Raw genomic sequence first — 113,641 nt, forward strand, 5'->3', positions numbered from 1 at the left:
CCACGAAATGCGCTCGCACCGCCGAGCTGACGTCAGCATTGCGGTATATGTCGACTTTCCTGAGCGGGCGATCGACGCGCGCGCCGGCCGGCCACTCGAAGAGCACACCCGTCATGCCACGGGCTCCGCGACGACTGCCAGGAACGCGATGAGCTCGAAGTCGTCGAGCCCCGCAATGGTCTGCTCGAGCGCCGTTGTTCCGCCCGGGCTGAAGAGGCTGTCGATGTCACGTTCCTCCGTGACGTCGATCATCGAACGGATTGCGTCGGTGAGGAGTCCGCTGTACCGAGCCATTTCGGCACCGTCCTTCGTCGCTGCATTGAAGATCCGGCAGACCTCCCAGGCCGGTTCGCCCTGCGTGCGGCAGCCCGCGCGAATGAGATCAAGAAGGCGCTTGACCTCCGTGTGGTCCGCGATGACCTCACCGTGTTCGTCGAGGTACACGAGATAGTGCGGGTGCAGGCGGTTACCGCGGTTGAAGTGCTCGTCAGCGTTGACGTTGCGCAATGCGAAAAGCACGCCGGGAACAAGGCCCTTCTCAGGTTGCGACGGAATGACCGCATGCAGGCCCTTCGGGGCGTTGCCGAGGTCGCCGATCTCCTTGACGTATCCAAGCAGATCCATTCGGAAGTCGTTCAGCCCGAGGTCGGTGATTGACACGCCGGTTCGCACGTCCTCGAGCTCGATGACCTCGGATTGAAGCTTGCGCAACTGTTCCTTGCGGAACTGCGCGTCACTCGACTCGAGGGTGAGTACGTTGTCGTCGGCGGTCCCAGCAAGGTCGGCGATCACCATGCGGCTTTCGACGCGGTCCTTCAGGTTGATGTACTCGTCGAGTGAGATGTCGGGCCAGAAGTTGACGAGCTGAATCCGTGCGTTCGTCGATCCGATGCGATCCACTCGGCCGAACCGCTGGATGATGCGGACCGGGTTCCAGTGAATGTCGTAGTTCACGAGGAAGTCGCAGTCCTGCAGGTTCTGGCCCTCGCTGATGCAGTCGGTGCCGATAAGGACGTCGATCTCAGATGACTCAGTCGGCATTACGAGGTGGCGCTGCTTCGAGCGCGGAGAGAACAAGGTCAGCGTCTGCTGGAAACCGTAGCCGCGACCCAACGTGGTCGACGGGTTGCCCTGCCCCGTGACGAGTGCCGTATCGATGCTGCGCTGCTTGAGCCAGGGTGCGAGCTCGCGGTAGAGGTAGTTCGCGGTGTCGGCAAAGGCAGAGAACAACAGCACTTTGCCGTTGTTGGGGTTGATCGGGTGATCGATCTTGTTCGTGATGAGCGACTTCAGCTCTTGCAGCTTGAGGTCATGGGCAGGAGTGATTGCTCGGACCCCCTCGAGGAGGTTGCGGATGACATGACGGTCAGCGTTGAGGGCCGCGAGCCAGGACTCGACGTCCATGTCGGCGAGGGCGATCTGCACCTTCGTTCCGACCGTGCCGGGTGACTCTGCCCCGGGAAGCTCGAAGTCGTCGTCGTCGGCTTCGAGATCGCCCAACTGCAAGCTGACGTCGCCGATGCTCCCAGCGTGCCGCTCGACCGCGTCGATAGAAGTCTGCACCGTGGCCTCGAGCTTGCCAAGCGTCAGGCGGAACGCCTCGATCGAACTCTCAAGCCGCTTTAGCAAGTTGACGGTCATGAGCTTCTGAATGCCTTTTTCGCGGCTTGCCTGCCCAAGATTTGCCGTCGCACCGCCAAGTGCATTCAACCCGCCGCCGACGTTGCCGTAGAGCACTTCATACTTCGAACGACGGCTGGGGAAGACGTAGGACAGCGGCGCATAAACCGCGAGCGTCAACGACGAAAGCGCGTCGAACATCTCATTGAAACTCGGCGCGCCAGGGAGGTCGGTTAGCGGCGGCCGCAACGACACCGGTGGGAGACGCTCCGGGAACACACCGATATCGCTCGTATCGTAGAACGCCTGGATGTGCTTGCGCGACCGCGCGATCGTCACCGAGTCGAGCAGTTCGAAGAAGTCGAAGTCGAGCCGCCGAAGGATCGCATCCGTCGTCCGTTGCTCAGCGGGCAGCTTCGACCACTCGTTAAACATGCGCTGCGCCTGACGGAAGATTTCCTCGACCGAGCTCGAGAGATTCAGCTTAATCGAGAGCTGCTCCGACTCCCCTTCGTAGGCGAGCTGCAGCTGGTTCTTCAGGTCGTTGAACCGATTGTTCACAGGTGTCGCCGAGAGCATGAGCACCTTGGTCTTCACACCTTCGCGGATGACCTTCCTCATCAAGCGCTGGTAGCGCGTCTCTTTCTCCTCGGCGAAATCGGCGTTTCTGAAGTTGTGCGACTCGTCGATCACGACGAGGTCGTAGTTGCCCCAGTTCACGCGGTCGAGCGGCATGCCGAGCGATTCGCCACGGTCGCGCGACAGGTCGGTGTGCGCGAGCACGTCGTAGTTGAATCTGTCCTTCGCGAAGATGTTCGTCGTCAGGTTCGCGTTGTAGTTCGTCCAGTTCTCAGCGAGCTTCTTCGGCGCGAGCACGAGCACCGACTTGTTGCGCAGCTCGTAGTACTTGATCACGGCGAGCGCCGTGAACGTCTTGCCGAGGCCCACGCTGTCTGCGAGAATGCAGCCGTTGTAGGTCTCGAGCTTGTTGATCACGCCCGTCGCGGCGTCGCGCTGGAAGTTGTAGAGCGACTGCCAGATCAGCGAATCCTGGTAGCCGGTACGATCGTTGGGCAGCACGTCCTCGCTAATGTCGTCGAGGAAGTCAGCGAACAGGTTGTACAGGATCAGGAAGTAGACCCGCTCAGGCGAGTTCTCGGCATAGACGCTTGCGATGTGGTCGTGCACGGCCTGGGTGACGTCCTCGAGGCGATCCGAGTCGTGCCAGAGCTGGTCGAAGAGCTGAACGTACTGACTCGCCATCGGGGCGTCGTCGATCTTGTGCACGAAGTTCGATGCTGCGGGCCCTCGTTCGAATCCGAGATCGGAGGTCGTGAAGCCCTGCAGCGGTGCGTAGGCTGCACTGTCGTCGACCACCGCGAACGACTGCATCGGGGCGGCGGTTCGGTTCGAGCGGAACGTCACCTTCTGGCGAACCCACTCTGCACACTCGCGGGCGATCGCGCGCTGAGTGAGCTTGTTGCGGAGGCGAATCTCGAACTCTGACCCATACAGAGTGGCGTCGCGTTGCGCGTCATTCGGGATGAAGAATAGCCGACGTTCAGGCGTGGGCTTGTCGGTCGCCTTCGCCGCAGTGAACGACGGCGCCGTGAAGACGAACTCGAGCTCCTCGAGCTGCGACAGCTCATTCTTCAGAGCCTCAAAGGCGAAGATCGAGAATGTGGAAGCTGCGATGCGCAGCTTCGAACCTGGCTTGATCGCACGCTTGATGTCGTCGCCGAGCAGTTCGTTGAGGTTGTCGATGATGCGCATCAGCAAATGACCCCGTTGTGCGGCACTGCCATTTGGGAACTCCAGATCAATCGCGAGGTGAGGGCCCGGATGTATGCAGACTACTGGTGAGCTTTATACCTCGGCCACATCCCGTTGCCCCAATTGGGGTCGTGAATTTCCGCCAGAGCACCCGGTTGATTGATGGCTACGACGCCGGTTGCCTCGGCAGTTCCTAGATCGCTCGCCAGCTCGCCTGGGTCTGCCCCGGGTTGCGGCAGAGCTCCTGCGGATGTGGTGCTGCGCGAGCTTAGGGCCCATGCCCCGGCTCCCGGAGTGCGGGAACAGCCACACGGCAGCCGTCTCGTCGAGCGAGACCTCGATGAAGTGATTGCCGCTGCCGGGCGAATGCGGCGGTCGAGGCCACGCCGTACTTGCGGACTGGTCAGGCTTGCCGACCGTCGCGGCATCGAGGATCGCCGTGGACGTGGCATCCGTAGAGGTCGCCGCCCATTCAACAAACGCACGGGTCTCTATTCAACGAATGGACGCCACCGCAGTGCGCAGGTGGACTGCCTTTCATGCGTGGGCAACGTCTCGTTCCGTCAGTTGTGGAGGCTCCGTCCCGTGATTCGTGGACAGGTCCCCGACCTGGCGCACCGCGAACGCTGAGATGTCACCGGGACGCGCTACCCTCGGCCGGAACGACCTCCGATCCAAGACACCTCCGACGCCAGACCATGCCGATCCTCGCCACCGCACACGCCCTCTCCACGCTCGTCGAATCCGACGCAGCATGGCGGCTCATGCGCGCCGACCACGCGCCGATCATCGTCGCGCTGCTCCGCGAGCACCTGGGCGCCGAAGAGCGCAGGCTTGCGGCCGAGGAGCTCTATCTCCGTGTCGACGACGACCTCGAGCAGCTGCGCGCGCACGGCTTCACCCTGCCGCAGTCGGCACAGGGGTACTGCGCCGAGTGGCGGCGGCTCGGGTTCCTCGTCCGGCGGCCCGCTGAGGAGGCCCGTGGCGAGACGTTCGAGCTCTCGCCCGCCGCGTTGACTGCCATCCGCTTCGTCGACCAGTTGCAGGCGCCCCGGCAGACCGTCACCGAATCACGCCTCGCGAGCCTCGCCGCCCAGGTGTCGCAGCTCGCCGTCGATTCCGACCCCGACACCACGAATCGGCTTCGCCAGCTGCACGCGCAGCGCGACCGCATCGATGCGCAGATCGAGGCGATCGCGTCCGGCGCCGACACGGCGATCGATCCGCAGCGCGCGATCGAGCGCATGCGCGACATCCTCGCCCAGGCGGAGGACATCCCGACCGATTTCGCGCGCGTCCGCGCCGACTTCGAGGCGCTGAACCGAGACCTCCGGGCGCGCATCATCGAGTCCGAGGCCGCGCAGCGCACCGTGCTCGACGAGGTGTTCCGCGGTGTCGACCTCATCGCCGAGTCCGACGCCGGAAGATCGTTCACCGGGTTCTCAGCACTCGTGCTCGATCCCGCCGTCGGCGAGGCGTTCGATGAAGACATCCACGACGTCCTCGATCGCGACTTCGCCGACGGCCTCACCGCATCCGAACGACGGTTCCTCCGACGCTTCCTGGGCACGCTGAAGGCGCGTAGCGCCGAGATCCACGACGTCATCACCGCCTTCGCGCGAGGCCTGCGCCGCTACGTCCAGTCGCAGGACTACCAGCGCGACCGCGTGCTCCGCGGCGCCCTGCGCGAGGCGATCGCTGTCGGCGCGGCAGCCTCCGAGCACGTGAAGCCGTACCGGGCGACCGGCATCGATCTGGAGCTCTCCGCGGTGCAGCTCACGAGCGTCGGCGCCATCCGCCTGCACGACCCGGCCGAGCTCGACGCGACCTCGCCGATCCGGCGCAACCTGCCCACCGTCGCGAGCATCGAAGAGCTGCGCCGCCTCGCGCGCGAGACCGAGATCGACTTCGCCGAGCTCACCGACAACGTCAACGCGCTGCTCACCGAGCGCGATGCCTGCACCATCGGCGACGTGCTCGCCCGCTTCCCCGCCACCCAGGGCGTCGCGAGTGTCGTCGGCCTGCTCTCGCTCGCCGGCAACCAGGCGGTGGCCGTCGATGACGAGACGGAGACGGTCCGCTGGACGGGCGGCGACGCGATCCGCCGTACCGCCGACATCCCCACCTACCGATTCACCGGGAGGGTCGCATGACGCCGGATGACTCTGCGTACCGCGAGTACGCCGACACCACCCAGCAGACGGATGCCGCGGCAGGCGCCTGGACCGAGGACGGCGTCGTCGCGGGTGCGGATGGCCTCGCCGGCGCCGAGGCCCCGATCGAAACCAGCGGGCTCTGGCGCGGCGACACCGGATCCCTCTCAGAGCCGGCACGACGCGCACTGCTCGAACTGGTCAAGGGACCGTACCTCTCCGGCGCCCGCTCGCCGCAGCTGTGGGCGGCGCTGGTCGCCGACGAGCGAGCCATCCGGTCGCGCCTGCACGACCTCTTCCTCGACCTCGTCATCGACCGAGTCGGAGAGTTCGGCTTCGTGCGGAACGTGCAGGCCGATGGGATGCAGGCCCCGGCCGCGGTTCGGACCGAGGCACTCACCTTCATCGACACGGCGATGCTGCTCGTGCTGCGACAGATGCTCCTCGTCGGAGAGGCGGACGGCCGCGTGATCGTCGGACAGGACGAGGTCTACGAGCAGCTGCAGGTGCATCGCTCGGCCGACCGCGACGAGGCCGATTTCACCAAGCGACTGAACGCAGCCTGGACGAAGATGCAGAACAAGCTCCGGGTCATCCACCAGGCGGGCGAGGGGCGCGTCGAGATCTCGCCCGTGTTGCGGCTGATCGTCGACGCCGACCAGATCGAGGCGATCGCGGCCGAGTACCGACGGATCGCCGGGGGCGCGGCTGGTTCGGGTACGGGCGCCGGCGATGCGGGCGCGGCCGGCGACGATCTCGAGGGGGTCGCATGAGTCTGTTCGAACTCGAGGATATCGCGGAGTCGACCGCGACCCGTACCGGCATCCATATCGGCCAGTGGCGGCTCTCCCGTGTCGAGCTGCTCAACTGGGGAACCTTCGACGGCCACCACCGCATCGACGTCGCTCGCAAGGGTCAGCTGTTCACCGGGGCCTCCGGGTCCGGCAAGTCGTCGCTCCTCGACGGGATCGCGGCGGTGCTCACGCCCGACAAGTGGCTGCGGTTCAACGCGGCGGCGCAGGATGCCTCGAGCCGGTCCGACGACCGGAGCCTCGTGAGCTACGTGCGCGGCGCCTGGAGCCGCGAAGCCGATGAAGCCCTCGACCGCGCCGTGTCACGGTACCTGCGGCCGAAAGCGACGTGGAGCGGCATCCTGCTGCGTTTCGACAACCTGCGCGACGAGCCGGTCACGCTGGTTCGCCTGTTCCACCTGCGCGGGACGAGCGTCGACCGCAACGACCTCCGCGACGCATGCCTGCTCGACCGCCGCGAGCTCGGGCTGCTCGACTTCGCCGAGTTCGTTTCGAACGGGATCGACGCGCGGCGCATCAAGGCGGCCTGGCCCGACGCCACCGTCACGACCTCCAACCACGGCGCCTTCTACGGCCGGGCGCGACGCCTGCTCCGCATCAACTCCGAGCACGCGCTGAATCTGCTGCACAAGACGCAGTCGGCGAAGAACCTCGGCACGCTCGACCACTTGTTCCGCACGTTCATGCTCGACCGCCCGTCCACCTTCGACCGGGCCGACAACGCGGTCGAGCAGTTCGGTGAACTCAGCGAGGCGCACCGGCTCGTCGTCGACCTGCGCCACCAGGCCGAGCACCTACGCGGACTCAGCGGCCCGATCGCCGACTACGAGCGCGAATCCCGCATCGCCGCAGAGACCGAACGCCTCGGCGGACTGATCGACGTGTTCCAGGACCGGCTCATGCTCCAGCTCGCCGAGTCGGACCGCGGCGATCTGCTCGCCGAACATGCGCGCACCGAAGACGTCGCGCGACGCGCCGAGTCGGCTCGGGCGATCGCCGCCGAGGCGCTGCAGGCGGCCCAGCGGCTCGAGCTGCAGGCGGGCGGCGGCGACGCCGAGCTCGCGCGGCGCGGCGTCGATGACGCCGTCAAGCAGGTCGCCGCGGTCGACGCGGCGTGGGGTCGGTTCGCCGAGCAGCTCGCGTCCGTCGGGCTCGATCAGCCGCCGACGGATGCCACCGAGTTCGCCGAGCTCCGCGAGCAGGCCCGTGCCGAGCTGTCCGTCGCCTCGCCTGCCGCGGTGCACGACCACGACGCGAACCAGGCTTACTTCGACGCCCAACGACGGCTCAAGCGGATCGACGCCGAGCTCGCCGAGCTCCGCGACCGTCGAAGCAACATCCGGCCCGAGCTGCTCGTCGTCCGGAAACGGCTGGCGGAGGAGCTCGGCATCCGGGAGACCGCGCTGCCGTTCGCCGGCGAGCTCATCGAGGTGCTGCCGGAGTTCGCCGACTGGACCGGCGCGATCGAGCGTGTCCTCCAACCCATCTCGAGCGCACTGCTGGTGCGCGACGAGCACCTCGCCGACGTCCGCCGTCGTATCGAGCATCGGAACCTCGGCACCCGGCTCGTCATCGAGGCCGTGCCCATGATCGCGGATGCCCCGCGCGCCGCGCGCTCCCAACGCTCGCTGCTGCACCGGGTGCGGATCGGCGATCACCCGCTCGGCGCCTGGCTCCGCTGGCGACTCTCGGGCGAGTTCGACGTGGAGTGCGTCGACCACCCCGACGAGCTCGACCGCGTCGACCGCGGTGTCACCATCGGCGGTCAGATCAAGAAGTCCGCGCGCCGCTACGAGAAGGACGACCGGCGAGCCGTCGACGATCGGCGATTCTGGATCCTCGGCGGCGACAACACCGCGAAGGTCGACCTGCTCCTCGCCGACCGCGCCGCGACCGAACAGCGCGTCCGCGACGCCGCTGCCGCACTCGACCGAGCCCAGCGCGAGCGTGACGACGCCACCCGCCGCCGAACCGTGCTCGAGGGACTGCAGGGCCTCGACTGGGCCGCGATCGACCGCGCGAGTGCGAATGACCTCGTGACCGCGCGACGTGCCGAACTCGAACGGCTCACCACGGGCAACGTAGCCCTGCGCGACGCGGTCGCCGCGGTCGACGCCGCGCGGTTGCGGCACACCGAGGCCGAGCAGTCGGCGCGCGAGGCATCCGTCGCCTTCAACCTGGCGAAGCGGCAGCTCGACGAGGTGGAGGGAATCATCGCGTCACTGCAGGACCGGGTCGCGTCGACATCGCTCGACGCGGCCGACGCCACCGACCTCGAGGCGCGCTACCGGTCGGTGCGGCGCCGCATCTCGCGCGCGGATGTCGCCGAGGTCAGCCGGCAGGTGACGAACGCCCTGCACAGCGAATCGAACCTGGCGCGCCGGCGCCTCGCCGAGGCGCAGAACCGCTTCACCGAGGGAGCGACCGCGTTCAAGGCGCGGTGGGCGGCGGAATCCGCCGATCTCACCGCCCAGATCGGGGACCGCGGCGGATACCTCGCCCTGCTCGGAGACATCGAGTCGCGCGGACTTCCCGAGCACGAGGGCAACTTCCTGAAGCTCCTCCGCGAGAAGTCGCGCGACCTGATCGGCCACCTGCTCGACGACCTTCGCTCCGCACCACGTCAGGTGGAGGAACGCATCGACCCGGTGAACGCCTCCCTCGGCCGGTCGCAGTTCGACATCGACCGATTCCTGCGCATCCGGGTCAAGATCCGGCGCGCGCCCGAAGTCGAACGGTTCATGGCCGACCTCAAGACCGTGGTCGACGGCAACTGGAACGACGAGGACTTCGCGCGCTCGGAGGCGCGATTCGCCGTGCTGCGCGAGATCATGCAGCGACTCGGGTCGAGCGACCACACCGACCGCCAGTGGCGCTCGCGCTGCCTCGACACCCGCGAGCACGTCACCTTCATGGCACAGGAGGTCGACCGGGCGGGCCGCGTCGTCAACGTGCACGACTCGAGCGCGGGACTCTCGGGCGGCCAGCGCCAGAAGCTCGTCATCTTCTGCTTGGCCGCCGCGCTCCGCTACCAGCTCACCGCCGATGAGGACCGCCTGCCGTCGTACGCCACGATCGTGCTCGACGAGGCGTTCGACAAGGCCGACAGCCGGTACACCCGCATGGCCATGGACGTGTTCACCGAGTTCGGCTTCCACATGATCCTCGCGACGCCCGAGAAACTGCTGCAGACGATCGAGCCGTATGTCGGCGCGATCACCTCGATCACGAACCCGACCCGCCAGGCCTCGCACACCGCGAACGTCGTGCTCGAGGTGGAGGAGTCGCGCGACGAACCCGGCCCGTCACCTGACGTCGCGGCGACGGTCTCGTGACCGCGAAGAGCACCTCCTCGCCGGTCTCGGTCGCGGAGGCGCGCGCCCGCGCGGCGCGACGCGTCGATCGGGACCAGCGCACGTGGGCCGCGTACGGGGGTGAAGATGCGGCCCTCGAGATCGCGCTCCGACCCCCGACCGAGCGGGCGGTGCTCGCCGACCAGGCCGCGATCATCGACTGGGTGCACGGATGGCGCGAGGTGTCGGTCTCGGCTGGCGTCGTCGTCGCCTGGGAGGAACGGAGCTGGCCGAGCGTCGGTCGGCAGACGCTCCCGGTGCGGTGCGTGCTCACCAGCGCTGACGCGATCGCGCGGTTCGCGGGCGGCGGCGCCCAGCGCGGCTGGGCGCTGCTCGACCTCCGCGCTCGCGCGCTGCTCGACCGGCTCGGAACCCCTCCGACGGATGCCGCGCTTCGCGCCGCCCTCAACACGCACGGGACGGCGATCCAGCGGTTGCCCGCCGGGGATTTCGAGATCCTGCTCGGGGTTGTGGCCTGGCTCGTGGAGCATCCGTCGTCGGGCGCGCGCGTCCGTCAACTGCCGATCGAAGGAGTGCACACCAAGTGGCTCGAGGCGCATCGCGCGGTGGTCGAAGGGCTGACCCGGGCGGTGACGGGTCGCGAGTCCCTTGGACTCCTCGGCGCACCTGAGCTCCTGCGGATGCGATTCCTCGATCCGACGCTTCGTCCGGGCGGCCTGCAGGATGTCACCATCCCGATCGCCGAGGCGGCCTCGCTCCGAGTCGCTCCGCGGGTCGTTCTGGTGCTCGAGAACCTCGAGACGCTCCTCTCGCTGCCGGAGGTCTCGGGCGTCGTGGCGGTGCACGGCGGCGGCTACGCGGTCGGCCGGCTCGGAGACATCTCATGGATGCACGATGCGCGCGTGCTCTACTGGGGCGACCTCGACCTCGACGGTTTCGCGATCCTGAACCGGCTCCGCCAGCGCTTCCCCGACGCCGAAAGCATGCTCATGGACGAGGACACGCTCACGCGGTTCCGCCATATGTGGGTGTCGAACGACCGAGCGGCGATTCGCGCACTTCCCGCCCTGTCGCCGGAGGAGCGTCGCACGGTGGAGCGGATCGTCGCCGAGGGCAAGGTTCGCCTCGAACAAGAGCGGGTGCCGTGGGCGTGGGCGCTCGCGGCGCTCAGCCGCGCGCTCGTGAGCTGAGGGTCCGACTCCCATCGCCGCTGCCGAGCGCGAGCGACCGTCACGGACCGAGCAGAGCGAGCGGCACGACCGCCACGCCGTCCCTGCGGCGATACGCGAACTCGCCGGTCGTGATGACGACCCGGTCCGCAACGCGGTCGCCGATGCGGTCGCGGAGCCAGTTGAGGTGTCGGACGTCGCGATCGTCGACGGTGCCTGCCAGCTTGACTTCGATTGCGAGCACGGCTCCGTCACCGCGTTCGACGATCAGATCGATCTCGCGGTCGGTGTTCTTGGTCCGGAGGTGCCCGACCCTGGCCTCGGCGGCCTCGGCATAGGTCCGCACGGACTGCGTGACGAGGGATTCGAACAGCGCCCCGAGCCACGTGCCGGTCGCAGGGACGACCGAGCCGGCGTCGCCGCGCAAGAGCCCTGAGGCATCGATACCGACCAGCCTGGCGGCCAGTGCGGGATCGACGAGGTGATGCTTCGGCGTTCGGGTGAGCCGCTGCAGCGGCGCGAACACGGGTTCCCACGCCGGTACGGGATCGAGTACGAAGAGCCGCTGCAGATGCTCGCGGTATCCGACGACGGTCTGACGGACGGGCTTGTCGGGCTCGCCGGCGGTCGCGGCATCGAGGATCGCCGTGTATGTGGCATCCGTCGCCGTGGCCGCCCCGTAGGCGGCGAGCCAGGCGCGGAGTGCCGCCGGGCGGCGCACGACCACGCCGTTGTCGGGCAGGTCACGCTCGACGATGCGAGCGAGATAGCCGTCGAGCTGCGCCCGCCTGGCTCGCTCGGGGAGGTTGCGAATGCCCGGGAAGCCGGAACGCAGGATCTCCTCGACGTAATCGGACAGTCGGAGGTTCGACGCGCCGGCGACAGGCGGCTCGCCGCCGGCGAGCAGGGCGCGAAGCGAGACGGATGGCGCTTCGATGGCGCGTTCGCTGAAGGCGAGCGGGCGCATGGTGAGACTCACGATGCGGCCGGCACCGGAGTGGATGCGCGCGTCGGCACCGGCACCGGCGGACCCCGTGAGCAGGAACCGCCCTCCGGTCGGGCCGTCGTCCACGGCTCGCCGGACGCGATCCCAGACAGCCGGCTCCAGTTGCCACTCGTCGATCAGCACGGGAGGCGGCACCTGGGTCACGAGGTCGAGGTTCGCCGCGAGCACCTGACGCTGCGCCGGATCGTCGAGTGACAGCACCGTCGTGGCGCGCTGACCGGCCGTGGCCGTCTTGCCCACGCCCTTCGCGCCCTCGAGCGCAACGGCCGCGAGGTCGGGCAGGAGCTCGTCGAGCGTCTCGTCGATGATCCTGCGGTGGTAAGCCATGCTCGAATCTAACAAATGGACGGGTTTCTATTCAACATTTGGACGCCTTCGTATTGAACAGATGGACGGCTCGTCGCCGTGTCGTCAGGCGAACCGAGCTCGTGGGGGTCGGCCACGTCGATGATTGCCACGCCGCCCCCGGGCGACCAGAAAACTAGTGACTCGCGCAGAATTCTGTGCGACCGAGTCGACTCGTCTCGTCGGCAGGGGAGTTTTCTCCTCCTCCAGCGTTCGGCGGGTTTCCTCGAGAGAACCGAGTTGTTTCCCGCGACCTGGGGGCGCCGCCGCGACCCGCACCCGCCCGTCTCCGAGCGGGCGCGAGCCGCGGCATCCGTCACCCCTTCATGCGGTCGCGATGAGACCCCTCAGTCCCCCTTCACGTTCACCACCTGCCGCAGCGTGTGCCGCACCCGCACGAGGGACGCGGCATCCGCCATCACCCGGTCGATCGGCTTGTAGGCCGCCGGGATCTCGTCGATGAACGCGTCGGTGTCGCGGTACTCGATGCCGACCATCGCCTCGCGCAGCTGCTCCTGCGTGAAGGTCCGCCGGGCGGCGGAGCGCGAGTACGTCCGGCCCGCGCCGTGCGGCGAGGAGTTCAGCGACATCCGATCGCCCAGGCCCTCGACCACGTACGACGCCGTGCCCATCGAACCCGGGATCAGGCCCGGCCGGCCGGCATCGGCCTGGATCGCGCCCTTCCGCGACACCCATACCCGCTTGCCGAAGTGCTCCTCGCTCTCGGTGAAGTTGTGGTGGCAGTTGATCCGCTCCCGCTCCTCCACCGGCGTGCCGACCCACTCCGAGACCTGCCGGATGACCCGGTCCATCATCTCCTCCCGGTTCAGCAGCGCGAAGTGCTGCGCCCACCGCAGCTCCGCGATGTACCGCGTGAACTCCGGCGTGCCCTCGACGAGGTACGCGAGGTCCTTGTCGGGCAGGTCGATCCACCACTTCCGGCAGAGCTCCTGCGCGACCCGGATGTGATGCTGCGCGATCTTGTTGCCCACGCCCCGGCTTCCGGAGTGCAGGAACAGCCACACGGCATCCGCCTCATCGAGCGAGACCTCGATGAAGTGGTTGCCGCTGCCGAGCGACCCCAGCTGCAGCCGCCAGTCGCCCCGGTAGCGGGCCGGGTCGAACCCCTTCGCCTCGGCGAGCGCCTCGAGCTCGGCGATCCGCGGCTCGGCGGTCGCGACGACCTTGCGGTTCGCGTGACCGGCCGACAGCGGGATGGCGCGCTCGATCTGCTCCCGGACCTCCCTCCGGTCCTCGGGCAGGTCTTCGCTACTGAACTGCGTCTTCACGGCGATCATGCCGCAGCCGATGTCGACCCCGACCGCGGCGGGCATGATCGCGCCGAGCGTCGGGATGACCGACCCCACCGTGGCGCCGAGGCCCAGGTGCGCGTCGGGCATCAGCGCGAGGTGCGGGTAGATGAACGGCATCGTCGACGACGTGCGGGCCTGCTCGACGGTCTTCTCGTCGATCAGGCTCGCCCACGACACGAGCCGTGCGGAGAGCTTCTCCATGTTCCTTTCCTGTCTGGTTGCGTTGCGTTCTCTCGATCGCGGAGCCCGAGGGCTCCCGTCGCGCGCAGACGGAAGGAAACCCCGGGCCTCGGATGGCACGGGGTGACGCGATTCTCGCGGCCATCGGGCCGCGGCCGCGTCAGCGTGCCGGTTCGAGCACCTGCTCGAGTTCGCGAAGCGTGCTCGCTTGGCGAGCCTTCGCGGGCTCGACGAAGGACTGGCGATTCGTGTGCTGCAGATACACGGCGGCTCGTCCTTCCTCGTGCAGGTCTCCGGGATGCTGCGCGGGTGCGCAGCCTTCGAACGTTAGCGGTGGGGCGGGGGTGGGGTCAATGGTGGGTTTCGCGGCATCCGGCCCGCCACCCCACGTTCGGGGACTCCCCCGCATCCCGACACGGCTGTCAGGATCGAGCGACCCTACCGCCGCGAGGACCCCATGAGCACCGAGCACGTCGCGACACCGTCGCTCGCGAACCGCCGCCCCGCGGCATCCGTCATCGCCGAATGCCTGCGCGTGCAGTCGACCGTGCCGCCGAACACCGCCGTGCAGCGGTTCTTCGGCGTCTCGCCGCTGGGACGCGACGCCGAGCCCTGGTACGTCGGAGCGCTCGGCGAACTCGAGGTCGCGCGACGCCTCGAGGCGCTCGGCCCGGAGTGGGTCGTACTGCACTCGGTACCGATCGGTACCGAGTCGAGCGACCTCGACCACGTCGTCATCGGGCCGGCGGGCGCGTTCACGATCAACACGAAGCACCACCGCGGGCAGCAAGTGTGGGTCGGCGCGAAGCGCATCCTCGTGAACGGCCAGCGCACCGACCACCTGCGCAACGCCGCGTACGAGGCGAAGCGCACGGCGAAGCTGCTGTCGGCGGCGGCGAGCGTGCCGGTCGGGGTCACGCCCATCGTCGCGATCGTGGGGGCGAGACGGATGACGGTGCGTGAGCGTCCGTCGGAGGTCGTCGTGCTGCGCGACAGCGAGCTCGTGCGTTGGCTGCGGCGACGGCGCGTGGTGCTGGCGCCGGAGCAGGTTCAACGCCTCGCCGCCGTCGCGGCGCAGCCCTCGGCCTGGCAGCGGATGCCGGAGGCCGAAGTCGTCGACCATGTCGCGTTCGAGCGGCTTCGCGTCGCGGTGGATCGGGCGAGCCGCCGGCGCGTCGGGTGGGCGTTCGGTCTGGTAGCGGGGCTGGGCCTCGTGGCGTGGGCGGCTCTCCCGCTCGTGTCGGGGGCGATCAGCGCGCTGTTCACGGGCTGATCGCGGAGGACGACACCTCGCTCGCCCCGCTCGCCCCGCTCCTCAGCTCGCTCCAAGTGAGGGTTCTGCGCGTGAGGCAGGCCTGCAACCTCGCTCTGACGCGCAAACCTCACTTGGAGGGAAGCCCGGGCTCTGAATCCGTGAGTTCTCGGCGGGACAGGCTGCCTGTTCGACAAATGGACCGGTTCGTATCAGGCAAACGGACGGATATCCCTTGCCGCAGACGCTCTGTCCGAGGACGAGGTCGGCGAGGCTCCAGGACGTGCACTCCCAGTCGACATCGCAGTCGCGGCGCTCGTTCTCAGCGCCCCAACGGAAGCGCTCCTGGCCGATCAGTGATTGGAGATACGCGGACCTCCGCCGCCCCGCGGCATCCGCCCGCCCTACAGCACCGCCCACCCGATCAGCTTCGCGAGGTACCCCACATCGAAGCCGCCGGCGAACTCGAACCGCACCCTGCCGAGGCCGCTGAGCCACACCTCGAGCTCTGCGTCGCGGTCGAGCGTGCCCGCGGTCTCGACCGAGAAGGCCTGGATCTTCGAGTAGGGCAGCGACGTGGTGTCGCGCTTCTTCCCGGTCATGCCCTGGATGTTCACGGCGATGATCCGCTTGTTCGTGAACATGATGAAGTCGCGCATGCCCTTCGCCGCGACCATCGACGTCTCGCCGTCGACGTAGAGGCCGCGGACGCTCGGCTCGATGCTCGCGACATCCGCCTTGGACAGCTTGACGAAGGTCCCGTTCTGGAAATCGATCACTCGTCGAGGGTAGGGCCGAGAGCGCGAGCCGCGCGGGTCGTTCCCTTCGCGCGGATCGCGTCGCGTCCGCGGCCGCGGGGCGTCGCCGTCCCGCCGTCGCCGGATCGCGTGTGCAGCAGCACCGTCGCGTGCGCGCGTTCGCGCGGGCCGCCGTGGTCGAGCAGGTCGGCGATGGTGAATCCGATCGGCGCGCGGCCCGAGACATCCGTCGGGATGTCGGCGACGTGCACCCAGACGTTCGGCCGGTCGGTCTGGACGAGCAGGAACTCGGTGACCAGCGCGTCGAGCGCGGCGGGCGAGACGTAGCCCTCGACGACGGATGGCGTGGGGGCGGGTTCTGGGGCGGGGCGATCGGACGGCGCGGGGACGGGTTCGGTCTCGAGGCGAGCGGATGCCGCGGGGGCGCGTCCGCCGTCCACGCGAGCGGTCGGCGCCGGCCCGAGCGCCGGCCGTCCGGAGGCGGCGGACGCCATGGCCCCCCTCGGGTCCGACAGCCCGGACGGCACGAGCCGCGGATCCGCGAGCAGGTCGGCGAGGTCCACCTCTCGGGCGTGGAGCGCGAGCCGCGGCGCGCGCTCGCGAACCCAGCTCCACAGCAGCATGGGGTCGACGTCGCCGCGGAGCACGCGGTCGGTCTTCTCGGCGATCCGCCGCCGCACGACCGCATCGTCGACCGCGACCGCCACCCCCGACACGGATGCCAGCAGCCGACGCGCATTCCCCGGCGACATCGGGCGCGAGACGGGCGTCGGCGCCGACACCGCCTCGTCGGGAACGACCCACTGCGAACCGATGCGATAGGCGCCGATCCCGCCGCTCCGCACCCGCTTGAACGCCGCGGCCCGCGAGATGCCGAGCCGCTCGGCATACTCGCGGACGCTGTACGGCATGACACAACAGTAACTGCCTTGATACGGATGTGTCGGGGTGTCGGGTCGGGCCCGCTGCCCGTTCCCGGTCCCGCCACCCCATCCGTCCCGTCCTGCCGACCGGCCCCGGCCCCGCCCGTCCACCCGCGCTGACTCGTCCTCCACAGGCGGCGGACCACCGAAGTTCTCCACAGGTGATTTCGCAGATGAGGAGGTGTTTCCGCGACATCCGAATGTCAGTGGGTCGGTGCAGCATGGACTCATGGATCAGCCGCTGCTCACCCTCGACCGCGATGTCGAGGCGCTGCGTTCGGCCTGGGCCGGCGCGATGCCGGCGGCCGGGGCGATCGCCGGCGTCAGCCAGGTCGAACTCGAGCAGATGAGCGACGCCGGGCTGGTCCGCGTGACCGACGCGCTCGCGCGCGTGCGGCGCGACGCCGATGCGCTGCTCGCGCGCGTCGCCGCCGAGGTCTCGAAGCGGTCGAACACCGAGCTCGGGCAGGCGAGCCTCGCCCGGTCGCAGGGCTTCCACAGTCCGGCGCGGCTCATCGCGGCCGCGACCGGCACCACCCAGAAGGATGCGGCCAAGCTCATCGCCGTCGGCACCGCCACCGCCGAACGACAGACCTTCGGCGGGGAGCGCGCACCATCGCGTCATCCGCACGTCGCGGCGGCGCTCTCCGCCGGCCGCATCGGCGTCGACGCGGCGTCCGCGATCACGTCCATGCTCGAGCGCGTGCGCGTCCACGCCGACCCCGATCTCGCCGCCGACACCGAAGCGGCCCTCGTCGACCTCGCGGCGCAGGTGCCGCTCGACCTGCTCGTGCGCGCGGTCCGAGAGGCCGAGGCCCGACTCGACCGCGAGGGCATCGAACCGCGCGAAGAGCAACTGCGCGCCGAGCGCTCGCTGACGATCCGAGAGGATGCCGCGGGCATGGTGCACCTCCGTGCTCGACTCGACCCCGAGACCGCCGCGCCCATCAAGGCCGCCGTCGAGGCGCTCGTGAGCGATGTGCTGCGGCGGCGTGAGGCGAGCCCGGTCGGAGCCACTCGGCGCGGGCCGATCGTCGACGACGACCGATCGATCCCGCAGATCCAAGCCGACGCGCTCGCTGCCATCGCCCGTCACGCGCTCGGCTGCGAACAGACCCTGGCGCCGCTCGCGAAGGTGACGGTCGTGGTCCGCCTCGACCACGACGCCCTCGTCGACGGGCTCGGTCAGGCGCGGGTCGACGGCCTCGACCAGCCGATCTCCGCCTCCACCGCGCGCCGCATGGCCGCCGACGCCGAGATCATCCCCGCCGTTCTCGGCGGTGAGAGCGTGCCGCTCGACCTCGGCCGGTCCGCACGACTCTTCACCAGGGCCCAGCGGCTCGCGTTGGCCGAACGCGACGGTGGCTGCGCCTGCTGCGGCCAGAACATCACCTACGTCGACGCGCACCACATCAGGTGGTGGGAACGCGACGCCGGCCCGACCGACCTCTCGAACGGAGTCATGCTGTGCTCCTTCTGCCACCATCGCATCCACCGCGAAGGTTGGGCCATTCGCGCCGGCCGATCCGAGGTGTGGTTCATTCCTCCCCCGCACGTCGACCCCGCCCGAACTCCCCGCCTCGGCGGCCGCGCGCGCTTCGCCGTGCCCGCGTCGCGCGCGGCTGCGTGAGGCCGCACACGGCTGCATGCGAGGCCGGCGCGGCGAAGGCGCCGGGTCCGAGCAACAGGCGGCCACCGGCGGACGAGCACAGCCCGCGTCGCTGCAGAACACGGCACACGGCGTCCCGTCAGGACACTGCGGACGACGTCGCATCAGGACGCGGCGCACGGCGCCGAGTCAGGACGCCGTGCGTGCGAACGCCCGAGCAGCCTCGAGATCGCGACGCGCGAGCCGCACCGCCTCGGCGGCGAGCTCGGCGGCACGTCGCGCCATCCCGATCACGCGGTCGCGATGATCGAGGTCGACGACCGCGACCTCCGCGGCTGAGCTGCCGAGATAGTGACCGAGGTCGATGCGGAGGTGCTCCGACTCCGCCAGCCGCGCGAACGCCGCCGCGCCGACCCGGCCGGGATGCCCGACGACGGCGTCGCGCGCGAGATCGAGCTGACGATCGGCGTTCGCGACCGCATCGTGCACGTGGGACGCCGGCAGCACCCGACGAGCCCCACGCTCTCCGTCAGCCGCGAGCGCGGCGGTCAATACCGCGTGCGCCTCGCGCAGCCGCTCGAGGTGACCGATCGGGTCGGTGTCGACGCCCGCGACCGGAAGATCCGCGAGCACGCTCTCCAGCACGACGATCGCATCGGCCACGGCCCGCGAGCGTGTTGCGGTCCCCGCGGATGCGGCGCGGTCAGATCGGTCCGCCATCACCGCAGCCCGCGAGCGCGATGCCATGGCCTCGGGTGCCGGTGCCGGTGCCGGTGCGGGTGCGGCAGCAGGTGCGGGCGCGTCAGGTGCGGGCGCCGGTGCTGCACGCTCACGAGCACGCGACCCGACCGCCGTTGGGCCTCGCGAGTGCGGCGAAGCCGCCGCGACGGCGAGGGTCCGTCGCGCCTCGACGACGAGCTCGCCGAGCTCCGCCTCAGCGCGCAGGGCGTCGATCTCGAAGCCCTCGACGGCGTCGAGCAGCGACTCCGCCCGACGCACCGACCGAGCGGATGCCTCGAGCGCCACGAGCATCGCGTCGCGCTCATCGGCCTCGAGCCGACGCACGGCCACGGCGAGCGAGTGCTCGGCGAAGCCGAGCTGCCGGGCGGCTTCGGCGGGACCGGACGCCACGTCGACCAGCGCTCGACGTGCGTAGCGCGCCTCGAGCCGAGCGAGCGTGGCACGAGCCTGCGGGATGCGGGCGCGGAGTCGCTCCACGTCGACCCGCAAGCCGACGATCGCCTCCGGCGCTCGGCGCGCACGCGCCATCCGATCAGCCAACGCCGACGTCTGCTCGAGCAGCACCCGCTCGATCCACTCGCAGAGTTCCAGGATGCGGATGGTGCGCGCACGAACGTCCTCGGCCGTGCCGGGTATCGCATCGCGATTCAGCCGGTCGAGCCGGAACGCCTCGCCCAAGCGGTCGCGCGCGACGACGAGCAACGCCGCCGTGCGCGCGGTCGCGATGTCCGTCCCCAGCACGGCTTCGGCGAAGCCGAGCTCCTCGGCGGCGAGCCGGATGCGCTCATCGGCGGCGAACAGGGCCGACCCGACCCGCTTCGCCTCCGCGGCGTCGCGGGCCTCGAGTTCTCGTGCGCCGCGCCGGCGCCCGGCCCAGAACCCGGCCATGCACCGATTTTACGAGCCGGACGGATTGCACGCCATGAGCCGCCCCGAGGGCGGGGCAGGGGCAGGGGCGGGCGCGGTCGCGGTCGGCGCACCCGGCCGCGTGGCGCAGGCCCCGGCCTGGGCACTCCTCCCCCACCCGCGCCGCTAGTCGAAGATCCCGTCGAGGATGCTGCCGATGACGAGTCCGCCGAGGATGCCGCCCATCATGTCGCCCCCGCCGCCGCGACGACCGCCGCCCCACCCGGGACCGCCCGGGCCGCCCCACTGCCCCGGATCCTGCGGACGCGACGAGTCGATGTCGCGCCGTGCGAGCTGCAGCGCCTCGCCCGCAAGGTACGCGGCACGACGCGCCATCGTCATCGCCTGCTCGCGATGGTCCTCGCCGATCGTCGGCACGGTCGCGGCCGGCAGTCCGAGGAAGCGATCGAGGTCGAGACGCACGCGCTCGCCCTCGGCGAGCCGGGTGCGCGCATCCGCACCGATCCACCCGCGGTGACCGGCGATGACGTCGCGGGCGACGGCGAGCTGCCGGTCGGCGTCGTCGATGGCGTGACGCACGTGCTCCAACGGCGGGATCGGACGGGCCGCACGTTCGCGCGCGGCCGCGATCGCGGCATCCAGCCCCGCATTCGCCTCGCGCAGCCGGGTGAGCTGCGAGAACGGGTCGGTGTTGACGCCCGCCGCCGGGAGGGCCGCCAGCGCGGCCTGGAGCTCGGCGACCGCGGCGGAGACGGTCGGCGAGTGCGGTTCGCGCAGCGCGACGACGATGTCCTCGCGCGAGTCCTCGACGATCGCGGCGAGCGTCGATTCGGCCCGCAGCGCCTCGACCTCGAACGTCTCGACCGCGTCGAGCAGCGTCGCCGCGCGGCGCACCGACTCGGTGGCCGCCTCGAGCGCGAGGTTGGCCTGCTCGCGCTGTCCGGCAGCGCGACGGCGTTCCGCGACGCCCACGCCGTGCTCGGCGAACCCGAGCAGCTGCTCGGCCTCCGCGGGGTTCGCCTCGACCTGGGCGAGCGCCTGCGGCGCATATCGGACGGCGAGGCGGTCGACGATCTCACGCGCCTGCGGGATGCGCTCGCGGAGCAGCGCGACGTCGCCGCGCACCCCCGCGATGATCTCCGGCGCGCGCCGCGCCCGGGCGATCCGCTCGGCGAGCTCCGCCGTGCGCTCGTCGAGCACGTCCTCGGCCCACTCGCAGAGCTGCACGATGCGCGAGTTCCGCGCCCGTAGCTCCTCGGCGGTGTCCGGGATGTGGTCGTGGTTCAGCTGGTGCAGCCGGAACGCCTCGCCGAGGTGCGTGCGCACCGCCGCGAGCGCTTCGCGAAGAGCGGATGTCGCGTCCGCGCCGAGTTCCGCCTCGGCGAAGTCGAGCTCGTCGGTCGTGACCCGGATGCGCTCGTCGGCCGCGACGAGCTCCGTGCGAGCCCGCTTCGCGAGGTCGGCGTCCTGGGCCTGCAGCTCCTGCTGCGCCTCGAGCTCCTCGCGCTTCCGCTTGCCCCAGAATCCGGCCATTCTCCGATCCTACGGTCGCCTCGGTGAGCGGATGCCGCGTGCCTCCCTCACCCGGCCGCGCCGGCCGGCGCGCGCCCCGCGCAGCCCGCGACCGCCGCACTTGCTGAACTCAGACCGTCCCGACCGGCGGCCACACCCCGATGATGATCCCCATCACCACGAGCGTCACGAGCTCGTGCGCGATGTTCAGGACCGTCAGCGACGACGGACGCCCCTCGAACGCATCGTGCGTGATGAACCGCGCCGCGGTCAGGCCCGCCCACAGGATGATCGCCGTGAAGACCGCCGCGAGCAGGTAGCTGCCGCCGTAGAAGTGCCACGCGATCGTCGAGGCGCCCGCAAGCACCCACGCCGTCACGAAGCTCACCAGCACGGTCACGACGATCGGACCCACGGCGCTCGAGCCCGGACGGTCCATGTCGACCCCCGCGAGCTTCGACCATCGCGTGCCGAACACCCCGCGGGCGTACCAGATCGAGCCGACGACCATGCTCGACAGCGTCGCGAGCAGCACTGCCCAGTAGTTGATCTCGGGAACCGTCATCTCCGCCTCCTCCTCGGGCGACCGGAGGCCGCCGCGACCGTGTCCGGGTGCTCTGGCCGCGAGCGTACTCGCGGTGCGCCCGCGCATGCCATGGCTCGCCGAGATGCCACCCGACGCGGCATCCCGCCCCTCGATCCCGCCGCAGGTGGCATGTCGGCGGGCGCGCCGAGCGCGCGAGAACCGGCTGCGGCGTGCGGCGCGCCGGCGCGACATCCGCCCTATGCTTCGAACCCAGGGGGTGCGCGATGTCCGACCGGATGCCGAAGTCGCTCTACAAGGACGCACTCAAGACGTTGCAGGCCCAGCTCGTCGAGATGCAGGCGTGGGTGCAGCAGTCGGGCGCCCGGGTCGTCGTGATCTTCGAGGGGCGGGATGCCGCGGGCAAGGGCTCGGCGATCAAGCGCGTGTCGGAGTACCTCAACCCGCGCGTGACGCGCATCGTCGCGCTTCCGGCGCCGAGCGAGCGCGACAAGACGAGATGGTACTTCCAGCGGTACGTGCCGCACCTGCCTGCCGCGGGCGAGATGGTGCTCATGGACCGCTCCTGGTACAACCGCGCGGGCGTCGAACGGGTCATGGGGTACTGCACGAACGAGGAGTACCAGCGGTTCCTGCACCAGGCGCCGATCTTCGAGCGGATGCTCGTCGAGGACGGCATCATCCTGCTGAAGTACTGGTTCAGCGTGTCCGACGTCGTGCAGGAGGAGCGCTTCCGTTCCCGCCTCGAGGACCCGATGCGGCGCTGGAAGCTCAGCCCGACCGACCTCAGCTCGATCACCAAGTGGGAGGACTACTCGCGCGCGAAGGACACGATGTTCCTCCACACCGACATCGCCGAGGCGCCCTGGTACGAGATCGAGAGCGACGACAAGCGGCGCTCGCGCATCAACGTGATGGCGCACATCCTGTCGAAGGTGCCGTGGGAGCAGGTGCCGCACGAGACGATCGAGATCCCCGAACGGCCGCCGGCCAGCGGCTACGAGCGGCCGCCGCGCGGGTGGAACAACGCGGTGCCCGACTACGCGCGCGAGTTGGAGAAGCGCGCGGCGTCGGCCGACTAGCCCGACGCTGTCAACCGCCTGCCGGCGGGATGGCCGACGTGACAGCGTGGGGTGCTCCGACGGAAGGAGCACCCGCATGACCGACATCTCCAACGGCTTCCTCGACCCGGGCGACAACACGGATTCCGACCGCGACGAGCTGCCCATGACCCAGGTCGACGACGAGGCCGTGCAGGCCCACCTCGACGACGACGAGACCGGTACGGATGTCCCGGAGGGCCAGGGCTCCGGGATCGGCGGCGAGACGACGCGACTGCCGGAGGACGACAGGCGCTGACCGGCGGCGGGCCCTGACCGGCGGCGGGCACTGACCGACGGCAGGGACCGACGGCAGGGACCGACCGGCATCGGCGGGCACGAGCGGCGAAGCGAACTTCGCGGCCGACGCGTCGAGCGTCCGGCGAGTGCGGCGCGGACCGACTCCGAGCCGGCCGAGGCGCGCGAGCCGGGTGCCGGGTGCCGGGGCGGCCGTCGAGGCCGGGGCGCAGCGACGGGTACCGGATGGCGCGACCGTCCGCTATCTTCGGCGCGTCAGGTTGACGCGACGCGAGACGGAGACGGCATGGGCCAGGACCAGCGACTCGGATTCCTCGCCGCCGATGGGCTCGACGGCTGGCGGGTCGCGTACTGCGGGCCGATCGCGCGCTTCGCGACGGGTTCGGTGCGCGACGGCACGGCGTTCGCGACCGCGGTCACGGCACTCGACGCGCTGGCGCAGCATCCGCCGCTGATCGACATCCGCCCGGACGGCGTGATCGTGCGCCTCTGCGCCGACCTCATCGACCTCGACGACGGCGCGGCCGATCGCGCACGAGCGGTCACGGCGATCGCCCGGGAGCACGGCCTGACCCCCGAGCCGCATCGAACGCAGGACGTGCAGGTGGCGATCGCGACGAGCCGGCCCGTCGACGAGGTCCTGCCCTTCTGGCGCGCCGCGCTCGGGTACGCCGACCACGTCGGCGACGACCTCGTCGACCCCCGCGGGCGCGGACCGTCGGTGTGGTTCCAGCCGCTCGACCCGGCGAAGCGGCTGCGGCACGCGATGCACCTCGACCTCGCCGTACCGCGCGAGATCGCCACCGCACGTCTCGAGGCGGCGCTCGGTGCGGGCGGCCGGGTCGCGTCCGACGCCGAGGTCCCGCAGTTCTGGACCTGCGCCGACGCCGCCGGCAACAAGGTCGACCTCGTCACCTGGCCCGACCTGCCCGTGCAAGAGGACGACCCGGCATCGCCCGCTCTCCTCGAGGTCGACCGGGGTGGAGTCGGCGGCACCGTCGGCTCGGTCGGGGCGCATGCCGCGAACGAAGCGGGTGCCATGAGCGAGGCGGGTGCCACGGCGGCCCCCGAGCGCCTGGCGGATGCCGCGCCGCCGGCCCCCGCGCGGATCGCACCGCTCGTGACGGCGGGGCCCGCACCGCTCGTGGCGGCGGGGCCCGCTGAGCTCGCGCGGGGTGAGGCGATGTTCGGCGCCTTCCGCGCGGCATCCGATCTCGACGACTGGCCCGTCGTGTTCTGGGGGCCGACCGCGTGGTTCGACACGGGGTCGCTCGCGCGCAGCGCGGCGCTGGCGGCCGAGTTCGCCGGGCTCGACGGCGCCGATCGGCTGCACCTCGACCTGCGCGCCGACGGCCTGGCGGTTCGACTCGCCCGCGATCTCACCGAGCTCGTCGAGTCCGACCTCGACGTGGCGAAGGAGATCTCCGCGGTCTCGGCGACCTTCGGCGCGCGCCCCGACCCGTCGAAGGTGCAGGTCGTGCAGATCGCGATCGCGTCGAAGGCCGAGGCCGGGGTGCGCCCGTTCTGGCGCGAGCTCTTCGCGTACGCCGAGCACGGCGACGAAGACCTCGTCGACCTCGACGGCCGCGGTCCGAGCCTGTGGTTCCAGGAGCTCGAACCGGAGAAGCCGCTTCGGCACGCGTTCCACCTCGACGTCTCGGTGCCCCGCGCGGTCGGCCGGGCACGTGTCGAAGCGGCGCTGCGCGCCGGCGGGCGCATCGCCGCAGGCTCAGAGGAAGGCGGCTGGTGGACGCTCGCCGACCCCGCGGGCAACAAGGTCGACATCGCGATCTGGGCGGATCGGGACGGCACCGGTGAATGATCGGCGTGAGGCCGGGCGCGCGCACGGCGAGTCCGCACCATCCGGAGCCGACCGCGTCGACGGCCGACTGGCTGATGCCGCCATCGGCGATGTCTGCTGGCTCGCCGCGACCTGCGACGAGTGCGGTGCGCTCGTCGAGGGAGGCACGTGCTGGAACTGCGGGACTCGACGCTCGGGGTGAGCCGGCGGCCCGACCGCTCCTCCACAGGATGGTGCGACGGCGATCGACGGTCCGATCCGGGCGCAGCGGGCTGAGGTGAGCGCGGAACCGCGATGCTCGGCGCATGCCCAGTCGAACCGGTGCGCCGCGCGCACGACTCACCCTCCGCGTCGAACTCGTCACGATCGACGGCGATCCGCCGTGGCGGGCGATCAGCATCGATTCCACGGTCGGGCTCGACCGGCTCGCCGATGCGATCATGCTCGCCTTCGGCTGGACGGGCGCAGGGTCCTGGCGGTTCGGCACGACGCACACGCCGTGGTGGGGGCGCGAGGCCGATGCGTGGGGGTCCGGCATCCTCACTCCGGCTCGCCCGATCGCGCGCCGGTCGGACGGGGGCGGATACGGCCCCGGGTCGGACGGGTACCGGTACGGCGCGGCCGGCTACGGGTACGACGAGGACCGATATGCGGGTGATCCGTACGGCTGCGACGATCGCGCGTCCGAAGACGACCGCGGGTGGAACGTCGGCCAGGTCGTCGAACGCTTCGGCGGCGAACTCGAGTTCGAGTACCGCCAGGTCGACCTCGGGCGCGTGGAGGGCACCGGTCCCGTCGGAACCGGTCCGACCTGGCGCCATCGCGTCAGGCTCGACTCGGGGCTCGACGCGGCGACGTCGGACACGGCTGCGCCGACCGCCGCTCTCCTCGGCGGCGAGGGAACCGTGCCCCGGAACGGAACGGAGGCGGCGTACGGCGAGCTCGGGGATCCCGTGGACCGTGCGGCGCTCGACCACGAGTTCGAGCTGATGTTCGGAAGCGACGCCGCCCACCGGCCCGCCGGCGACGCGAGCTGGCGCCCGCTCGACGCGGCGATGAGCGGGTCGAGCGCTCCCGGTCGCCGCGCGCTCCGCATGGACCTGGTCGCGCTCGGCGTGTTGGAGCCTCCGACGCTCGACGCCGAGCAGGTCGTCCACGCTCTCGCGCCGATCCGGCAGCTGCTGCGGGCCGCCGCAGATCCCGACGGGGTCGACGTCGATGCCGCGGGGCCGCTGGGCGATGACCTGAAGGCGCTTCGGTTCGCACGAGTGCAGAAGGGGATCATGAGGACGTACGTTCCGGTGCGCGACACCCTCCTCGGCGACCCGGTCGCGCTCTGGCACACCCTCGCCGCACGGCTCATGGAGGACGGACGAACCGGCTCGCACCGTTCTCGGGCCGACGTCGCCGAGCGCGCGGTCGACCTGGTCTGCGGCGACCGGGACGTGCGTCGCTTCGCCTTCGACGAGGCCCACCGCCGTGCCTGGTCCGCGAGCCGGAGCAGCGAGTTCGGACCGGCCCGACTGGACCGGTTGCTCCGAGTGCTCGAACTCGTCGACGGCGACGGCCGCATCGCCCATCCGAACGCGCGAGCGTTCGGACTCGCGATGCTCCGCGGCGGCCGCGGGGCGCTGCATGCGTAGTGCGTGCGTGCGGGTCGCGACGCCGGGTGCGTCGCGCCGGCGGAGCGATCACCCGCCCTGGCGGAGCGGTCATGGTCCTGGGCAGCGGTCACCGTCCGGCGCACCGGTCACCGGGTGAGGCACACCGCGGGCAGGTCGAACCAGCGGAGATGCTCGAAGTCGGCCGAGAGACGTGCCGGCGCGGCATCCGTCGTCGTCTCACCGGGAGCGGCTGCGACGCCGGGCGCCGCTGCCACGCCGGGCGCCGCTCCGTCGGCGGAAGCGCGTGCGTCGGACTCGCCGGGTGCGGCCGCGAAGATCGCCTCGGCCAGGTACCCGGCGAGCGCCGACTCGGGTGCGCGGTCGTCGTTGTGCGGGTACACGAGGCGCCCCTCGGCGTCGTACGACACCTGCGAGAGCCGGAGCGGCGGCTCGACCGGGCCGCGGCGGTGGTGCCAGATGCCGGACGTCGGATCGAAGGTGTAGTCGGGCAGCATCCGCCACCCCTCGCGCGCGACGAGCTTCACGGCCTTGACGAGGTAGTCGAGGACGCGCTCCGAGATGAAGTAGTTGAAGTTGATGCGCACCCAGCCGGGCTTGATGCCCTCGCAGCCGCGCGCGATCTCGCGCTCGAACTCGTGCGAGCGCTCGATGTCGATGCCGAGCAGTTGGTGTCCGTAGGGGCCGGCGCAGGAGCATCCGCCCCTGGACTGGATGCCGAACAGGTCGTTCAGCAGGGCCACGATGAAGTTGTGGTGCAGGTACCTGCCGCTCGGCGCGCGCACGACGAACGACACGATCGACAGCCGCTCGGCCTCGAGGTTGCCGAGCACCTCGATCGCGGGCTCGTCGTGCCACGCGGCGATCGCGCGGCGCAGGAAGTCGTCCTCGAGTGCGCGGATGGTCGGCACGCCGACGGCGTCCTTCAGGCCGAACACGAGCCCGGCTCGGATCGACTCGACGATCGCGGGCGTACCGCCCTCCTCGCGGTGGGCGACGTCGGCGAGGTATTCGTGCTCGGTCGGGTTCACGAAGGCGACGGTGCCGCCGCCCGGGACATCCGGCACCCGGTTCGTCGCGAGCTCGCGCCGCATGACGAGCACGCCCGGCGTCGACGGGCCGCCGATGAACTTGTGCGGGCTGAGGAAGATCGCGTCCTTGTACTGCCCGGTCGCGAGCGCCACGGCCGGGTCGCCGTGGGTCATCTCGATGTCGACGTACGGCGCAGCCGCCGCGAAGTCCCAGAACGACAGCGCGCCGTAGGCGTGAAGCAGCGCCGAAATGCCCGCCGTGTCGCTCACGATGCCCGTGACGTTGCTCGCGGCCGAGAACGAGCCGATCTTCAGCGGCCGGTCGACGTGACGCACGAGCTCGGCCTCGAGGACGCGCCGGTCGATGTGCCCGTCCGGGTCCTGCGGGATCGTCACGACGTCGGCGATCGACTCGCGCCAGGGCAGCTCGTTCGAGTGGTGCTCGAACGGGCCGATGAACACGACCGGCCGCTCCTCCGGCGGGATCGACGCGGCGAAGTGGTACCGATCGTCGAGGGCGGATGGCACGCGCAGCCCGAGCATGCCGATGAGCTTGTCGATCGCGCCGGTGGAGCCCGCACCGGTGAAGATCACCACGGTGTCGTCGTCGCCGCCGACGGCGTCGCGAATGGTGCGGCGCGCGTCCTCGCGCAGGCGCGTGGTCTGCAGCCCCGTGCCGCTCGACTCGGTGTGCGTGTTCGCGTACCGCGGCAGCACCTCGTCGCGGATGAAGTCCTCGATGAACGTCAGAGCCCGGCCGGATGCGGTGTAGTCGGCGTAGGTCACGCGCCGAGGGCCGTAGGGGCCCGGAACGACCTGGTCGTCGCCGATGACGGACTCGCGGATGCGTCGCACGAGCGGGGCGTCGCGGAGCGCCCGGCTCGAACCCGGCCCGCCCTGGCGGCCGGAGCCGGGGCGGCCGTCGTTCGCCTCGCTGAGGTCCACCCGAGGAGGCTAGCGCCGCAGCCCGCCCACCGCTAGGACGAGGGTCCCGCGCCGCCGGTCCGCCGACCTCGGCCGCGCTGGTTTGGTCTCGAGGCCGCCGTGCCGAGGCTGCCGTGCCGAGGCCGCCGTGCCGAGGCGCCCGACCGCGGTCCGCCCGCTCGGCCCCGCGGCCATGCGGCCACTCGGCCATTCGGCCGCTCGGCCGCTCGGCCGCTCGGCCGCTCGGCCGCCGGCCTCAGGCGCCGGGCCGCTCCTCCTCGAGCCGCGTCGACTCCCGCCCCCACCACGTCGTGAGGTCGACGCCATGGTTCTCGGAGTCGGCGAGCGTCCACCATTCGGGCGCGAACGATTCGTCGACGATCCGACCGCCCGCGGCGAGCGCGGCCTCGATGCGCGCGTGCACCTGGTCGTGCGGCACGCAGACGTCGACGTGCATGCGCCCGCGTCGCGGGCCGACCTGCTCCGTCGGCTGCAGGAACACGGACGACCCGCGGCGCAGCGGATCCACGAGGTGGGTGTCGTTCGGCCTCACGTACCCGAGCACGGCCGTCCAGAACGGGGTCACCTCGGCCGAGGGCGGAGACGCGACGGCCGTCTGCACGACCTGCAGCACCGAGACATCCGCCACCAGGCCGTGCTCCCTCGCGACGCGCGAGACGACGCGGGCGACCTCGACATCGCGCGTGCTGAGGTCGCGCACGTCGCGGCTGATCAGCTTCACGGCCACGCCCTCGTGCCGCAGGTCGATGTCGGGCTCGTGCGCGACGACCTCGTCGAGCGCCGTGATCGCGGCGACGAACCGTGCGCCCGCCGCATACGACGTCGCGCGGAAGAAGGCGTGCGCGCCCCAGTAGAGCACGCGCCAGTCGTCGACCCCGTCGGCGTCGTGGAACTGCTGCGGCGAGATCGGCTCGGGTCGGGCGCCCTCCGGTACGGTCGGCTCCGGCCGGGCGCCCTCCGGCGCGGGTGCGGCATCCATGCGCCCATGATCGCGTCACCCGCCGACACCCGGCCGATCCCTGCGCCGGCGATCCCCGGGGCGGCGCCGCCCCGAGAGGAGGAGAATGAGCGGGCAGCGTCGGCGCGATCCGACCCGTCGATGGCGACACCCCAGGAGGACATCATGAGCGCTGCGAGGAGCATCAACGACACGATCCAGCACGGAGGGTCCGCTCCGTGGGCCGATCCCGGCTGGAGCGGGGCGATGGCCTTCACCGGCCCCGTGCACCTGCACGACGGCTTCGAGTCGGCCCCGCCGCAGTGGCGTGCGCATCGCCTGCGCTCGCTGCTGTCGCGCCGCTTCGCCCGCGGAGGCGGGCCTCATGGCCGAGCCGACTCCTGACCACCAACGCCGCGTCGACCGCTACCTCGTCGACCTCCTGGTCGGCGACGATCCGGCGCTCGAGCAGGGTCTGGCGGATGCCGCGGCCGCCGGGCTTCCCGCGATCGAGGTCACCCCGCTCGCCGGGAAGCTCCTGCACCTCATCGCGCGGATGACCGGCGCGCGACGCGTGCTCGAGATCGGCACGCTCGGCGGCTACTCGACGACCTGGCTCGCGCGCGGCATCCCGGCCGACGGTCGCGTCGTCACGCTCGAACTCGAGCAGCGGCACGCCGACGTCGCGCGGGCGAACCTCGAACGGGCGGGGGTCGGCGACCAGGTCGAGATCCGCCTCGGACCGGCGGCGGAGTCGCTCGCACGAATGGCCGAACGAGGCGAGGAGCCGTTCGACCTGGTGTTCATCGACGCCGACAAGGAGTCGGGCGCGACCTACCTCGACTGGGCGGCTCGGCTCGGGCATCCCGGCACGGTGGTCGTCGTCGACAACGTGGTCCGGGCGGGCGAGGTCGCCGACGCGACATCCACCGACCCGATGGTGCGGGGTTCACGGCGCGCACTCGACCTGCTCGGCTCAGACCCGCGGTTCGAGGCGACCGCGCTCCAGACGATCGGCGCGAAGGGATGGGACGGCCTGGCCGTCGCGATCGTCGCCTGAGGCACGACCGGCCCGGACCCCCTCAATACCGCCAGCGCACGAGGTCGGCGACGTCCTCCGGCACGTGCTCGCCGTACGCCTCCCACTCGTGCTGGCGCACCGCGACGTACGCGTCGACGAGCACGTCGCCGAACACGCCCCGGTAGAACTCGCTCGACTCGAGGCGGTGCAGCGCCGAGCCGAGGTCGGCGGGCAGCGGGCGGATGCCGGCGCTCCGGCGTTGTGCTGCCGTCAAGGTCGAGGGATCGACATGCACCGGCTTCGGCGGCGCCGCGTCGCGTGCGAGGCCGTCGAGGGCGGCGCTGAGGATGGCGGCGAGCGCGAGATACGGATTGGCGGCGCCATCCACCGGCTTGATCTCGATGTTGGACTGCTCGGCGCCCATGCCGGCCTGGCCGGGAACGAAGCGGATCGCGGCCTCGCGGTTGCCCGGGCCCCAGCAGATGTCGGCGCCGGCCCAGGCGTGCGGCCGCAGCCGGGTGAAGGAGAGCACGCTGCCGCCGAGCAGCGCGACGCCCTCCTCGAGGCGGTCGAGGATGCCCGCGATCAGGTTGGCACCGAGCGGCGCGACGCCGAGCTTCGCCTTCGGGTCGACGAAGACGTTTCGGCCGTCACGTCGCGCCGAGAGGTGCACGTGGCATCCGTTCGTCGAACCGCCCACGATCGGCACGGGCGCGAACGAGACGAGGAGTCCGTGGCGCTGGGCGAGCCGCGTCAGCACGACGCGGGCGAGCACGAGGTCGTCGACCGCGGCCATCGGGTCGCGTGGCGCGAACGCGAACTCGAGCTGTCCGGCGCCGAACTCGGGATGCATCTGCTCGACCGGCACGCCCGCCACGTCGAGCGCCTCCAGCGCGGCGAACGCGAACGCCTCGATCTCGAGCAGGGCCCGCGTGGAGTACGCCGGACCCGTCGTCGCGGGGACCGGCGGCTCGCCCTCGACGGGCGACGGGCGGAACACCGTGCACTCGAGCTCGAAGCCGACGAGGAAGCTCAGCCGGGCATCCTCGGCGTCGTCGACCACGCGCCGCAGCGCGGTGCGCTGGCAGGTCGGATGCGGCGTGCCGTCGAGCGCGAACAGGTCGGCCGGCGCCCACGCGATCCGCGCCTCGCGGTCGAGCATCGCCATCGACGACGTGTCGGCGATGCCGCGCAGGTCGCCCACCACGGGGTCGACGTCGGGCGTCGCGTTGAGGTGGTCGTCGACCGAGAACAGCACGCCCGCGCTGTTCGAGATCGTGACGCCGTGCGTGCTCGCCGACAGCAGCCGCCGATGCGGCAGCACCTTCACGCGCGAGATGCCCGCGTTGTCGACGTGGCAGACGAGCAGGGCGCGGATGTCGTCGAAGCGCACGGATCGGTTCATCCCGGTCTCCTCACCCGCCGGGATCCGGTTCGGGGAAGGGGGCGGTCCCGGCGCTCGGGATCAGTATGCACCCGGCGCGTTTCGGGCGGTTTTCGACGGGCGGGCGGCACCCGCCGGCTCACGCCGAGGCGGGCTCGCCCTTCAGCTCGGAGTACCGCTGGGCGTGGACCTGCGCCAAGTCGATCGAGCCCGTGATCAGCGCCTCGGCGCACTCGCGTGCGACCTCGTCGAGCTCGAGCTGTCGGCTGGTTCCCTCGGCGCTGGCCTGCAGTGCGCGCTTCAGGCGGTCCCGGTCTTCGTAGATCATGGTCTCCTCTTCTCGGTCGTCGGAGCGATCATGACGTCGTCGTCAACCGGTGCAGAGGAAGATACCGCGTCCCGCCGTCACCGCAAAGCGCAGCGCGGACGTGTCGTCGTCGCCCTCCGTCCCCCTCTCGAGGCCGTCCGGTTCAGGCGGACCGACGCGGTGCGCCGCCGCGACGGTCGGGGCGGGTGCCGTGGGTCGCAACCGGCCCCGACTGTCCGGTCTGCGTCGGTGACGCGCGGTTCGACCGCGCCTCAGGCGGCGGCCGACGGACGTTCGGCGCGCGCGAGGTTCGCCACGAGCTCCTCGCGGGTCTGCGGCACCACGTACGCCGGCTGGTCGCGCTCGACGCGCCAGCTCTCCGACAGCGGACCGACGTTCACGGTGTCGAAGCCGAACTCGTCGTACAGACGCTCGACGGTGGCCGCGGCATCCTCGAAGTCGCTCGAGGTCGCGAGCGCACGACGACCGGGCGTGCCTGCGGGGAGGCCGTCCGTCGTGATGTCCTTCGCCATGATGTGGTTGAAGCCCTTCGCGACGCGGCTCTCCGGGAGGTGCTCCTGGAGCATGCCCGAGACCGTCGCGCGACCCTCGTCGAGGGCCGGCACGTGGCCGTCGCGCTCCCAGTAGTAGTTGTTCGTGTCGATGACGACCTTGCCCGCCAGCGGCTCGACCGGGATCGAGGGGTACGCCCGGAACGGCACCGTCACCACCACGATGTCGCCCGCCGCGCCGGCCTCGGCCGCGGTCGCGGCGCGGGCCTTCGGGCCGAGCTCCGCGACGAGGTCCGCGAGGGTCTCCGGACCCCGCGAGTTGGCGATGACGACCTCGTAGCCGTTCGCGAGGGCCGCGCGCGCGACCTGGCTGCCGATGTGTCCTGCTCCGATGATTCCGAGAGTGGTCATGGTGAAGGGCAACGGATGCCGCGGGCGGACTGTTCCCCGGCGGCGACGTCTCTGCACGAACGTTCAGTCGCGCGGTACGGATGGCGCGGGCGGCCCGGGCGCGCCAACCACCGCTGGGCGGCTAACGCGACGACGACCACGACCAGACGAAGATGAGCAACAGGTACGCGATCACGGTGGTCGCGATGATGGACACGAACGCAATGCCGACAACCGTCGCGACGAGCACGGCCGCCCGTGACGCCCAGTTCGATCGGTCGGTCGGGCCCCGATAGGTGCGCCATCCGCTGCTCGCGCGCAGCATCCGGCCCGAGAGGGCGAACGGGACCGCCATCGCGACGCCGAGCACCGACAGCGACAGGCCCTGGTCGCCGCGCACGACGCCGACGATGACGAGCGCACCGCACCCGACGAGCAGGGCGATCGCGATGAAGAACTGCACGTGCCCGGCCCACCAGATGCCGCGGGCCAGCCGGTCGTGGTCGCGGGGCGGGCGCCGTCTCCACCACGGCGTCGGCGCGGCATCCGTCGCCGGGGCGCCGGTGGGCGAGGCGGATGGCACGGGTTCGCCGTGCGCGGCCGCCACCGCGGCATCCTCGATCGCCTCGTCGGCCGGATCCCGCCCGGATCCTCGCCCGCCCCGCGGCATCCGCTCGCCCACGCCCTCAGCGCACCACGTCGAACACGTTCTTGACCACGCCGTTGGAGTAGGCCTCGTGCTCGACGAGCTTCAGGGAGCCCTGCTCGTTGCCGTCGAAGAGTCGCTTGCCCTCGCCGAGGACGACGGGGAACACGAGCAGGTGGTACCGGTCGACGAGCCCGGCGGCGCCGAGGCCTTTCGCGAGCGTGGCGCTGCCGTGCACGATGACCGGGGCGCCGTCGCCCTGCTTGAGTTCGGCGACCTCGTCGAGCGAGCGCAGCACGGTCGTGTTGTTCCACTCGGGGTCGGTGAGCGTGGAGGAGACGACGTACTTCGGCATCGCGTTGTACTCGGCGAACTCCTCGGTCATGCTCGGCCAGACCGGCGCGAACTCGTCGTAGCTGACGCGGCCGAGGAGCATGGCGCCCGCCTCGAGCTGCTCGCGGCCCTTGAGCTCGTACGCCTCCTCGACGAACGGGACCTCCGTGAACGTCCAGCCGGCGCGCGGGTGGTCGCCGCCGCCGGGCGAGTCGACGATGCCGTCGAGGGTGATGAACTCGGTCACGATGAGCGTGCGCATGGGCCGTCCTTTGCTCGGTTCGGGCGAGGCGGGGAGTTCCGCTCTCATTCTGGACGTCGAACGGGCGCGGACGCGATCGACATCTCGGTGTGAATCGCGCGCATATTCACATAATCGTTCAACTAGTTGCATCTTCTAACGCAGCGTTACCCTTTTGTTACCGTCTCACGTTGACTCCATGTCGACCCGGCGGTCATGCTGTTGCAGCACGTTCCCACCGCGAAGCAGGCCAGAACAGGCCGATTCGCCCTCAACGGCGAGGATGTTCACTCTTGTCACTCACCACACAGACTTCACAGTCAGTCACACAAGTTCACAAGCCGAGACGCCTCTCCGATGGCACCTTCGCCTTCCTTCTCGTGCTCCCGGGCCTCGCGCTCCTGGCAGCGGTCGTCGTGTACCCGCTCATCACCGCGCTCGTCACCGCCTTCTTCGAGCAGAGCCTCGTGCTGCCGGGCCGGGAGTTCGTCGGCTTCGCGAACATCATCGACGTGCTCACGGGCGAGTTCCCGCAACTGCTCGCCCAGACGCTCATCTTCACGATCGGCACGACCATCGCGCCGTTCGTCATCGGCTTCGCGCTCGCCCTCGCGCTGAACACCCGCATCCGCGGCGGGAAGGTCCTCCGCGGGCTCATGCTCATCCCGTGGCTCGTGCCCGGCGTCGTCGTCTCGTTCCTCTGGATGTGGATCTTCAACGCCAACTACGGCGTCATGAACGCCCTCCTGCAGACGCTCGGCCTCATCGACGAGCCGCAGGCCTGGCTCGCGCATCCGACGACCGCCATGGCCGCCGTGATCATCGCCAAGACGTGGCAGTCGTTCCCCTGGATGATGGTCATGCTCCTCGCGGGACTGCAGACCGTGCCGCGGGAACTCCACGAGGCCGCCGAGATGGACGGCGCCGGCACCATCCGACGGTTCTTCTCCGTCACGGTGCCGCAGTTGAAGGGCATCATCGGCCTCGTCCTGCTGCTCGAGTTCATCTGGAACTTCCAGCACTTCGACATCATCTACGTGCTCACCGGCGGCGGGCCCGCAGGCAGCACCCAGACCTTCGCCACCGCGGTGTACGAGACCGCGTTCCAGGGCTTCGACCTCGGTCAGGCCGGCGCCATCGGCCTGCTCTGGATGGTCCTCCTCATGGCCCTCGTCGTCGTCTACGTCCGATTCTCCGAGAAGGGAGAGGAGCGTTGAGCGTGTCGACCGAGCTCCCCGCCGCCGACCCCGTCACCCCGATGCCCGCCGAGGTCGCGATGGACGAGGTCGCACCGCGACGTCGACGCACGACGAATGCCGACGGACTCCGTCCCGAGCGCCGCGGCGTCCGCATCGCCGCGTGGGTCGCGGTCATCGTCTGCGGCGGGTTCGCGCTGCTGCCCGTGTACTGGCTGCTCGCGACCTCGCTCACGCCGAGGACCGAGGTCTTCGCCTACCCGCCCCGACTGTTCCCCGCCGAGATCTCGTTCGACGCCTACACGGCGCTCGCGACGAACCCGGCGCTGTTCACCTACCTCCAGAACAGCGTCATCGTCTCGGTCATCACCGCGATCCTGTCCGTCATCGTCTCGGCGTACATGGGCTACGCGTTCTCGAAGTTCCGCTACCGCGGTCGCCGTTCGCTCATGTACTTCGTGCTCGCATCGCAGATGTTCCCGCAGGCGCTGCTGCTCGTGACGCTCTACACCGTCTTCGCGGCCTACGGCCTGCTCAATACGTACGCGGCCCTCGTGCTCTCGTTCACGACGTTCACGCTCCCGCTCTGCGTGTGGATGCTGAAGGGCTTCTTCGACACCATCCCCGACGAGCTCATCGAGGCGGCGCGCGTCGACGGCGCATCGCGCATGCGCATCATCCACTCGATCGTGCTGCCGCTCTCGGCGCCCGGGCTCATCGCGGCAGGACTCTTCGCCTTCGTCCGCGGGTGGAACGACTTCATCTTCGCCCTCACGCTCGCCGGCCCCGACAAGCAGACGCTGCCGCCCGGCCTCGTGAACACCTTCATCGGCGAGGCATCCACCGCCTGGCCCGAACTGATGGCCGCCTCGCTCGTGACCTCGCTGCCCGTGGCGATCGCGTTCATCGCCCTCCAGCGCTACCTCGTCGGCGGTCTCACCGCCGGCGCCGTCAAGGGCTGACGCCCGCGTCCCCACGATCCCGCCGAAACATCACCCATCCCTCGAGGAGGAGGACCCCCATGTCCGAAAGCCAACTGCTGACGTCGCCGATGACCCGCCGACGCGCGCTCCAGATCTTCGGCATCGGCGCCGCGAGCATGACGCTCGCCGCGTGCGCGCCGACCGGCACCGCGAGCACGCCCGGTGCGGCCGCCGCAGGCGGAAGCTTCACGCCGACCGACTTCGCCTTCTCGAGCTGGTCGCTCACCGAGGAGGCCGCGGCGCCGAACATCCAGGCGCTGCTCGAGAAGTACTCGGGCGCGAAGGACGTCGCGATCGAGGAGGTCTCGTTCCCCTACAACGAGTACTTCAATCAGCTCACGCTCCAGGTGCGCGGCGGCCAGTTCGCCGGTGCGGCGCACGTCGACGTCGCCTGGCTCGGCGCGCTGGCCGCGCTCGGCAAGCTGCAGGATGTCTCGGCGCTCACCGAGGGTCGCGGCTACACCGAGTCCGCGCTCACGGCCGCGCAGTTCGACGGGGTCCAGTACGGCTTCCCGTGGACGATCGGCGCGATCGGCCTCGTCACCAACTCGGAGATCCTGCAGAAGGCGGGCATCGACGAGTTCCCGACGACCATCGACGACTTCGAGTCGGCGCTGAAGGACCTCAAGGGGCTCGGCGGCGGCCTCATCCCCTACGCTGCCTCCACCAAGGCCGCGCAGCTCAAGGACATCCTCATCTGGATGCAGACGTTCGGCAGCCCGCTCGTCGACGATGGCACGGTCACGATCGGCGACGACGCGAGCGTCGAGGCCGTCACCTGGTACAAGAGCCTCTACGACCAGGGCCTCATCGCGCCGGACGTCGACCGCTTCGACGCCCGGTCGCTGTTCGCGCAGGGTCGCGCGGCGATCTACGACGACGCCCCCGTCGGCCGAGGCGCCGTCACCGGCGAGTCGCCCGACCCCGACCTCGGCTCGAAGCTCGACCCGAAGTCGCGCCCGGTGCTGAAGTCGGGCGACACGCCCCGCGCGCTCGTGTGGGGCGGCGCGATCGTGGTCGTCGACGGCGAGGGTGCGCAGACCGCCGCGGACTTCGGGCAGTGGGTCACCTCCGACCTCGAGACCGTGCTCGAGGACTACGAGCGCCGCGGCCTGCCGCCGGCCATCACCGAGGCGCTCGAGTCCGACGAGGTGACCTCCGACGAGTTCGGGGCCCTCTTCAGCGAGCGCATCACCGCGACCGCGACGACGAACCCGTTCTGGGCGTACCCGCAGTACGCGCAGATCGAGACCGAGATCGCCGAGCGCGTCCAGGCCGTGCTCGTGGGCCAGCAGAGCCCGGCGGATGCGATGGCCGCCGCCGGCGAGGCCGCGCAGAAGCTCATCGACTGAGGCGGATCCCACCCATGACCGGCACGACTCCGCATCGGGTTCGAGGAGGAACCATGCAGGCAGCATCGCACCGAACGCACCACCCCCGGCGGCGTGGCGCCGCGGCCGCACTCGCGGCCGCGGCCGTCGCCGCGGTCTCCGTGGGGCTCGCCCCGGCGGCGGCCGCGGCACCGCCGCCCGTCCAGGTCGAGACGCTCCCCTACGCCGTCGACACGTCCAACCAGGCCGCCTGGTGGTCGCCCGTCGACGTCTTCGAGGGGGTCACCTACTTCGCGTACGACGCGCCGGCCTCGCCGTCGTCGCGCCATGAGGTGCACCTGGCCGCGAAGGGCGCCGACGGCGCCTGGGTCGACGGATGCCTCCGCGCGACGACCGGCGAGTGCGCCACGTTCGTCGACGACAACGGCCACAACCAGCCGTCGATCATCGTCGACGGGTCGGGCACGATCCACGCCTTCGTCTCGATGCACCACGAGCAGTGGAACTACTTCCGCTCGACGGTGCCGGGCGATGTCACGTCGCTCGTCGATGCGACGGCCGAGATGCCCGACCTCGACGGGTTCATGACCTATCCCGTCACGGCGCGCGGTCCCGAGGGCGACGTCTGGGTGCTCGTGCGCTCGGGTCTCGAGGGTCAGGCGACTCGCGAGGGGGCGCTGTACCACCTCGACCCCGCCGTCGGCGAGTGGACGTTCGAGACCGCGATCGGCTCCGCGCGGGGCTACTCGTTCTACCCCGACGACGTCGAGGTCGACGAGCGCGGCCGCCTGCACGTGCTCTGGGAGTGGGGCCCGTTCCCCGCCGACCCGGCGAGGCACCTCGGCTCGTACGTGGTCTACGACCCGACCGACGGTTCGTTCTCGGATGCCGCCGGCACGAGGCTCGCGGGTCCGATCACGCCCGACACCCCGGGCGCCGTGGTCTGGCAGCCGTTCACCGAGGGCGAGGAGATCGGCAGCTACACGCCCGCGCTGCAGAGCGCGAAGCTCGCCATCCGCAACAACGCCCTCGAGGCCATCGCCTACCGCTTCGTTCCCGCCGACGAGAGCGCGTACGACATCTGGGTCGCCGGCTGGAACGGCACCGGATGGGATCGCGAGCGACTCGTGGATGCCTCGGAGCTCGGCGCGGGCGTGTCGACGATCGCCGCGATCGACGTCACCTCGTTCGGCGCGAAGACCCGAGTCTACGGTGTGCTCGGCGTGCAGGTGTGCGGCGTGCTCCGCAGCCAGGTGATCGCGCTCGAGCGCTTCGCCGACGACGATTCCTGGTCGGCCTCGACAGTCGGGAGCGACGTGGTCGGACAGCAGCGCCTGCGGGCAGCGGTCGGCGAGGACGGGAACGACGTGCTGTACGTCAGCGCGCCCGCCACCTCTCCGGGCAGCGGCACGCTCAGCCATGTGCTCGTGCCCCGAGCCGGCGCGGAGACGACCGGCGTCTCGCTCGCGGGCGTCGTGAGCGGCATCCGGGGCGACCTCGGCGGCACGAACGTGGCCCTCGGCGCCGACGTGACCGCCTCGTCCGAGCTCCGAGCCGACACCGCGGCCGAGCTCGCCGTCGACGGCCAGTGCGCCGATTCGAGTCGCTGGATCTCTGCGCTCGGCGACCTGACCCCGAGCATCACCGCGGACTGGGGCGAGCCGACCGCGCTCGAGGTCGTGCGCGTCCGCAGCGGCTACAGCAGCGGCATCCCCTCGCAGTCGGTGCTCCGCGACTTCACGGTCGAGGTGCACACCGACGCCGGCTGGACCGAGATCGGCCGGTACGACGACAGCGTCGACGGCACCGTCGTCGCGCCCGCGAACGGGCTCGTCGCCGATCAGGTCCGCCTGCTCATCACCGACCCATCCGCCTCGTCGACCGACGTGGCCCGCGTCTACGAGATCGAAGCGATCGCGGCGGGCGGATGACCGACGGCCGGTGCGCCCCACTCGGCGGGAGGGCGCACCGGCTTCCCATCTCCACCCGCAGCCCCGATCCATCCACCAGACGTCACACCTCACCCGCACCCCTCCCCTGCGAGTACCGGAAGGACCCTGCACCACATGCGCACTCAGACCGTCGAAGCCGACATCATCGTGATCGGTGGCGGACTCGCCGGCGTCAGCGCCGCCGTGGCGGCGGCGCGCCAGGGTCGCAGCGTGGTGCTCGTCACCAACCGGCCGGTCCTCGGCGGCAACTCGTCGTCGGAGGTGCGGGTGTGGGTGTGCGGTGCGACGGCCCACGGCAACCAGCGGTGGGCGCGTGAGACGGGCATCATCGGCGAGCTCTACGTCGAGAACCAGTATCGCAATCCCGAGGGCAACCCCGTCTACTGGGACGACGTCGTGCTCGACACCGTTCGGCGCGAGCCGAACCTGCAGCTCTTCCTGAACACGGATGTCTCCGAGGTCGAGGCGAGCGGCCCCGATGACGCGCGCCGTATCGAGTCCGTCACCGGCTGGACCATGGGCTCGGAGATCCGGACGACGTTCCGCGCCCCGGTGTTCCTCGACTGCACTGGTGACGGCCTCGTCGGCCACCTCGCCGGCGCCCGCTACCGCCTCGGCAAGGAGTCCCGGGCCGAGTTCGGCGAGGACTGGGCGCCCGAGGAGCCGGTGCGCGAGTTCCTCGGCTCGACCCTGCTCTTCTACACGACCGACCTCGGCCGCCCGGTCAAGTACGTGGCGCCCGAGACGGCGAAGGACATCTCCACCACGCCGATCCCGACCTCCCGCGTCATCCGCAGCGGCGACAGCGGCGCACACTACTGGTGGATCGAGTGGGGCGGCGAGCTCGACATCGTCGACGACAACGAGCAGATCCGCGATGAACTGCGCGGCGTCATCCTCGGCATCTGGGACTACATCAAGAACTCGGGGAAGTTCGACGCCGACACCCTCACGCTCGAGTGGATCGGGAACCTCCCGGGCAAGCGCGAGTACCGCCGGTTCATCGGCGACTACACGCTCCACCAGGGCGACGTGATCGACCAGACCGCGTTCGACGACGGCGTCGCGTTCGGGGGTTGGTCGATCGACCTGCACCCCGCCCAGGGGATGTACGCGGAGGGCGCGGGCGCGCTGCAGCGCTTCTCCGAGGGCGTCTTCGAGATCCCGTTCAGATCGCTGTACTCGGTGAACGTCGAGAACCTGCTGATGGCCGGGCGGGATGTCTCCGCCACCCACATCGCGTTCGGCGCCGCGCGCGTCATGGCGACGTGCGCCGCGATGGGCGAGGCCGCGGGGACGGCCGCGGCACTGTGCGTCGAGCACGGGGTCACGCCGCGCGAGCTGCACGCAGACCGCCGGGAGGAGCTCCGGCAGACGCTCCTGCGCTGGGATGCCTCGGTCCTCGGCGTCGCGAACGACGACCCCGACGACCTCGCGCTGCGGGCACGGGTCAGCGCCTCGAGTGCGTCACGGGTGATCGCGGCTGGCGCCGACGAGGGCGATGAGCGGATGCCGCATCCGCTCGCCGACGACCTGGGGATCGTGGTCCCGGTACATCCCCGACTCGACTCCGTCGACCTCTTCGTCTCCGCCGTGCGCGACACGATCCTCACGGTCGAGGTGTTCTCGACCGGCAAGCCCCAGAACGTGGTGCCCGCGCACCTCGAGCACGCCACCGCGGTCGAGCTCACGGCGGGCGACGCGCGCTGGGTGACCCTGCCGACGCCGTTCGCCCCCGAAACGCCGCAGAACGCGATCGTGGTCGTGCGCGCGAACCCCGACGTCACCGTGCACACGACGCGGCCGCTCCCGCCGGGCGTCCTCACGCTCGTGCACCGCGCAGACAACGACGACCAGAACGTGACGATCAGCCAGGACGAGCTGCTCGTTCAGTGGCCGACGAAGCCGCTCCGCGGGCGGTCGCTCGCGTTCCGCGCCGCGCCCGAGTCTGAAGCGCTCGCGCCGGAGCGCGCGGTCGGCGGGTACCACCGTCCGTTCGGCGGGCCGAACCTGTGGGCGTCGGCGCGCATGCGCGACGGGCGCGAGGAATGGCTCCGCCTCGACTGGGACGAGCCCGTCTCCGGCCGGGAAGTCCGCCTCGTGTTCGACGACGACGTCGACCTCGAGCTGAACACGCTCCACCACCATCGCAGCCCGGACGAGGTGCTGCCGCAGCTCGTCCGCGACTACCGCGTCGAGGTACTGCCGGCAGCGGATGCGGCCGACGACGACGACGCAGACGACGAGCCTGCGGCCGACGCCTGGGTCGTCGTCGCCGTCGAACGGGACAACCGGTGGCGTCACCGCATCCATCCGCTCCCGGACGGGCTCGGCGCCATCCGCTCGGCACGTCTCGTCGTCACCGCGACCAACGGCGCACGAGAGGCGCGGGTCATCGCGTTCCGGGTGCAGGCATGACCGAGAATCGCACTACGGTGATCACCGGGGCGGAGCGACGCCGCTCCGACCGCATCGCAGCGAGGAGCAGCACCGTGGCCGACCCCGCAACCGCGCCCCGCCGCAGCGCCCCCATGCCGCGCCGCGAGCGCACGGGCATCGTCGCACTCGCGGTTCCGAACCTCGAAGAGCCGTACTTCGCCGAGCTCACCGCGCTCATCGTGCGACGCGCCGACCAGCGCGGACTCTCGATCCTGATCCAGCAGACCGAGGGCGATCACGATCGCGAGGTCGACATCGCCAACGGCGTCGGGCTGCCCCAGACCGACGGGCTCATCCACATCCCCCGCTCGCTGACGGTCGGCGACCTCACGCGGCGCACGTCGCCCGGGCCGCTCGTCCTCCTCGGCGAGCACATCCAGGTGAGTCCGTTCACGCACGTCACGATCGACAACAAGGCCGCCGCGCGGTCGGCCGTCGAGCACCTCGCCTCCGTCGGGTGCCGTCGGATCGCGTTCATCGGCCCGCGCGATGCCAGCCCGTCGGATGCCGCGGACCAGCGCTTCGCGGGCTATCGCGAGGCGGTCGCCGCCCTCGCGCTCGATCCCGACCCGGCGCTCGTCGCGCAGGTCGTCTCGTTCACCTCGGGCGAGGGCCAGCGGGCGCTCCGAGAACTCATCGGTTCGCGCACGGTGTTCGACGGGGTCGTCTGCTCGAACGACTCGGTGGCGTTCGGCGTGCTCGCCGCGCTGCACGAGGCGGGGCGCCGCATCCCGGAGGATGTCGCGGTCATCGGCATCGACGACGTCCGGGCAGCCCGGTTCGCCGCGCCGGCGCTCACCTCCGTCGCGCCCGACAACGAGGCGCTCGTCGAGGCGGCCCTCACCGAGCTCGAGCGGCAGATCGCAAGCCCCCCGGGCGCCGACCTCCCGGTCCGGCACGTCGTCGTGCCGGCGCGCATCGTCGCGCGCGCGAGCACGGCCCGCACGAGCCGGACGCGCTGAGGTCGGCCGTGGGTCATCCGCTCACCGGCTCGCCGCCGGAGGCGGTCGGTCGCTCGCGCGTCGTCCGAGGCCCGCGCGATCAGTCCGAGGCGGAGTCGGCCGTCGCCTCGACGTCGACGCCAGTCTCGGCGATGTCGCCGACCGGGACGACCCAGAGCTCCCCGACCTCGCCGCCGATGACCTGGCGCGCCTCCTCGGGGAGGCCGTCGTCGGTGATCAGCCGGTCGATCTCGTGGAGGTCCATGATCGTCGTGAGCCCGACGACGCCCCACTTGGCGTGGTCGGCGAGGACGATCGCCTCACGTCCGGCTGCGGCGAGCGCGCGGTCGGTCTCGGCCTCGAGCAGGTTCGTCGTGGTGAGGCCGGCCTGCACGTCGATGCCGTACACGCTGAGGAACACCAGGTCGCAGTGCAGGTGTTCGAGCGAGCGCACCGCGACCGGGCCGACGAGTGCGTCGGACGGCGTGCGGACCCCACCCGTGAGCACCACCGTCTGCGTGTACGGTTCGTCGGCTCGGTCGGGCCGCTGGAACGTGTCGGCGACCGGCAGCGAGTTGGTGACGACGGTGACATCCGGGATCGACCGCAGCTCCTGGGCGAGCGCCCAGGTCGTCGTGCCGCCCGAGAGCCCCACGGCCATCCCGGGTTCGACGAGCGCCGCCGCTCGGCGCGCGATCGCGCGCTTCTCCTCGCGCATGCGATCCGTGCGGGTCGTGAACCGTCGGTCGTCGGCATCGGGCCTGCGGTGCACGGTCGCGCCGCCGCGCACCTTCTCGAGGTGCCCGTCGGCGGCGAGCGCCTCGATGTCGCGCCGGATCGTCATCGCACTGACGTCGAGCTCGTCGGCGAGGTCGCCGATCGTCGCCGCGCCCTGTCGCCGCACCGCGGCCATGATCCGCGCCCGACGTTCCGCGACCAGCACCGGCTCTCCTTCCGACCCTCGGGCCAGTCTGCCACGGCCCGCCGCCCGCACCACGGAGGTTCCCGCATGACCGCCGCCCCCTACGACGCGTGGTTCCCCGCCGCTGCCATCGACGGCACGTACGGCTGTGACGAGGCGGCGCTCCGCGCCGTGCCGCCGGTCCCGCCTCCGCCCGGGTTCGCCGCGACCTGGCGACGCTGGAACGAGTCCGCACGCGCCGTTCCGGCTGCTCCCGACCTGGTCCCGCTCGGTCGCATCGGCGCGCACGAGGTCTCATCCCTCACGTTCACGGCGTCCGACGGGCTCCGGCTGCGCGGGTGGCTGGCCGTGCCGACGTCGGGCGCGGCCCGTGTCGGCATCGTGCACAGCCACGGGTACGGCGGCCGGGAGGCGCCCGACTTCGCACGCGTGCCCGCGGACGCCGCGGTCGTGTTCCCCGTCGCTCGCGGCCTCGGCGCGGTGAATGCGGGCGTCGGCGCTCCTGAATCGAAGGACGAGCACGTGCTCCACGGGATCGGCTCGGTCGACGAGTACGTGCTCGGCCGCTGCGCGAGCGACCTGTGGAGCGCCGCGAACGCGCTCGACGAGGTCGTCGGGCCGCTTCCCCACTACGTCGTCGGCGAGAGCTTCGGCGGAGGCATCGGCGCGCTCGCGCTGCCGTGGGACGACCGGATCGTCGGCGCCACGCTCATCGTCCCGAGCTTCGGACAATACGACGTGCGCCTCGACCTGCAGTGCGAGGGCAGTGGCGAGGCCGTGCGGCGGCACGTGCTCGCCCACCCGGAAGCTCGTGAGGTGCTGCGCTGGTTCGACGCGTCGACCGCTGCCGCATTCGCTCGGGTACCCGTCCGAGTCGAGGCGGCACTGTGGGACACGTTCGTGCCGCCACCCGGGCAGTTCGCCGTCGCGAACGCGGTGGCTGCGGCCGGCGACGCGGCGCCGTCCTCAGCAGCCGCGAGTGTCGGAGATGCGGCAGGTACCGGCGCCGAACTCGAACTCGCGGTGCTGCCGGCCGGCCATGCCGAGTATCCCGGTCTCGCCGAGGTTCGCGCGGCGGCCGAGGCGGCGACCCTTCGGCATATCGAGCGGGTGCTCGACCGAAGCAGGCTCGCCACTGGGTGAGGCCGGCACTTCGGCGTGGGCCGCACGGGCGCTCGCAGGACCGGGCTGGCGATCGACATCGGGTGCAGGTTCGTCACCACCGATTCCGGATCTCCTCGGCCCACCCCTCGAGCCCGTCGACCGCCAGGCGACGACCGTCGACCTCGACCCAGCCCGACCAGTGGCCGAAGCACTGGTGCCCGCGCGTCCCGATGACCAGGAGCTCGGTGCGGCTGACGCGATCCCAGAACGGCGTGAAGGTCAGGTCGAGCGAGCTGCCCCGGATGCGCCAGGGCTCGAGCCAGTCCGCGGTGTCGTACTCCCAGTCGAGCTCCTCGGAGACCTTGTGCAGGCGCCCGTCGACGATGATCGCGTTCTCGGTCGAGCCGGTGCCGTCGGTCCACTTCGCACCGAGCTGCAGGGCGAGGTCGCGACCGCCGCTCCGTCCGGCGCCCGCGGCCCAGTTCCAGGTCATGCGGTAGGGCCAGCGCCCGCGGCCGTGGTCGAGCGCGGCCCACGTGTCATCCGTCGCGAATCGCACGGTCTCGCCTGCGACCCGCAAGGTGCCGGATGCCGGGAGGCCGATGTCCTTCACCGTGTACTGGAACCGGCGATCCGACCAGGGCACGACCACGGCGAGCGCGTCGCGATCGGCGGGACGGATGACGGTGACGTCGAGTTCCACCTCGGGCGCTGTGGCATGCAGGCGCGTCGCGCCGGGCTCGTCGTCGATGTCGATCGACAGGTCCCGTGTGCGGGCCCGGGCCGGACCGTCGCCGAGGGATGCCGGGAGGGTCGCGCCGCGCGCGAGCGGGGCGACCGCACCGAGGTCGATGGTCTCGCGCGTGCGTCGGTCGTGCACGAGCAGGTTGTGCACGCCCGCGTAGTCGAGCGATGAGACCGTGAGCGCGACGAGATGGGTCGGCGACACGATCGCCCAGTACTCCCAGCGCTTGTTGCGCCCCCACGCGACGCGCCCGCGGCCGATGCCCGACGTGTCGTGCAGCGGCCGCCGGCTCCAGCCCACCGCGTCGCGGTCGAGCCGCCCGTCGGGGCCGCACAGGGTCACGGGGTCGATGAGTTCGCGCTCGACGACGGGCTGCGGCATCCGGTACCTCCACTCCGAGACGGATGCCGCGTGGCGTCGGCACCGCTCGCAGCGTACCGGTCGTCGGCGCCCGGGTCGGTCGCCGCGGATGTCGGGACTACGGGCGACCCCTCGGAGCATCGGGCTCCGGCTCCGGCTCGGGCTCCGGCTCCGCGCCGGGCTCCGGCCCGCCGTCCGCGAGCGTCAGCGACGCCTGCTCCGCGCAGGCCTCCTCGACCCCTTCGGCCGCGACCTGCTCCCGGCGCTTGCGCGTCACGAGGTACGAACCGGCGAGGACCAGCACGAAGCCGACGATCGTCCACACGGTCACGCGCTCGCCGAGCACGAGCGCGCCGGCGAGGATCGCGACGGCGGGATTCACGTAGGTGATCGCGGTCGCCTTCACCGGACCGATCTCGCCGATGAGCGCCACCATCAGCAGGAACGCGAGCGCGCTGCAGATCACGGCCAGCACGACGATGGACACGATCACGTTCGTCGACGGCCACACCGCAGGCCACGCGCCGGTGAACAGCACGAACGGCACGTACACGGCGGCGGTGGCGGCGAGCGACACGGCGACGACCCCGACGCCGGGCAGATCGGGCATCCAGCGCGCGAGGATCGCCGGACCCAGCGCGTAGCCGACCACGACGACGGCCATCTCGGCGACCGCGATGAGGTCGGAGCCTGCGATGTCGAGGCCGACGAGCGCCGCAACGCCCAGCATGCCGAGCGCGATGCCGAGCCAGTTCAGGCGCGTGAGCCGTTCGGGCCGGCCCATGATGAACGCGATCGCGACGCCGGCGAGCGGCACCGTGGCGAGCAGGAGGCCGGCCGTCGAACTCGGAAGCCGCTGTTCGGCGGAGCTGAGGAAGTACCACGGCAGGACGATCTCGACGACCGTGTACGCGAGCATCGGCTTCCAGCGCCGGACCACCTGCCACACCTCGCGCCGGGAGAACGCGAGCGGCATGAGCAGCAGCGCGGCAAGTGCCGACCGACCGAGCACGACCATCGCCGGCTCGAGCTCGCTCACGGCCACCTTGATGAACAGGTACGGGATGCCCCAGGCGACACCGAGCGCCGCGAAGAGGATGAGCCCACGGCGAGTCACCCGCCCATTGTCGTGCGTGCCGCCGACACCCGCGACCGGTCGCGTGCCCGACGCTCGCGGAACGTCGCCGCGTGGCCCTAGCGTGGGCTCATGGCCGCCGCCGCTCCCGCCCCGACCGCCGCCGCGCTGCTGGTCGAACTGCGTGCGGCGGCTCACCCGAGCGAGTACCCGCAGCGGCACTACCCCGGCACGGCAGTCGTGCTCGGCGTCCGCATGGGCACGCTCTTCGATATCGCGAAGCCCTACGCGGCGATGCCGATCGGCGAGCTCGAGCTGCTCCTCGACGAGCCCGAGTACGAGCCGCGGCTCGCGGCCTTCTGCGTCATGGACTTCGCCGTGCGCGGCTCGCGCGACGATGCGCTGCGACGCGATCGGTACGACCTGTACCTCCGCCGCCACGACCGCATCGACTCGTGGGACATGGTCGATCGGTCGGCGCCGCGGGTGATCGGCGAGTTCCTCGCGAGCCGGTCGCGCGCGCCGCTGTTCGAGCTGGCCGAGGCATCCGACCCGCTGCGGCGACGCACCGCGATGACCGCGCCCCTGGGATTCCTGCGCCGGGGCGACGCAGACGCGAGGGCCGACGTGTTCCGGCTCGCGGGCATGCTGCTCGAGGACCCCGACCCGGTCGTCTGGAAGCCGGTCGGCATCGCACTCCGCCACCTCGGCCCGGTCGACCCCGACGGGCTCGTGGCCTTCCTCGACGCCAACGCCGAGCGGATGCCGCGACCCGTCCTGCGCGCGGCGCGCGAGAAGCTGCCGCCGGGCACGCGCTACTCGCGCGCCGACGGGGGCGCGTAGCGCGTCGTGCCCGGATCTGCGAGTCGGCGACCGCATCGACCTCAGAGCCCCGGTCCGAAGGGCTCGAGCCGTCGGCTCGCACGGCCCGGCGCTGCCCGCGCGACCCGCACCGCGGCATCCGCTGGACCGCCTTCGACTCGGTCGGCCGCCCTGCCGACGCCGCACCCGCCCGCAGACGCGAATCGCGCCGGCGGGGGCTCCACTCCCCCGCCGACGCGATGTCGGGGCCGGCCGACCCGGGGAGCGTGGTCCCGGGCCGACCGGAGTCGGTTGCGCCGCCGATGTCGCCGCGGGCGAGCCGCGGCGACGGGGCGGCGTCGATCAGGCGGCGGCGAGCAGCCCGAGCGAGTCGATCACGCGGTTCGAGAAGCCCCACTCGTTGTCGTACCAGGCGACGACCTTGATGTGCTTGCCGTCGACGCGCGTGAGCGCGGCGTCGAAGATCGACGAGTGCGGGTTGCCGACGATGTCGCTCGAGACGAGCGGCTCCTCGGAGTACTCGAGCACGCCCTTCAGCGGGCCCTCGGCGGCAGCACGGTAGGCGGCGAGCACCTCGTCGAGCGTGACGTCCTTCGAGACGGTCGCGTTGAGCTCGACGATCGAGCCGACCGGCACCGGCACGCGCATCGAGTCGCCGTTGAGCTTGCCGTCGAGCGCCGGGAGCACGAGGCCGATCGCCTTCGCGGCACCGGTCGAGCTCGGCACGATGTTCTCGGCCGCGGCGCGGGCGCGACGGGCGTCGGAGTGCGGGGCATCCTGCAGGTTCTGGTCCTGCGTGTACGCGTGGATGGTGGTCATGAAGCCGTGCTCGATGCCGGCGAGGTCGTCGAGCACCTTCGCCAGCGGCGCGAGCGCGTTGGTCGTGCACGAGGCGTTCGAGACGATCGAGTGCGACGCGGCGTCGTAGGCGTCGGTGTTCACGCCGTAGGCGAGCGTGACGTCCGCGCCCTTCGACGGGGCGGAGACGAGCACCTTCTTCGCGCCGGCCGCGAGGTGGGCCTTCGCCGCCTCGGCGTCGGTGAAGCGGCCGGTCGACTCGAGCACGATGTCGACGCCGAGCTCGCCCCAGGGCAGCTTCGCGGGGTCGCGCTCGGCGAGCACCTTCACGCGGCGGCCGTCGATGACGAGGACGTCGCCGTCCACCTCGACGGTGCGGCCGAAGCGGCCGCCCACGGTGTCGTACTTCAGCAGGCGTGCGAGCGCGGCGGGCTCGGTGAGGTCGTTCACGGCGACCAGTTCGAAGTCGGCGTCGCGCTCGATGAGTGCGCGGACGACGTTGCGGCCGATGCGGCCGAATCCGTTGACGGCGATGCGGGTCATGACGTCAGGGGTCCTTTCCTCTGTTGCGCGATCCAGCATCATGGTGTGACGGATGTCGCGGAAGTGGCCGGAGCGACAGTATGCGAAAGGATCTCGCCAACGTGTCATCGCGCGATCTCCCACGGGACGCACAGAGACCGCAAAGGTTGCGTCGCGACGATCGGAGCATGCGCCCCTCCCGTGCCTCCGCCGTGCTGCTGTTCGCGTACGCCGTCGTGGTGATGTGGGTCACGCTCGGCCCGGCACCCGGCGCCGTCTCGGGCAACCAGGCACCCGGCGGCGTGCTCGACCCGGGCATCTGGTTCGACGCCGACACGTGGGCGATCGGCTCGCGCACCGAGTTCGAGCTGAACGTGCTGCTCTTCGTGCCGTTCGGGGCGCTGCTCGCGTTCGCCGTCCGCGGCGCGCCCGCGGTCGTCCCGGCGGCGATGGCGGCCGGATTCGCGCTCCTCATCGAGATCGCGCAGATCCCGATGGCCGACCGGATCTCCGATCCGCGCGACCTCGTGGCCAACTCGCTCGGCGCCGTGATCGGCATCGTGGTCGCCCGCATCTCCGACGCGATCGCCGGGATCCCCGCGGCCCTCCGCGCGCGCCGACGCGCGGCCATCGTGCGCTCGATCGCCCGGACGCCGACCGGCCCCCTGCCGACGTTCACCTCCACGGGCAGCCTGCAGGTCCGCTCGGACGTCCGGTCCGGGTCCGACGGCGAGCGACGGACGGATCGGCCGACCTCGGGCGCCGGGCGCGGCATCCGCTGACCCCGCCCGCCGCGCCTCGCCGCACCCGCCGGATGCTCTTCTCAGGACCGATCCGCGAAATCGCGCGTTTCTCAGGAGGACACGCCGCCGAACACGGCGACACGCCGAAAAACTCCTGAGAAACGAAACGGCAACCCGCGGGGCAGCGCCTCAGGCGGAGAAGGTGTGGCGGTACTCGCTCGGCGACGTGCCGAGGATGCGGTGGAAGTGCAGCCGCAGGTTGGCGCCCGTGCCGAGGCCGACCCGCTCGGCGACCTGCTCGACCCCGAGGTCGGTGCGCTCGAGCAGCTCGCGCGCGAGGTCGATGCGCGCGCGCAGGATCCACTGCATGGGCGTGTAGCCCGTGTCGTCGACGAACCGGCGGGAGAAGGTGCGCGGCGAGACGTTCGCGTTCCGCGCCAGGTCGCCGAGCGTGAGCGGTTCCTGCACGTGCTCCATCGCCCACTGCCGCGTCGCGGCGAACACCTCGCCGAGCGGCTCGGGCAGCGCGCGCGGCACGTACTGCGCCTGCCCGCCGCTGCGGTAGGGCGCCGCGACGAGCCGCCGGGCGGCGTGGTTCGAGACCGCGACGCCGTGGTCGCGGCGCACGAGGTGCAGGCAGAGGTCGATGCCGGATGCCGCGCCCGCCGACGTGAGCACCTGGCCCTCGTCGACGAACAGCACGTTCTCGTCGACCCTGACGAGCGGATGCCGCGCCTGCAACGCGCGCGTGTAGTGCCAGTGCGTCGTGGCCCGGCGGCCGTCGAGCAGCCCGGTCGCGGCGAGCGCGAACGCGCCGGTCGAGATCGCGGCGAGCCGCGCCCCGCGCTCGTGCGCGGCGCGGAGCGCATCGACGACCGCGGCGGGCGGGTCCTCGCGGTCGGGGTGCCGGTAGCCCGGGATGAAGATCGTCTCGGCCCACTCGAACGCCTCGAGCCCGTCGGCCACGTGGTACGAGAGCCCGTCGCCGCCCGTCACCGGGCCGGGCTGCGCGCCGCAGACCCGCACCTCGTAGGGCATGCTCGCGCGGGTCGTGAACGTCTGCGCCGGGATTCCGACGTCGAGCGGCTTCGCGCCCTCGAGCACGAGCACGGCGACCCGGTGGTTCCTGCGCGACATCCGCTCGCCCCTCCCTCGATGGCTCGGCTGTCGGAACAGCCGACGCACTCATGGCAAGGATGCCACGGTGCGCAAGGATCTCGCACACCCTGCCCCGTCGCGGGCCGCCGGGCTCAGGCCAGGCGGGGCCACCAGGTCGGCATGAGCGTCGAGAGTCGGGCAGCGGATGCCGCGGCATCCGTCTCATCGCCGAGCGCCCAGGTCTCGAGCGCACCGACCAGTCCGCCCGCGATGTAGGCCGCGGCCTCGACGATCGCGACCTCGTCGCGCGGTGCGCCCGGGACCGCCTGCGCACGCCACACCTCGAGCGCGAGCCGCGCGCGGTGCCGCAGGCGCGCCTCGAGCGCGGTACGGAAGACGCCTCGGCTCGTGGAGCCGAACAGCGCGCGATACCCGGCGCGGTCCTCGGCGACGTGCTCGAGGACGGCGACGAGCGAGTCGAGGTAGCGCTGCGCGACGTGCGCGGGAGTCTCCGCCTCGGGTTGCACGGCGACGGTCGACAGCCGGTCGAGGTCCTGCGTGAACACGCCGAGGGCGAAGTCGTGCACGCTCGACGCGTGCGCGTAGAACGTCGTGCGATGCACGCCGGCCTCGCGGGAGAGCGCCGCGACGGAGATCGCGTCGAGCGGTTGCCGCTCGAGCAGCCGGAGCAGTGCGGCGGTGAGCGCGGCGCGCGTCCGGCGGTGCCGGGGGTCGTCGGCGGGCGACGCGGTCGTGCCTGGCGCGGCGGGAGGCGGCGCGACCGGCGAGGTCGTGGCATCCGCTTCGCTCATGCCGTCACCATAGCGATCACGGCGCCGGCCATCATGCGGCCCAGGGTCGGCCGGCCCGCGACCCCGCCCGACGCCCACCCGCCGGCGGTCCCGGCCGCGGTAGGGTCCGACTCGGGAGGCGATCATGGACGACGAGCTGGTCCTGGTCACCGGCGGCACTGGCTTCGTCGGGATCAGCTGCATCATCAGGCTGCTGCACGACGGCGTGCGCGTGCGCACCACGGTGCGCGACCTCGCGCGCGCCGACGAGATCCGGGAGCTCGTGCGCGATGCCGGCACGGATCCGGCCGGCGTCGAGGTCGTCGCCGCCGACCTCCTCGACGACGCCGGATGGGCCGAGGCGGTCGCGGGCGCGACGTACGTGCTGCACGTGGCGTCGCCCTTCCCCACGCGCCAGCCGAAGGACGAGGACGAGCTGATCGTGCCCGCACGCGACGGCGCCCTGCGGGTGCTGCGCGCCGCGCGCGATGCGGGCGTCCGCCGCGTCGTGCAGACGTCCTCGTTCGCGGCGATCGGCTACGGCCGCCCGAACCCGGGCCGGCGGTACACCGAGGAGGACTGGACGGACCCCGACGGCCCCGGCGTGACGCCGTACGCCAAGTCGAAGACGCTCGCCGAGCGCGCCGCGTGGGACTTCATCGCCCGCGAGGGCGGGGGTCTGGAGCTGGCGACGGTCAATCCCGTCGGCGTCTTCGGACCCGCGCTCGGCACCGACCTGTCGTCGTCGCTCGAGCTGCTCCGGCAGCTGCTGAACGGCGCCTTCCCCGTCGTGCCGAACGGTTCGGTCGGCGCGGTCGACGTGCGCGATGTCGCCGACCTGCACGTGCGCGCGATGCGCCATCCGGATGCCGCGGGCGAGCGGTTCCTCGCCGTGTCGGGCGACGCGCTCACCTACCTCGAGCTCGGGCGTCTGCTGCGCGCCGGCCTCGGCGAGCGCGCGCGCCGGGTGCCGACGCGGGTGATCCCGGACTGGGTCGTGCGGGCGGGCGCCCCGTTCAACCGCGACCTCCGGCTGATGTCGCACGAGCTCGGCCGCCGCGGTGACGCGTCGCACGAGAAGGCCACGCGCCTCCTCGGCTGGACGCCGCGCGACCGCGACGAGGCGGTGCTCGCCTCGGCGCGGAGCCTCGTCGAGCTCGGGCTCGTCCGCGACTGATCGCGGCGGCCGGCCGTCGCGCGATCGGCGACGACGACGGCGGGCGGATGCCGCGGCGCGAGGCCGCGACATCCGCCCACCGGTTCGCATCTCGGGAGCCGACTCAGCCCTCGTAGTGCGCGAGGCCCGCCGTCTCGCCGCCGTCGGCGATGAACTCGGCGCCGGTCGAGAAGCTCGACTCGTCGCTCGCGAGGAACAGGATGAGGTTCGACAGCTCGATGGGCTCGCCGACGCGGTGCAGCGCGACGTGGTTCTGCGGGGTCTCCAGTTCCTCGGTCATGGGCGTGCGGATGACGCCCGGGTGCACCGAGTTCACGCGGATGTTGTAGCGGCCCAGGTCGAGGGCCGCGTTCTTCGTGAGCCCGCGCACGCCGAACTTCGCGGCGTTGTAGCCCGGCAGCGCCTCGTAGCCCTGCAGGCCCGCGGTCGAGGAGATGTTGATGATGGACCCCGCGCCGGACTCCTTGAGGGCGGGGATCGCCGACTTGATGCCGTAGAAGACGCCGGTGAGGTTGATCTTCAGGATCGTGTCCCACGCCTCGAGCGTGTAGTCCTCGATGGATCCGAAGTTCGCGATGCCGGCATTGTTCACGACGACGTCGAGGCGGCCGAACACCTCGGTCGCCGTCGCGACCGCGGACTCCCACTGCGCGTAGTCGGTGACGTCGAGGTGGACGTACCGGGCGTTCGCCTCCCCGAGTTCGGCGGCGAGGGCGGCACCCTCGTCGTCGAGCAGGTCGCCGATCACGACCTTCGCGCCCTCCTGGACGAGGAGGCGGGCGTGCGAGGCGCCCATGCCCCGTGCTCCACCGCTGATGAGTGCGACCTTGCCGCTGACGCGTGCCATTGCTGACGCTCCTTGTCTCGCCGCGGGCGTCGGCCCTGCGGCGCTCGTTGCCGTTCGGGCCCGGGGTCGGATGGCTCCGGGTTCCGCTCTAATCTACATCTGTCGATTAGCGCTGCCTGAGTGCCGGCTGAAACGGAGGCGCACCTCGACTCGTGACCTCGCCGAGACCGGCGTGACCGGATCGAGACCGACGTGATCGGATCGAGACCGCCGTGCGCCCGAAACCGGCGTCACGGGGCCGCCGGGCGCGGGAGGATGTCGGAGCAACACCGCGAGCCGGGACGATGACGTGCCACGACTCCCGGCACGCGGGGCATGATCACGCGAGCATTCGGGGGGAGGGACATGTCTGCCATCGAGTCGCACGAGCCCGGCGACGACCGCCTGCGCGTCGCAGCCCCGCCGGCCACCGCCGCCCCGGCGCCACCGGTCGGCCGTCCACTCGGGTCCGCGTCCCTCACGATCGGGGTCCTGACCGTGGCCATCGCCTTCGCCACGCCGCTCCGCGAGACGCTCGCCTCGGGCATCCTCGCGGCCCTCGCGCTCTTCGGCTCCACGCTCGGCCTGATCGCCCGGGGGCGCGCCCGTCACGTGAGCGGACGCACGCCGACGGCCGCGACCGCCGGGATCTGGCTCGGCATCGGCGCGCTCGCGATCGTCGGGATCTCGGTGCTTCCGGCGCTGCTCATGCCGGCCGGCGGCGGCGGCTGAGCGAAGGCTGCGCTGCGCGGCCGCCCAGCGCGACGCGGGGCGCGGTCCGCGCAGCCGACGAGCTCAGCGCCAGCCGTGCTCCGGCTCGAAGCCGAGCTCGTCGCGCGCCCGCTCGATCGAGAACAGCGACGCCGTGCCCTCGAACTCGGCCTTCAGCGGCACGTGCGGGAAGTACTCCTCGATGAGCTCGCGGGTGGGTCGGGTCATCACCGTGTGGGCGTTGGCGATCACGTAGGCGCGGGCCCCGGAGACATCCGCCTCGATGGCCCGGCGCACCGACTGCGCGGCATCGCGCACGTCGATGTAGCCGAACGCGTTGAAGAGGCGCGATGTCGGGTCGTCCTCGAAGCCCGGGAACTCGCCGTACCGCGCCGGGTCGATCACGTTCGAGAAGCGCAGCGCGACGAACGGGATGCCCGTCCACGCCGAGATCTGCTCCGCCATGGTCTCGCCGAGGACCTTCGACAGCGAGTAGGTCGACGTCGGCTTCGGGTAGTGGCCCTCGTCGAGCGGCAGGTAGTCGGGCTGCGCGTCCGGCCCGAAGTCGAGTCCGAGCGTCGTCTCGCTCGACGCCCACACGACCTTCTCGAGCCCGAGCTGCGCGGCCGCGAGGAAGACGTTGGAGTTCACGGCGTTGTTGACGTTCAGCGTTCGCGCGGGCGTGAAGATCGACGGCGCCGGGATCGCGGCCAGGTGCGCGACCGCATCCACGCCCGACAGCACCTCGATGGCGTCGCCGAAATCGGTCAGGTCGGCCTGCGTGTACACGAGGTCGGGCCGCGACCAGCGCGCGGGCAGCAGCGGCGACGGCGGAACGACATCGGTCGCGAGTACCTCGTACCCGTGCTCGAGCAGGTCGGCCACGACGGCGCGACCGGCGAGCCCCGAAGCCCCGGTCACGCAGATGCGCATCGACATTGGCGTGCTCCCTTCATCGGACGGACCGTTCCATCCTGCCGCCCCGAGCGCGGCCCCGTCACCCTCGATCGATGTCGCCCTCGAGCCGGATGGCACCGGCCACGAGGTGCTCGCGGACGCCTCGTCGGTCGCGAGGTCCGCGGCGCGGCGGAAGGCCTCGGGTTGTGCACTCTTCGCAGGAGCCAACGCCGATCCCGGCGACGCGCCCGTCTTCGTCCAGCGAACGGCAACGTTGTGATGACGAGTGGGAGTGTCGACAGACGAAGGCGCAACACCGGTCTCGCGTCACGGTCGCACTCGAGAAGTGGAACCGCCTTCTGGCCAGCGACTACCGCCCAGGCGGCGCCGCCACAGAAGCCCGCTCCACCAGCCGCGTCTCGAGCGTATGGCGCGACCGGGTCGTCGATTCCCCGTCGATGAGCGCGAGCAACGTGCTGGCCGCCGCCTCGCCGAGCTCGTGCATCGGCTGCGCGATCATGGTCAGCGGCGGGTCCATGACCGCCGCCCACGAGCTGTCGTCGAAGCCGATGAGTGACACGTCGGCCGGGTACGCGAGACCGGCGGCGCGGATGGCGCGGAGCGAACCGGTCATCGCGTCGGTCTCGCTGCAGAACACGGCCGTCGGGCGGTCGGGCAACGCGAGCATGCGCGCGACCTCATCGACCGCGCGCTGCTCGGTCTTCGCGCCGACCATGATGAGGTCGGGGTCGAACGGGATGCCCGCATCGTCGAGTGCATCGAGGTACCCACGGAGGCGCTCGGCGTCGGTCCAGAGGTTCTTCGCGGCGGCTGCGAGCAGTTCGCGGCGGGTCGCCGGACGCGCGTCGGTCGTCGGGCCCCAGACGAAGCCGATGCGGCTGTGCCCCGCTCGGATGAGCGAGTCCACCGCCTCTCGGGCGGCGTCACGATTGTCGATCACGACGGCGTCCAGATCGAGGTGCGAGACTTCGCGATCGATGAGCACTACGGGGATGCCGTGTTCGATCGCGGCCGTGAGGTGCGAGACATCCGCTCGCTCGACGGCCGCCGACGCGACGATGACGCCGTCGACGCGCTTATCGATGAGGACGTTCATCGCCGCGATCTCCTCGTCGAGCGACTCGTGCGTGCTCAGCACGATCGTGTCGAAGCCGCGTTCACGAGACGTATCGGAGATGCCGCGCACCACCCCGGCGAAGAACGGGTTGCCGATGTCGGCCACGATGACGCCGAGCGTGTGGGTGATGCCCGTCGACATGCTGCGGGCAAGGGCGTTCGCGCGGTAGCCGAGCTCCTCGGCGGCTGCCAGCACGCGTTCGCGCAGCTCTGGGCTGACGTACCCGTATCCACCGAGCGTGCGCGCCGCGGTGGCGCGTCCCACACCGGCGGCGACGGCGACCTCTGAGATCGTCGGGGGACTCGGCGCCCGTTCTCGTTCCGCCATACCCCTCTGCCGACCCTTCACCCGTGCGCCTGAACTGACGCCATGCTAGCGGCGGCCGACTCCTCGGAGAGAGCGACGGGCTCCCCCGATGGCGCGGCGTGACGGAACGCGCCCTCGACGAAGCACTGATCGTACGCCGCATCGGCGCCGGCCTCGAGCGCCGCCGCGAACTGCTCACGCGAGGGCGGTGCGGCGTGGCGCCATCCCGACCCGAGCAGCGACACCACGAACCCGGCGAGGAAGGCGTCGCCGCATCCCATCGTGTCGACGATCGTCGCGGTGTCGACCACGAGCCGCGTCGGCGCGGACACCGTCACGGTGCCGTCCGTGACGATCGCGTCGTCGGTGCCGCGCGTCGCAAGGGCGATGGACGCCCCGCGGGCCACCGCATCGACGAGCAGCGTCCGGGTCTCGTCGGGGTCGAGGTGCGAGCACGACAGCAGCACCAGATCGGCGTGCGGTGCCACCCGGTCGAGATACTCGGGGGTGCGGAACTCGTCCTCGCTCGACAGGTCGAACGAGACGAGGGCCCCGGATACCGCGAGCTTCGGCAGCTCGGATTCGCTGCGGGAGTACACGCTCGAATGCACGAGGTCGAACCCGGCAGCGTATGAGAGCAGGCCCTCGTCGAGCACGAGCGGGTCGCGCACCGTGACCCCGCCGCCGTTCCATCCGAGGAAGATGCGCTCTCCGTTCTCCACCTGCAGGGTGGACACCCCACTCTCCCCGGCGCGCACGACGCTCCGCGACAGGTCGACGCCCTCGGCCGAGATCGCCTCCTGCAACAGGGTTCCGGCCGCGTCATCGCCGAAGACACCGAGGTAGCTCGCCTCGGCACCGAGCCGGTGCGCGAAGACCGCGACGTTCACGCAGTTGCCACCGGGGTAGTCGAGGCCGCGATCGAGGAAGCGATCCACGATGTTGTCGCCGAAGCCGAGTACTCGCATTGCCGCCTCCTGATGACGGGAAGTGTAGGGAAGGAACGGTCGACGGATGCCCCGCTCCGCACGCGGCGGCCACGGGGCATCCGTTCGCCCGGCTACCTGAGGTCGATCAGTACTCGACGACGCGGTAGTAGCGACGCAGGTCGAGCGAGTGGTCGCGCACGCGCTCGAGGTGCTTCGAAACGCGGCCGAGGACGGTGTCGAGCACGAGCGGTGCGAGGAGACCGCGGAACTCCGGGCTGATGCCGTCGAGCTCGTAGTCCTTCGTGTCGAAGACCGTCACGTCGTTCGAGACGCGCTTCACGAACCGCTCCACGCGGTCGGTGAGCGCGCGGGTCTCGTCCTCGCCCTGGAAGACGATGACGCTGGTGTCGGGCTCGAGGAGCTCGAGCGAGCCGTGGAAGAACTCGGCGCTGTGCACGCGGGTGGTGCGCAGCCACTGCATCTCCTCCAGGATGCACATCGAGTAGAGGTAGGTGAAGCCCCAGAGGTTCCCGCCGCCCACCAGGAAGTGGTATCCGGTATCGGCGTGAGCCTCGGCGAAGGCGGATGCGACGGGCTCGGCCTGCTCGGCGACGCGGACGAGGACGTCGGGAAGGCCGGCCAGCTCGTCGGCGAACTTCTCATACCCCTCGAACTCGCCCCGCTCCGAGAGCAGCTTCGTCATGAAGAGCAACAGCTGCATATCGAACGGCCACGTCTTCGGCTCGGAGACGAGCGGGATGTCGACGGCCTGCGCGATCGGCGACTCGCGGTAGCCGGTGAAGCCGATGGTGGTCACGCCGCGCGCCTTGCAGTACTCGATCGCTCGGAGGCTGTCGTCAGTCGTGCCCGACACCGACGTGAAGATGGCGACGGAGTCGGCGCCGAGCATGGCATCGCCCGACTCGATGAGCTCGGCGGCGATGACCGAGCGCACCGGCAGGGTCGAGCTGCGCCGCGCGAGGTGCTCGTATGGCCACATCGCCGCGTAGGTGCCGCCGGCGCCGATCAGGAAGAGGTTCGCGAAGCCCTGCTTCTGCAGGCGGCCGACCACCTCCTCGATCTGCGGGCGCAGCGCCACGGCGCTCGCGGTCTGGTTTCGGAACGTCGCCTCGTCGAAGCCGAGGATCGTGGTCTCGAGCATGGATGGTCCTTCCAACGGAGAGCTCGGATGATTCGGGATCTGGTACCGGTATCAGGTCGGCATCATGCTGGCATACGGCGATGGGCGCGTCAACATGCGCGACGTCAGAATCGGCCCGAAATCGCCCAACACCATTGTCTTTCCGCAGAATTCTCTTGATCTGTGGTGCATCCGAGCTCGCGGCGAATCCGGTCCAACGTGCTCCGTTCCGAGTCGATTCGAGAAAACTCTGGTACCGGTATCAGTTTCTGTGTAAAGTCGGGCCCCACGACGACACAGCGTCACCCCGATCCAACGACGGATCGCCGGAGCCCCCTCCGGTCCGGTCCGGCATCCATCCCGAGTCGAAGGAAGACCATGCACGCACCGAGAATCACCGCACTCGCCGCGCTCGCCGCGGCATCCGCCCTCACGATGGCCGGCTGCGCCGGCGGCAGCGCCGCCCCGGCCGCCGACGTCACGGACGAGCCCGAGTACTCGGGCACGCTGAGTATCCTCACCAAGTTCGGCGGCGATCCCCTCGGTCCGTACTTCGAGGACCTCGCCACCCAATACGAAGAGCTGCACCCGGATGTCACGGTCGAGCTCATCCAGGAGACCGATCAGAGCGTCAAGGACAAGACCAAGACCCTGACCGCCTCGGGTGCGCTGCCCGACATCTACTTCACGTGGACCGGCAACTGGGCCCAGAACTTCATCGACGGCGGCCTCGCGGCCGACCTGAGCGAGGTCATCGCCCCCGGCACCGAGTGGGGCGACACCTTCGGCGAAGCGTCGCTCAGCGCCTTCGAGGTCGACGGCAGCTACTACGGCATCCCGCTCTACAACAACGGCAAGTTCATGGGCTACAACACCGCTGTCTTCGACGAGGTCGGCATCGAGGTGCCGACGACGTTCGAGGAGCTCATCGACAGCTGCGGACCCATCCGCGAGGCGGGATACGAGCCGATCGCCTTCGGCAACAAGGACGGATGGCCCGCACTGCACTACCTGCAGCAGCTCTTCGCATACAACGTACCGAGCGACATCCTGAACGCCGACTTCTCGCCCGAGACCGCCGAGCTCGACCACCCCGGGTACATCGCGTCACTCGAGCAGTTCAAGACACTCGTCGACGAGTGCACCGACACGGGCACCGGCACGAACGGCGTGCTGTACACCACCGCGCAGGAGGCCCTCGCCGGCGGCCGCGCGGCCATGTACTACCAGGAGATCCTCGAGTTCGACACTGTGACGGCCGAGGGCAACGAACTCACGCCCGAGGAGTTCGGCATCTTCCAGCTGCCGGTGCCCGAGGGCGCCGAGGGCGAGCCCGGCTCGATCGAGGGTTCGCCCGAGGGCTACCTCATCAACGCGAAGTCGCCGCGCGCGGCTCTCGCCGTCGACTTCATGAAGTTCGCGACGACCCTCGAGAGCGCCACGACCCTCTCGTCGCCGCCCTATGGCCAGCCGAGCACCATCGTCGGCGCCGTGACCCCCGAGACGTCGAGCGTCCCGGTGTTCGACGGCATCACGAAGGTGAACGAGGCATCCGAGATGGTCATCTGGCTCGACACCGTGACCGTGCCCGAGGTCGCCGACGCGTGGCTCGCCGGGGGCGAGGCCCTGATCAGCGGCGGCTCGACGCCCGAAGAGATCCTCGAGAGCGTGCGGAATGCTTCTGACGCAGCCCGATAGGACCGAGACGCGGGCGACGGTGGCGCTGACCACTGTCGTCCCGCCCCCTCGGGCACCGCGACGCCGCGGCATCCGGCGCGTGCTCGGCTTGGCCTGGATCCTCCCGGCCGTCGTCGTGCTCGCCGTGTTCGTCTACCTGCCGCTCGTGCAGAACCTCGGCTTCTCGACGCTCGAGTGGGACATCTACAGCGGCAACCAGGAGTTCATCGGCGCCGAGAACTACCAGCGGCTGGTCGCAGATCCGATCTTCTGGTCGTCGCTGTGGAACAACCTGCTCTACGCCGTCGTGTCGCTCGTCTTCCAGGTGTTCGGGGCGATCGTGCTCGCCGCGGTGATCGAAAGCATCCGCCACGACCGCTGGCGGCGCGGCCTGCGCGCGATCTACTTCGTGCCATCCGCCATCTCGCTGACCGTCGCGGGCCTGCTGTTCTACTTCATCTACGAGCCGAACCTCGGCCTGCTCAACCACGCGCTCGACGCCGTGAGTCTCGGGGCCTGGGCGCAGCCGTGGCTCGGACAGGAGTCGACCGCCATGATGGCGGTCATCGTGATGAGCCAGTGGCAGGGCTTCGGTTACTCGACGCTGCTGTTCGCCGTCGCGATCCAGCGCATCCCGTCGGAGCTCTACGAGGCCGCGGCGATCGACGGCATTGGCCCGATCCGGCGGTTCTTCGCCGTCACCCTGCCGCTCGTGCGCGAGATGACGGGCCTCATGATCATCGTCACGATCTCGGGCGCGTTCCAGGTGTTCAACGAGGTCATGGTCATGACCTCCGGCGGACCCAACAACTCGACCCAGGTGCTCGGCACCTGGCTCTACCGCAACGGCTTCGTGCGCAACGACTTCGGCTACGCCGCCGCGATCGCGACGGTCATCTTCGTGATCACGCTCGCGATCGCGCTCGCACAGCTCTGGATCAACCGTCGCAGAAGGGTGGAATGGTGACCCGACTCAGCTTCGCCGGCACCATCGGCCGCGTGTTCACGTGGGCGTTCCTCCTCTGCCTCGTGGTGGTGGTCGTCTACCCGCTCACGTGGATGGTGCTCAACGGCTTCAAGACCAATGCCGAGCTATTCGGCAACCCGTTCGCCCTGCCGCTCCAGTGGGGCTGGGACAACTACGCCGACGCGTGGAACCGCGGCGTGAGCAACTACCTCACGACGAGCATCCTCGTCACGATCACGTCGACGATCGCCACCGTGTTCATCAGCGCGTGGGCGGCCTACGGCCTGACACGCGTCGAGATCCCCTGGTCGCGCACGTGGTCCACCGTCATCCTCGGCGGCCTCATGCTCGCCCCGACGGTGGCGCTCGTGCCGCTCGTCAAGATGTTCCAGGCCATGGGCCTCTACAACACGTTCTGGGCGCTGCTCATCCTCTACACCGCCTTCCGGATCCCGTTCACGACGTTCCTCATCCGTGCGTACATGATCGACCTGCCGCGCGAGGTCGACGAGGCGGCCGAGGTCGACGGCGCGAGCCGATGGACGTCGTTCTGCCGCATCATCCTGCCCATGTGCCGGCCGATCATCATCTCGGTCGTCATCCTGCACATCCTCTTCGCGTGGAACGAGTACCTTTTCGCGATGGTGTTCACGAGCGGCACCGACATGCAGACGCTGCCCGTGGGGCTCACGAGTCTCATGAGCAAGCACGGCACCGACTACCCCGTCGTCTTCGCCGGGATGGTGATCGCCGCACTGCCGGTCGTCGTGCTCTTCTTCGCGTGCCAGCGGTACTTCGTGAAAGGCCTCGCCGACGGGATCGGGAAGTGAGCCCCATCCGTCTCGAGCAGTTCACGGGCTCGAACTTCTCGTACCAGCATCTGCCGTTCGAGCGGTTCCTCGACGACATGGTCGAGCTCGGCCGCGAGCGCGTGGAGCTCTGGGGCATCGCGCCGCAACTGCACGTGCCGCAGCTCTCGAACGAGGAGGCGCGCGGCGCGCGCCGCCGCATCGACGAGCGCGGGCTCGCCGTGCACTGCCTCACCCCCGAGCAGGTGATCTACCCGGTCAACGTGGCGTCGCCATCGCCGTGGCTTCGGGCGTCGAGCATCGGCATGTTCCGGCGGGCGGCCGAGCTGTGCGTCGAGTTCGGGGCCCCGCTGCTGTTCCTGACGCCGGGCCGCGGGTTCGAAGACGAGCCGACGGATGCCGCGTGGCGACGCTCGGTCGATGCGATCGGCGAGATCGCAGCCTACGCGGGCCGACTCGGCGTCGCTTGCGTGCTCGAGCCGCTGCAGCGCATCGAATCGAATCTCGTCAACGACGCCTCGACGCTCGCGCGGATGCTCGACGAGATCGGCGCACCGAACCTCGGTGCAGCGCTCGACACCGTGGCGATGGCGACCGCCGGCGACACCGTCGACGGGTACTTCGACCGGCTCGGCGACCGCATCAGGCACGTGCACCTCATCGACGGCCGGCCGAACGGTCACCTGGCCTGGGGCGACGGCGAGCTGCCGCTCGGTGGGTACCTCGAGGCGCTCGGCCGACGCGGGTACGACGGATGTCTCACCTTCGAGCTGTTCGGCGACGGGTCCTATGCGTTCGATCCCCGCCCGGCGCTCGAACGGTGCTTCGCGGCGGTCGAACGCGAGCTCGCCGCCGCGGCGACCGCCTGATCCATCCCTCTCACCACCCTCACTTCCGCACAAGACCGAAAGGACCACCATGCTCAACTTCGACGAGGCACGCTTCCTCGACATCCAAGCCGGCGCCGTCGCGCTCGCCGACCGCATCGACGCGTTCATCGGCGAACGCCTCGCGGCCGGGGCGACGAATCTCTTCTTCGTCGGATCGGGCGGCGCAGGCATCCTCATGCAGCCCGCCGCACGCCTGCTCCAGACGCGCTCGACCTTGCCGACCTTCCTCGAGATGCCGGCCGAGCTCGTCGAGGCCGGGTCGGTGCACCTCGGCCCGGGATCGATCGTCATCATCCCCTCGCTGTCGGGGACCACGCTGGAGAGCATTCGTGTACTGGACTACGCGAAGGATCGCGGCGCGACCGTGCTCACGCTGACCGGCCACGCAGCTACCGCACTCGCCGAGGGCGCCGACGTGAACCTCACGACGTTCGCCGCGGATGACACCTCGAGCGAGACCTTCTCGATCCAGTCGCTGCTCATCGCCCTGTCGGTCATGCGGGCTCGAGGCGAGTTCTCGACCTACGACCAGGTGCTCGCCCAACTCCGGACCCTTCCCGACGCGCTGCTCGGCGTGAAGCGCGGGTTCGAGGAGCGGGCGGCGGAACTCGCACGCATCATCGCGGCATCCGGGTACCACATCATCACCGGTGCGGGCGCGAGCTGGCCGGAGGCGTTCTATTACGGCATGTGCATCCTCGAGGAGATGCAGTGGATCCGAACGCGGCCCGTGCACGCGTCCGACTTCTTCCACGGCACGCTCGAACTGCTCGAGCCGGGCGTGAGCGTCATCGCGCTCAAGGGCGAGGATGCTGGGCGATCGCTGGTCGAGCGCGTCGAGGCGTTCGTGCCGCGCATCACCGATACGCTCCAGGTCATCGACACCGCGGACTTCGAGCTGCTTGGCTTCACGCCCGAGGCGCGCGCGCTGCTCGCCCCGGCACTGCTCGCGACCGCACTCGAGCGGGTGAGCGCGCACCTGGAGGTGCTGCGCGATCACCCGCTCACCACGCGGCGCTACTACCGGCAGCTGCAGTACTGACGGATCGCGGGAAGGAGCGGACGTGAGCAGGCGCCCGACGGCGACGAACGCATACCGTGTGCCGGTCGTCGCCGCCGTCGGCGACAACACGATCGATCGATACGTCGGAGCAGAGAGCGTCAGGTTCGCCGGGGGCAATGCACTCAACGTCGCCGCTCAACTCGCTTCCCATGGACGCCCGGCCGCATACTTCGGTGCGGTCGGCGACGACGCGGGTGCTCGCACCATCACGCGCGGCCTGAACCGTGCGGGCGTGGATCCGGTAGGGCTGGTGACGCTGACCGGTAGGACCGCAGTGACCACGATCCGCGTCGAAGCCGGCGAGCGAACCTTTGAAAGCGAAGAGTTCGGCGTCACCGCGGAGTACTACCCGACCAACACACATCTTGAACGGCTGGCCGAAGCGAGATGGGTGCATATCGGGATGCTGCCGCGGGCCGACGAGCTCCGAGCCGAGATGAGATGGCGTCGCATCTCCCGCGGGTACGGCCCCGTCGTGAGCCAGGATTGTGCAGTGGCATCGGGTTTCGGTGACCTGGATGTCGCGATGGGCTCGGTCGGCGAGCACGGCGATGCCCGGGAGTGGGCTCTTCGCGCACTCGACGGAGGCGCACGGACGGCGGTCGTCACGCGGGGCGCTGCAGGATCTCTCGCAACTGATGGTCGGGAGTGGATCGAGCAGCGTACCCTCCCGACCGATCTGGTCGACACGACGGGCGCTGGCGATGCGTTCGTTGCAGGGTACGTCGACGCTCAGCTCGACGGATTCGATCGCCGCGTCGCGCTCGGCAGGGGTGCCCGCTGGGCGGCGGGAGCGTGCCGTCATCGGGGCGGATGGCCCGGCGCAGCCGGCGGGCACAGACAGTCTGAGCCGTCCCGTCTTTCTCAGGAGCCGCCGCCGAGATCGGGACGTTTCTCAGGAGGACGCGCTGCGGATTCCGCCGATACGCCGATTTCCTCCTGAGAACGGTATGAACCCGGTGAGCGGATGGCGCGACGCACGCCCCGCCGGCCGCCGGCCGCCGCGGATTCCGGCAACACGCCGATCTCCTCCTGAGAACGGCAACGGCGGGCCTGCCCCACGAGGAGCAGGCCCGCCAGCGGCCGGCGACCGCGGCTACGCCGGCGCGACGGGCGCCCAGGCGCCGGTCGGCACCGCCACCGCGTCGGACCCCACCTCGCCGCCGAAGCGGTCGAGGCGGAACGAGGCCAGCACAGGCGACGGAGCACCCGTGAGGATCTCCTCGGCGAGCAGCTCGCCGAGCGCGAGCCCGAGGGTCGCACCCGAGTGCGTGAACAGCGTCGACAGGCCCGCGATCGAGGGCACGGCGCCGACGACCGGCTCGCCGTCGCCGGGGATCGGCTTGAGCCCGGCACCGACGCGCTGCGCGGTGAGCACCGGGTTGCCGGCGAGCACGCGAGACGCCTCATCGAGCAGCCCCTGCACGGTCTCATCGGGAACCGTGATCGACCCGTCATCACCGACGACGATCGACTTCTCGGCCCAGTCGGCGTCGAGCACGAGCCGCCCGTCCGGCGTCGGCCGCACGGCCACGCGGGGGGTGTTCAGCACGGTTCGCACTTCGACGTCGACCGGGTCGGTGAAGAGCACGAACGCCGCGGGCGTGGCATCCGGCACCGTGACGCCGAGCGCAGCGAGGTGTGCGGGCACGTCGCCGCCGGTCGCGAGCACGACGTGGTCGGCGGCCACGCGGCTGCCGTCGCCGAGGATCGCGCCGACGGCGACGCCATCCTCGACGTCGACGCGCACGTCGCCCGCCTGCTCGACGACCCGGGCGCCGTCCGCGACCGCTTCGGCGACGAGCGCGGCGACGAGGTCGGGCAGGTTCACCCAACCCTCGCCGGCGTTGTAGATCGCGCCCTCGTCCGCGACCGCCGAGGCGTCGACATCCGGTGCGATCTCGGTGACCTCGTCGGGCGAGACCCACACGGCGTCGTACCCGGCGGCCCGCTCGTACGCGAACGTCTGCCGGAAGCTCTCGTCCACGCCGGCCCACTTGAGGGCGCCGTCGAAGCGCAGGTACGAGCTCGATTCGGGGTGACGCACCGCCCAGGTGCGATAGCGGTCCAGGGCGATCAGTCGCAGGTAGTGATAGTCGCGCGAGCGGTCGCCCGACGAGTTCAGCCACGCGATCGAGCGGCCGGACGCCCCGTCGGCGAGCGCGCCCGACGTGACGAGGGTCACGTCGGCACCGCCGCGGGCGAGGTGCGCCGCGGTCGAGGCGCCGAGGATGCCGGCGCCGATGACGACGACGTGCTTCGATCCGAGTTCGGACATGGTTCAGGTCTTCCTTCTGGTTCGGTGTTGCGTGGTGCGGGTGCGCGTCAGACGGCGACGGATGCCGCGGCGTGCGCCTGCTCGATGAGCTCGAGCACCGCGACCGCATCGGCCGGGTCGACGGGGACGACGCCGTCGCCGCGCAGCGCGGCGGCGAGCTGCCGGTAGAACGCGCCGTAGTCGCCGCGGACGGTCGGCACCGGGCGGCTGTCGCCGTCGGTGCCGAGCACGCCCCACCGCGATTCGGGCGTCTCGCCGAAGCCGGGGTCGCCGGGTCGGGCGCCGGCGATGAGCGCGGGCTCCTGCCCGTCGAGCCCCCAGCTCGTGTACCCGGCCGTTGAGCCCAGCACGTGGAATCGCGGGCCGGAACGCGGTGCGACGGCGTTCATCCAGAGCTGGGAGCGCACGCCGGACTCGTGCCGGAGCGCGAGGAACACGTCGTCGTCGGCCGCGGCGCCCGGGCGTCGACGCTCGATCTCGGCGGACAGGTCCGCGACGGGCCCGAAGAGCTGCACGGCCTGGTCGATGAGGTGCGTTCCGAGGTCGTAGAGGATGCCGCCGCCGTCGGCGACCGTCGCCTCCGTCTTCCACGAGCTCGGCGGCTCGGGCTTCCACCACTCGAAGCGCGACTCGAACCGCCGCACCTCGCCGAGTTCGCCGTCGGCGACCAGTCGACGCACGGTGCGGAAGTCGCCGTCCCAGCGCCGGTTCTGGAAGACGGTGAGCGTCCGACCGAGCCGTGCGGCGGTCGCGATGAGCGCGCGTCCCTCGTCCGCGGTCACGGCGAACGGCTTGTCCACGACGACGTCCAGCCCGGCGTCGAGCGCGGCCTCGGCGAGCGCGGCGTGCGTGCCGCTCGGCGAACCGATGACGACGAGGTCGAGGCGGTCGGCCATCGTCCACAGTTCGTCGACCGCGGCGACGGTCGAGGCCGACGGATGCCGCGCCTCGGCCGCGGCGCGACGGGCCGGGTCGCGCGTGACGATGACGTCGAGCGAGTACGCGGGGTCGGCGTCGAGGAACGGCGCGTGGAACACTCGGCCCGACACCCCGAAGCCGATGACGGCGGTGCGGATCGGCGCGGACGCGACATCCGTCATCACAGCACCTCCGAGAGGAAGCGGCGCAGGCGGGGGCTCTCCGGGTCGTCGAAGAGCTGCTCGGGAGCGCCGTGCTCGACGACGCGGCCTTCGTCCATGAAGACGACCTGGTCGGCGACCTTTCGGGCGAAGCCCATCTCGTGGGTGACGACGAGCATCGTCATGCCGCGCTGCGCGAGCTGGGCCATGAGGTTCAGCACGCCCTTGACGAGCTCGGGGTCGAGCGCGCTCGTGGCCTCGTCGAAGAGCATGACCTCGGGTTCCATCGCGAGGGCGCGGGCGATCGCGACGCGCTGCTGCTGGCCTCCGGAAAGGTCGCGCGGTCGGTGGTCGGCGCGCTCGGCGAGGCCCACCTCGGCGAGCCGCTCGTGCGCGATGCGGTTCGCCTCGGCCTTCGACATGCCCTTGACGTTGCGCAGCGCGAGGGCGACGTTCTCGAGCGCGGTGTGGTCGGGGAACAGGTTGAAGTGCTGGAACACCAGTCCGATTCGGCGGCGCACGGCGTCGGGCTTCTGGTCGAGGATGCTGCGTCCGGCGAGCAGCACGTCGCCGCGGCTGGGTTCGTGCAGCCGGTTCACGCCGCGCAGCAGCGTCGACTTGCCTGAGCCCGACGGGCCGATGATGCAGGTCGTGGTGCCGGGGGCGACCTCGATGCTCACGTCGCGGAGCACCTCGATCTCGCCGTAGGCCATGCTGAGGCCGCGCAGTTCGAGGCTCGAGCCGGAGTAGAGGTGGCCGTCGGTGATCGGCAGCGGAGACGTGTACGTCATGAGTTCTCTCCGTAGGTCAGGGCGGGGCTGGGGGTCTGCTCCTCGACCTCGTCGAGGCCGCTCCTCGGCGGGGTCGCCTTCCGACGTCCGGTGCGGAACCGCTCGTCGAAGTAGTTCACGAGGTGCGTGAGCGGGACGGTGATGACGAGGTAGAACAGGCCGGCGAGCACGAGCGGGGAGAGGTTGCCGGTCAGCACCGCGGCGTCCTGGCCGACCCGGAACAGCTCGCGCTCGGAGACGAGCAGGCCGAGGAAGTAGACCAGGCTCGAGTCCTTCACGATCGCGATGAACTGGTTCACGAGGGCGGGCAGCACCCGGCGCACGCCCTGCGGGACGACGACCAGGCGCATCGCGCTGCCGTAGCTCATGCCGAGCGCACGGCACGCCTCGAGCTGGCCGCGGTCGACGCTCTGGATGCCGGCGCGGAAGATCTCGCCGATGTACGCGCTCGCGATAAGGCTGAGGGCGAGGATGCCGAGGGGGTACGGCGAAGGCCCGAAGACCTGCTGGCTGAGCCGGGCGAAGCCCTGGCCGATGAGCAGGATGGTCAGGATCGCGGGCAGGCCGCGGAAGATGTCGGTGTAGACGCGGGCGGGGATGCGCAGCCAGCGCGAGCGCGAGATGCCCATGATCGCGACGACCATGCCGAGCACGACGCCGATCACGGTCGCGGCGATCGAGATCACGAGGGTGTTGACCAGGCCGGTGCCGAGCATCTGGGGGAACACCTGCCACATCGCCTCGAAGTCGAGGAAGGTCGCGACGAGGTTGTCGAGCCAGTCCATGAGGTCCTCCGGTGGGGTTGGGGATGGTCCGGTGCGGGCCGCGGATGCTGTGATGCGACCCGCACCGGGCTGGGCGTGGGTTACTCGCCCTGCTCGTCGGACGGCAGGTACTGGTCGGGCATCGGCGACCCCGGGAACCACTTCTCGTAGAGCTCCTTCCAGGTGCCGTCCTCCATGGCGGCGTGCATGGCCTCGTTGAGGGCGTCCTGGAACTCGGTGTTGCCCTTCGCGATCGCGAAGCCGGCGGGCGCGTCGAACGACGGGATGTCGATCGCGTTCACGAGCCCGTACTGGTCGGCGTACTCCTTCGCCGCCTCGTAGTCGAGGAAGTGCGCGTCGATCGAGCCGCTGTTCACGGCCGAGATCGCGGCGTTGTTGTCCGGGAAGCGCACGAGTTCGGTCTCGGTGAAGTTCTTCACCGCGTACGCCTCCTGCAGGGTGCCCTGCACGACGCCCAGTCGCTTGCCGGCGAGGTCGGCCTCGTCCTCGATGCCCGCGTCGGGGCTCGCCATCACCGTGAGGTAGCCGGCGAGGTAGCCGTCGGAGAAGTCGACCGTCTCCTTGCGCTCGTCGGTGATGCCGATGGCCGCGACGCCCACGTCGAACTGGCCGTTGGCGACGGCGGGGAGGATGGCCGAGAAGTCCTGGCCGGTGAACACGACGTCGTCGATGCCGATGCGGCCAGCGACATCCGTGAAGAACTCGACGTCGAAGCCGGTGAACTCGCCGTTCTCATCGGTGAAGGTGTACGGCTTGGCGTCGCCGAGGCTCGCCACGCGGACCTGGCCGGGGGTGATCAGGCCGTAGGGGTTGTCGGCCGCCTCGTCGGAGGAGGTTCCGGACGCGCCGCTGGCGCAGGCGGAGAGGGCGAGTGCGGCGGCCGCGGCGGTGACGGCGACGGCGGTGCGCCGGAAGGTGGTGCGCTTGGTCACGATCTTGCTTCCTGTTCGTGTCGGAGGAATGTGCGGTTCGGTTCGGGGTGGTGCGGGTGGTGCGGGTGCTGCGAGGTGGTCGCCGGGCAGGGACGCCCGGCTGGACGCCGATCCGGAGCCGATCACTCCGGGTCTTGTTGAGACCGGTCTCAGTCCCGTAGATTGAGACCGGTCTCAACGCGTTTCCGGAACACTAACCGGCCGCCGAGACATCCGTCAACAACTTTTTCTGAGGAGGGCTCGCATGCCGGCAGATCATGCGAACGGGCGCCGCGAGGTGACCGTGAGCGATGTCGCGGCCGCGGCGAAGGTGTCGAAGGCCACCGCGGCGCGCGTGCTCGGCGGATACGGGGCCGCGAGCGAGGGCGTGCGCGATCGCGTGCACGCGGCCGCTGAGGAGCTCGGCTACCGGCCCAACGCCCTCGCCAAGACGATGAACACGGGCCGCTCGAACTCGATCGGCATCATCGTCGGCGACATCGAGAACCCGTTCTTCGCGCAGGCCACGCGAGGGGCGGCGGATGTCGCCAAGGCGGCCGGGTACGACCTGATCCTGCTGAACTCCGATGAACACCCCGACGCCGAGGAGAACGCGATCTCGGTGCTGCTCGCCAAGCGCGTCGACGGGATCCTCGTCGCCCCCGCCTCGACGACACGGCCGGACAGCCTGCGGGCGGCCGTCGACAGCGGCCGGCCCATGGTCCTCTTCGACCGCGTCGCCGCCGGGCTCGACGTCGACACGGTCGTCGCGGACAATCTCACCGGGGCGCGGCGGCTCACGGAGCTCCTGCTCGCGGCCGGCCACCGGCGGATCGCGCTCGTGTCGACGATCGTCCACGACGGCGAGTACCGCATCGGCGATCGCCTCGGCTCGAGCTCGGTCGACGACCGCGTCTCGGGTTTCGTCGGGGCTCTCGTCGCTGCAGGGATCGAGGATCCCGCTCGTTTCGTGCACCTCAACGCCCGTCGCGACGGCGTCGACGCCATCGTTCGGGGACTGGCCGCCGACGGCATCACCGCGATCGTGGCGTCCGACAGCCTCATCGCGCAGGCCGCGTTCCGGACGCTGCGCGACGTCGGCGTGCCGATTCCGGCGAGCATGTCGCTCGTCGCCTTCGACGACGCCGACTGGACGAGCCTCTCGGCGCCCGCGATCACCGTCATGGCCCAGCCGATCCACGAGATCGGCGCCGAGGCGGCGCGGCTGCTCCTCCGGCGCATCGCGGGCGACGGCGCGCCGCGCGAGAACGTGGTGCTGGCGCAACGACTCATCGAACGGGAGTCGATCGCGCCGCCCGCGTCCTGACCTTCTTCAGGACCCGCGGCCAGATCCGTGTCGTTCTCAGGAAGACACACCGGGGCGAGCGTCGACACGCCGAAATCTTCCTGAGAAGAGCGGGAGTCGCGAGTGGATGGCGCGGCGCGCGGCGCACGTACGATCGATGCATGACCGATCCCGCACGCGACTTCGACGACGACCGCGAGCGTCGCGACGGCCCCACCGGCGAGCCGCCGGCGCCATGGTTCGGCGACCAGTACGACGTCGGCGGACTCGGCATGGGCCGGCTGTTCGCGTGGAGCGCGGTGCTGCTCGGCGTGGGCGCTCTCGGCATCGCGCTGTTCGCGCCGCTCGAGGGCGATGCGCTCCGCACGGTCTGGATCGCCGGGTTCGGCGCCGCGGCGATCTGGGTCGCCGGCATGGCACCGTCCCGGTACCGCCGGGCCGGAGTGCGCGTAACTCGGGCGGTTCCGCTCGCGATGGTGCTCGGCGGGCTGGCGATCCTCGTCGCGGTCTACGCCTTCGTGGTGATCGCCGCGGCGAGCGCGGGCGTCGAGCTGCCCGCGCCAGACCACTGGCTCCTCACGTCGCAACCCGCGGCGCCGGGCGTGCCCACCTGAGCCGCGGCCGCACAACGCCCGTGAGCCGCGGCATCCGCCTGCCCGTCAGGCCGTCGGCAGCGGCGCGTTGTACCCGTCGATGACGTCCTGCCCGCGCGACACGACGCCGAACAGCTCCCACTGCGGCTCGCCGATGGTGCCGCCGACGATACAGTTGCTCGCGCCCGAGTCGACGAGGTCGGCGGGGCGGTTCCCGTCGTCGACCTCGATGTAGACGAACCAGAGCCCGTCGTCGCGCAGGAGCACCGTCGCGTCGGTGAACGGCGCGTAGTCGAGCAGCGCGAAGTCGCCCGGGTAGTAAGCGTAGGTCTGCGCGCGGCACAGCGCGTACGCGTCGATCGCCTCGAGCGGGCGGTCCGCGTCGGCCGCGAGCGGCTCGTCGGAAGCCGGAGGCATCTCGCTCGCGGTCGGCGCGGGGGTCGGCGACGGCGTCGTCGCGGACGGCGGCTCGGACGTCGCCGGCGCCACGGGGCCGCCCGGCGTGCAGCCTGCGAGTGCGGCGACGAGCACGACGGAGACGACGATCGACGGGGCGATTCCGAGGCCCCTGCGGCGGCGGTTCGGGTCCATTCGGCGAGCGTACCCGGCACGCCCACGGCCCGGCACAGGGCTCACCCTGAGCCGGTTCGCATTGCCGCGCACGCCCGACGGGCGTAGAAACGGCTCCATGACCGGTGCCGATGTCTGGCAGGACGGCGAACCGTACGAACGGTACGTCGGGCGATGGAGCCGGCTCGTCGCCGCGCGATTCGTCGACGTGCTCGACGCGGAACTCGGCATCCGCTGGCTCGACGTCGGCTGCGGCACCGGGGCACTCACGAGCGCGGTCATCGAGCGGTGGGCGCCCGCCGCCATCATCGGCGTCGACCCCTCCGACGGGTTCCTCGCGGCGGCGCGAGCCGATCCCGGCATCGCCCGGCACCCCGAGGCGCGCTTCGTCGTCGGCGACACCGAGCACCTCCCGGTGCCCGGCGGGTCGGTCGATGCGGTCGTCTCGGGACTCGTGCTGAACTTCGTGCCGGATGCCGCGGCCGCCGTCGCGGAGTTCACGCGGGTCGCCACGCCCGGCGGCCTCGTCGCCGCCTACGTCTGGGACTACGCCGACGGGATGCAGCTGCTCCGGACGTTCTGGGACGCCGCGGTCGCCATCGACCCGGACGCCGCCGAGCTCGACGAGGCACGTCGATTCCCCCTCTGCCGGCCCGAGCCGCTGCGGCAGCTTTGGTCGGGCGCGCCGGGCATCGACGTCGACTCCGTCCGCGTGAAGTCGATCGAGATCGGCATGGTCTTCACCGACTTCGATGACCTGTGGAATCCGTTCCTCGGTGGGCAGGGTCCGGCGCCCACCTACCTGCAATCGATGACGGATGCCTCGCGGGCCGTGCTTCGCGACCGGATGCGCGAGGACACGTCGCGGGGGTGCCGTCCCGACGGCTCGATCATGCTGCGTGCACGCGCCTGGGTCGTCGTGGGCCACCGCGCCTGAGCGCGTCGCGGAACGCTCAGACCCAGAATCCGTCGTGGACGGCCGCGGCCTCCGGCAGGTCGGCGGGCCCGTCGACCGCGACCGGTCGCCCGCCACGCGCGAACACCTCGCGCGACGGCAGGGTCAGCGTCGGCACGCCCTCCTGCTCGGCGACGATCTCGCGCAACCCAGCCTCCGACAGCGCGAACACCACCCGTGGGATGCCGCTCCAGTAGATCGCGCCCGAGCACATCGCGCACGGCTCGGTGCTCGTGTAGAGCGTCGCGCTCGCGAGTTCGTCGTCGTCGAGCACGGCCGCCGCCTCACGCACGACGTTCGTCTCGGCGTGCCCGGTCGGGTCGCGCCGCGTCACCACCGTGTTCATGTCCTCGACAGCCCGCCCGTCGGCGGTCACGACGACCGACCCGAACGGATGGTCCCCGCGCTTCCGCGCCTCCCACGCGAGCTCGACGCAGCGTCGCAGCCACGTCAGGTCGCCGTCGTCGATCCGGTCCGCGTCGCCCATCGGCCTCCTCCTTCGTCGACGGATGCCGCCGCCTCCCATTCTGCGCACCCGCCCTGTGGATGACGCCCCTCCCCCGCCCACGGATCCCCTACCTTGGACCGCATGCCCCGAGCCGTCCCCCGCCGCCTCGCTGCGCTCGCGATCGCCGGCGCGACCCTGGCCGGTCTCGCCGCGTGCGCGGCACCCGACCCCGGGCCCGAGCCGACCCAGACCACGGATGCCACGGCCGCGCCGTTGTTCGCGAGCGACGAGGAGGCGCTGGAAGCGGCAGTCGCGGCGTACGAGGCGCATCTTGCGACGACCGCGGCGATCCTCGCCGACGAGGTCGAAGTCGATGCGATTAGGCACGTCTCCTCGCCCGAGTATGGCGAGCAGCGGGTCTCGGAACTGACGGCATTTCTTGACTCAGGGCTCCGCGCCAGCGGAGATGTCGTCATTGACACCACTTCGCTCATCGAGCGTCACTCAACTGAGGACGAAGCCGTCGTCTCGATCTATGCGTGCCAAGACGTTTCGGGAACCGTGCTGAGTAACTCAGAAGGAGAGGACGTCACCCCTTCTGACCGCGACGATCGAGTTCCACTTGTACTGGAGTTCCGAGGAGCCAGCAACGACCTGCGATTGAGCGGAAACGAACTATGGTCTGGCGACAACTTCTGTTAGCTACAGTGTTGGGCTCGGCAATCGTCGTAGCTCCAGTTCCATCCGGATGCTCGGCAGAGCTCCAGCTTGCGGGAATGTGTGACCTACAACTCGACCCATCGTTATCTGCCGACGGCGCGGACCTGGTGGCCGAGTACTCGTCGTTAGCTGACGGCGCCAAGAGCACCGAAGACTCGCCCGCCGACGGCTACACCCCAGACGCCGAAACCATCAGCCTCACCGAACCCACTCGCCCCACCGCGCCCCCGCGCGACGTGTGTAATCCCGAGAACCCCACGGTGTGCGCGTTCGAGGGCGCCGAACCCGAGCCGCCGGCGCCGGGGGAACCGACGGTGACGCTCCGCGACATCGCGTCGTTCCGACCGAGCGTGCCGTCGGGCGGGATGCAGCCCGACGGGTGGGCGGTCGTCGGGCTTCCGGCGAACTTCATCGGCGCGGCCTCCGTCGAAACCCGCTCGGGCACGCTGCTCGGCCGTCCGGCCGAGGTCCGCTTCCACCCCGTGGCCTACCGATGGATCCACTCCGACGGCGCCGTCGTGCAGGCGACCGACGCCGGTGCGACGTGGAGCGAGCTCGGCGTCGCCGAGTTCACGGCGACCCCGACGAGCCATACGTACGCGGCATCCGGTCGGTACACCGTCGACCCGATCGTCGTCTACGTCGCCGAGTACCGGTTCGACGGCTCGGCCTGGCGATGGATCGACGGAACGCTCGGCCTGCCCGCGCCGCGGCTCGACGTGCTGGTCGGCGAGTTCGACACGGTCCTGGTCACCGGCGACTGCACCGCCGTCCCCGACGGCCCGGGCTGCTGACCGCGGTCATCCCGCCGCCGTCGAATCCGCCGCCCCGGCCGTCCGGTCCAGCGACGCGAGCACCCGCGGAACCGACCCGCCGAGGTTCCACTCCTCCGCCAGGTCCTCGAGCGTCTCGCGACGCGCACCCGTGACGGGAGCGAGCCGCGCACCGAGCTCCTCCGCCGAGGGCAGGTCGAGGTCGCGCACGACGTTCACGACCGTCGGGGCGACGGCGAGGTAGTCGTGGGCGTTCACCAGCTTCGCGCGCATCGAGGCCGACATGGTCGCGGGCGCGGCGGACGCGGCATCCGGATCGCCCGACGCCACCGCGAGCATCGCATCGAGCGAGCCGAAGTCGCCGAGCAGGCCCGCGGCGGTCTTCTCACCGACGCCGGCGACGCCCGGCAGCCCGTCGGACGTGTCGCCCCGGAGCGTCGCGAAGTCGGCGTACTGCGACGCCTCGATGCCGTACTTGGCGACGACCCACTCGTTCGTGACGAGCTCGAGCCGGTTCATGCCGCGCGCCGTGTAGATGACGCGCACTCCGCGGTCGTCGTCGACGAGCTGGAACAGGTCGCGGTCACCCGACACGACGTCGACCGGCATGGTCGCGGTCGTCGCGAGCGTGCCGATGACGTCGTCGGCCTCGTGCGCCGCGACGCCGACGATCGGGATGCCGAGGAGGCCCAACGTCTCGCGGATCATCGGCAGCTGCGCCTCGAGCGGGTCGGGCACCTCCTCGATGTCGGGCCCGGCCGGCACGACCTGCTCGACGCGGTGCGCCTTGTAGCTCGGGATGAGCTCGACGCGCCAGTGCGGACGCCAGTCGTCGTCCCAGCAGGCGACGAGGTGCGTCGGTTCGAACTCGGCCACCAGCCGCGCGATCATATCGAGCAGCCCGCGCACCGCGTTCACGGATGTCCCGTCGGCGCGCTTCAGCGAGTCGGGCACGCCGTAGAACGCCCGGAAATACAGCGATGCAGTATCCAACAGCATGAGACGATCGGTCACGGCTCCATCCTGACAGGAGGGCGCGGGGGCGAGGGCCGCTTGTTGTCAGGTGCCGACGAATACGCCGCCGGGGTCGGGGAATTCCGCCCTACCGTCGTCGCTGATCGGGGCCAACTCCAAATAGCTGAGCCTGTCGTCATGGATGAAGAGGAAGAGCCAACCGTCGTCACACGCGGCCTCCAGGATGGTGCGGCTTTGCCACGAATCTGAAGGTCGACCGCTCGAATCCGTCAGGTTGATCGACGGGCATGTTCCGCACGAACATGCTTCTCCGGCCCACGTGACCGGCAGTTGATCTGCCCATCGGTTCCGGTCCGCGTCGGATACATGCGCGTCGGGTCCGACGGCTGGCGCCCGTTCGAGCATGGCGGCGATGACACTTCTTTCGCGACTGGTGAGTGGGCGCACGCCATCAGCGTATGTCCGCACGAATCGTGGGCGCGGAACGGATCGGGCAGCTATGCGCGCCCTAGTAGGTGTCGATAGTGAAGTACAGCGACGCGGTGTCGAGGAGCATGAGTCGATCGGCCATGCGCCGATCCTCCCACCACCGGGTGACGGGCGGTGATTCCGATCGCACCGCTCGCTCACAGCAAACCCACAGCGGGCGGGCGCATCCTGCGGAACATCGGCCGGCCCTCGACGGTTCTTCCTCATGGATGCAGACGTAACCGGCCCAGCCGGTGTCCACTGGTCCGGGGCGGCCCAGCCGGAGCCGCCGGAGAAGGAGCAACCGTGTCACACGACTACCGCAGGACTCCCGAGGCGCTCGACCGCCTCACCCCGCTGCAGCGCAAGGTCACGCAGGACGACGCGACCGAGCCGGCGTTCCGCAACGAGTACTGGAACAACCACGAGCCGGGCCTCTACGTCGACGTCGTCTCCGGGCAGCCGCTCTTCGCGAGCGTGCACAAGTACGACAGCCGATCCGGGTGGCCGAGCTTCACCCGCCCGATCGACGACGCGGCCGTCACCGAGCACGTCGACCGCTCGTTCTTCATGAAGCGGGTCGAGGTCCGCTCGGCGGGCGCCGACAGCCACCTCGGTCACGTCTTCGACGACGGGCCGACGGATGCCGGAGGACTCCGCTACTGCATCAACTCCGCCGCACTGCGCTTCGTGCACCTCGACGACCTCGAGGCCGAGGGCTACGGCGAGTACCGCCACCTGTTCGAGACCACGGATGCCGCGGCATCCGTCACCACCACCGAGGAGACCGCATGACCACCCCAGGCGCCATCACCACCGTCCCCGGAGCCGAGACCGCGGTCCTCGCGGGCGGCTGCTTCTGGGGTATGGAGGACCTCGTCCGGAAGCTGCCGGGCGTGATCGACACCCGCGTCGGCTACAGCGGCGGCGACGTCGAGAACGCGACCTACCGCAACCACGGCTCGCACGCCGAGGCGCTCGAGGTCGTCTTCGACCCGTCGAAGCTGAGCTACCGCGACCTGCTCGAGTTCTTCTTCCAGGTGCACGACCCGACGACGAAGAACCGCCAGGGCAACGACATCGGCACGAGCTACCGCTCGGCGATCTTCCCGACGAACGACGCCCAGTACGACACCGCGATCGAGACGATCGCCGACGTGGATGCCTCGGGCATCTGGCCCGGCCCGGTCGTCACCGAGGTCGCGCCCGCGGGCGCCTTCTGGGAGGCCGAGCCCGAGCACCAGGACTACCTGCAGCGCATCCCGTGGGGCTACACCTGCCACTTCGTGCGCCCGGGCTGGAAGCTGCCGAAGCGCGACACGGCGGAGGCGACCGGCACCGGGACGGCCGCCGCGAGCTGAGCGACGGATGCCGGGGGCCCGCGACCGCACGCTCGCGGGCCTCTTGCGCGTGGGGTGGTCTCGATACGCTCCGCTTCGCGGTGCTACTCGACCAACGGGCGGATAGCGTGGGCCCCATGCGGTTCTCCGAGCGGTTCCGCGCCACGAAGCGGGCGCCGATCCTGCAGGTGCTGAAGTCCGCGGTCGCCACCGTCGCCGCCTGGCTCCTCGCGGGATGGTTGATCCCCGGGCCGCTGCCGGTCTTCGCGGCCATCGCCGCCCTGCTCGTCGTGCAGCCGAGCGTCAACCAGTCGCTCGGGAAGGCGATCGAGCGCAGCATCGGCGTCATCGCCGGTGTCGTGATCGCCTCGGCGCTCGGCCTCCTGTTCGGCCCGAACAGCTGGGTGATCCTCGCCGCCATCCTCGTGGCGCTGCTGGCCGCGTGGGCCGCGCGGATGACGGCGCCCACCTCGAACCAGGTCGCGATCAGCGCGATGCTCGTGCTCGCGCTCGGCGGCACCTCGCCGGAGTACGCGTTCGACCGCGTGCTCGAGACCCTCATCGGCGCGGTCATCGGCATCGTCGTGAACGCACTCATCGTGCCACCGGTCCTCACGGCGCCGGCGCGCGAGCACCTGTCGCGGCTCGGGAGCGAGCTCGCGGCATCCGTCGATCGCCTCGCGACCGCATTGCTCGCCCAGCAGCGCCCGGCCGACCTGACCGAGCTCATGCTGGAAGTGCGGCTCATGCGTCCGATGCGGGATGCCGCGGGTGCGGCGATCACGGACGCCGAGGAATCGCTCACCCTGAACCCGCGCCGTTCGGCGCATCGCGGCGACCTGGCCGAGCAGCGCCGGCTGCTCATGCGGCTCAGCCCGATCGTCACGCAGGTCGGGGGGATGACGCGCGCGTTCGTCGATCACTACGACGACAGCCTCGCGGCCGAGCCGACGGTCCGGGCGATCGCCGAGCAGCTGCGTCGCGTCGCGCACGACATCCGCCTCGCCGTGCACCTCGCCGAGGTCGACCCCGAACCGCTCACCTCGGTGATCCCGGCCCTGACGGCGCCGCTGCAGATCGCCGCACCGAAGTCCGAGCACTGGATCCTCATGGGCTCCCTCCTCGAGGACCTCCGCCGCATCCGCGAGGAGCTCCTCGAGGACGAGGTCGACACCGGCCCACCCTCCTGACCCGTCTCGCCGCGCCGGCACGTGCAGGCCGCAGGTGGAGCAACCCGTCCTCCACTCCACCGAACCACCACGCACCCGGTGATGATGTCCTCCTCGAACGAGGTGGACAGGTGAACCGCGAATACCTTTCCACCATGACGTGGCAGGAAACGATGATCCGACGTCGTCGCGACGAACGCGCGCCCGTCGTGGCTGCGCTACCTGTCCGAGCGCGACGACGACGGCACGGGTCCGCGCCGTGGGCGGCTGAGCAGTCCGGAGCGGGGGCGCGCGCGCCCGCGCGATTGCGCAGCACGGCCCGACCTGTCAAGCGGTGGGATCCGGCGGCGGTCATCCGTACCATCTCGATCTCGGGATCGGAGCGCCGCATGCGGCGCGGGAAGGTGCCATGATCACGAACGCGAGCAGGACGAGCAGGATGAGCGCGACCGCCACCACGAGCACGACGACGGCCACGAACACCGGGTCGACGGCGCAGCCGACGATGCCCGGCGACGGCCGCGACCACGCCGCCCTCGCGGACGCCGTCCGCCGGACGCCGGTGTGGATCACCGCGGCGATCATCGCCGCCGTGCTGATCACGGTCGGCGTGGTGCTCGGTCAGCCCTGGTTCGCACCGACCGACCTCGTCCGCGACAGCCAGTCGGTCGCCGCCCTGCGCGGTCGCAGCGACCCGGCCTACGGGATCGTCTCGAACCTCGGGATCATCGTGCTCCTGCTCGCCGCCGGCACCGCCCTCGCGGCGATCGCCGGCGCTCCCCGTCGGGGCGGCGCCCAGCGGATCCTCGCTTGGAGCCTCGCCCTGAGCCTGCTGTTCGCGCTCGACGACCTGCTGCTCCTCCACGAGGCGACGGCGTTCGGCCCGGCCCCGGGCATCGCCCTGGCCGCCGCCTACGGCGTCGGGTTCCTCACGTTCGTCGTGCGGTTCCGCGCGACCATCGTCGACAGGTTCGACCCCGCACTGCTGATCGGCACCTTCGTCGGGCTCGGCGTCTCGGCGATCGTCGACGTGCTGGTCGACCCGGCCACCTCGACGTCGGTCGTCGTCGAGGACGGCGCGAAGCTCCTGGGCCTCCTGGCCTGGTCGGCCTTCGTCATGCGGGCCGCGATCATCACGCTGCGCGGAGCGCGACCGATCGTCGACCGAACCTAGGCACGTCAGGCGAGCAGGTCGCGCACCGCCTCGCCCCACTCGAAGCCGCAGTCGCGGCAGTCGAAGATCGGAGTCTCGGCGGAGAACGCCGCGGCCGCGGCATCCGCCTCGACCTCGAGGTCGAGTGGGCCGTACACGATGACCCGGACCGCGGCGGAGCCGCAGCGCAAGCAGGGCTCGTCGAGCACGTCGGGCTCGAGCGTCGGGAGCGGTTGGTTCGTCATGGCCATCACGGTAGGCGGCACCGCCGACATCCGTCGCAGGCGGGGCGCGCGTCGCCCGCGCGGTGGACGATCTGACCGGGAATCGACACGACGGCGCTCGGGACGCGGCATCCCCTCTGGCTATGGTCGAGACGGAAAGGGGCGCACATGAGCCAGCCCGGGAACGTCCGCGGATTCGACTTCTTCTCGGCGGGCGAGCTGCCGGCGCCGGCGCTCCCCGCCGACGAGGTCGCCGCCATCGTGAGCGAGCACTGGGGCCTCGACGTCGAACTCGAATCGCTCGGCAGCCAGCAGGACCAGAACTTCCTCGCCCGCACGCGATCCGCCGTCGCCCGCGCAGGGCACGGCACGCCGATCGGCGTCGTCAAGATCACGAACCCGGCCTTCACGGCCGAGGAGCTCGACGCCCAGGACCACGCGGCCTCGCGGATCGCGGCCGCGGCGGCCGACCTGCGCATCGCGACCACGAGCCGCGGCGACGACGGCACGCCGCGGTCGGTCGTCGCCGACACGAGCGAGGGACCGCTCGCCATCCGACTGCTCGAGTACCTGCCGGGCGGCACGCTCAACGGGCCCGCGTACCTCTCCCCCGCGGTCGTCGGCCGCATGGGCGAGGTCGCCGCCCGCGCCGTCCTCGCGCTGGCGGACTTCGACCATCCGGGCCTCGAGCGCGTGCTGCAGTGGGATCCCCGCCACGCCGACCGCGTGGTCGGCCTGCTCGCGCACGTGCACCCCGACCCCGCCAAGCGGGAGCTGGTGACGGATGCCGCGGCTCGCGCCTGGTCGGACGTGCAGTCCGTCGCCGCCGAGCTGCCCCAGCAGGCCGTGCACCTCGACCTCACCGACGACAACGTGGTCTGCACGGTGGAGCGCGGCATCCGGATGCCGGACGGCATGATCGACTTCGGCGACGTCACGCGCAGCTGGGCCGTGGGCGAGCTTGCGATCACGATCTCGTCGGTGCTCCACCACGCGGGCGCCGAACCGGCGTCGGTGCTGCCCGCGGTGCGGGCGTTCCACGCGGTGCGGCCGCTGTCGGCCGCGGAGGTGCGCGCGCTGTGGCCGCTCGTGGTGCTGCGCAGCGCCGTGCTCGTCGTGAGCGGCGAGCAGCAGGTGCAGGTCGACGGCGGCGCCAACGCGTACGCGGCCGAGGGCGTCGAACGCGAATGGCGGATCTTCGAGCAGGCGACCTCGGTGCCGTCGACCGTGATGACGAACCTCGTCGCGGACGCGCTCGGCATGGACCTCGGCCCCCGGGCCGCGACCGCCGAGCACGCGGGTCGAGCGCGCACGCGCATCGCACTCGAACCCGCGCCGGAGCTCGCCCGGGCGATCCGGCTCGACGTGTCGATCACGTCGGACGACGTCGATGCGGGCGCCTGGCTCGACCCGGACCTCGAGGACCGTCTCGCCCTCGCCGCGCTCGACGCCGGCGCGCCGTTCGCCTGGCTCGAGCGCCGCACCCCGCGCCTCACCCGGAGCCGCACCCTCGCGGCGGAGTCCGTGGCGACCGTCCCGCTCGGCATCGACGTGTGGTTCGCCACGGCGACCCGCGTCAGCGCGAGCGCGGGTGCCGACGCCGGCGCGGGCGACGAGGCCGGCGCGAGCGACGACGCGCCGCGGCTCGTCGTCGAGGCCGCCGACGGCATGACGATCCTCGACGGGACCGTGCCGGCGCGCACGCGCGCACGCATCCGGCTCGAGGCATCCGACGGCCCGCCGCACGTACCCCATCTCGTGCGGCCCGAGTACGCGGCCGGATGGCTCGCACTGACGCTCGACCCGGCGGCCGCGATCGGGCTGCACGCCGACGGCCCCGATCCGGCGCTCCCCGCCGACGCGACGGCCGGGGACGACGCGGCAGCGCTCGTCACCCGCCGCGACCGATCGTTCGCCGACGTCCAGGAGCACTACTACACGCACCCGCCCCGCATCGAGCGCGGCTGGCGCGAGCACCTCGTCGACACCGACGGGCGCGCGTACCTCGACATGGTGAACAACGTGACCCCGCTCGGGCACGGGCATCCGGGCCTCGCCGCGGCGGTCGCGAAGCAGCTGCGCACGCTGAACACGAACTCGCGCTTCAACTACGGCGCGGTCGTCGAGTTCTCCGAGCGCCTCGCGGCACTTGCGCCCGAGCCGCTCGACACCGTGTTCCTCGTCAACTCGGGCTCCGAGGCCACCGACCTGGCGATCCGCGTCGCCATGGCGGCGACCGATCGCCGTGACGTCGTGTCCCTGCTCGAGGCGTACCACGGCTGGACCTACGCGTCCGATGCGGTGAGCACGTCGGTCGCCGACAACCCGAACGCGCTCGCGACCCGCCCCGACTGGGTGCACCCCGTCGACGCGCCGAACCCGTTCCGCGGCCGCCATCGCGGCGAGGACGCGCGGAACTACGGGCCCGAGGCGGCCGCGCGGATCCGCGAGCTCGCGGCATCCGGTCGCCCGCCCGCGGCGTTCATCTCGGAGAGCTTCGCCGGCAACGCCGGCGGCATCCCGCTGCCCGACGGTTACCTCGCCGAGGTGTACGCGGCCGTGCGCGAGGTGGGCGGACTCGCGATCTCCGACGAGGTGCAGGCCGGGTACGGCCGGCTCGGCGAGTGGTTCTGGGGGTTCGAGCAGCAGGGCGTGGTGCCCGACGTCATCGCGGTCGCGAAGGCCGCGGGCAACGGCTACCCGCTCGGCGCCGTCATCACGACGCGCGAGATCGCGGCGCGCTACCGCGCCGGCGGCTACTTCTTCTCCTCGACCGGCGGCAGCCCGGCCTCGAGCGTCGCCGGGCTCACCGTGCTCGACGCGTTCCGCGACGAGGGGCTGCAGCGGCACGCGGCCGACACGGGCGCGCACCTGAAGGGGCGGCTCGAGGCACTGGCGCAGCGGCATCCGCTCATCGGCATCGTGCACGGGCTCGGCCTCTACCTCGGCGTCGAGTTCGTGCGCGACCGCGCCACGCTCGAGCCGGCGACCGAGGAGACCGCGGCGATCTGCGACCGCCTGCTCGAGCTCGGCGTGATCATGCAGCCGACCGGCGACCATCAGAACGTGCTCAAGGTGAAGCCGCCGCTCGTCGTCACGCGGGAGAGCGCCGACTTCTTCGTCTCGATGCTCGACCGGGTGCTCGCCGAGGGGTGGTGAAGGCACGATCCCGGCCCGCGCGGTAGCCCTTGACAGGGCCCGCGCAGGCGACGCACCCTGCCGCCAAGGGGCATCCGGCGTCGATGCCGGAGGTCATGCCCTGGGCGGGAGCGACGATGACGACCTTCGGCATCGAGGAGGAGTTCTTCTTCCTCGACCCCGAGACGATGCTGCCGGCGGATGTCGCGGCCGACGTCCGCGAACGGCTCGTCGCCGACCCGGCGTGGGGCGAGTCGGTCCACCCCGAGTTCCTCGCCTCGCAGGTCGAGTTCGCGACGCCCGTGTTCGAGGACCTCGCGGTGGCGGCCGACCGGCTCCTCGCGTTCCGGCGCGAGATCGACGCCGACGCCGGACGGCACGCCGTCTGCGTCGCGAGCGTCGGCACGCCGCCCGACGCGCATCCCTTCCCGTCGATCACCGACACCGACCGCTACCACCGCATCGTGCGCGACATGGCCGGCGTCATCGCCGACCACCAGATGAGCGGCCTGCACGTGCACGTCGGCATCTCGAGCCGCGAGCACGGCGTCGCCGCGCTGAACGCGGTGCGGCCGTGGCTGCCGCTCCTCACGGCGATGACCGGCAACTCCCCGCTCTGGCGCGGCTATGTCACGGGGTACGAGAGCTGGCGCACCGTGCAGCTGCGACGCTGGACGACCGCTGGGTGCCCGCCGAGGTTCGCGGATGCCGCGGACTACGACCGCCGCACGCGGGGCATGCTCGGCGTCGGCGGCCTCGCCGACCTCGCGCTCATCGCCTGGAACGTACGGCTCTCCGAGCACCTGCCGACCATCGAGTTCCGGATGGCCGACGCCCAGCTCACCGCCGACGACACGCTGCTCGTCGCCGCGCTCTGCCGTGCCCTGGTCGCCCGGGCGATCGACGAGCACGACCGGTTCGGCGCCGACCGGGGCGCCATCCGGCCCCTGCGCTCGGTCGACGACCCAGCGCCCGACCACGACATCCCTCCGGAGCTGCTGAGCGCGGCGACGCTGCACGCCGCGCACACCGGGCTCTCGGGCGGCGCGTTCGATCCTGCGACGGGGGGACTCGCGCCGGCCGCCGACGTCGTCCGCAGCCTCGAGCGATACCTCGCCGGACCGCTCGAACGCGCCGGCGATCGCGAGCTCGTGCACGAGCTCGTCGCGCGGCTGCTGCGCGACGGCACCGGGGCGGCACGCCAGCTCGCCGCCTGGAACCGCGCCGGCATCGCCGGCCTGCGCCGGCTCTTCGCATCCACGATCACGGCGCGCCCCAGCACGGATTCCATCGAACGGTTGACGTGGCCCACGACCCGGTTCCCTACGCTGACGCAGGAGCACATCGAAGCGAGACCCTGACGACGAACGAGAGCGGAGGAGCCATCCGATGACCTCGACCACCGACGCCCGCACCGACCCTCGCACCGAACCGACCCGCCGCGGCGGCGCCGCCGACACGACCCGCCAGGCGGTCGTGCTCGTCACCTCGCTGCTCGCGATCGTCGCCGCCTTCATCGGGTCGGGTGCCGTGGGCGGCACCCCGATCCAGGATGCCGCGGGCGGCTGGCTCGACGCCGACTCCACGCTCGTCGCGCCGGCGCGGCCGGCCTTCGGCGTGTGGAGCGTGATCTACACGGGCATGCTCGCGTACGCGATCTGGCAGGTGCTGCCCGCCCAGCGCACGAGCGCCCGGCACCGGCGCATCGGGTACGCCGTCGCCGCTTCGCTCGTCCTGAACGCGGTCTGGATCGGCGTCGTGCAGCTCGACCTGCTCTGGCTCAGCCTGCCGGTCATCGTGATCCTCGTCGCCGTCCTCGCGTGGCTCTTCGTGCAGCTGCGACGGATGCCGCCGAACGGTGCCGTCGACGCGTTCGTGACCGACGGCTCGATCGGGCTGTACCTCGGCTGGGTGATCGTCGCGACGGCCGCGAACGCGACCGCCGTGCTGCAGGCCGCGGGCTTCGAGGGCTGGGGACTCCCGGCCGAGGCGTGGGCGATCGGCGTGATCTCGGCCGCGGCGCTCGTCGGCATCGCGCTCGCCATCTGGGGTCGCGGGCGCATCGCGCCGGCGCTGTCGCTGTCGTGGGGCCTCGCCTGGGTGGCGGTCGGTCGCCTCACCGACGAGCCGTCGTCGCCGGCCACGGGCATCGCCGCGGCCGTCGCCGCCGGCGTGGTCCTCCTCGTCACCCTCGTCGCGCGGGTGGCGTCGATCCGCTCCGCGCGCGACGACCGGCAGGCGGGGGCCGCCGGGCGGGCCTGATGCGGGGGTGAGCTGTTGCGTGGGGGCGCAGCACGCGGGGTCGGGACGTTTCGGGTCGTCCCGGCCCCGCATTCTCGTGCACGATGGGACGCATGGGCGACGACGAGCGGACCCTCGCGATCGAGGTCGGCGACGACGTGGGCGAGGTGCCCGCGGTGCTGCGGCGACCGGATGGCGCGACCGCGACGGTCGTCGTCGCCCACGGTGCGGGGGCGGGGAAGGACCATCCGTTCCTCACCGGGTTCTGCCGGGCGCTCGGCGACCTCGGCGTCGCCACGGTGCGCTTCGACTTCCCGTACCGCGTGGCCGGGCGTCGATTCCCCGACCGGCCGCCCGTCGCGATCGCGACGTGGCGAGCGGTCATGCACGCCGCGCGCGCCGAGGCCGCTGCGGGCGAGGCCGTGTGGGCGTCGGGCAAGTCGTTCGGCGGTCGCATGGCGTCGATGGCCGTCGCCGAGGGCATGGATGCCGCGGGGCTCGTGTTCCTCGGCTACCCGCTGCATCCGCCGGGCCGGCCGGAGAAGTCGCGCGACGAGCACTTCCCCCGGCTCGTCGGGGCGCCGATGCTGTTCCTGCAGGGTCGCAACGACCCGTTCGCGATTCCCAACGAGCAGCTCGATCGGCTCGTCGCGGGCCTCGCGCCGTCGGCGGTGCTCAAGTGGGTCGAGGGCGCGAACCACTCGTTCGAGGTGAAGGGCGCGAAGCGCCCCGCGGCGGAGGTCGGTGCGGGGCTCGCGCCGCGGGTCGCGGAGTTCGTCGCCGCGCACGCCCGACCCGCGCCGAGGGCGGCGCCCGCCACGCGGCATCCGTGACGGCACCGGCCCGCGCCGAGGGACCTATGGCCTCGCCCGAGCGCGTCGGCGGCGGGCATCGTGGCTCGTGACGAAGGGGGAATCGTCATGACCGCCTACCCGCCGGGCCCCGCGCCCGGACAGAACCCGCAGGTCGCCCGAGCCGCGGAGGCCGCGACGTCGGACCGATCGTTCATCGCGACCTGGCTGTTCGCGTGGCTGCTCGGCGTGCTCGGCGTCGACCGCTTCTACCTCGGCAAGGTCGGCACCGGCATCCTGAAGCTCATCACCATCGGCGGCTTCGGCATCTGGTGGCTCGTCGATCTCGTCCTGACGCTCACGAACACCGCGAAGGACGGCGACGGCCGGCGCGTCGTCGGCACCCGCCAGGAGCAGACGATCGCGTGGATCGTCACCGCCGTCGGCGTCCTGCTCGGCTGGGTCGCCTCGGCGGTGTCGCAGTCGTTCGCGTTCCTGACCGACCAGCTGCTGCCGGCGCTGCCCTGGATGTGAGCCGACGCGTCACACCGCCGTGTAGCCGCCGTCGACGAGGTGGTAGCTGCCGGTGATGAAGCTCGCGGCGTCGCTGCCGAGGAACGCGACGAGCGCCGCGACCTCCTCGGGCTCGCCGAGCCGGCCGATGGGGTGCTTGCTCACGAGGAACTGCTGCGTCGCCTCGTCGAGGTTGGCGTCGATCAGCGGCGTCTTGATGAACGCCGGGCCGACCGAGTTCACGCGCACGCCCTGGTCGGCGTACTCGATCGCGGCGTTCTTCGTGAGGCCGAGCACGCCGTGCTTCGCGCTGACGTAGGCGGACGAACTCGCGAAGCCCACCGAACCGAGGATCGAGGCGATGTTCACGATGGACCCGCCGCCGTTCGCGGCGATCGCGGGCAACTGGGCGCGCAGGTTGAGGAAGATCGAGCTGAGGTTCACCGAGATCACCTTGTCCCAGCTGTCCACCGGGTAGTCGCCGATGAGCTCGGTCGCCCCGCCGATGCCGGCGTTGTTGACGGCGAGCTTGAGCGGCGCGAGCGCGTTCGCGGCGTCGACGGATGCGGCGATCCAGTCGACGTCCGTGACGTCGCCGACCGACGCCTCGGCCGTGCCGCCGGCGGCGCGGATCTCGTCGACGACGGCGGACGCGTGATCGCCGTCGAGGTCGTTCACGATGACCGACGCCCCGTTCGCCGCGAGCAGCAGTGCGATCGAGCGGCCGATGCCGCTCCCGGCTCCGGTCACGATCGCCGAACGGTCGGACACGTCGTAGGTTGCCATGTTCCCTCTCCTCGGGGTTGCGGTTCGATCGGCGACGCACGGGGCCTTCGCCCGTCGCCGCGCACGTCCACCGTAGGCACGACCCCTTGGCGCGGCACGGGCCTTGAGTCCCGCCCGGCGATGCGGCATCCTTACGAACCGCTTACGCCGGCGCCGGCGGGCCCGCTCTGCGCCGGCACCGGACGTAGCCTGAGGGCATGCCGACCGACCGCGCACCCGCCGGGCGGCTGCGGCCCGCGCTCGCGGGCGTCGCGGCCGCGGTGTTCGGCGCCGGCGCGGGCGAACTCGCGGCGGGCATCATCGCGCCGACGGCGTCGCCGTTCGCGTCGATCGGGGGCCTGCTCATCGACCTCGCCCCGCCCTGGGCGAAGGATGCCGCGATCGCCCTGTTCGGCACGGGCGACAAGCTCGCGCTGCTCGTGGGCGTGGGCGTCGTGCTCGTCGCCGTCGGCGCCCTCGCGGGAGTGCTCGAGGCGCGCCATCGGCGCTGGGGCCGCGGGATCTTCGCGCTGCTCGGCGTGGTCGGCGCCCTGGCCGCCGCGACCCGGGCGAACGCCTCGGTGCTCGCGATCCTGCCCGCCGTCATCGGAGCGCTCGCCGCGATGGCCGCCCTGTCGATGCTGCTCGCGCGCGTGCCCGCGGGGCGGGCGGCGACGTTCGGCGGTGCCGAGACCGAGGCGGTCGCGGGTGTCGAGGCCGCCGCGCGCGCCGCCGACGTCGATCGGCGTCGGTTCCTCGCCTGGGCGGGCGGCACGGCCGCGGTCGGCGTGCTCGCGGCGATCGCCTCCTCCGCGCTGACGGCGGGATCGCGGGCGGTGGGCACTCTCCGCGACGCGCTGCGACTTCCGGCGCCGGCGACGACGGCGCCGGTCCCGGCATCCGCCGAACTCGGCATCGACGGGCTCGCCCCGGTGATCACGCCGAACGCGGAGTTCTACCGCATCGACACGGCGCTCGCCGTGCCCCAGGTCGACCCGGCCGACTGGCGGCTCCGGATCCACGGCATGGTCGAGCGCGAGGTCGAGCTCACCTGGGACGAACTCGTCGCCCTGCCGCTCGGCGAGAGCGCGACGACGCTCGCGTGCGTGTCCAACGAGGTCGGCGGCGGGCTCATCGGCACGGCCGTGTGGCTCGGGTACCCGATCCGCGAGCTGCTGGCCCGAGCCGTGCCGAGTGCGGACGCCGACATGGTGCTCTCTCGGAGCATCGACGGCTTCACGGCCTCGACGCCGCTCGAGGCGCTCACCGATCCCGGACGTGAGGCGATCCTCGCGGTCGGCATGAACGGCGAGCCGCTGCCCGTCGAGCACGGCTTCCCGGTGCGCATGGTCGTGCCCGGGCTGTACGGGTACGTCTCCGCGACGAAGTGGGTCACCGACCTCGAGGTCACCCGGTTCGACCTCGACCGCGCGTACTGGTCCGATCGCGGCTGGAGCGAGCGCGGTCCGATCAAGCTGTCCTCGCGCATCGACGTGCCGCGCGCCGGACAGCAGGTGTCCGCGGGCCGGGTCGCCGTCGCGGGCGTCGCCTGGCACCAGCACACGGGCGTCGCGGCGGTCGAGGTCCAGGTCGACGACGGCCCGTGGCGGCCCGCGACGCTCGCGACGGCGATCTCGTCCGACACCTGGGTGCAGTGGCGTCACGAATGGGATGCCGCGCCCGGCCGCCACACGATCCGGGCGCGGGCGATCTCGGCCGACGGCGAGGTGCAGACCGCCGAGCGCGCCCCGGTCGCCCCCGACGGGGCGACCGGCCTGCACGAGCGCACCGTCGACGTGACCTGAGCGCACTCCGCGGCGGCGGTCTTCGTGAGACCCACGAGTCGCGATGCCGAGGAGCCAGGGTCGCACGTCGGCTCGTCGGCCGTCGTACGACGTCCGGCGCTCGAACGCCACCGGGAACGTCTCGGACATGATGTCGTCGGCCGCCTCGCGTCCGAGCCGCCGCACTGCGTAGCGGTGCACGGTCGGCGCGTGCCGGTCGTACAGCGCCGCGAACGCGCCCGGCTCGTCCACCGACGGCCCGATCACCTCGCCGTCCACCATGGAGAACGGGTTCGCGTGCGAACTCCGATTCTCCGAGGACACCGGTGGCGATGATCCGCGCCCGATGCAGCGCTTCACGGACGGACGCGGCGGCGGTGCCCCTCGAACTCGACGACGTCGCCGTCGTGCAGCTGCCGCCCGCGGCGGAGGTCGACCTCGCCGTTCACGGTCACCATGCCCTCGGCGATGACCTCCTTCACCTCGCCGCCGGAGTCGAGGAGCCCGGCGAACTTCAGGAACTGGCCGAGGCGGATCATCTCGCCGCCGATCGGGACGTCTTCGATCGAGTCGGGAGTCGTCATCCCCGAATGCTAACCGTGTCAGCCGAGCCGCGGCGTGCGCGTCGGTTCGGTGCGGCGCGACCCGGTCGCCTCGAACGCCGCAGCGAGCCGCAGCAGCGCGGTGTCGTCGTAGGCGCGGCCGGCGAACGTGAGGCCCACCGGCATCCCGATGTCGGCCATCGTGCCCATCGGCACGGTGACGGTCGGGATGCCGAGGTGGCGGGGCACGAGGTTGCCGGTCGCGACCCAGACGCCGTTTCGCCAGCCGAGGTCGGCCGAGGCGGGATCCACGTCCATGTCGGCTGGGCCGACGTCGGCCACGGCCGGGAAGACGACGGCGTCGAGGCCGAGGCCGTCCATCCACTGCTCGAGGTCGACCTGGCGGGTCTCCTCGAGGCCGCGCAGTCCGCTCTCGAGCTCGGGCATGTCCGCCCACGTGGCATCCGGATGCGAACGCACCCAGCCGGGGTACTCGGCGATGTCGTCGTCGAAGCCCGTGTACCGGTCCGGCAGGGAACCGGCCGGGTGCGGGAAGATCGTCGCCCCGTCGACGTCGGCGAGCGAGTCGAGCGCGGGATCGCCGTTCGCGTCGAGGAAGTCGTTCCACGCCCACGCCGACAGGTCGACGATCTCGCGCTTGAGGTACTCGGGGGTGACGAACCCGCGCGTGAACACGGTGGGTGCGCCCGGGCGGTCGCCCTCGTAGTTCGACACGACCGGGAATTCGACGTCGACGACCTCGGCACCGGCGGCCTCGAGGTCGCGGCGCGCGGCCTCCCACAGGTCCACGACCGACTGCCGCGTCTGGATGCGCTGCCCGGTCGGGCCGCCGATGCCGACGGATGCCCCGGGATCGGCCGTGCCCGCGAGCGGGTCGGCGTTCACGTACATGCGCGGGATGCCGATGCGCTTGCCGGCGAGGTCGGCGGGGCCGAGCTCGACGTACGAGGCGGGCCGCACCTCGGACGACTTCGGCAGGTCGACCCACGGCTGCACGCGCCAGAAGTCGCCGCGCGTCTCGGGGTCGTCGGCGACGATCACGTCGAGCACCTCGAGCAGGTCGGCCATGGTGCGCGTGTGCGGCACGACGACGTCCATGGTGGGCACGAGCGGCCAGTTGCCGCGCGTCGAGATCACCCCGCGCGACGGCGTGTACGCGCAGAGCGCGTTGTTCGACGCGGGCGCCCGGCCCGACGACCAGGTCTCCTCGCCGAGGCCGAACGCCGCGAAGGACGCGGCCGTCGCGGTGCCCGAGCCGTTCGACGAGCCCGACCCGAACGCGGCGGTCAGGAAGTCGGCGTTGTACGGCGACTCGGCACGGCCGTACACGCCGCGCTGCATGCCGCCGTTCGCCATCGGGGGCATGTTCGTGAGGCCGATGAGCACGGCTCCCCCGGCGCGCAGGCGCTCGATCGTGAACGCGTCGCGCTGCGCGACGAGGTCGGCGAACGCCGGCGATCCGGCGGCGGCCGTGAGGCCGCGAGCGAGGTAGCTGTCCTTCGCGGTGTACGGGATGCCGTCGAGCGGGCCGAGCGTCTCACCGCGCGCGCGGCGCGCGTCGGAGGCCACCGCGTCGGCGCGCGCCTCGGGGTTCATGACGACGAGCGCGTTGAGCGCGGTCGCCGTGCCCGGGGCGTCGTACGCGGCGATGCGTGCGAGGTACGCGTCGAGCAGGCCGACCGCGGTGACGCGGCCCGACTCGAGCGCCGCGCGCAGGTCGGCGATCGACGCCTCGACCACGTCGAAGCCGCCGGACGGAACGACGCCGCTCATCGCGTCACCGCCGGCTGCTGCTGAGTGATGCAGTGGATGCCGCCGCCGCGGGCGAAGAGCGGTCGCGCGTCGACGGTCACCGCCGTCCGCCCCGGGTAGGCCGCCTCGAGGATCTCCCTCGCCGCGGCATCCGCTCGCTCGTCGCCGAAGCCGCACGCGATGACGCCGCCGTTCACGACGAGGTGGTTCACGTAGCTCCAGTCGACGAGGCCCTCGTCGTCGCGGACGGTGGCGGGCGCGGGCAGGTCGAGGATCTCGAACCGTCGGCCCGCGGCATCCGTCTGCTCCGAGAGGAGCGCGCGCAGCTCGCGCGTGACCTCGAAGTCGGGGTGCTCGGGCGAGTCCTGGCGGTGCAGGAGCATCCGGCCGGGCGCGGCGAGGGTCGCGACGATGTCGACGTGCCCGTTGGTGCCGAACTCGTCGTAGTCGCGCGTGAGACCGCGGGGCAGCCAGACGGCCGTCGTCGCGCCGATCGTGCGGGCCAGCTCCGCCTCGACGCGGGCGCGGTCGGCGTACGGGTTCCGGCGAGGGTCGAGCTGGACGGTCTCGGTGAGGAGCACCGTGCCCTCGCCGTCGACGTGGATGCCGCCGCCCTCGTTCACGAGCGCGCTCGAGACCAGCTCGGCGCCGACGAGCTCCGCGATGATGCGCGCGTGCTCGGCCGACTTCCGCCACTCGGACCACGCGTGGTCGCCCCAGCCGTTGAACGTCCAGTCGACCGCGCCGAGCACGCCGGGGCGGTCGGCGTCGACGACGAAGGTCGGGCCGTGGTCGCGCATCCAGTACTCGTCGACGGGCGCCTCGACCTGCGCGACGCCGTCGCCGAGCATCCGCGCGGCGCGGCCGCGCTCGCTGGGGTCGACGAGCATCGTCACGGGCTCGAACTCGGCGACCGCGTGGGCGACCGCGGTCCACGCCGCGTACGCCTCATCGCGATCGGCGGCGGAGTCGCCGAGCGTCGGCCCCGCGCTCGGGAACGCCATCCAGGTGCGCTCGTGGCGAGCGGTCTCGGCGGGCATGCGCCAGCTCATGCGTGGTCTCCTTCGATGCGGGCGGATGCCGCGGCATCCGTCTCGATGATGGCAGCGGGTGCAGCGGATGCCTCGTGGCCGGCCGTCGCGGCGCCCGGCCGCTTCGCGGGGTCGCGGTACGGGTCGGTGGTGAGCCACAGCAGTGCGTAGATGCCCGCGCCCAGCAGCGGGCCGACGAGGGCCGACAGGTCGGCGCCGCCGAGCGCGGTCGAGATCGGGCCGACGAACAGCGTCGTGTTGGCCGAGAGCACCGCGATCGTGATGGCGGCCACCATCGCGACGACGCCCGGGAGGAACACTCCCCCGCGGTACCAGAACGGGCCGCCGGGTCGCGTGTCGTCGAGCGCGGCGCCGTCGTAGCGGTTGCGGCGCAGCACGATGTCGATCGCGTAGATCGACACGAGGGGGCCGAACACCGTGACCGCGAGCTCGAGCGAGGCGCTCAGCGCGTCGAGGAAGCTCGGCGACAGGAACAGGACCCAGCCGGCGGCGGCCGTCGCGACGATGCCGGTGACGATCGTGGTCGCCGCGCGCGAGATGCGCTCGGCGAGCGCCTGCGCGTAGAAGCCGGTCGAGTAGGCGACGAGCACGTTGTTCGTGATGCTCGAGAGCACGATCATGCCGAGGAACAGCGGCGTGAACCACGCGGGCACGATCTCGCCGATCGTGAGTTCGGGGTCGGTCATGTCGATGGCCGTGCCGGCCACGACGCCGAGCGCACCGATGAGCACGGCCGGGACGAAGCCGCCGAGCGCGGTGTACCAGGCGACGGCCTTCTTCGAGACATCCGCCGGCAGGTAGCGCGCGTAGTCGGCGCCGATGCCCCACGACAGCGGGCTCGAGGCGACGATCGCGAAGCCGAGCATGACGAGCGCCCAGTGGTCGGCGACGGGCAGCGGCTCGACCTCGTACGTCCAGTCGGCCGCGCCGAAGACGAAGACCGCGAGCACGACGAACACCACGGCGAGCGCGGCCGAGAACCACGGCGCGAGGGCGAGGATCGTCGCGTGGCCGTAGACGCCGATGACGAAGCTCAGGATGCCGATCACCGCGAGCACGGCCCACTCGCCGCCGGCCGGCAGCGCGATGCCGAAGTGCGCGAGCAGCGCGATGGCGCCGAGCGTCGCGAACGCGACGTTGATGATCTCGTAGAAGAGTCCGATCAGCACGCCGAGGCCGGCGCCGAAGACCTTGTTCCCGCGGATGCCGAACATGGCGCGCATGATCGACACGCTCGGCGAACCCGAGACCGGGCCGCTCACGGCGAGCCAGCCGACGAGCGCCCACCAGAGGTTGCCGACGACGGTGATCGCGAGCGCCTCCCAGAGCGGCAGGCCGAGCAGCATCAGGACCCCGCCGACGACGAAGTAGAGGTAGCCGACGTTGGCCGACATCCACACCCAGAAGAGGCCGGACGGGCGGCCGTGCCGCTCGGAGGCGGGGACGTGCTCGGTGCCGTGCTGCTCGACGTGGCCGACGCGGTCGGCGGCGGGGGCGGCCTGCGCGGCCGGGGCGGCGGGGGCGGATGTCGCGGGCGCGCCGGGCGAGACGGGGGACGTCGCGGCGGCGCGCGTCTCCTCGGGGGTCTGGATGGTCATGTGCGGAACCTCATCGTTCGACGGCGGGATGTTCGATCGACCCGATCGATATATTGATCATGCGATCAATAACGTGGGAGGCTACCTAGACTGGCAGCACGATGTCAACACCCGTCCGCACGCGCGCCGCGCGCAAGAGCCCTGCCGAGCGATCCGCCGAGATCGCCGAGGCCGCACGCCGCATCGCGCTGGAGCAGGGCCTCGCGGCGGTGACGCTCCGCTCGATCGCCGCCCACGCGGGCGTCGCGCCGGCCCTCGTCTCGCACTACCACCCGAGCATGGAGTCGCTGGTCGCCGACGCCTTCGCGACGGTCGTGGCCGACGAGATCGCCGAGGTCGCCGACCTCCTCGCCGCACTCCCCGGCCCGCGCGAGCGCCTCGGCGCACTGCTCGACACCCTGCTCGACGGCACGCGCGACGACGTGACGATCGTGTGGGTCGAGGCCTGGGCGCTCGGCCGCCGGAACGAGGCGCTCGCGGCATCCGTCCGCGAGCAGATGGACGCCTGGCAGGCGGTCGTCCAGGGCGTCATCGAGGACGGCGCCGCGACCGCGGGCTTCCAGACGACGGATGCGGCGGCCGCCGCCTGGCAGCTCCTGGGCATGATCGACGGACTCAACGCCCAGGCGCTCGTGCGCTGGGGCGACGCGAGCGCGCGCGGATCGATGATCCACGGCGCGGTGGAGGGCATGCTGGGGCTCGAGCGCGGGGCGCTGAGCGCGGGGCACTGAGCGCGGTCCACCGACCAGCGTGCGCTGGACGCGGCCCCGCGGCATCCGGAGTGGTCCTCGACTTCCCGTGAGCGACCCTCGGATCCGTGGCAGACTGTGCGCCATGGGGGCCGACTCGCCGCGCCTCGCCGGCCGCGAGCGCGAATTCGCCGCGCTGTCGCACGAGCTCGCGGCGGTCGGTGACGGGCAGGCGCGAACGGTCCTCCTGAGCGGCGAGCCCGGGATCGGCAAGACGGCCCTGATGGAGGCCGCGGTTCGCCGCGCCGGCCCATCCGCGACCGTGCTCTTCGCGCGGAACCTCCCCCTGACGACCCGGGTGCCCAACCTCGCGGTGCGAACCCTGCTCAAGCAGACGGGCGACCTCGAACGCGCCGATGCCGATCACCGGCCACTGTCGCTCGCGCTCGACGCATCCATCGACCGGCTCCTCGCGGTCGGACCGGTGATCATCGCGATGGACGACCTCCACTGGGCCGATTCCAGCACCCTCGACGCCCTGATGTTCCTCGCCGGAGGCCCCGAGGACCGCCGCCTGGGGATCGTGGCGACCATGCGCGCGAACCCCGGCGCACCCGTCGAGCGCTGGCGTGCCGACCTGCTGCGGCTCCCGACGGCCCGGGCGCTGGCCGTCGGTCCGCTCGATCGACCCGGCATGCGCGAGCTCGTGGCCGACGCGCTCGGCGCACCGCCGCACGAGTCCCTGGTCAGCGACGTGCTCGCGCGGACGCGCGGGAACCCGTACCATGCGCGACTCCTGCTCGAGGGAGTCGACGCGTCCGCCGCCGCGGCGCCGCCGGCGGTCGTGGCCGACCTCGGCTCCGCGCTGCTGCGGGCCTGGTCGCAGCTCCCGCAGGCGACGCAGGAGCTCTGCACGATGCTCGCGCTGCACGGCAAGCCCGTGCGCATCCGGACCCTCGCCGCCGTCGACCCGTCGTGGGCCGACGCCGAGCGCGACCTGCGGCCGGCCCTCGCCACCCAGGTGCTCGAGACCGACGACGAGGGTCGCACGTGGTTCCACCATCCGCTCACGGCCGAGATCCTCGTCGCCTCCGTGCCCGCGCACGAGCGCCGCGAGCGGCACGCCGAGCTCGCGCGCAGCACCGCCACGGTCCTCGCGCACGGCGAGCCGGCGCCCGAGCTCCTCGTGGACCTCGCCGACCACCTCGCCGCCGCCGGCGACACGGACGGTTGCGTCGACGCCAGCCTCCGAGCGGCCGACGCGCTCGAGCGATCGGGCGATCGGATGACGCGGCTCCGGATGCTGCGGAGGTCCGTCCGGTTCACCGCCGGCGTGCACGACCCACCGCCCGGGTCGTCCGCCGGCGGAACGACGCACGCGGAGTCCCGGCGCGCACTCCTCGAGGCCTGGGCCGCGACGGCGACCGCCGTCGGCGCCGACGAGGAGGAGGACCGGGCCGTGAGGGAGCTGCTCGAGGAGGTCGACCCGGAGGTCGAGCCGCTGACGGCGGCCCGGCTCATCCTGCAGCGCCAGCGGCTGCAGTTCCGCATCGGCGGCGAGCTCAGCGACCCCGGACCGGCGCGCGAGGCCCTTCGTCTCGCCGCCGGAGCGCCCGACGGCCCGGAGTACGCGGCGGCGCTCGCCGAGCTCGCGCACGCCGAGATCCTCGTGGGCGATCCCGCCTGCGCGGCGCACGCGGCCGAGGCGCTCGAACGCGCGACGGCCCTCGGCGACACCGAGGCGCTGTCGAACGCCCTCGCCGTCTGCGGCCAGCTCGCCGCGCTCACGCGCGACCTGGACCGGGCGCGGGACCTCGCCGGACGCGCCCTCGAGGTGGCGCTGCCGAACGGGCACTACTGGCCCGCGATGCTCGCCGCCTTCTGGGAGGCGTACTCGCAGCCCGACTACCGTTCCGCGCTGCAGTCGCTCCGACACGCGAGGGAGCTGCTCGCCGACGCCGGCGCCCCGTACCTCGTGACGGCGACGATCGCGCTGACCGAGGCCCGCACGTCGACCACCATCGGCGACGTGGCCGGCGCATACGCCACGCTGCGATACGTCCGCCTCGAGGACCCGCCGAAGCACATCGCGATGGGCCTCGCGAACGTCTCGGCCATCCTGGCCGCGCACCAGGGTCGCACCGACGACGCCGAGGCGTACCTGCAGCGTGCCGCCGAGCAGTTCCCGGAGGTGCCCGCCTACGCCGTCTCGACCCAGGCGCATTCGCGGGCGCTCGCACGGTTCGCCGCCGGCGACCCCGCGGGCGCGCTCGACGTGCTGGACGCGGTCATCGCCACGGCGCCGGGCGACAACTCGTGCGAATGGCTCGTGCCGCTCGCCGCCCGCGCGCTCGCCGACCTCGCCCAGGCGGCGCGTGATCGCCACGAGTCCGAGGCCGACGTGCTGCGGCGACTCGACGAGCTCGCGGCCGCCCACCCGCAGGTGCTCAGACGGACGCTCGGCATCTCGTTCCCCGCCGACCTGGTCGCACTCGATGCGATCTACGCCGCCGAGCGGGCCCGCGCGCGGGATGCTCCGGAGGCCGGCGACCTCTGGGCCGTCGCCGCCGAGGCGTGCGCGACCGCACAGCTGGCGTGGATGGAGGCGTACGCGCACCGGCGCGGAGCCGAGCACGACCTCACGAGCGACGACGGCCGACGGGACCGGGCGATCGAGTCGCTCCGCCGCGCCGCGACGCTCGCCCGCCGGCTCGAGGCGGATGCCCTGACGGACGAGCTCGAGTCCCTCGCGCAGTGGTCGCGCGTCCGGCTCTACGACGACGATCCCGAGGAGCGCGACGCCGTCGTCGACCGGGTCGGCGACGCGCCGCTCACCCGTCGCGAGCGCGAGCTGCTGCCCTACATCGTCGACGGTCGCACCTACGCCGAGATCGCGGCCCTCCTCACGATCAGCGAGAAGACCGTGAGCTCGCACATCTCCAACCTGTTGCGGAAGACCGGCGCGGCGAACCGCGTCGACCTGGCCCGGATGGTCGAGGGACGCGCGCGCTCGGCGTGAACCCTGCCCGACCGCGGGGCGCGAGCCGCGGCATCCGCTCGTCTCGTCGTCGTCGGCGGCGACGGTCGCGCGAGCCGGCCGCGATGTCGGATGCCGCGGCTAGCGTGGGTCTCGACGAAGCGGCGGAGGGAGCCCGATGTACCTGGCCGGCGGCACGGTGGTCACGAGCGCGAGCGACCTGAAGAAGGCGTCCGACTGCGAGTTCGCGTTCCTGCGCGAGCTCGACGTCAAGCTCGGCCGCGAGACGCGGTTCGAACCCGTGGCCGACGCCATGCTCGAACGCGCCGGGCGGCTGGGCGACGCGCACGAGATCCGCGTGCTCGAGCGCTACCGCGCGGAGTTCGGCGACGGCGTCGTCGAGATCGAGCGGCCCGACCTGCGCGACCCCGAGCAGCTCGAGGCGGCCGTCGCAGCGACGCGAGCCGCGTTCGAGTCGGGCGCGCCCGTGGTGTTCCAGGCGACCTTCGTCGACGACGGCTTCGTGGGCTTCGCCGACTTCATCGTGCGACAGCCCGACGGCCGCTACCTCGTTCAGGACTCCAAGCTCGCGCGCCGCGCTCGCGTGACGGCGCTGCTGCAGCTCGCGGCGTACGCCGCGCAGCTGGATCGCATCGGCGTACCGCGCGCCGACACCGTCGAGCTGCTGCTCGGCGACGGCACGACGAGCTCGCACCGCCTCGAGGACATCGAGCCCGTGTTCCTGCTCCGGCGCGAGCGGCTCCGGCGGATCGTCGACGAGCGCGTGGCCGCCGAAGGCCCGGTGGAGTGGGGCGACCCGCGCTACGCGCTCGACGGGCGCTGCCCCACGTGCGACCTCGAGGTGCAGGCGAACCGCGACCTGCTGCTCGTCGCGGGACTGCGCATCGCGCAGCGCGCGCACTTCCACGACGCGGGCATCACGACCATCGACGGGCTCGCGGCGTCCGCGGGCCCGGTCGACGGCGTGATGGAGGCGACGCTCGAGGGGCTGCGTGTGCAGGCGAGGCTGCAGCTCGTCGCCGAGGCCGAGCTGCGCACGGCCGAGGCATCCGGTGGCCGCTCCCCCGACGACCCGCCGCTGCCCCCGCCCGTCGAGGTCCGCGAGCCGGGCGCCCTCGCGGCGATCCCCGAACCCGACGCGGGCGACCTCTTCTTCGACTTCGAGGGCGACCCGCTGTACACCGAGGGCGCGGCCACCGAGTGGGGCCTCGACTACCTGTTCGGCATGATCGACGTCGACGAGCGGTTCACGCCGATCTGGGCGCACAGCTTCGACGAGGAGCGCGAGGCGCTCGTCCGCTTCCTCGCATTCGTGAAGGAGCGGCGCGAGCGGCACCCGAACCTGCACATCTACCACTACGCCAGCTACGAGCGCACGCACCTCACCTCGATCGCCGCCCGGCACGGCGTCGGTGAGGCCGAGGTCGACCAACTGCTCGCCGACGGCGTGCTCGTCGACCTCTACCCGATCGTGAAGCGCGCGGTGCGCGTCGGCAGCCGCTCGTACTCGATCAAGAAGCTCGAGCCGCTCTACATGGGCGAGCAGCTGCGCGAAGCCGACGTGAAGTCGGGCGGCGACTCGATCCTCGAGTACGTGCGTGCCCGCGAGCTCGCCGCGACGGGCGACTCGGCCGGCGCGCAGCTCGTGCTCGACGACCTCGCCGAGTACAACGAGTACGACTGCGTGTCGACGCTGCGCCTGCGCGACTGGCTCCTCGGCCTCGCCCGAGCGCACGGCGTCGAGCCCGTTCCGGCGCTGCTCCTCGTGGAGCCGACGGCCAAGCAGTACGCGGCGAGCCCGCTCGCGACCGAGCTGTCCGCGCTCGCCGGTCCGACCGATGAGCGCCGCGGCGACGCCGACCGCACCGCGCTCGCCCTCGCCGCCGCCGCGATCGACTACCACGAGCGCGAGCTCAAGACGTTCTGGTGGGGGCACTTCTTCCGCGTCGAGCAGCCGCTCGAGGCGTGGGAGGACCACCGCGACGTCCTCGTGGTCGATCCTGCGCGCACCGTCGTGCTGCACGACTGGTTCCGCGAGGGCAAGCAGCAGTTCGACCGGCGCGAACTCCTGCTCCGGGGCCGCATCGCTCCGGGCTCCCGCTTCAGCGCCGGCGCCGACCTGTACCTGCTGTACGACTGGCCCGCCCCCTTCCCCTCCTTCTCGCGCCGCCCGGGCTCGCGGGCCTGGGCGAAGGCGACCGTCCTCGAGGCGACGCCCGACGGCGTGCGCATCGAGGAGCGCTCGACGGTCGACGAGACCTGGCGCGACCTGCCGTTCGCGCTCGTTCCGGGCAATCCGCCGCCCGCCGGTCGGCAGAGGGCCGCGATCGCGGAATGGGCGCGGCCCGTCGTCGACCGGCAGCCCGCCTGGCCGAAGGATGCCGCGGTCGACGTGCTGCGGCGTATTCCGCCCCGCACGCGCTCCGGCGCCCTCGCACCGCTGCCCGACCACGAGTACGTCGGCGCCGTCGTGCGATCCCTCGGCGACCTCGACGACTCCTACCTCGCCGTGCAGGGCCCGCCCGGCACGGGCAAGACCTACGTCGCGGCGCACGTGATCGCGCGGCTCGTCGGCCACCACGGGTGGAAGGTCGGCGTCGTCGCCCAGTCGCACGCGGTGGTCGAGCACCTGCTCGACGCCGTCGTCGGGGCCGGGCTCGACCCGCGGCGCGTCGCGAAGGCGCCCAAGAACCGAGACGACGGCGTCGCGCGCGAATGGACCGCGATCGACAAGAACGGCCTGGCCGCCTTCATCGCCGCGAACCGCGACGCCGGCTTCGTCGTCGGCGGCACCGCGTGGGACTTCGCCAACGCCGACCGGGTCGGTCGCCGCGCCCTCGACGTGCTGGTGATCGACGAGGCCGGGCAGTTCTCGCTCGCGTCGACCATCGCGGCGTCGGTCGCCGCGCGCCGGCTGCTGCTCCTCGGCGACCCGCAGCAGCTGCCGCAGGTGAGCCAGGGCACGCACCCCGAGCCCGTCGACATGTCGGCGCTCGGCTGGATCGCGGACGGCCACGACGTGCTGCCGAGCGAGTTCGGGTACTTCCTCGCCGAGAGCCGGCGGATGCACCCGGCACTCGCGGCATCCGTCTCGACCCTCTCGTACGAGGGCGAGCTGGCGTCCCACGCCTGCGCCGCGCTGCGCTCGATCGACGGCGTCGAGCCCGGGCTGACGGCCGTGTCGATCGCGCACGAGGGCAACACCACCGAGTCCGTCGAGGAGGCCGCCGAGGTGGTCCGGATCGTGGGGTCGCTGCTCGGACGGGCGTACACCGACATCGCACCGGGCGGCGGCGAGCCGGCGCGCGCCGAGCCGCGACCGCTCGAGCAGCGCGACCTCATCGTCGTGACGCCGTACAACGCCCAGCTCGCCGTCGTGCGCGACGCGCTCGACCGCGCCGGGTACACGGCGGTCCCCGTCGGCACGGTCGACAAGTTCCAGGGGCAGGAGGCGGCGGTGGCGATCGTCTCGCTCGCCGCATCGTCGGCCGCCGCCGCGCCGCGCGGCGTCGAGTTCCTGCTGCTGAAGAACCGGCTGAACGTCGCGATCTCGCGGGCCCAGGTCGCCGCCTACCTCGTCCACTCGCCGGGACTGCTCGACGCGCTGCCGCGCACCCCCCTGGGGGTCGCGCAGCTCAGCGCCTTCGCGCGGCTCGTCGGCGTCGAGCTGCCCGCGTGGGAGCGGGAGCCCGTCGGGTAGCGCGCGTCAGCCGACGACGAGCTGCTCGACGGCCTTCGCGATGCGCCGGGCCCGGGTCTCCGGGGACTTCGCCTCGGTGATCGCGGTGACGTGCGCCTTCCGGCGGCTCGGCGCGAGCCGATCGAACGCCTCGCGGGCGCGGGGCGTCGCGTCGAGCGCCGCGGCGAGGTCCTCGGGCGGCTCGACCGTCCGCGGCGCGGTGTCCAGCTCGAGCTCCACCGAGATCGCGTCGCCGCCGGAGATCCCGGTCGCCCTGCGCTTGTCGGAGCTGAAGGGGATCAGGTGGCGGCCGCCCATCACCGCGAGCGTGCTGCGGTACTCGTACCCGTTGACCCGCACGACGACGGGTGCGCGCCGTCCGCCGCCGAGTGCCTCGACGACGTCGGCCGGCACCTCGATGCCGGTGTTGTCGCCGGTCTGGAACATCGTGGTCTCGAACTGCATGCCACGAGCCTCGCACTCGCCGCACCGGCGCGGAACCCCGCGGCGCGGCATCCGCTCGCTCGCTGGGAATACGGCACAGGATACCCACGTAGGTTATCTGCATGACCTCCCCCACGACTGACCTGAACCCTGCCCGCATCACGATGTACGGCGCCGAGTGGTGCGGCGACTGCCGCCGCTCGAAGGCCCTGCTCGACCGTCGCGGCGTGGACTACGAGTACGTCGACCTGATGGACGTCGCCGACGGCGCCGACCGCGCGAAGGCGATCTCGGGTCGCACGAACATCCCCGTCGTCGTCTTCCCCGACGGCACGCACTTCACCGAGCCCACGGACGCGGAACTCGCCGCCAAGCTCGACGCCGCCTGACCGCGCGTGAGATGCGTTTCGCAGGAGGTTTCCGGCGTGTCGCCGCAATCCGCGGCGTGTCCTCCTGAGAAACGCAGCATCCGGCGAAGACCTCCTGAGAAAGGCACCGAACGCAGGGAATCAGGAGCCGTCAGGTGAGGGCGGGGATGATCTCGCGCTCGAAGAGTTCGAGGCCCGAGCGGTCGTAGGCCGCCTCCGGGAAGTAGTGGATCGCGTAGCCGAGGCCGCGCGAACGCATGTCGAGCAGCTTCTCGACGACCTGCGCCGGCGTGCCGACCGCGATCGCGGCATCCGACCGGAAGTCGTGGATGAACTTCCGCGCGACGGCGTCGCCCGCCGCGCCCGCGACGCGGGCCTCGATGGCCTCGAGCCGCCGCTCGACGTCGGCCTCGGTCTCCCCGATCACCGTGTTGAAGTTGGCGCTCCGCACGATCGACGAGAAGTCGCGACCGAGCCGGTCGGTGTGCCCGCGCAGCACCTCGCTCTTGTGGCTGAACTCCTCGGGGTCGCCGTAGAAGTTCGTGTACGAGGCGTACTTCGCGGCGATCTTCAGCGTGACCTTCTCGCCGCCGCCGGCGACCCACATGGGAATGCCGCCCTCCTGGAGGGGCTGCGGCTGGAAGACGGCCCCGTCGACCGTGTAGTGCTCGCCCGAGAAGGTCGCGCGACCCGTCGTCCAGGCCTGGTGCATGATCTCGACGCCCTCGCGCAGCATGCGGAGCCGCTCGGGCGCGTCGGGGAACCCGTAGCCGTACGCGCGCCACTCGTGCTCGTACCACCCGGCGCCGATGCCCATCTCGAGCCGTCCGCCGGAGACGACGTCGACGGTCGCCGCGACCTTCGCGAGGTACGCCGGGTTGCGGTAGGCCATGCACGTGCACATCTGCCCGAGGCGCACGCGCGAGGTCGACGCCGCGTACGCGGCCATGAGCGACCACGCCTCGTGCGTCGCCTCCGTCTCGCTCGGTGCGGGCACGGTGTGGAAGTGGTCGTAGACCCAGATCGACTCCCAGGGCGAGTCCTCGCGGTCGGCGAACCCGGCGAGTCCGTGCATCGTCGACCAGTGGTCGGCCGGCTCGATGCCGACGAGGTCGTGGCGCCATCCCTGGGGTACGAAGAATCCGAATCGCATCCCGCCAGCCTACGGTCGCGATCTCAGCGCCAGCACTGATGTCGGCGGCCCTTGACATCCGTAGCGTCAGCGAACATGGCCCATACGATCGATCACGCGCACGTCCTCGTCGACGACCTCGCCGCCGTCGCGGTCACGTCCGGCGGCATCCGCGTCATCCATCTCTCGGGTGTCGCGACCTGCCCCAGCGAACTGTGGCGCGTCGACGTCGTCGCGGTCGGCCGCACGCCGTTCGGCGGCGCCCCGGCCGACCGTCTCGCCATCGGCCTGCGCTCGGCCCCACCGCGGCGCCGTGGACGGTTCCGCCACGTCCGCGTCCCGTTCGAGGCGATCATCGAGGACGAGCGGACGCGCGAGGTGGAGGTGCACCTCGAGTGCCAGCCCGCGGTCGTCCTCCCGGTGCTCGAGGCCGACGACTCGTTCGGCGCGGGCGCGCGCGCGACGACGCGCCGGCGATCCCAGGTCGCGGGTCGCGCGCTGCCCGTCGGCGCGCATGCGATGGCGGATGCCGCGCGCCGCGCCTTCCGCGCACTGCGCGCCGCGTTCCCCGACCTCACGCCCCGGTTCGCGGTCGCCGTCTGACGACGCGAGCCGCCGCTGGGCGGCGGTGCGGCGCAGCTCGCCAGCTCCCCGCGCGGCGGCGCCGACCGACGGCCGGCGCCGCTGCCCGACCGCGGTCAGGTGAGCGCGAACCGCAGCTCGGCCATCGCCGGCCCATCCCAGACGGCGTCGTCGAGGTCGTCGCCGCGCACCGTGACGACCTTGCCGCCCCGCGCGATGACGAGCATCGCGAGCTCGGGCAGGAGGTCGCCGGCGTGCCGGCCGTCGGAGAGCGCATCGCCGTCACCCTGCCCCGTGGCGAACTCGATCGCACCGGATTCGTGGTCGAGCGTGCCGTTCACCGACGTGGTGAAGTCGAACCACAGCCGCTCGACGGCCCCCTCGGCGGCGAGGCGCCCGATCGCGGCGAGGTCGCGCTCGACGCGGCCGGCGCTGCCGTCGGCCAGGTCCTTCAGGGCCGTCTTCGCCTCGTTGACGTTGAGCTGCGCGAGCTGCTGGCGCAGCTCCCCGTCGATCTCGGCGGCGCCGAGCCGGTCCGAGCCGCCCTGCACGCCCACGACCCGGCGCCCGTTGTGGGCGCGGTCGAGGAAGGCGCTGAGCAGCGGCTCGGCCGCGAAGACGAACAGCGGCACCCGCCCGTCGGGGTCGTGCTCGTGCAGCTCGTGCCACACGGCGTCGGCGACGCGCTTGGCGTAGATGCCGTGGATCTCGGGACGGCGGTCGCCCTCGTTCGTGCCGCGGTCGCCGTGGCCGCCCTGGCGGCGCTGGCCGACGTCTCCCGGCACGCGGTTGGCGGCCTCGTCGACGTTGCGCGGCAGGTCGGGGTCGAGCGGCATCTGCTCGGCGCGGGCGGTCGGCAGCGCATGCCACAGCGCCCACTCGTTGGAGGACAGCGTGACCGCGAAGGCCTCCTGGTCCTGGCTCGGCGCCCGGAGCAGCTGCCCGAGCACGAAATGGGAGCCCGCATGCACCGCATCGTCGAGGCGGTTCGGCAGCACGTAGACGTCGGAGAAGCCGGGTGCGACGAAGATCGCGAGCGACCGCGAGAGGCCCGCCCACAGCGAGCGGTCGCCGAGCACGGCGTCGCGCTGGGACTTGAGGGCGTCGACCTCGCCCGGGTCGGCCCCGTCGGAACGGAGCCGGTCGATGGCCTCGTCGAAGGCGCTCTTCACGGCGACCTCCGCGCGTTCCCGCTCGCTGACCACGGGCGACGTGGCCGCGTAGATCGTGATCGCCGGGTGATGCTCCCCCGCCAGTGTCGTGAAATCGGTCGTGGTGGGCAGCTCATGGTGAACCGTCATTCGTCCCTCCCCCAGGTCCGGCGACGACGTCGTCGCGTCTCCCCAGCCTAGGAACCTCGGCGCCGAACCGACAGACCCAGTCGCCACTCGGGCGCGTCCGGGTCGCGTTCGGGCGCTTCCGGGCGCGTCCGGGTCGCGTTCGGCGCCGCGGGCACGGATGCCGCGGCGCGCCGGGACGTGCGGCGACGGGCCCGGCGTGGTCGCCGGGCCCGTCGCCCCGTGTCGCCCGATGTCGACCGCTCAGCGCCCGACCGGGTGATTCGAGCGGATGACGCCCGTGGGGTCGACGGCCTGCTTGACCGCCCGCAGCCGTGCCAGCCGTCCGTCGTCGCCGAAGAACCGCGAGCCCGTCGTCTGGCGCTCGGCGAAGTTCAGGTACTCGACGGCGGCGCGCCACGGCTCGATGCGGGAGAGCAGCCGTCCGAGCGAGGCGACGAGCGCCTCGTGGGCCTCGGGCACGGCGATGCCGACGGCGTACACGAGGTACTCGGCCTCGAGGCCGCCGACGGCGCCGGGGATCGGCAGGCCGCGGTCGGCCGCGACCTCGAGCGCGGCCGACGGGGCGAACGCCCCGCCGAGGTGGCGGATCTCCGTGGACAGCAGCGCCGTGTCGGCGTCCGGGCCGACCGCGGCGACGAACGCGCGGATCGCCTCGGCGGGCAGGTCGGCGAGCATCATGCCGTCGCCGTGCCCGGGCGTCGGGCCGGGCGGGTCCATGTGCAGCTGGAGCAGCTCGGCGGGCGCCTGCGGGTGGACGGTGTCCATGGCCGGCTCGAGGGCGCGGAGCGGCGCGAGCAGCGCGTCGGCGCGCTCGAGCTCCTCCTGGATGACGGCCTCGACGAGCACGAACGACTTCCCCGACAGGAACGGCGGGAGCTCGGGCATCGGCGGGAGGCGCAGGACGCGCCCGACGGAGGTGACGGTGTCGGGCACCGAGCGCGTCCACTCGGCCCAGGCCTGCAGCACCTCCTCGGTGCGCTCGATCGGGAAGAACAGCGCGCCGGCGACGACCTGCTCGATCTCGAACAGCCCGAACTCGAGCGCCGTGACGATGCCGAAGTCGCCGCCGCCGCCGCGGACGGCCCAGAAGAGCTCGGCGTCGTGCTGCGCGTCGACCCGGCGGAACTCGCCGTCGGCGGTCACGAGCTCGACGGCCGTGACGTGGTTGGCGGCGAGGCCGTGCGCGCGACCGAGGAAGGACACGCCGCCGCCGAGCGTGTAGCCGACGACGCCGACGTCATGCGAGGAGCCGGCGAGCGCGGCGAGCCCGTGCCGCGCGGCCGCGGCGACGACGTCGCCCCACACCGCGCCGGGCTCGACGCGCGCGAGGCGCTGGGTCGGGCGGACCTCGACGGCGCGCAGCTCGTGCGTGCGGAGGAGGATCGCGTCGGCGAGGCCGTGGTCCTCGGCGAGGGGCCCGGCGTTGTGGCCGGTCGCCTGCGGGGCGACCGCGAGGCCGAGCTCACGGGCGGCGCGAACGGTCCGCGCGACGTCGGCGACCGACGCGGCGACGACGACCGCGGCGGGCCGCTGGTCGACCGCGAGGTTCCAGGCGAGGCGGTCGGAGTCGTAGCCGGCCTCGCCCGGGAGGGAGAGGCGGCCGTCGAGGCGGTCGGCGAGCATCGCGAACGACTCGCGGAGCGACAGGGACGCGGCGGATGCCTCGGCGCCGGACGAGGCGGCCGAAGCCGGCGCGGCCGAAGCCGGGGCGGCGGTGGTCTCGGTGGCCGCCGCGGTCTCGGCAGCGACGGTCTCGGAGGCAAGCGGGTTCACTGGTGGTCCTTTCACGGGGTGATGTCGCGGGCCGGGCGGCGGCCGCCGATGCGGCCTGGTCCGACGGCCGCCCGGTTCACCGGGGGCGCTCACGACGCGACTCCAATACAACGGCGCGGGCGGGCGCCGGAGATCAGGACGATCCCGCCGATCGGCTCAGGGTTATCCCGAGGCTTCGGCCGTCTCGCGGCGGGTGCGCGCCCCGGAATAGCGAGCCCGCGACCCCGGTTGCAGGTGGGGATGTCTCCCTCCCCTCGCCTCTCGGTCCTCGATCTCGTCCCGGTGCGGAACGGCCAGTCCTCGGCCGGCGCCGTCGCGGCATCCGTCGCCCTCGCGCAGGCGGCCGACCGCCTCGGCTTCACGCGGTACTGGTTCGCCGAGCACCACAACATGCCGTCCGTCGCGTCGACGACGCCGCCCGTGCTGATCGCCGCGACCGCGGCCCGCACCGAGCGCATCCGGGTCGGGTCGGGCGGCGTGATGCTGCCGAACCACGCGCCGCTCGTCGTGGCCGAGCAGTTCGCGGCGCTCGAGGCGCTCGCGCCGGGCCGCATCGACCTCGGCATCGGTCGCGCACCGGGCAGCGATCCGGTGATCACGCAGCTGCTGCGCATCAGCGGTCCGACGGCCGACGTCGACCGGTTCCCCGACCACGTCGCCGACATCCTGAGCCTGCTGTCGCCGGACGGTGCGACCCTGCGCCTCACCAGCGGCCGCGAGTACCCGATCCAGGCGACGCCCGCCGCGACGGACGTGCCGACGCTGTGGCTGCTCGGCAGCTCCGACTACTCCGCGAAGCTCGCCGCCGAGCTCGGCCTGCCGTACGTGTTCGCGAACCACTTCTCGGGCGAGGGCCTCGAGCGGGCGCTCGAGCTCTACCGGTCCGAGTACCGGGCGAGCGAGCGGCATCCGTCGCCGCAGACGTTCCTCACGCTGAACGCGGTCGTCGCCGACACGGTCGACGAGGCCGACGCGCGGGCGCTGCCGCAGCTGCGGGCGATGGCCCGCCTTCGCCTGAACCGGCCGATGCGCGCGCTCGAGACCGTCGAGGAGGCGCAGGCCGCCCCGCGCGACTCCGACGCCGAGGACGTCATCGCACGCATGCGCTCGCGCTGGGTGATCGGCGATGCGGATGCCGCGGCATCCGCCGTGCGCGCCCTCGCCGACCGGCACGGCATCGACGAGGTGATGCTCGCCCCGGTCGCGGGCAGCCGGGCCGACGAGCCGGCGGATGCCACGCCCGGCCGCGTGCGCACGCTCGAGCTGCTCGCCGACCGCCTCGCCGACCGACCCGCCGACCGACCCGCCGACCGAAGCGCGTAGCCGCGAGCTTCAGCCGCGCTTCAGCGCGCATCCGCGAGGATGGGCGCGACGGAGGACGGTGATCGGGTGCGGCTGCTGGTGGTCGAGGACGAGACGCGCCTCGCCGAGGGCCTGAAGCGCGGCCTCGAGGCGGAGGGGTTCGCGGTCGACGTCGCCGCGACCGGCACCGACGGGCTGTGGCTCGCGCGGGAGAACCGGTACGCGGCGATCCTGCTCGACATCATGCTCCCGGGCCTCAACGGCTACCTCGTCTGCCGAGCGCTCCGCGATGCGGACGACTGGACGCCCGTGCTCATGCTCACCGCGAAGGACGGCGAGTGGGACCAGGTCGAGGCCCTCGACACGGGGGCCGACGACTACCTCACGAAGCCGTTCTCGTTCGCGGTGCTCGTCGCACGCGTTCGCGCGCTGATCCGGCGCGGTGCGGCGCCGCGGCCCGCGGTGCTCACGGCGGGCGATCTCGAGCTCGACCCCGCCACCCGCGCGGTGCGCCGCGGCGACGCTCCCGTGGAGCTGACGGCGCGCGAGTTCGCGGTGCTCGAGTTCCTCATCCGGCGGGCGGGCGAGGTGGTGGCCAAGCGCGAGATCCTCGAGGGCGTGTGGGACTTCGACTTCGACGGCGACCCGAACATCGTCGAGGTGTACATCCGGCACCTGCGGAACAAGGTCGACCGTCCGTTCGGGCGCGACGGCATCCAGACGCTCCGCGGTGCGGGCTACCGGCTGGCGGTCGACGGTGGCTGAGTCCCGGGGCCGAGCGGATGCCGCGGGCTCGCGCCGTCGTATGGGGGTGCGCGGGCGCATCACGCTCGCCGCCGCATCCGTCGTCGCGGTCGCACTCGTCATCGGCGCAGCGGTCTTCTGGTTCGTCCTGCGCGCCTCGCTCCTCGACGGGCTGCAGGCGTCGGCCGAACAGGATGCGGCGGCGCTCGCAGCGCAGGTCGAGGCGGGCGGCCGGTCCGCGCTCGGCGACCTCGGCGAGCTCGACGACGACCGCATCGTGCTCCTCGTCGACGACGGCGGCTCGGTCGTCGCGGCGAGCGAGGACGCGCCCGGCGCTGCGGCCGCGCTGCGGGACGGCGAGCGCCTGCGCGTCGACGACGAGACGTACGTCGTCGCCCGCGAGGACGCCGTCGACGGCACAGGCGACGGCGACGGAGACGGAGACGGAGACAGCGACGACGACGGCGACGACGGCGACGAGTTCGCCGTGGTCGTCGGCCGCAGCACCGAGCCCGTCGACGACACGCTCGCCACCGTCGCGCAGCTGCTGGCGGTGTCCGTGCCGGTGCTCGTCGCCCTCGTGGCGCTCACCGCGCGGGTCGTGGTGGGCCGCTCCCTCGCCCCCGTCGAGCGCATGCGCCGCCAGGTCGACGCGGTCACCGCGAGCACGCTCGCCGACCGTCTCGACGAGCCGGCGACGGGCGACGAGATCGCGCGGCTGGCCCACACCCTCAACGACATGCTCGGCCGTCTCGAGTCGGCGCAGGCGACGCAGCGGCGGTTCGTCTCCGACGCGTCCCACGAGCTGAAGTCACCGCTCGCGACCCTCCGGCAGTACGCCGAGCTCGCTCGTGCGCACCCCGAGCGGGTCGACGACCGCGAGCTCGGCGAGGTGGTGCTCGAGGAGGGCGGCCGGCTCGAGCGGCTCGTGCGGGGCATGCTCGTGCTCGCGCGCGCCGATGAGGGCGCGCTGCGTCCCGACGCCGCGGAGGTGGACCTCGACGACCTGCTGCTCGCCGAGGCCGCCCGCGTCCGCGGTGCGGGCGGGATCGCGGTGGACACCTCCGGCGTGCGGGCGACCCGGGTGCGCGGGGATGCCGCGCTGCTCGCGCAGCTCGTCCGCAACCTCGTCGACAACGCCGCGCGGCATGCGCGCTCCGGGATCGGGCTCGCCGTCTCCCCCGAGTCCGCCGACGGCGACGGCCCCGACGCCGCGCTCATCACGGTCGACGACGACGGCGACGGCATCCCGCCCGCCGAGCGCGACCGCGTCTTCGACCGGTTCGTCCGGCTCGACGACGCCCGCGCGCGCGACACCGGCGGCAGCGGCCTCGGGCTGTCGATCGTGCGCGAGATCGCGCGCGCACACGGCGGCGAGGTGCAGGTGGCGGGCGCGCCCTCGGGCGGCGCGCGCCTCTGCGTGCGGCTGCCGGGCGCGGCATCCGCTCGCTGAAACCGCGTTCAGGACGCTTCAGGCTGGCTTCAGCGCCGCCCCGCGAGTCTGGGGTCGAACCGAATGAACGGGAGGCACGACCATGAAGAAGCGCACCATCTGGATCACGTCCGCCGCGGCCGCCGGCGTGCTCGCCCTCGGCGGCACTGCGATCGCCTACGCCGCGACCGACGGCTTCGAGACGGACGAGCCCGCCGGCTCGTCGCAGGGGTCCGGATCGGAGGACGAGGCGAGCGAGCGGCTCACGGGCGCGGACCTCGAGCGGGCGACGGACGCCGCGCTGGCGGAGACCGGCGAGGGCGAGGTCGTCGACGCCGAGCGCGAGGACGACCGCGAGGGCGACCGGCCGGTCGCGTACGAGGTCGACGTGAAGCTCGACTCGGGCACGTACGTCGAGGTCTCGCTCGACGAGGACTTCGGCGTCGTGACCGTCGAGGACGACGACGCCGACGAGGACGACGACGCGGACGGCGACGACGACTGACCTCCGCATCGCGCACGACGGGGCGCCCCGGGTCCGACCCGGGGCGCCCCGTCTCGTCGTTCCCGGCCGACGCGCACGGGCCTCATAGGAAGCGCATGGGCTCGGCACAGGTCCCGCCTCGACCGATACGGCGTGATGGGTACTCCAGCACACCTACGGAGCCCCATCGTGGATCAGACCTTCCTCATCGTCGCCGTCCTCATCGTCGCCGACCTCGTCGCCGTCGCCCTGCTCGTCTTCGCCCTCTACTTCCCACGGCACCGCCGTCGCGACCTCGTCGTCGCGTACCTGACGGTCAACGTGGGCGTGCTCGCGGTCTCGATCGTGCTCGGCTCGAGCACGATCGGCGCCGGCCTCGGGTTGGGCCTGTTCGGCGTGCTGTCGATCATCCGGCTGCGGTCGAGCGAGATCGAGCAGCACGAGGTCGCGTACTACTTCGCGGCACTCGCGATCGGGCTCCTCGGCGGGCTCGGAGCGAGCCTCGGCTGGCTGATGATCGGGCTCATGGCGCTCGTGCTCGCGGTGCTCGCCGTCGGCGACCACCCGGGGCTGTTCCGTCGGTCGCGCCAGCAGGTGCTCGTGCTCGATCGGGCGTTCCACGACGAGCGCGAGCTGCACGACCACCTGGGCGCGCTGCTCGGTGCGCGCATCCGCTCCGCCCGCGTCGACGAACTCGACCTCGTCAACGACTCGACGACGGTCACGGTGCGCTTCGACGCGCCGAGGTCGAATCGAGCGGATGCCTCGGCACGCCGTCCCGCGCAGCCGATCGCCTCCGGCGTCGTCGGCGTCCCCGCCGAGGTCGACGCCCGCACGGCCCAGCACGAGGGCGCGGCTCGATGACCGCGCGGCACGCGGCATCCGTCACCCCGGAGGCCTTGGAACTGCTCGACGAGGTCGAGGGGATCGATCTCGAGGGCCTGAACGCCGAGGCCGAACTGCAGACCCGCATCGACCGCAAGTACATGCTGCCGATCGCGGCGCTGCCCCGGATCCTCGAGCGCCTGCCCGACGGCGTGCGCGTGCTCGACCTCGGCGGCACCCGGGCGAGCGCGTACGAGTCGGTGTACTTCGACACCCCCGAACTCACGAGCTTCCGCCTCGCGGCGCATGCCCGGCGGCGGCGCTTCAAGATCCGCACGCGGTCGTACCTCGAGTCCGAGGCGAGCTTCCTCGAGGTCAAGA

The 113,641-nt window shown here is 71.8% G+C and carries 102 protein-coding genes and 1 pseudogene (2 of these 103 running past the window's edge); 55 read left to right on the plus strand and 48 right to left on the minus strand.

The window, feature by feature from the left end; all coding sequences use genetic code 11:
• The 3 genes from ACQ393_RS13715 to ACQ393_RS13725 all read right to left on the minus strand — a co-directional run.
• Positions 1-115: the start of a DUF4391 domain-containing protein gene (locus tag ACQ393_RS13715; protein ID WP_430647418.1), read on the minus strand. 575 nt of this gene lie to the left of the window's left edge; the window shows 115 of its 690 coding nt (coding positions 1-115); it begins with the start codon at positions 113-115; its stop codon lies off the left edge, out of view.
• Complete coding sequence (locus tag ACQ393_RS13720; protein ID WP_430647419.1) at positions 112-3,393, minus strand: helicase-related protein; 3,282 nt, start codon at positions 3,391-3,393, stop codon at positions 112-114. Before ACQ393_RS13720 ends, ACQ393_RS13715 begins: the two co-directional genes overlap by 4 nt.
• Positions 3,394-3,486: 93 nt before the next feature.
• Positions 3,487-3,888 (minus strand): RtcB family protein, encoded by a 402-nt coding sequence (locus tag ACQ393_RS13725; protein WP_430647591.1) that lies wholly within the window; start codon positions 3,886-3,888, stop codon positions 3,487-3,489.
• A 203-nt stretch (positions 3,889-4,091) separates the two neighbouring features.
• Between ACQ393_RS13725 and ACQ393_RS13730 the strand changes: the two genes are divergently transcribed.
• The 4 genes from ACQ393_RS13730 to ACQ393_RS13745 are packed head-to-tail and all read left to right on the plus strand — an operon-like array spanning position 4,092 to position 10,862.
• Positions 4,092-5,546 carry a DUF3375 domain-containing protein gene (locus ACQ393_RS13730; RefSeq protein ID WP_430647420.1) on the plus strand — a complete coding sequence of 485 codons (1,455 nt, stop codon included), beginning with the start codon at positions 4,092-4,094 and terminating at the stop codon, positions 5,544-5,546.
• Positions 5,543-6,319: a DUF4194 domain-containing protein gene (locus tag ACQ393_RS13735; RefSeq protein ID WP_430647421.1), complete on the plus strand. Its 777-nt coding sequence runs from the start codon at positions 5,543-5,545 to the stop codon at positions 6,317-6,319. The genes ACQ393_RS13730 and ACQ393_RS13735 overlap by 4 nt, the downstream gene beginning before the upstream one ends.
• Entirely contained in the window at positions 6,316-9,693 is a 3,378-nt protein-coding gene (locus ACQ393_RS13740; RefSeq protein WP_430647422.1) for an ATP-binding protein, read from the plus strand. Before ACQ393_RS13735 ends, ACQ393_RS13740 begins: the two co-directional genes overlap by 4 nt.
• A complete protein-coding gene (locus ACQ393_RS13745) occupies positions 9,690-10,862 on the plus strand; it encodes a Wadjet anti-phage system protein JetD domain-containing protein (protein WP_430647423.1) in 1,173 nt (390 codons plus the stop codon). Before ACQ393_RS13740 ends, ACQ393_RS13745 begins: the two co-directional genes overlap by 4 nt.
• A 40-nt stretch (positions 10,863-10,902) precedes the next feature.
• On the opposite strand, the gene ACQ393_RS13750 is transcribed toward ACQ393_RS13745, so the two are convergent.
• Both ACQ393_RS13750 and ACQ393_RS13755 read right to left on the minus strand, forming a co-directional pair.
• A complete protein-coding gene (locus ACQ393_RS13750; RefSeq protein ID WP_430647424.1) occupies positions 10,903-12,174 on the minus strand; it encodes an ATP-binding protein in 1,272 nt (423 codons plus the stop codon).
• Positions 12,175-12,539: 365 nt separating this feature from the next.
• A complete protein-coding gene (locus ACQ393_RS13755; protein ID WP_430647425.1) occupies positions 12,540-13,706 on the minus strand; it encodes an RtcB family protein in 1,167 nt (388 codons plus the stop codon).
• A gap of 436 nt (positions 13,707-14,142) precedes the next feature.
• Here ACQ393_RS13755 and ACQ393_RS13760 point away from each other — a divergent pair, with 436 nt between their 5' ends.
• Positions 14,143-14,958, plus strand: a complete 816-nt coding sequence (locus ACQ393_RS13760; protein WP_430647426.1) for a nuclease-related domain-containing protein — start codon at positions 14,143-14,145, stop codon at positions 14,956-14,958.
• Between the two features lie 383 nt (positions 14,959-15,341).
• Here ACQ393_RS13760 and ACQ393_RS13765 read toward each other — a convergent pair whose 3' ends face one another.
• Positions 15,342-15,716 (minus strand): PH domain-containing protein, encoded by a 375-nt coding sequence (locus ACQ393_RS13765; RefSeq protein WP_430647427.1) that lies wholly within the window; start codon positions 15,714-15,716, stop codon positions 15,342-15,344.
• Entirely contained in the window at positions 15,713-16,606 is an 894-nt protein-coding gene (locus ACQ393_RS13770) for a hypothetical protein (protein ID WP_430647428.1), read from the minus strand. Before ACQ393_RS13770 ends, ACQ393_RS13765 begins: the two co-directional genes overlap by 4 nt.
• Before the next feature lie 241 nt (positions 16,607-16,847).
• Here ACQ393_RS13770 and ACQ393_RS13775 point away from each other — a divergent pair, with 241 nt between their 5' ends.
• A complete protein-coding gene (locus tag ACQ393_RS13775) occupies positions 16,848-18,248 on the plus strand; it encodes a DUF222 domain-containing protein (RefSeq protein ID WP_430647429.1) in 1,401 nt (466 codons plus the stop codon).
• Between the two features lie 168 nt (positions 18,249-18,416).
• Here ACQ393_RS13775 and ACQ393_RS13780 read toward each other — a convergent pair whose 3' ends face one another.
• The 3 genes from ACQ393_RS13780 to ACQ393_RS13790 form a co-directional block, all read right to left on the minus strand.
• Entirely contained in the window at positions 18,417-19,856 is a 1,440-nt protein-coding gene (locus ACQ393_RS13780) for a hypothetical protein (RefSeq protein WP_430647430.1), read from the minus strand.
• A 144-nt stretch (positions 19,857-20,000) separates the two neighbouring features.
• Positions 20,001-21,368 (minus strand): hypothetical protein, encoded by a 1,368-nt coding sequence (locus ACQ393_RS13785; protein WP_430647431.1) that lies wholly within the window; start codon positions 21,366-21,368, stop codon positions 20,001-20,003.
• A gap of 109 nt (positions 21,369-21,477) precedes the next feature.
• Positions 21,478-21,912, minus strand: coding sequence for a DUF1761 domain-containing protein (locus ACQ393_RS13790; protein WP_430647432.1), 435 nt, complete (start codon positions 21,910-21,912; stop codon positions 21,478-21,480).
• Between the two features lie 245 nt (positions 21,913-22,157).
• Here ACQ393_RS13790 and ppk2 point away from each other — a divergent pair, with 245 nt between their 5' ends.
• From ppk2 to ACQ393_RS13810, 4 genes are all read left to right on the plus strand, one after another.
• On the plus strand, positions 22,158-22,973 hold the full coding sequence (gene ppk2 / locus ACQ393_RS13795) for a polyphosphate kinase 2 (RefSeq protein WP_430647433.1): 816 nt from the start codon (positions 22,158-22,160) through the stop codon (positions 22,971-22,973).
• A gap of 76 nt (positions 22,974-23,049) precedes the next feature.
• Complete coding sequence (locus ACQ393_RS13800; protein WP_430647434.1) at positions 23,050-23,250, plus strand: hypothetical protein; 201 nt, start codon at positions 23,050-23,052, stop codon at positions 23,248-23,250.
• Positions 23,251-23,535: 285 nt separating this feature from the next.
• Positions 23,536-25,071, plus strand: a complete 1,536-nt coding sequence (locus ACQ393_RS13805; RefSeq protein ID WP_430647435.1) for a VOC family protein — start codon at positions 23,536-23,538, stop codon at positions 25,069-25,071.
• 284 nt (positions 25,072-25,355) lie between these two features.
• Positions 25,356-26,693, plus strand: coding sequence for a hypothetical protein (locus tag ACQ393_RS13810; protein ID WP_430647436.1), 1,338 nt, complete (start codon positions 25,356-25,358; stop codon positions 26,691-26,693).
• Positions 26,694-26,800: 107 nt separating this feature from the next.
• Here the strand turns inward: ACQ393_RS13810 and ACQ393_RS13815 are convergent, their stop codons facing one another.
• On the minus strand, positions 26,801-28,648 hold the full coding sequence (locus ACQ393_RS13815) for an aminotransferase class V-fold PLP-dependent enzyme (RefSeq protein WP_430647437.1): 1,848 nt from the start codon (positions 28,646-28,648) through the stop codon (positions 26,801-26,803).
• Positions 28,649-28,883: 235 nt separating this feature from the next.
• On the minus strand, positions 28,884-29,627 hold the full coding sequence (locus ACQ393_RS13820; protein ID WP_430647438.1) for a VOC family protein: 744 nt from the start codon (positions 29,625-29,627) through the stop codon (positions 28,884-28,886).
• 144 nt (positions 29,628-29,771) lie between these two features.
• On the opposite strand from ACQ393_RS13820, the gene ACQ393_RS13825 reads away from it, so the two are divergent.
• Both ACQ393_RS13825 and ACQ393_RS13830 read left to right on the plus strand, forming a co-directional pair.
• A complete protein-coding gene (locus ACQ393_RS13825; protein WP_430647439.1) occupies positions 29,772-29,990 on the plus strand; it encodes a hypothetical protein in 219 nt (72 codons plus the stop codon).
• Entirely contained in the window at positions 29,971-30,645 is a 675-nt protein-coding gene (locus ACQ393_RS13830) for an O-methyltransferase (protein ID WP_430647440.1), read from the plus strand. The genes ACQ393_RS13825 and ACQ393_RS13830 overlap by 20 nt, the downstream gene beginning before the upstream one ends.
• A 22-nt stretch (positions 30,646-30,667) precedes the next feature.
• On the opposite strand, the gene ACQ393_RS13835 is transcribed toward ACQ393_RS13830, so the two are convergent.
• From ACQ393_RS13835 to ACQ393_RS13855, 5 genes are all read right to left on the minus strand, one after another.
• Positions 30,668-32,011 carry a hypothetical protein gene (locus ACQ393_RS13835; protein ID WP_430647441.1) on the minus strand — a complete coding sequence of 448 codons (1,344 nt, stop codon included), beginning with the start codon at positions 32,009-32,011 and terminating at the stop codon, positions 30,668-30,670.
• A gap of 118 nt (positions 32,012-32,129) precedes the next feature.
• Positions 32,130-32,318: a hypothetical protein gene (locus tag ACQ393_RS13840; protein ID WP_430647442.1), complete on the minus strand. Its 189-nt coding sequence runs from the start codon at positions 32,316-32,318 to the stop codon at positions 32,130-32,132.
• 251 nt (positions 32,319-32,569) lie between these two features.
• Positions 32,570-33,220 (minus strand): NADPH-dependent F420 reductase, encoded by a 651-nt coding sequence (locus ACQ393_RS13845; RefSeq protein WP_430647443.1) that lies wholly within the window; start codon positions 33,218-33,220, stop codon positions 32,570-32,572.
• A gap of 121 nt (positions 33,221-33,341) precedes the next feature.
• Positions 33,342-33,806: a hypothetical protein gene (locus ACQ393_RS13850; RefSeq protein ID WP_430647444.1), complete on the minus strand. Its 465-nt coding sequence runs from the start codon at positions 33,804-33,806 to the stop codon at positions 33,342-33,344.
• Between the two features lie 79 nt (positions 33,807-33,885).
• Complete coding sequence (locus tag ACQ393_RS13855; RefSeq protein WP_430647445.1) at positions 33,886-34,440, minus strand: dihydrofolate reductase family protein; 555 nt, start codon at positions 34,438-34,440, stop codon at positions 33,886-33,888.
• A gap of 359 nt (positions 34,441-34,799) precedes the next feature.
• Between ACQ393_RS13855 and ACQ393_RS13860 the strand changes: the two genes are divergently transcribed.
• From ACQ393_RS13860 to ACQ393_RS13885, 6 genes are all read left to right on the plus strand, one after another.
• Entirely contained in the window at positions 34,800-35,636 is an 837-nt protein-coding gene (locus ACQ393_RS13860; RefSeq protein WP_430647446.1) for a carbohydrate ABC transporter permease, read from the plus strand.
• 59 nt (positions 35,637-35,695) lie between these two features.
• Positions 35,696-36,577: a carbohydrate ABC transporter permease gene (locus tag ACQ393_RS13865; protein WP_430647592.1), complete on the plus strand. Its 882-nt coding sequence runs from the start codon at positions 35,696-35,698 to the stop codon at positions 36,575-36,577.
• 59 nt (positions 36,578-36,636) lie between these two features.
• The gene (locus ACQ393_RS13870; RefSeq protein ID WP_430647447.1) at positions 36,637-37,950 is read left to right on the plus strand and encodes an ABC transporter substrate-binding protein; all 1,314 of its coding nucleotides are present in this window, start codon (positions 36,637-36,639) and stop codon (positions 37,948-37,950) included.
• A gap of 53 nt (positions 37,951-38,003) precedes the next feature.
• On the plus strand, positions 38,004-39,860 hold the full coding sequence (locus tag ACQ393_RS13875; protein ID WP_430647448.1) for a BNR-4 repeat-containing protein: 1,857 nt from the start codon (positions 38,004-38,006) through the stop codon (positions 39,858-39,860).
• A gap of 135 nt (positions 39,861-39,995) precedes the next feature.
• Positions 39,996-42,299, plus strand: coding sequence for an FAD-dependent oxidoreductase (locus ACQ393_RS13880; protein WP_430647449.1), 2,304 nt, complete (start codon positions 39,996-39,998; stop codon positions 42,297-42,299).
• 74 nt (positions 42,300-42,373) lie between these two features.
• On the plus strand, positions 42,374-43,282 hold the full coding sequence (locus ACQ393_RS13885; protein WP_430647450.1) for a LacI family DNA-binding transcriptional regulator: 909 nt from the start codon (positions 42,374-42,376) through the stop codon (positions 43,280-43,282).
• Positions 43,283-43,361: 79 nt separating this feature from the next.
• Here the strand turns inward: ACQ393_RS13885 and ACQ393_RS13890 are convergent, their stop codons facing one another.
• The gene (locus tag ACQ393_RS13890) at positions 43,362-44,204 is read right to left on the minus strand and encodes a DeoR/GlpR family DNA-binding transcription regulator (protein ID WP_430647451.1); all 843 of its coding nucleotides are present in this window, start codon (positions 44,202-44,204) and stop codon (positions 43,362-43,364) included.
• A 66-nt stretch (positions 44,205-44,270) separates the two neighbouring features.
• On the opposite strand from ACQ393_RS13890, the gene ACQ393_RS13895 reads away from it, so the two are divergent.
• Complete coding sequence (locus tag ACQ393_RS13895; protein WP_430647452.1) at positions 44,271-45,326, plus strand: acetylxylan esterase; 1,056 nt, start codon at positions 44,271-44,273, stop codon at positions 45,324-45,326.
• A 73-nt stretch (positions 45,327-45,399) separates the two neighbouring features.
• Here the strand turns inward: ACQ393_RS13895 and ACQ393_RS13900 are convergent, their stop codons facing one another.
• Both ACQ393_RS13900 and ACQ393_RS13905 read right to left on the minus strand, forming a co-directional pair.
• On the minus strand, positions 45,400-46,413 hold the full coding sequence (locus ACQ393_RS13900; RefSeq protein ID WP_430647453.1) for a DUF2804 domain-containing protein: 1,014 nt from the start codon (positions 46,411-46,413) through the stop codon (positions 45,400-45,402).
• A 97-nt stretch (positions 46,414-46,510) separates the two neighbouring features.
• On the minus strand, positions 46,511-47,509 hold the full coding sequence (locus tag ACQ393_RS13905) for a DMT family transporter (protein ID WP_430647454.1): 999 nt from the start codon (positions 47,507-47,509) through the stop codon (positions 46,511-46,513).
• A 90-nt stretch (positions 47,510-47,599) separates the two neighbouring features.
• On the opposite strand from ACQ393_RS13905, the gene ACQ393_RS13910 reads away from it, so the two are divergent.
• The gene (locus ACQ393_RS13910; RefSeq protein WP_430647455.1) at positions 47,600-48,310 is read left to right on the plus strand and encodes a DNA alkylation repair protein; all 711 of its coding nucleotides are present in this window, start codon (positions 47,600-47,602) and stop codon (positions 48,308-48,310) included.
• A 321-nt stretch (positions 48,311-48,631) separates the two neighbouring features.
• On the opposite strand, the gene gap is transcribed toward ACQ393_RS13910, so the two are convergent.
• Positions 48,632-49,630: a type I glyceraldehyde-3-phosphate dehydrogenase gene (gap, locus tag ACQ393_RS13915; protein WP_430647456.1), complete on the minus strand. Its 999-nt coding sequence runs from the start codon at positions 49,628-49,630 to the stop codon at positions 48,632-48,634.
• Positions 49,631-49,797: 167 nt separating this feature from the next.
• Between gap and ACQ393_RS13920 the strand changes: the two genes are divergently transcribed.
• Complete coding sequence (locus ACQ393_RS13920; RefSeq protein WP_430647457.1) at positions 49,798-50,391, plus strand: VanZ family protein; 594 nt, start codon at positions 49,798-49,800, stop codon at positions 50,389-50,391.
• Positions 50,392-50,541: 150 nt separating this feature from the next.
• Here ACQ393_RS13920 and ACQ393_RS13925 read toward each other — a convergent pair whose 3' ends face one another.
• Complete coding sequence (locus ACQ393_RS13925; protein ID WP_430647458.1) at positions 50,542-51,489, minus strand: GlxA family transcriptional regulator; 948 nt, start codon at positions 51,487-51,489, stop codon at positions 50,542-50,544.
• 113 nt (positions 51,490-51,602) lie between these two features.
• On the minus strand, positions 51,603-52,262 hold the full coding sequence (locus ACQ393_RS13930) for a TetR-like C-terminal domain-containing protein (protein ID WP_430647459.1): 660 nt from the start codon (positions 52,260-52,262) through the stop codon (positions 51,603-51,605).
• Between the two features lie 124 nt (positions 52,263-52,386).
• Between ACQ393_RS13930 and ACQ393_RS13935 the strand changes: the two genes are divergently transcribed.
• The gene (locus ACQ393_RS13935) at positions 52,387-53,418 is read left to right on the plus strand and encodes an SDR family oxidoreductase (protein ID WP_430647460.1); all 1,032 of its coding nucleotides are present in this window, start codon (positions 52,387-52,389) and stop codon (positions 53,416-53,418) included.
• Positions 53,419-53,521: 103 nt separating this feature from the next.
• Here the strand turns inward: ACQ393_RS13935 and ACQ393_RS13940 are convergent, their stop codons facing one another.
• Positions 53,522-54,265, minus strand: coding sequence for a glucose 1-dehydrogenase (locus ACQ393_RS13940; RefSeq protein WP_430647461.1), 744 nt, complete (start codon positions 54,263-54,265; stop codon positions 53,522-53,524).
• Between the two features lie 345 nt (positions 54,266-54,610).
• On the opposite strand from ACQ393_RS13940, the gene ACQ393_RS13945 reads away from it, so the two are divergent.
• The gene (locus tag ACQ393_RS13945; RefSeq protein WP_430647462.1) at positions 54,611-54,976 is read left to right on the plus strand and encodes a hypothetical protein; all 366 of its coding nucleotides are present in this window, start codon (positions 54,611-54,613) and stop codon (positions 54,974-54,976) included.
• A gap of 63 nt (positions 54,977-55,039) precedes the next feature.
• Here the strand turns inward: ACQ393_RS13945 and ACQ393_RS13950 are convergent, their stop codons facing one another.
• The 4 genes from ACQ393_RS13950 to ACQ393_RS13965 all read right to left on the minus strand — a co-directional run bounded on the left by ACQ393_RS13950 (position 55,040) and on the right by ACQ393_RS13965 (position 59,387).
• A complete protein-coding gene (locus ACQ393_RS13950; protein WP_430647463.1) occupies positions 55,040-55,894 on the minus strand; it encodes an NAD-dependent epimerase/dehydratase family protein in 855 nt (284 codons plus the stop codon).
• A 328-nt stretch (positions 55,895-56,222) separates the two neighbouring features.
• Complete coding sequence (locus ACQ393_RS13955; RefSeq protein WP_430647464.1) at positions 56,223-57,317, minus strand: LacI family DNA-binding transcriptional regulator; 1,095 nt, start codon at positions 57,315-57,317, stop codon at positions 56,223-56,225.
• Positions 57,318-57,334: 17 nt separating this feature from the next.
• On the minus strand, positions 57,335-58,264 hold the full coding sequence (locus ACQ393_RS13960) for a PfkB family carbohydrate kinase (protein ID WP_430647465.1): 930 nt from the start codon (positions 58,262-58,264) through the stop codon (positions 57,335-57,337).
• Positions 58,265-58,370: 106 nt separating this feature from the next.
• The gene (locus tag ACQ393_RS13965; RefSeq protein WP_430647466.1) at positions 58,371-59,387 is read right to left on the minus strand and encodes an SIS domain-containing protein; all 1,017 of its coding nucleotides are present in this window, start codon (positions 59,385-59,387) and stop codon (positions 58,371-58,373) included.
• Between the two features lie 357 nt (positions 59,388-59,744).
• Here ACQ393_RS13965 and ACQ393_RS13970 point away from each other — a divergent pair, with 357 nt between their 5' ends.
• The 6 genes from ACQ393_RS13970 (at position 59,745) to ACQ393_RS13995 (ending at position 65,715) form a co-directional block, all read left to right on the plus strand.
• Entirely contained in the window at positions 59,745-61,064 is a 1,320-nt protein-coding gene (locus ACQ393_RS13970; protein WP_430647467.1) for an ABC transporter substrate-binding protein, read from the plus strand.
• A 79-nt stretch (positions 61,065-61,143) separates the two neighbouring features.
• Entirely contained in the window at positions 61,144-62,010 is an 867-nt protein-coding gene (locus tag ACQ393_RS13975) for a carbohydrate ABC transporter permease (RefSeq protein WP_430647468.1), read from the plus strand.
• The gene (locus ACQ393_RS13980) at positions 62,004-62,840 is read left to right on the plus strand and encodes a carbohydrate ABC transporter permease (RefSeq protein ID WP_430647469.1); all 837 of its coding nucleotides are present in this window, start codon (positions 62,004-62,006) and stop codon (positions 62,838-62,840) included. The genes ACQ393_RS13975 and ACQ393_RS13980 overlap by 7 nt, the downstream gene beginning before the upstream one ends.
• Complete coding sequence (locus tag ACQ393_RS13985; RefSeq protein ID WP_430647470.1) at positions 62,837-63,688, plus strand: sugar phosphate isomerase/epimerase family protein; 852 nt, start codon at positions 62,837-62,839, stop codon at positions 63,686-63,688. The genes ACQ393_RS13980 and ACQ393_RS13985 overlap by 4 nt, the downstream gene beginning before the upstream one ends.
• A 49-nt stretch (positions 63,689-63,737) precedes the next feature.
• Entirely contained in the window at positions 63,738-64,751 is a 1,014-nt protein-coding gene (locus tag ACQ393_RS13990; protein ID WP_430647471.1) for an SIS domain-containing protein, read from the plus strand.
• A gap of 22 nt (positions 64,752-64,773) precedes the next feature.
• Positions 64,774-65,715, plus strand: coding sequence for a PfkB family carbohydrate kinase (locus ACQ393_RS13995; protein WP_430647472.1), 942 nt, complete (start codon positions 64,774-64,776; stop codon positions 65,713-65,715).
• 153 nt (positions 65,716-65,868) lie between these two features.
• On the opposite strand, the gene ACQ393_RS14000 is transcribed toward ACQ393_RS13995, so the two are convergent.
• The 5 genes from ACQ393_RS14000 to ACQ393_RS14020 all read right to left on the minus strand — a co-directional run bounded on the left by ACQ393_RS14000 (position 65,869) and on the right by ACQ393_RS14020 (position 70,637).
• Complete coding sequence (locus ACQ393_RS14000) at positions 65,869-67,050, minus strand: NAD(P)/FAD-dependent oxidoreductase (protein ID WP_430647473.1); 1,182 nt, start codon at positions 67,048-67,050, stop codon at positions 65,869-65,871.
• A 47-nt stretch (positions 67,051-67,097) separates the two neighbouring features.
• Entirely contained in the window at positions 67,098-68,150 is a 1,053-nt protein-coding gene (locus ACQ393_RS14005; RefSeq protein WP_430647474.1) for a Gfo/Idh/MocA family protein, read from the minus strand.
• On the minus strand, positions 68,150-68,920 hold the full coding sequence (locus ACQ393_RS14010) for an amino acid ABC transporter ATP-binding protein (protein ID WP_430647475.1): 771 nt from the start codon (positions 68,918-68,920) through the stop codon (positions 68,150-68,152). Before ACQ393_RS14010 ends, ACQ393_RS14005 begins: the two co-directional genes overlap by 1 nt.
• Positions 68,917-69,705, minus strand: coding sequence for an amino acid ABC transporter permease (locus tag ACQ393_RS14015; protein WP_430647476.1), 789 nt, complete (start codon positions 69,703-69,705; stop codon positions 68,917-68,919). Before ACQ393_RS14015 ends, ACQ393_RS14010 begins: the two co-directional genes overlap by 4 nt.
• A gap of 80 nt (positions 69,706-69,785) precedes the next feature.
• A complete protein-coding gene (locus ACQ393_RS14020; RefSeq protein WP_430647477.1) occupies positions 69,786-70,637 on the minus strand; it encodes an ABC transporter substrate-binding protein in 852 nt (283 codons plus the stop codon).
• A 244-nt stretch (positions 70,638-70,881) separates the two neighbouring features.
• Here ACQ393_RS14020 and ACQ393_RS14025 point away from each other — a divergent pair, with 244 nt between their 5' ends.
• Entirely contained in the window at positions 70,882-71,943 is a 1,062-nt protein-coding gene (locus ACQ393_RS14025) for a LacI family DNA-binding transcriptional regulator (RefSeq protein ID WP_430647478.1), read from the plus strand.
• 140 nt (positions 71,944-72,083) lie between these two features.
• Positions 72,084-72,536 carry a hypothetical protein gene (locus ACQ393_RS14030; RefSeq protein WP_430647479.1) on the plus strand — a complete coding sequence of 151 codons (453 nt, stop codon included), beginning with the start codon at positions 72,084-72,086 and terminating at the stop codon, positions 72,534-72,536.
• 45 nt (positions 72,537-72,581) lie between these two features.
• Here the strand turns inward: ACQ393_RS14030 and ACQ393_RS14035 are convergent, their stop codons facing one another.
• Positions 72,582-73,106: a hypothetical protein gene (locus ACQ393_RS14035; protein WP_430647480.1), complete on the minus strand. Its 525-nt coding sequence runs from the start codon at positions 73,104-73,106 to the stop codon at positions 72,582-72,584.
• Positions 73,107-73,203: 97 nt separating this feature from the next.
• Between ACQ393_RS14035 and ACQ393_RS14040 the strand changes: the two genes are divergently transcribed.
• Positions 73,204-74,022 carry a class I SAM-dependent methyltransferase gene (locus ACQ393_RS14040; protein ID WP_430647481.1) on the plus strand — a complete coding sequence of 273 codons (819 nt, stop codon included), beginning with the start codon at positions 73,204-73,206 and terminating at the stop codon, positions 74,020-74,022.
• Between the two features lie 16 nt (positions 74,023-74,038).
• On the opposite strand, the gene ACQ393_RS14045 is transcribed toward ACQ393_RS14040, so the two are convergent.
• Positions 74,039-74,527: a nucleoside deaminase gene (locus ACQ393_RS14045; protein ID WP_430647482.1), complete on the minus strand. Its 489-nt coding sequence runs from the start codon at positions 74,525-74,527 to the stop codon at positions 74,039-74,041.
• Positions 74,528-74,629: 102 nt separating this feature from the next.
• Here ACQ393_RS14045 and ACQ393_RS14050 point away from each other — a divergent pair, with 102 nt between their 5' ends.
• Positions 74,630-75,190 carry a hypothetical protein gene (locus ACQ393_RS14050; protein WP_430647483.1) on the plus strand — a complete coding sequence of 187 codons (561 nt, stop codon included), beginning with the start codon at positions 74,630-74,632 and terminating at the stop codon, positions 75,188-75,190.
• A 74-nt stretch (positions 75,191-75,264) separates the two neighbouring features.
• On the plus strand, positions 75,265-76,002 hold the full coding sequence (locus tag ACQ393_RS14055; protein WP_430647484.1) for a hypothetical protein: 738 nt from the start codon (positions 75,265-75,267) through the stop codon (positions 76,000-76,002).
• Positions 76,003-76,008: 6 nt separating this feature from the next.
• Here ACQ393_RS14055 and ACQ393_RS14060 read toward each other — a convergent pair whose 3' ends face one another.
• Positions 76,009-76,980, minus strand: coding sequence for a 5'-3' exonuclease (locus ACQ393_RS14060; protein ID WP_430647593.1), 972 nt, complete (start codon positions 76,978-76,980; stop codon positions 76,009-76,011).
• A 60-nt stretch (positions 76,981-77,040) separates the two neighbouring features.
• Entirely contained in the window at positions 77,041-77,403 is a 363-nt protein-coding gene (locus ACQ393_RS14065; protein ID WP_430647485.1) for a hypothetical protein, read from the minus strand.
• Between the two features lie 327 nt (positions 77,404-77,730).
• On the opposite strand from ACQ393_RS14065, the gene msrB reads away from it, so the two are divergent.
• The 4 genes from msrB to ACQ393_RS14085 all read left to right on the plus strand — a co-directional run bounded on the left by msrB (position 77,731) and on the right by ACQ393_RS14085 (position 81,107).
• Positions 77,731-78,219, plus strand: coding sequence for a peptide-methionine (R)-S-oxide reductase MsrB (gene msrB, locus ACQ393_RS14070; protein ID WP_430647486.1), 489 nt, complete (start codon positions 77,731-77,733; stop codon positions 78,217-78,219).
• Positions 78,216-78,785, plus strand: a complete 570-nt coding sequence (msrA, locus tag ACQ393_RS14075; protein ID WP_430647487.1) for a peptide-methionine (S)-S-oxide reductase MsrA — start codon at positions 78,216-78,218, stop codon at positions 78,783-78,785. The genes msrB and msrA overlap by 4 nt, the downstream gene beginning before the upstream one ends.
• 116 nt (positions 78,786-78,901) lie before the next feature.
• Positions 78,902-79,954 (plus strand): FUSC family protein, encoded by a 1,053-nt coding sequence (locus tag ACQ393_RS14080; RefSeq protein WP_430647488.1) that lies wholly within the window; start codon positions 78,902-78,904, stop codon positions 79,952-79,954.
• A 418-nt stretch (positions 79,955-80,372) separates the two neighbouring features.
• Entirely contained in the window at positions 80,373-81,107 is a 735-nt protein-coding gene (locus tag ACQ393_RS14085) for a hypothetical protein (protein ID WP_430647490.1), read from the plus strand.
• Between the two features lie 5 nt (positions 81,108-81,112).
• On the opposite strand, the gene ACQ393_RS14090 is transcribed toward ACQ393_RS14085, so the two are convergent.
• On the minus strand, positions 81,113-81,331 hold the full coding sequence (locus ACQ393_RS14090; RefSeq protein WP_430647491.1) for a hypothetical protein: 219 nt from the start codon (positions 81,329-81,331) through the stop codon (positions 81,113-81,115).
• 147 nt (positions 81,332-81,478) lie between these two features.
• Between ACQ393_RS14090 and ACQ393_RS14095 the strand changes: the two genes are divergently transcribed.
• The 5 genes from ACQ393_RS14095 (at position 81,479) to ACQ393_RS14115 (ending at position 88,014) form a co-directional block, all read left to right on the plus strand.
• Entirely contained in the window at positions 81,479-84,469 is a 2,991-nt protein-coding gene (locus ACQ393_RS14095) for an aminotransferase (protein WP_430647492.1), read from the plus strand.
• A 116-nt stretch (positions 84,470-84,585) separates the two neighbouring features.
• A complete protein-coding gene (locus ACQ393_RS14100; protein WP_430647493.1) occupies positions 84,586-85,809 on the plus strand; it encodes a carboxylate-amine ligase in 1,224 nt (407 codons plus the stop codon).
• Between the two features lie 28 nt (positions 85,810-85,837).
• Positions 85,838-86,710 carry a TspO/MBR family protein gene (locus ACQ393_RS14105; protein WP_430647494.1) on the plus strand — a complete coding sequence of 291 codons (873 nt, stop codon included), beginning with the start codon at positions 85,838-85,840 and terminating at the stop codon, positions 86,708-86,710.
• Between the two features lie 92 nt (positions 86,711-86,802).
• Entirely contained in the window at positions 86,803-87,522 is a 720-nt protein-coding gene (locus tag ACQ393_RS14110; protein ID WP_430647495.1) for an alpha/beta hydrolase family protein, read from the plus strand.
• Positions 87,523-87,609: 87 nt separating this feature from the next.
• Positions 87,610-88,014, plus strand: coding sequence for a TM2 domain-containing protein (locus ACQ393_RS14115; protein ID WP_430647496.1), 405 nt, complete (start codon positions 87,610-87,612; stop codon positions 88,012-88,014).
• Between the two features lie 9 nt (positions 88,015-88,023).
• Here ACQ393_RS14115 and ACQ393_RS14120 read toward each other — a convergent pair whose 3' ends face one another.
• Positions 88,024-88,779: an SDR family NAD(P)-dependent oxidoreductase gene (locus tag ACQ393_RS14120; protein WP_430647497.1), complete on the minus strand. Its 756-nt coding sequence runs from the start codon at positions 88,777-88,779 to the stop codon at positions 88,024-88,026.
• A 197-nt stretch (positions 88,780-88,976) separates the two neighbouring features.
• Here ACQ393_RS14120 and ACQ393_RS14125 point away from each other — a divergent pair, with 197 nt between their 5' ends.
• Entirely contained in the window at positions 88,977-90,563 is a 1,587-nt protein-coding gene (locus ACQ393_RS14125; protein ID WP_430647498.1) for a molybdopterin-dependent oxidoreductase, read from the plus strand.
• A 21-nt stretch (positions 90,564-90,584) separates the two neighbouring features.
• On the opposite strand, the pseudogene ACQ393_RS14130 reads toward ACQ393_RS14125, so the two are convergent.
• The 5 genes and pseudogenes from ACQ393_RS14130 to ACQ393_RS14150 form a co-directional block, all read right to left on the minus strand.
• Positions 90,585-90,824 (minus strand): annotated as a pseudogene (locus ACQ393_RS14130) (RNA polymerase sigma factor); the annotation flags it as partial.
• A 74-nt stretch (positions 90,825-90,898) separates the two neighbouring features.
• Positions 90,899-91,126, minus strand: a complete 228-nt coding sequence (locus tag ACQ393_RS14135) for an RNA-binding S4 domain-containing protein (RefSeq protein ID WP_430647499.1) — start codon at positions 91,124-91,126, stop codon at positions 90,899-90,901.
• Between the two features lie 18 nt (positions 91,127-91,144).
• Positions 91,145-92,878 carry an amidase gene (locus ACQ393_RS14140; protein WP_430647500.1) on the minus strand — a complete coding sequence of 578 codons (1,734 nt, stop codon included), beginning with the start codon at positions 92,876-92,878 and terminating at the stop codon, positions 91,145-91,147.
• Positions 92,875-93,909 carry an agmatine deiminase family protein gene (locus ACQ393_RS14145; RefSeq protein WP_430647501.1) on the minus strand — a complete coding sequence of 345 codons (1,035 nt, stop codon included), beginning with the start codon at positions 93,907-93,909 and terminating at the stop codon, positions 92,875-92,877. The genes ACQ393_RS14140 and ACQ393_RS14145 overlap by 4 nt, the downstream gene beginning before the upstream one ends.
• Positions 93,906-95,507: a purine-cytosine permease family protein gene (locus tag ACQ393_RS14150; protein WP_430647502.1), complete on the minus strand. Its 1,602-nt coding sequence runs from the start codon at positions 95,505-95,507 to the stop codon at positions 93,906-93,908. The genes ACQ393_RS14145 and ACQ393_RS14150 overlap by 4 nt, the downstream gene beginning before the upstream one ends.
• Before the next feature lie 101 nt (positions 95,508-95,608).
• Between ACQ393_RS14150 and ACQ393_RS14155 the strand changes: the two genes are divergently transcribed.
• The 3 genes from ACQ393_RS14155 to ACQ393_RS14165 all read left to right on the plus strand — a co-directional run bounded on the left by ACQ393_RS14155 (position 95,609) and on the right by ACQ393_RS14165 (position 102,894).
• Positions 95,609-96,238 (plus strand): TetR/AcrR family transcriptional regulator, encoded by a 630-nt coding sequence (locus tag ACQ393_RS14155; protein WP_430647503.1) that lies wholly within the window; start codon positions 95,609-95,611, stop codon positions 96,236-96,238.
• A gap of 103 nt (positions 96,239-96,341) precedes the next feature.
• On the plus strand, positions 96,342-99,215 hold the full coding sequence (locus ACQ393_RS14160) for an AAA family ATPase (protein WP_430647504.1): 2,874 nt from the start codon (positions 96,342-96,344) through the stop codon (positions 99,213-99,215).
• Between the two features lie 136 nt (positions 99,216-99,351).
• On the plus strand, positions 99,352-102,894 hold the full coding sequence (locus ACQ393_RS14165; protein ID WP_430647505.1) for a TM0106 family RecB-like putative nuclease: 3,543 nt from the start codon (positions 99,352-99,354) through the stop codon (positions 102,892-102,894).
• Positions 102,895-102,900: 6 nt separating this feature from the next.
• Here ACQ393_RS14165 and ACQ393_RS14170 read toward each other — a convergent pair whose 3' ends face one another.
• Positions 102,901-103,338: a YdeI/OmpD-associated family protein gene (locus ACQ393_RS14170; protein ID WP_430647506.1), complete on the minus strand. Its 438-nt coding sequence runs from the start codon at positions 103,336-103,338 to the stop codon at positions 102,901-102,903.
• A gap of 101 nt (positions 103,339-103,439) precedes the next feature.
• Here ACQ393_RS14170 and ACQ393_RS14175 point away from each other — a divergent pair, with 101 nt between their 5' ends.
• Positions 103,440-103,706 carry a glutaredoxin family protein gene (locus ACQ393_RS14175; protein ID WP_430647507.1) on the plus strand — a complete coding sequence of 89 codons (267 nt, stop codon included), beginning with the start codon at positions 103,440-103,442 and terminating at the stop codon, positions 103,704-103,706.
• A 130-nt stretch (positions 103,707-103,836) separates the two neighbouring features.
• Here ACQ393_RS14175 and ACQ393_RS14180 read toward each other — a convergent pair whose 3' ends face one another.
• Positions 103,837-104,838 (minus strand): LLM class F420-dependent oxidoreductase, encoded by a 1,002-nt coding sequence (locus ACQ393_RS14180; RefSeq protein ID WP_430647509.1) that lies wholly within the window; start codon positions 104,836-104,838, stop codon positions 103,837-103,839.
• Between the two features lie 75 nt (positions 104,839-104,913).
• On the opposite strand from ACQ393_RS14180, the gene ACQ393_RS14185 reads away from it, so the two are divergent.
• A complete protein-coding gene (locus ACQ393_RS14185) occupies positions 104,914-105,420 on the plus strand; it encodes a hypothetical protein (RefSeq protein WP_430647510.1) in 507 nt (168 codons plus the stop codon).
• A 95-nt stretch (positions 105,421-105,515) separates the two neighbouring features.
• Here the strand turns inward: ACQ393_RS14185 and ACQ393_RS14190 are convergent, their stop codons facing one another.
• The gene (locus tag ACQ393_RS14190) at positions 105,516-106,700 is read right to left on the minus strand and encodes a hypothetical protein (protein WP_430647512.1); all 1,185 of its coding nucleotides are present in this window, start codon (positions 106,698-106,700) and stop codon (positions 105,516-105,518) included.
• Between the two features lie 240 nt (positions 106,701-106,940).
• Positions 106,941-108,473: an FAD-binding oxidoreductase gene (locus ACQ393_RS14195; RefSeq protein WP_430647513.1), complete on the minus strand. Its 1,533-nt coding sequence runs from the start codon at positions 108,471-108,473 to the stop codon at positions 106,941-106,943.
• Positions 108,474-108,713: 240 nt separating this feature from the next.
• Between ACQ393_RS14195 and ACQ393_RS14200 the strand changes: the two genes are divergently transcribed.
• From ACQ393_RS14200 to ACQ393_RS14225, 6 genes are all read left to right on the plus strand, one after another.
• Positions 108,714-109,796, plus strand: coding sequence for an LLM class flavin-dependent oxidoreductase (locus ACQ393_RS14200; RefSeq protein ID WP_430647514.1), 1,083 nt, complete (start codon positions 108,714-108,716; stop codon positions 109,794-109,796).
• A gap of 66 nt (positions 109,797-109,862) precedes the next feature.
• On the plus strand, positions 109,863-110,540 hold the full coding sequence (locus ACQ393_RS14205; RefSeq protein WP_430647594.1) for a response regulator transcription factor: 678 nt from the start codon (positions 109,863-109,865) through the stop codon (positions 110,538-110,540).
• A complete protein-coding gene (locus ACQ393_RS14210; RefSeq protein ID WP_430647515.1) occupies positions 110,533-111,972 on the plus strand; it encodes a sensor histidine kinase in 1,440 nt (479 codons plus the stop codon). The genes ACQ393_RS14205 and ACQ393_RS14210 overlap by 8 nt, the downstream gene beginning before the upstream one ends.
• A gap of 82 nt (positions 111,973-112,054) precedes the next feature.
• Positions 112,055-112,456, plus strand: coding sequence for a hypothetical protein (locus ACQ393_RS14215; protein WP_430647516.1), 402 nt, complete (start codon positions 112,055-112,057; stop codon positions 112,454-112,456).
• Between the two features lie 168 nt (positions 112,457-112,624).
• Positions 112,625-113,299 carry a DUF4956 domain-containing protein gene (locus ACQ393_RS14220; protein ID WP_430647517.1) on the plus strand — a complete coding sequence of 225 codons (675 nt, stop codon included), beginning with the start codon at positions 112,625-112,627 and terminating at the stop codon, positions 113,297-113,299.
• On the plus strand, positions 113,296-113,641 hold the 5' portion of the coding sequence (locus tag ACQ393_RS14225; RefSeq protein WP_430647518.1) for a polyphosphate polymerase domain-containing protein. 503 nt of this gene lie beyond the right edge of the window; only the first 346 of its 849 coding nucleotides appear in the window; it begins with the start codon at positions 113,296-113,298; its stop codon lies beyond the right edge, outside the window. Before ACQ393_RS14220 ends, ACQ393_RS14225 begins: the two co-directional genes overlap by 4 nt.

The sequence above is a fragment of the Agromyces sp. GXS1127 genome (genome assembly GCF_050565425.1).
In the GTDB taxonomy this organism is placed as follows: domain Bacteria; phylum Actinomycetota; class Actinomycetes; order Actinomycetales; family Microbacteriaceae; genus Agromyces.

Excerpts from the sequence above, each read along its gene's own strand:
- ACQ393_RS13720 (WP_430647419.1), bottom strand. The coding sequence starts at position 3,393 with ATGCGCATCATCGACAACCTCAACGAACTGCTCGGCGACGACATCAAG.
- ACQ393_RS13730 (WP_430647420.1), top strand. The coding sequence starts at position 4,092 with ATGCCGATCCTCGCCACCGCACACGCCCTCTCCACGCTCGTCGAATCC.
- ACQ393_RS13735 (WP_430647421.1), top strand. The coding sequence starts at position 5,543 with ATGACGCCGGATGACTCTGCGTACCGCGAGTACGCCGACACCACCCAG.
- ACQ393_RS13740 (WP_430647422.1), top strand. The coding sequence starts at position 6,316 with ATGAGTCTGTTCGAACTCGAGGATATCGCGGAGTCGACCGCGACCCGT.
- ACQ393_RS13750 (WP_430647424.1), bottom strand. The coding sequence starts at position 12,174 with ATGGCTTACCACCGCAGGATCATCGACGAGACGCTCGACGAGCTCCTG.
- ACQ393_RS13755 (WP_430647425.1), bottom strand. The coding sequence starts at position 13,706 with ATGGAGAAGCTCTCCGCACGGCTCGTGTCGTGGGCGAGCCTGATCGAC.
- ACQ393_RS13760 (WP_430647426.1), top strand. The coding sequence starts at position 14,143 with ATGAGCACCGAGCACGTCGCGACACCGTCGCTCGCGAACCGCCGCCCC.
- ACQ393_RS13770 (WP_430647428.1), bottom strand. The coding sequence starts at position 16,606 with ATGCCGTACAGCGTCCGCGAGTATGCCGAGCGGCTCGGCATCTCGCGG.
- ACQ393_RS13775 (WP_430647429.1), top strand. The coding sequence starts at position 16,848 with ATGGATCAGCCGCTGCTCACCCTCGACCGCGATGTCGAGGCGCTGCGT.
- ACQ393_RS13780 (WP_430647430.1), bottom strand. The coding sequence starts at position 19,856 with ATGGCCGGGTTCTGGGCCGGGCGCCGGCGCGGCGCACGAGAACTCGAG.
- ACQ393_RS13785 (WP_430647431.1), bottom strand. The coding sequence starts at position 21,368 with ATGGCCGGATTCTGGGGCAAGCGGAAGCGCGAGGAGCTCGAGGCGCAG.
- ACQ393_RS13790 (WP_430647432.1), bottom strand. The coding sequence starts at position 21,912 with ATGACGGTTCCCGAGATCAACTACTGGGCAGTGCTGCTCGCGACGCTG.
- ppk2 (WP_430647433.1), top strand. The coding sequence starts at position 22,158 with ATGTCCGACCGGATGCCGAAGTCGCTCTACAAGGACGCACTCAAGACG.
- ACQ393_RS13800 (WP_430647434.1), top strand. The coding sequence starts at position 23,050 with ATGACCGACATCTCCAACGGCTTCCTCGACCCGGGCGACAACACGGAT.
- ACQ393_RS13805 (WP_430647435.1), top strand. The coding sequence starts at position 23,536 with ATGGGCCAGGACCAGCGACTCGGATTCCTCGCCGCCGATGGGCTCGAC.
- ACQ393_RS13810 (WP_430647436.1), top strand. The coding sequence starts at position 25,356 with ATGCCCAGTCGAACCGGTGCGCCGCGCGCACGACTCACCCTCCGCGTC.
- ACQ393_RS13820 (WP_430647438.1), bottom strand. The coding sequence starts at position 29,627 with ATGGATGCCGCACCCGCGCCGGAGGGCGCCCGGCCGGAGCCGACCGTA.
- ACQ393_RS13825 (WP_430647439.1), top strand. The coding sequence starts at position 29,772 with ATGAGCGCTGCGAGGAGCATCAACGACACGATCCAGCACGGAGGGTCC.
- ACQ393_RS13830 (WP_430647440.1), top strand. The coding sequence starts at position 29,971 with ATGGCCGAGCCGACTCCTGACCACCAACGCCGCGTCGACCGCTACCTC.
- ACQ393_RS13835 (WP_430647441.1), bottom strand. The coding sequence starts at position 32,011 with ATGAACCGATCCGTGCGCTTCGACGACATCCGCGCCCTGCTCGTCTGC.
- ACQ393_RS13840 (WP_430647442.1), bottom strand. The coding sequence starts at position 32,318 with ATGATCTACGAAGACCGGGACCGCCTGAAGCGCGCACTGCAGGCCAGC.
- ACQ393_RS13845 (WP_430647443.1), bottom strand. The coding sequence starts at position 33,220 with ATGACCACTCTCGGAATCATCGGAGCAGGACACATCGGCAGCCAGGTC.
- ACQ393_RS13855 (WP_430647445.1), bottom strand. The coding sequence starts at position 34,440 with ATGCGCACGCTCATCGTGACCGAGTTCATCACCCTCGACGGCATCGTC.
- ACQ393_RS13865 (WP_430647592.1), top strand. The coding sequence starts at position 35,696 with ATGGACGAGGTCGCACCGCGACGTCGACGCACGACGAATGCCGACGGA.
- ACQ393_RS13870 (WP_430647447.1), top strand. The coding sequence starts at position 36,637 with ATGTCCGAAAGCCAACTGCTGACGTCGCCGATGACCCGCCGACGCGCG.
- ACQ393_RS13875 (WP_430647448.1), top strand. The coding sequence starts at position 38,004 with ATGCAGGCAGCATCGCACCGAACGCACCACCCCCGGCGGCGTGGCGCC.
- ACQ393_RS13880 (WP_430647449.1), top strand. The coding sequence starts at position 39,996 with ATGCGCACTCAGACCGTCGAAGCCGACATCATCGTGATCGGTGGCGGA.
- ACQ393_RS13895 (WP_430647452.1), top strand. The coding sequence starts at position 44,271 with ATGACCGCCGCCCCCTACGACGCGTGGTTCCCCGCCGCTGCCATCGAC.
- ACQ393_RS13900 (WP_430647453.1), bottom strand. The coding sequence starts at position 46,413 with ATGCCGCAGCCCGTCGTCGAGCGCGAACTCATCGACCCCGTGACCCTG.
- ACQ393_RS13910 (WP_430647455.1), top strand. The coding sequence starts at position 47,600 with ATGGCCGCCGCCGCTCCCGCCCCGACCGCCGCCGCGCTGCTGGTCGAA.
- gap (WP_430647456.1), bottom strand. The coding sequence starts at position 49,630 with ATGACCCGCATCGCCGTCAACGGATTCGGCCGCATCGGCCGCAACGTC.
- ACQ393_RS13920 (WP_430647457.1), top strand. The coding sequence starts at position 49,798 with ATGCGCCCCTCCCGTGCCTCCGCCGTGCTGCTGTTCGCGTACGCCGTC.
- ACQ393_RS13925 (WP_430647458.1), bottom strand. The coding sequence starts at position 51,489 with ATGTCGCGCAGGAACCACCGGGTCGCCGTGCTCGTGCTCGAGGGCGCG.
- ACQ393_RS13930 (WP_430647459.1), bottom strand. The coding sequence starts at position 52,262 with ATGAGCGAAGCGGATGCCACGACCTCGCCGGTCGCGCCGCCTCCCGCC.
- ACQ393_RS13935 (WP_430647460.1), top strand. The coding sequence starts at position 52,387 with ATGGACGACGAGCTGGTCCTGGTCACCGGCGGCACTGGCTTCGTCGGG.
- ACQ393_RS13940 (WP_430647461.1), bottom strand. The coding sequence starts at position 54,265 with ATGGCACGCGTCAGCGGCAAGGTCGCACTCATCAGCGGTGGAGCACGG.
- ACQ393_RS13945 (WP_430647462.1), top strand. The coding sequence starts at position 54,611 with ATGTCTGCCATCGAGTCGCACGAGCCCGGCGACGACCGCCTGCGCGTC.
- ACQ393_RS13950 (WP_430647463.1), bottom strand. The coding sequence starts at position 55,894 with ATGTCGATGCGCATCTGCGTGACCGGGGCTTCGGGGCTCGCCGGTCGC.
- ACQ393_RS13955 (WP_430647464.1), bottom strand. The coding sequence starts at position 57,317 with ATGGCGGAACGAGAACGGGCGCCGAGTCCCCCGACGATCTCAGAGGTC.
- ACQ393_RS13960 (WP_430647465.1), bottom strand. The coding sequence starts at position 58,264 with ATGCGAGTACTCGGCTTCGGCGACAACATCGTGGATCGCTTCCTCGAT.
- ACQ393_RS13965 (WP_430647466.1), bottom strand. The coding sequence starts at position 59,387 with ATGCTCGAGACCACGATCCTCGGCTTCGACGAGGCGACGTTCCGAAAC.
- ACQ393_RS13970 (WP_430647467.1), top strand. The coding sequence starts at position 59,745 with ATGCACGCACCGAGAATCACCGCACTCGCCGCGCTCGCCGCGGCATCC.
- ACQ393_RS13980 (WP_430647469.1), top strand. The coding sequence starts at position 62,004 with ATGGTGACCCGACTCAGCTTCGCCGGCACCATCGGCCGCGTGTTCACG.
- ACQ393_RS13990 (WP_430647471.1), top strand. The coding sequence starts at position 63,738 with ATGCTCAACTTCGACGAGGCACGCTTCCTCGACATCCAAGCCGGCGCC.
- ACQ393_RS14000 (WP_430647473.1), bottom strand. The coding sequence starts at position 67,050 with ATGTCCGAACTCGGATCGAAGCACGTCGTCGTCATCGGCGCCGGCATC.
- ACQ393_RS14005 (WP_430647474.1), bottom strand. The coding sequence starts at position 68,150 with ATGACGGATGTCGCGTCCGCGCCGATCCGCACCGCCGTCATCGGCTTC.
- ACQ393_RS14010 (WP_430647475.1), bottom strand. The coding sequence starts at position 68,920 with ATGACGTACACGTCTCCGCTGCCGATCACCGACGGCCACCTCTACTCC.
- ACQ393_RS14015 (WP_430647476.1), bottom strand. The coding sequence starts at position 69,705 with ATGGACTGGCTCGACAACCTCGTCGCGACCTTCCTCGACTTCGAGGCG.
- ACQ393_RS14025 (WP_430647478.1), top strand. The coding sequence starts at position 70,882 with ATGCCGGCAGATCATGCGAACGGGCGCCGCGAGGTGACCGTGAGCGAT.
- ACQ393_RS14030 (WP_430647479.1), top strand. The coding sequence starts at position 72,084 with ATGACCGATCCCGCACGCGACTTCGACGACGACCGCGAGCGTCGCGAC.
- ACQ393_RS14035 (WP_430647480.1), bottom strand. The coding sequence starts at position 73,106 with ATGGACCCGAACCGCCGCCGCAGGGGCCTCGGAATCGCCCCGTCGATC.
- ACQ393_RS14040 (WP_430647481.1), top strand. The coding sequence starts at position 73,204 with ATGACCGGTGCCGATGTCTGGCAGGACGGCGAACCGTACGAACGGTAC.
- ACQ393_RS14045 (WP_430647482.1), bottom strand. The coding sequence starts at position 74,527 with ATGGGCGACGCGGACCGGATCGACGACGGCGACCTGACGTGGCTGCGA.
- ACQ393_RS14050 (WP_430647483.1), top strand. The coding sequence starts at position 74,630 with ATGCCCCGAGCCGTCCCCCGCCGCCTCGCTGCGCTCGCGATCGCCGGC.
- ACQ393_RS14055 (WP_430647484.1), top strand. The coding sequence starts at position 75,265 with ATGTGTGACCTACAACTCGACCCATCGTTATCTGCCGACGGCGCGGAC.
- ACQ393_RS14060 (WP_430647593.1), bottom strand. The coding sequence starts at position 76,980 with ATGCTGTTGGATACTGCATCGCTGTATTTCCGGGCGTTCTACGGCGTG.
- msrA (WP_430647487.1), top strand. The coding sequence starts at position 78,216 with ATGACCACCCCAGGCGCCATCACCACCGTCCCCGGAGCCGAGACCGCG.
- ACQ393_RS14080 (WP_430647488.1), top strand. The coding sequence starts at position 78,902 with ATGCGGTTCTCCGAGCGGTTCCGCGCCACGAAGCGGGCGCCGATCCTG.
- ACQ393_RS14085 (WP_430647490.1), top strand. The coding sequence starts at position 80,373 with ATGAGCGCGACCGCCACCACGAGCACGACGACGGCCACGAACACCGGG.
- ACQ393_RS14090 (WP_430647491.1), bottom strand. The coding sequence starts at position 81,331 with ATGACGAACCAACCGCTCCCGACGCTCGAGCCCGACGTGCTCGACGAG.
- ACQ393_RS14095 (WP_430647492.1), top strand. The coding sequence starts at position 81,479 with ATGAGCCAGCCCGGGAACGTCCGCGGATTCGACTTCTTCTCGGCGGGC.
- ACQ393_RS14100 (WP_430647493.1), top strand. The coding sequence starts at position 84,586 with ATGACGACCTTCGGCATCGAGGAGGAGTTCTTCTTCCTCGACCCCGAG.
- ACQ393_RS14105 (WP_430647494.1), top strand. The coding sequence starts at position 85,838 with ATGACCTCGACCACCGACGCCCGCACCGACCCTCGCACCGAACCGACC.
- ACQ393_RS14110 (WP_430647495.1), top strand. The coding sequence starts at position 86,803 with ATGGGCGACGACGAGCGGACCCTCGCGATCGAGGTCGGCGACGACGTG.
- ACQ393_RS14115 (WP_430647496.1), top strand. The coding sequence starts at position 87,610 with ATGACCGCCTACCCGCCGGGCCCCGCGCCCGGACAGAACCCGCAGGTC.
- ACQ393_RS14120 (WP_430647497.1), bottom strand. The coding sequence starts at position 88,779 with ATGGCAACCTACGACGTGTCCGACCGTTCGGCGATCGTGACCGGAGCC.
- ACQ393_RS14125 (WP_430647498.1), top strand. The coding sequence starts at position 88,977 with ATGCCGACCGACCGCGCACCCGCCGGGCGGCTGCGGCCCGCGCTCGCG.
- ACQ393_RS14135 (WP_430647499.1), bottom strand. The coding sequence starts at position 91,126 with ATGACGACTCCCGACTCGATCGAAGACGTCCCGATCGGCGGCGAGATG.
- ACQ393_RS14140 (WP_430647500.1), bottom strand. The coding sequence starts at position 92,878 with ATGAGCGGCGTCGTTCCGTCCGGCGGCTTCGACGTGGTCGAGGCGTCG.
- ACQ393_RS14145 (WP_430647501.1), bottom strand. The coding sequence starts at position 93,909 with ATGAGCTGGCGCATGCCCGCCGAGACCGCTCGCCACGAGCGCACCTGG.
- ACQ393_RS14150 (WP_430647502.1), bottom strand. The coding sequence starts at position 95,507 with ATGACCATCCAGACCCCCGAGGAGACGCGCGCCGCCGCGACGTCCCCC.
- ACQ393_RS14155 (WP_430647503.1), top strand. The coding sequence starts at position 95,609 with ATGTCAACACCCGTCCGCACGCGCGCCGCGCGCAAGAGCCCTGCCGAG.
- ACQ393_RS14160 (WP_430647504.1), top strand. The coding sequence starts at position 96,342 with ATGGGGGCCGACTCGCCGCGCCTCGCCGGCCGCGAGCGCGAATTCGCC.
- ACQ393_RS14165 (WP_430647505.1), top strand. The coding sequence starts at position 99,352 with ATGTACCTGGCCGGCGGCACGGTGGTCACGAGCGCGAGCGACCTGAAG.
- ACQ393_RS14170 (WP_430647506.1), bottom strand. The coding sequence starts at position 103,338 with ATGCAGTTCGAGACCACGATGTTCCAGACCGGCGACAACACCGGCATC.
- ACQ393_RS14175 (WP_430647507.1), top strand. The coding sequence starts at position 103,440 with ATGACCTCCCCCACGACTGACCTGAACCCTGCCCGCATCACGATGTAC.
- ACQ393_RS14180 (WP_430647509.1), bottom strand. The coding sequence starts at position 104,838 with ATGCGATTCGGATTCTTCGTACCCCAGGGATGGCGCCACGACCTCGTC.
- ACQ393_RS14185 (WP_430647510.1), top strand. The coding sequence starts at position 104,914 with ATGGCCCATACGATCGATCACGCGCACGTCCTCGTCGACGACCTCGCC.
- ACQ393_RS14190 (WP_430647512.1), bottom strand. The coding sequence starts at position 106,700 with ATGACGGTTCACCATGAGCTGCCCACCACGACCGATTTCACGACACTG.
- ACQ393_RS14200 (WP_430647514.1), top strand. The coding sequence starts at position 108,714 with ATGTCTCCCTCCCCTCGCCTCTCGGTCCTCGATCTCGTCCCGGTGCGG.
- ACQ393_RS14215 (WP_430647516.1), top strand. The coding sequence starts at position 112,055 with ATGAAGAAGCGCACCATCTGGATCACGTCCGCCGCGGCCGCCGGCGTG.